This window comes from Ferrovibrio terrae (genome assembly GCF_943372915.1).
Taxonomy (GTDB): domain Bacteria; phylum Pseudomonadota; class Alphaproteobacteria; order Ferrovibrionales; family Ferrovibrionaceae; genus Ferrovibrio; species Ferrovibrio terrae_A.
Window position 1 is genome coordinate 1 of the sequence record NZ_CALSAN010000010.1, and the last position, 115,028, is coordinate 115,028.

The 115,028-nt window shown below is 60.3% G+C and carries 105 protein-coding genes (1 of these 105 running past the window's edge); 73 read left to right on the forward strand and 32 right to left on the reverse strand.

The window, feature by feature from the left end; genetic code table 11:
• The 4 genes from AAG821_RS08800 to AAG821_RS08815 form a co-directional block, all read right to left on the reverse strand.
• On the reverse strand, positions 1-290 hold a 290-nt coding region (locus AAG821_RS08800; protein WP_341913822.1), incomplete at its 3' end, for a phosphoadenosine phosphosulfate reductase family protein.
• Positions 287-1,288, reverse strand: a complete 1,002-nt coding sequence (locus tag AAG821_RS08805) for an NAD-dependent epimerase/dehydratase family protein (protein ID WP_341913824.1) — start codon at positions 1,286-1,288, stop codon at positions 287-289. The genes AAG821_RS08805 and AAG821_RS08800, both read right to left, overlap by 4 nt.
• Positions 1,289-1,354: 66 nt before the next feature.
• Positions 1,355-2,095: an ATP-binding cassette domain-containing protein gene (locus tag AAG821_RS08810; protein WP_341913827.1), complete on the reverse strand. Its 741-nt coding sequence runs from the start codon at positions 2,093-2,095 to the stop codon at positions 1,355-1,357.
• A 3-nt stretch (positions 2,096-2,098) separates the two neighbouring features.
• Positions 2,099-2,872 (reverse strand): hypothetical protein, encoded by a 774-nt coding sequence (locus AAG821_RS08815; protein ID WP_341913829.1) that lies wholly within the window; start codon positions 2,870-2,872, stop codon positions 2,099-2,101.
• A gap of 294 nt (positions 2,873-3,166) precedes the next feature.
• On the opposite strand from AAG821_RS08815, the gene AAG821_RS08820 reads away from it, so the two are divergent.
• From AAG821_RS08820 to AAG821_RS08835, 4 genes are read left to right on the forward strand one after another with little or no spacing between them, the layout of a single operon-like run.
• Positions 3,167-4,195, forward strand: a complete 1,029-nt coding sequence (locus tag AAG821_RS08820) for an autotransporter outer membrane beta-barrel domain-containing protein (RefSeq protein ID WP_341913831.1) — start codon at positions 3,167-3,169, stop codon at positions 4,193-4,195.
• Positions 4,196-4,248: 53 nt separating this feature from the next.
• On the forward strand, positions 4,249-5,091 hold the full coding sequence (locus AAG821_RS08825; RefSeq protein ID WP_341913833.1) for an alpha/beta hydrolase: 843 nt from the start codon (positions 4,249-4,251) through the stop codon (positions 5,089-5,091).
• Between the two features lies 1 nt (position 5,092).
• Positions 5,093-7,036 (forward strand): hypothetical protein, encoded by a 1,944-nt coding sequence (locus AAG821_RS08830; RefSeq protein ID WP_341913834.1) that lies wholly within the window; start codon positions 5,093-5,095, stop codon positions 7,034-7,036.
• A 41-nt stretch (positions 7,037-7,077) separates the two neighbouring features.
• Complete coding sequence (locus AAG821_RS08835) at positions 7,078-8,025, forward strand: glycosyltransferase family 2 protein (protein WP_341913836.1); 948 nt, start codon at positions 7,078-7,080, stop codon at positions 8,023-8,025.
• Here AAG821_RS08835 and AAG821_RS08840 read toward each other — a convergent pair.
• Positions 8,022-8,804, reverse strand: coding sequence for an undecaprenyl/decaprenyl-phosphate alpha-N-acetylglucosaminyl 1-phosphate transferase (locus tag AAG821_RS08840; protein ID WP_341913839.1), 783 nt, complete (start codon positions 8,802-8,804; stop codon positions 8,022-8,024). The genes AAG821_RS08835 and AAG821_RS08840 overlap by 4 nt on opposite strands.
• Positions 8,805-9,138: 334 nt before the next feature.
• Here AAG821_RS08840 and AAG821_RS08845 point away from each other — a divergent pair, with 334 nt between their 5' ends.
• Positions 9,139-10,080, forward strand: coding sequence for an FkbM family methyltransferase (locus AAG821_RS08845; protein WP_341913841.1), 942 nt, complete (start codon positions 9,139-9,141; stop codon positions 10,078-10,080).
• A 3-nt stretch (positions 10,081-10,083) separates the two neighbouring features.
• Here AAG821_RS08845 and AAG821_RS08850 read toward each other — a convergent pair whose 3' ends face one another.
• Genes AAG821_RS08850 through AAG821_RS08860 form a run of 3 tightly spaced genes read right to left on the reverse strand, consistent with a single transcriptional unit; the run spans position 10,084 to position 12,591 of the window.
• Positions 10,084-10,701: a hypothetical protein gene (locus AAG821_RS08850; RefSeq protein ID WP_341913842.1), complete on the reverse strand. Its 618-nt coding sequence runs from the start codon at positions 10,699-10,701 to the stop codon at positions 10,084-10,086.
• Positions 10,685-11,725 carry a GNAT family N-acetyltransferase gene (locus tag AAG821_RS08855; protein WP_341913844.1) on the reverse strand — a complete coding sequence of 347 codons (1,041 nt, stop codon included), beginning with the start codon at positions 11,723-11,725 and terminating at the stop codon, positions 10,685-10,687. The genes AAG821_RS08850 and AAG821_RS08855 overlap by 17 nt, the downstream gene beginning before the upstream one ends.
• A complete protein-coding gene (locus tag AAG821_RS08860) occupies positions 11,722-12,591 on the reverse strand; it encodes a PIG-L deacetylase family protein (protein ID WP_341913846.1) in 870 nt (289 codons plus the stop codon). The genes AAG821_RS08855 and AAG821_RS08860 overlap by 4 nt, the downstream gene beginning before the upstream one ends.
• 848 nt (positions 12,592-13,439) lie before the next feature.
• On the opposite strand from AAG821_RS08860, the gene pseB reads away from it, so the two are divergent.
• From pseB to pseF, 24 genes are read left to right on the forward strand one after another with little or no spacing between them, the layout of a single operon-like run.
• Positions 13,440-14,456, forward strand: a complete 1,017-nt coding sequence (gene pseB / locus AAG821_RS08865) for a UDP-N-acetylglucosamine 4,6-dehydratase (inverting) (RefSeq protein WP_341913848.1) — start codon at positions 13,440-13,442, stop codon at positions 14,454-14,456.
• Positions 14,456-15,664, forward strand: coding sequence for a UDP-4-amino-4,6-dideoxy-N-acetyl-beta-L-altrosamine transaminase (gene pseC, locus AAG821_RS08870; RefSeq protein ID WP_341913850.1), 1,209 nt, complete (start codon positions 14,456-14,458; stop codon positions 15,662-15,664). Before pseB ends, pseC begins: the two co-directional genes overlap by 1 nt.
• The gene (locus AAG821_RS08875; RefSeq protein WP_341913851.1) at positions 15,661-16,536 is read left to right on the forward strand and encodes an aldo/keto reductase; all 876 of its coding nucleotides are present in this window, start codon (positions 15,661-15,663) and stop codon (positions 16,534-16,536) included. The genes pseC and AAG821_RS08875 overlap by 4 nt, the downstream gene beginning before the upstream one ends.
• A gap of 1 nt (position 16,537) precedes the next feature.
• Positions 16,538-17,425: a Gfo/Idh/MocA family oxidoreductase gene (locus AAG821_RS08880; protein ID WP_341913852.1), complete on the forward strand. Its 888-nt coding sequence runs from the start codon at positions 16,538-16,540 to the stop codon at positions 17,423-17,425.
• On the forward strand, positions 17,422-18,174 hold the full coding sequence (locus AAG821_RS08885; protein ID WP_341913853.1) for an SDR family oxidoreductase: 753 nt from the start codon (positions 17,422-17,424) through the stop codon (positions 18,172-18,174). Before AAG821_RS08880 ends, AAG821_RS08885 begins: the two co-directional genes overlap by 4 nt.
• Positions 18,168-18,881 carry an acylneuraminate cytidylyltransferase family protein gene (locus tag AAG821_RS08890; protein ID WP_341913854.1) on the forward strand — a complete coding sequence of 238 codons (714 nt, stop codon included), beginning with the start codon at positions 18,168-18,170 and terminating at the stop codon, positions 18,879-18,881. The genes AAG821_RS08885 and AAG821_RS08890 overlap by 7 nt, the downstream gene beginning before the upstream one ends.
• 3 nt (positions 18,882-18,884) lie before the next feature.
• On the forward strand, positions 18,885-20,393 hold the full coding sequence (locus AAG821_RS08895) for a hypothetical protein (protein WP_341913920.1): 1,509 nt from the start codon (positions 18,885-18,887) through the stop codon (positions 20,391-20,393).
• On the forward strand, positions 20,390-21,397 hold the full coding sequence (locus AAG821_RS08900; RefSeq protein ID WP_341913855.1) for a phytanoyl-CoA dioxygenase family protein: 1,008 nt from the start codon (positions 20,390-20,392) through the stop codon (positions 21,395-21,397). Before AAG821_RS08895 ends, AAG821_RS08900 begins: the two co-directional genes overlap by 4 nt.
• A 20-nt stretch (positions 21,398-21,417) precedes the next feature.
• Positions 21,418-22,293: an FkbM family methyltransferase gene (locus tag AAG821_RS08905; RefSeq protein ID WP_341913856.1), complete on the forward strand. Its 876-nt coding sequence runs from the start codon at positions 21,418-21,420 to the stop codon at positions 22,291-22,293.
• Complete coding sequence (locus AAG821_RS08910; RefSeq protein ID WP_341913857.1) at positions 22,223-23,470, forward strand: N-acetyl sugar amidotransferase; 1,248 nt, start codon at positions 22,223-22,225, stop codon at positions 23,468-23,470. Before AAG821_RS08905 ends, AAG821_RS08910 begins: the two co-directional genes overlap by 71 nt.
• A gap of 7 nt (positions 23,471-23,477) precedes the next feature.
• Entirely contained in the window at positions 23,478-24,116 is a 639-nt protein-coding gene (gene hisH, locus AAG821_RS08915; RefSeq protein WP_341913858.1) for an imidazole glycerol phosphate synthase subunit HisH, read from the forward strand.
• Positions 24,110-24,982: an imidazole glycerol phosphate synthase cyclase subunit gene (locus AAG821_RS08920; protein WP_341913859.1), complete on the forward strand. Its 873-nt coding sequence runs from the start codon at positions 24,110-24,112 to the stop codon at positions 24,980-24,982. Before hisH ends, AAG821_RS08920 begins: the two co-directional genes overlap by 7 nt.
• Positions 24,979-26,259, forward strand: a complete 1,281-nt coding sequence (locus tag AAG821_RS08925) for an N-acetyl sugar amidotransferase (protein ID WP_341913861.1) — start codon at positions 24,979-24,981, stop codon at positions 26,257-26,259. Before AAG821_RS08920 ends, AAG821_RS08925 begins: the two co-directional genes overlap by 4 nt.
• A 27-nt stretch (positions 26,260-26,286) precedes the next feature.
• Positions 26,287-26,862, forward strand: coding sequence for a GNAT family protein (locus tag AAG821_RS08930; RefSeq protein ID WP_341913863.1), 576 nt, complete (start codon positions 26,287-26,289; stop codon positions 26,860-26,862).
• Positions 26,859-27,836, forward strand: coding sequence for a Gfo/Idh/MocA family oxidoreductase (locus AAG821_RS08935; protein WP_341913864.1), 978 nt, complete (start codon positions 26,859-26,861; stop codon positions 27,834-27,836). Before AAG821_RS08930 ends, AAG821_RS08935 begins: the two co-directional genes overlap by 4 nt.
• Before the next feature lie 22 nt (positions 27,837-27,858).
• Complete coding sequence (locus tag AAG821_RS08940) at positions 27,859-29,151, forward strand: DegT/DnrJ/EryC1/StrS family aminotransferase (protein WP_341913865.1); 1,293 nt, start codon at positions 27,859-27,861, stop codon at positions 29,149-29,151.
• A gap of 6 nt (positions 29,152-29,157) precedes the next feature.
• Positions 29,158-30,132: a hypothetical protein gene (locus tag AAG821_RS08945; protein ID WP_341913866.1), complete on the forward strand. Its 975-nt coding sequence runs from the start codon at positions 29,158-29,160 to the stop codon at positions 30,130-30,132.
• On the forward strand, positions 30,129-30,818 hold the full coding sequence (locus AAG821_RS08950; RefSeq protein WP_341913868.1) for an NTP transferase domain-containing protein: 690 nt from the start codon (positions 30,129-30,131) through the stop codon (positions 30,816-30,818). Before AAG821_RS08945 ends, AAG821_RS08950 begins: the two co-directional genes overlap by 4 nt.
• Positions 30,819-30,855: 37 nt before the next feature.
• Positions 30,856-33,018, forward strand: coding sequence for a glycosyltransferase (locus AAG821_RS08955; RefSeq protein ID WP_341913869.1), 2,163 nt, complete (start codon positions 30,856-30,858; stop codon positions 33,016-33,018).
• Positions 33,015-34,463 carry a UDP-2,4-diacetamido-2,4,6-trideoxy-beta-L-altropyranose hydrolase gene (pseG, locus tag AAG821_RS08960; RefSeq protein ID WP_341913870.1) on the forward strand — a complete coding sequence of 483 codons (1,449 nt, stop codon included), beginning with the start codon at positions 33,015-33,017 and terminating at the stop codon, positions 34,461-34,463. Before AAG821_RS08955 ends, pseG begins: the two co-directional genes overlap by 4 nt.
• Positions 34,464-34,477: 14 nt before the next feature.
• Complete coding sequence (gene pseI, locus AAG821_RS08965; protein ID WP_341913871.1) at positions 34,478-35,542, forward strand: pseudaminic acid synthase; 1,065 nt, start codon at positions 34,478-34,480, stop codon at positions 35,540-35,542.
• A complete protein-coding gene (locus AAG821_RS08970; RefSeq protein ID WP_341913874.1) occupies positions 35,539-37,290 on the forward strand; it encodes an ABC transporter ATP-binding protein in 1,752 nt (583 codons plus the stop codon). Before pseI ends, AAG821_RS08970 begins: the two co-directional genes overlap by 4 nt.
• An 8-nt stretch (positions 37,291-37,298) precedes the next feature.
• Positions 37,299-38,894, forward strand: coding sequence for a hypothetical protein (locus AAG821_RS08975; protein ID WP_341913876.1), 1,596 nt, complete (start codon positions 37,299-37,301; stop codon positions 38,892-38,894).
• A 7-nt stretch (positions 38,895-38,901) separates the two neighbouring features.
• On the forward strand, positions 38,902-39,600 hold the full coding sequence (gene pseF, locus AAG821_RS08980) for a pseudaminic acid cytidylyltransferase (protein ID WP_341913878.1): 699 nt from the start codon (positions 38,902-38,904) through the stop codon (positions 39,598-39,600).
• Positions 39,601-39,610: 10 nt separating this feature from the next.
• Here pseF and AAG821_RS08985 read toward each other — a convergent pair whose 3' ends face one another.
• Both AAG821_RS08985 and AAG821_RS08990 read right to left on the reverse strand, forming a co-directional pair.
• Positions 39,611-39,880, reverse strand: coding sequence for a phosphopantetheine-binding protein (locus tag AAG821_RS08985; protein ID WP_341913880.1), 270 nt, complete (start codon positions 39,878-39,880; stop codon positions 39,611-39,613).
• A gap of 38 nt (positions 39,881-39,918) precedes the next feature.
• Complete coding sequence (locus AAG821_RS08990; RefSeq protein ID WP_341913882.1) at positions 39,919-40,710, reverse strand: AAC(3) family N-acetyltransferase; 792 nt, start codon at positions 40,708-40,710, stop codon at positions 39,919-39,921.
• Between the two features lie 22 nt (positions 40,711-40,732).
• Between AAG821_RS08990 and AAG821_RS08995 the strand changes: the two genes are divergently transcribed.
• The 4 genes from AAG821_RS08995 to AAG821_RS09010 all read left to right on the forward strand — a co-directional run bounded on the left by AAG821_RS08995 (position 40,733) and on the right by AAG821_RS09010 (position 45,703).
• Entirely contained in the window at positions 40,733-41,713 is a 981-nt protein-coding gene (locus AAG821_RS08995) for a hypothetical protein (RefSeq protein WP_341913884.1), read from the forward strand.
• A complete protein-coding gene (locus AAG821_RS09000) occupies positions 41,713-43,245 on the forward strand; it encodes a class I adenylate-forming enzyme family protein (RefSeq protein WP_341913886.1) in 1,533 nt (510 codons plus the stop codon). The genes AAG821_RS08995 and AAG821_RS09000 overlap by 1 nt, the downstream gene beginning before the upstream one ends.
• A 6-nt stretch (positions 43,246-43,251) precedes the next feature.
• A complete protein-coding gene (locus AAG821_RS09005; RefSeq protein ID WP_341913888.1) occupies positions 43,252-44,496 on the forward strand; it encodes a pyridoxal phosphate-dependent aminotransferase in 1,245 nt (414 codons plus the stop codon).
• Between the two features lie 157 nt (positions 44,497-44,653).
• A complete protein-coding gene (locus AAG821_RS09010; protein ID WP_341916247.1) occupies positions 44,654-45,703 on the forward strand; it encodes a methyltransferase domain-containing protein in 1,050 nt (349 codons plus the stop codon).
• Here the strand turns inward: AAG821_RS09010 and AAG821_RS09015 are convergent.
• Complete coding sequence (locus AAG821_RS09015; RefSeq protein ID WP_341913892.1) at positions 45,651-46,970, reverse strand: DUF4910 domain-containing protein; 1,320 nt, start codon at positions 46,968-46,970, stop codon at positions 45,651-45,653. The two genes, AAG821_RS09010 and AAG821_RS09015, sit on opposite strands and share 53 nt — an antisense overlap.
• Positions 46,971-47,055: 85 nt before the next feature.
• On the opposite strand from AAG821_RS09015, the gene AAG821_RS09020 reads away from it, so the two are divergent.
• From AAG821_RS09020 to AAG821_RS09040, 5 genes are all read left to right on the forward strand, one after another.
• Positions 47,056-48,144, forward strand: coding sequence for a glycosyltransferase (locus AAG821_RS09020; protein WP_341913893.1), 1,089 nt, complete (start codon positions 47,056-47,058; stop codon positions 48,142-48,144).
• On the forward strand, positions 48,144-49,937 hold the full coding sequence (locus AAG821_RS09025) for an asparagine synthase-related protein (protein WP_341913894.1): 1,794 nt from the start codon (positions 48,144-48,146) through the stop codon (positions 49,935-49,937). Before AAG821_RS09020 ends, AAG821_RS09025 begins: the two co-directional genes overlap by 1 nt.
• 2 nt (positions 49,938-49,939) lie before the next feature.
• The gene (gene asnB, locus AAG821_RS09030) at positions 49,940-51,733 is read left to right on the forward strand and encodes an asparagine synthase (glutamine-hydrolyzing) (protein WP_341913895.1); all 1,794 of its coding nucleotides are present in this window, start codon (positions 49,940-49,942) and stop codon (positions 51,731-51,733) included.
• Between the two features lie 89 nt (positions 51,734-51,822).
• On the forward strand, positions 51,823-52,668 hold the full coding sequence (locus AAG821_RS09035) for a hypothetical protein (protein WP_341913898.1): 846 nt from the start codon (positions 51,823-51,825) through the stop codon (positions 52,666-52,668).
• 41 nt (positions 52,669-52,709) lie between these two features.
• Positions 52,710-53,654, forward strand: a complete 945-nt coding sequence (locus AAG821_RS09040; RefSeq protein WP_341913899.1) for a hypothetical protein — start codon at positions 52,710-52,712, stop codon at positions 53,652-53,654.
• A 31-nt stretch (positions 53,655-53,685) separates the two neighbouring features.
• Here the strand turns inward: AAG821_RS09040 and rimO are convergent, their stop codons facing one another.
• Genes rimO through AAG821_RS09060 form a run of 4 tightly spaced genes read right to left on the reverse strand, consistent with a single transcriptional unit; the run spans position 53,686 to position 57,604 of the window.
• Entirely contained in the window at positions 53,686-55,017 is a 1,332-nt protein-coding gene (rimO, locus tag AAG821_RS09045; protein ID WP_341913901.1) for a 30S ribosomal protein S12 methylthiotransferase RimO, read from the reverse strand.
• A gap of 54 nt (positions 55,018-55,071) precedes the next feature.
• Positions 55,072-55,572, reverse strand: coding sequence for a transcriptional activator RfaH (locus AAG821_RS09050; protein WP_341913903.1), 501 nt, complete (start codon positions 55,570-55,572; stop codon positions 55,072-55,074).
• Positions 55,569-56,261 carry a MarR family transcriptional regulator gene (locus tag AAG821_RS09055; protein ID WP_341913905.1) on the reverse strand — a complete coding sequence of 231 codons (693 nt, stop codon included), beginning with the start codon at positions 56,259-56,261 and terminating at the stop codon, positions 55,569-55,571. Before AAG821_RS09055 ends, AAG821_RS09050 begins: the two co-directional genes overlap by 4 nt.
• A gap of 38 nt (positions 56,262-56,299) precedes the next feature.
• Positions 56,300-57,604 carry an amidase gene (locus tag AAG821_RS09060; protein WP_341913907.1) on the reverse strand — a complete coding sequence of 435 codons (1,305 nt, stop codon included), beginning with the start codon at positions 57,602-57,604 and terminating at the stop codon, positions 56,300-56,302.
• A gap of 95 nt (positions 57,605-57,699) precedes the next feature.
• Between AAG821_RS09060 and AAG821_RS09065 the strand changes: the two genes are divergently transcribed.
• Together AAG821_RS09065 and AAG821_RS09070 are read left to right on the forward strand one after the other, a co-directional pair.
• Entirely contained in the window at positions 57,700-59,454 is a 1,755-nt protein-coding gene (locus AAG821_RS09065) for a glucan ABC transporter ATP-binding protein/ permease (RefSeq protein WP_341913909.1), read from the forward strand.
• 104 nt (positions 59,455-59,558) lie between these two features.
• A complete protein-coding gene (locus AAG821_RS09070; RefSeq protein ID WP_341913912.1) occupies positions 59,559-60,710 on the forward strand; it encodes a glycosyltransferase in 1,152 nt (383 codons plus the stop codon).
• On the opposite strand, the gene AAG821_RS09075 is transcribed toward AAG821_RS09070, so the two are convergent.
• The 3 genes from AAG821_RS09075 to hutC form a co-directional block, all read right to left on the reverse strand.
• Positions 60,707-61,039 (reverse strand): hypothetical protein, encoded by a 333-nt coding sequence (locus tag AAG821_RS09075; RefSeq protein WP_341913913.1) that lies wholly within the window; start codon positions 61,037-61,039, stop codon positions 60,707-60,709. The two genes, AAG821_RS09070 and AAG821_RS09075, sit on opposite strands and share 4 nt — an antisense overlap.
• Before the next feature lie 194 nt (positions 61,040-61,233).
• Positions 61,234-62,907, reverse strand: coding sequence for a urocanate hydratase (gene hutU, locus AAG821_RS09080; protein ID WP_341913915.1), 1,674 nt, complete (start codon positions 62,905-62,907; stop codon positions 61,234-61,236).
• 9 nt (positions 62,908-62,916) lie between these two features.
• Positions 62,917-63,678, reverse strand: coding sequence for a histidine utilization repressor (gene hutC / locus AAG821_RS09085; RefSeq protein ID WP_341916249.1), 762 nt, complete (start codon positions 63,676-63,678; stop codon positions 62,917-62,919).
• Between the two features lie 180 nt (positions 63,679-63,858).
• Here hutC and AAG821_RS09090 point away from each other — a divergent pair, with 180 nt between their 5' ends.
• From AAG821_RS09090 to AAG821_RS09115, 6 genes are all read left to right on the forward strand, one after another.
• On the forward strand, positions 63,859-64,707 hold the full coding sequence (locus AAG821_RS09090; RefSeq protein ID WP_341910078.1) for a glycosyltransferase family 2 protein: 849 nt from the start codon (positions 63,859-63,861) through the stop codon (positions 64,705-64,707).
• Entirely contained in the window at positions 64,704-65,477 is a 774-nt protein-coding gene (gene rfbF, locus AAG821_RS09095; RefSeq protein WP_341910076.1) for a glucose-1-phosphate cytidylyltransferase, read from the forward strand. The genes AAG821_RS09090 and rfbF overlap by 4 nt, the downstream gene beginning before the upstream one ends.
• Positions 65,478-65,481: 4 nt before the next feature.
• Positions 65,482-66,534: a CDP-glucose 4,6-dehydratase gene (gene rfbG, locus AAG821_RS09100; RefSeq protein ID WP_341910074.1), complete on the forward strand. Its 1,053-nt coding sequence runs from the start codon at positions 65,482-65,484 to the stop codon at positions 66,532-66,534.
• A complete protein-coding gene (locus AAG821_RS09105) occupies positions 66,531-67,754 on the forward strand; it encodes a class I SAM-dependent methyltransferase (RefSeq protein WP_341910073.1) in 1,224 nt (407 codons plus the stop codon). The genes rfbG and AAG821_RS09105 overlap by 4 nt, the downstream gene beginning before the upstream one ends.
• Positions 67,754-68,287, forward strand: coding sequence for a dTDP-4-dehydrorhamnose 3,5-epimerase family protein (locus tag AAG821_RS09110; RefSeq protein WP_341910071.1), 534 nt, complete (start codon positions 67,754-67,756; stop codon positions 68,285-68,287). The genes AAG821_RS09105 and AAG821_RS09110 overlap by 1 nt, the downstream gene beginning before the upstream one ends.
• A gap of 112 nt (positions 68,288-68,399) precedes the next feature.
• On the forward strand, positions 68,400-68,864 hold the full coding sequence (locus AAG821_RS09115; protein WP_341910069.1) for a CatB-related O-acetyltransferase: 465 nt from the start codon (positions 68,400-68,402) through the stop codon (positions 68,862-68,864).
• 11 nt (positions 68,865-68,875) lie between these two features.
• Here the strand turns inward: AAG821_RS09115 and AAG821_RS09120 are convergent, their stop codons facing one another.
• Genes AAG821_RS09120 through AAG821_RS09150 form a run of 7 tightly spaced genes read right to left on the reverse strand, consistent with a single transcriptional unit; the run spans position 68,876 to position 77,608 of the window.
• Positions 68,876-69,748, reverse strand: a complete 873-nt coding sequence (locus AAG821_RS09120) for an NAD(P)-dependent oxidoreductase (protein ID WP_341910067.1) — start codon at positions 69,746-69,748, stop codon at positions 68,876-68,878.
• Positions 69,749-69,795: 47 nt separating this feature from the next.
• On the reverse strand, positions 69,796-71,184 hold the full coding sequence (locus tag AAG821_RS09125; RefSeq protein WP_341910065.1) for an amidase: 1,389 nt from the start codon (positions 71,182-71,184) through the stop codon (positions 69,796-69,798).
• Between the two features lie 37 nt (positions 71,185-71,221).
• Positions 71,222-72,511 carry an ArgE/DapE family deacylase gene (locus AAG821_RS09130; RefSeq protein ID WP_341910062.1) on the reverse strand — a complete coding sequence of 430 codons (1,290 nt, stop codon included), beginning with the start codon at positions 72,509-72,511 and terminating at the stop codon, positions 71,222-71,224.
• Between the two features lie 34 nt (positions 72,512-72,545).
• Positions 72,546-74,171, reverse strand: a complete 1,626-nt coding sequence (locus AAG821_RS09135) for an ABC transporter ATP-binding protein (protein WP_341910060.1) — start codon at positions 74,169-74,171, stop codon at positions 72,546-72,548.
• A 3-nt stretch (positions 74,172-74,174) separates the two neighbouring features.
• Positions 74,175-75,017, reverse strand: a complete 843-nt coding sequence (locus AAG821_RS09140) for an ABC transporter permease (RefSeq protein WP_341910058.1) — start codon at positions 75,015-75,017, stop codon at positions 74,175-74,177.
• A gap of 2 nt (positions 75,018-75,019) precedes the next feature.
• On the reverse strand, positions 75,020-75,961 hold the full coding sequence (locus AAG821_RS09145; RefSeq protein ID WP_341910056.1) for an ABC transporter permease: 942 nt from the start codon (positions 75,959-75,961) through the stop codon (positions 75,020-75,022).
• Positions 75,962-76,003: 42 nt separating this feature from the next.
• Positions 76,004-77,608: an ABC transporter substrate-binding protein gene (locus AAG821_RS09150; protein WP_341910054.1), complete on the reverse strand. Its 1,605-nt coding sequence runs from the start codon at positions 77,606-77,608 to the stop codon at positions 76,004-76,006.
• A 241-nt stretch (positions 77,609-77,849) separates the two neighbouring features.
• On the opposite strand from AAG821_RS09150, the gene AAG821_RS09155 reads away from it, so the two are divergent.
• From AAG821_RS09155 to AAG821_RS09165, 3 genes are all read left to right on the forward strand, one after another.
• Positions 77,850-79,316, forward strand: a complete 1,467-nt coding sequence (locus AAG821_RS09155) for a M81 family metallopeptidase (RefSeq protein WP_341910052.1) — start codon at positions 77,850-77,852, stop codon at positions 79,314-79,316.
• 24 nt (positions 79,317-79,340) lie between these two features.
• A complete protein-coding gene (locus tag AAG821_RS09160; RefSeq protein ID WP_341910050.1) occupies positions 79,341-80,888 on the forward strand; it encodes a gamma-glutamyltransferase in 1,548 nt (515 codons plus the stop codon).
• A 101-nt stretch (positions 80,889-80,989) separates the two neighbouring features.
• Positions 80,990-81,547: a VUT family protein gene (locus tag AAG821_RS09165; protein ID WP_341910049.1), complete on the forward strand. Its 558-nt coding sequence runs from the start codon at positions 80,990-80,992 to the stop codon at positions 81,545-81,547.
• A 13-nt stretch (positions 81,548-81,560) separates the two neighbouring features.
• Here the strand turns inward: AAG821_RS09165 and queC are convergent, their stop codons facing one another.
• The 4 genes from queC to AAG821_RS09185 all read right to left on the reverse strand — a co-directional run bounded on the left by queC (position 81,561) and on the right by AAG821_RS09185 (position 87,171).
• A complete protein-coding gene (gene queC, locus AAG821_RS09170; protein ID WP_341910047.1) occupies positions 81,561-82,286 on the reverse strand; it encodes a 7-cyano-7-deazaguanine synthase QueC in 726 nt (241 codons plus the stop codon).
• Entirely contained in the window at positions 82,283-84,874 is a 2,592-nt protein-coding gene (locus AAG821_RS09175; RefSeq protein WP_341910045.1) for a TRAP transporter permease, read from the reverse strand. The genes queC and AAG821_RS09175 overlap by 4 nt, the downstream gene beginning before the upstream one ends.
• 91 nt (positions 84,875-84,965) lie before the next feature.
• Positions 84,966-85,943 carry a TAXI family TRAP transporter solute-binding subunit gene (locus AAG821_RS09180; protein ID WP_341910043.1) on the reverse strand — a complete coding sequence of 326 codons (978 nt, stop codon included), beginning with the start codon at positions 85,941-85,943 and terminating at the stop codon, positions 84,966-84,968.
• A gap of 304 nt (positions 85,944-86,247) precedes the next feature.
• Entirely contained in the window at positions 86,248-87,171 is a 924-nt protein-coding gene (locus AAG821_RS09185) for a LysR substrate-binding domain-containing protein (RefSeq protein WP_341910041.1), read from the reverse strand.
• A gap of 172 nt (positions 87,172-87,343) precedes the next feature.
• Here AAG821_RS09185 and AAG821_RS09190 point away from each other — a divergent pair, with 172 nt between their 5' ends.
• Positions 87,344-88,603 (forward strand): D-amino acid dehydrogenase, encoded by a 1,260-nt coding sequence (locus AAG821_RS09190; protein ID WP_341910039.1) that lies wholly within the window; start codon positions 87,344-87,346, stop codon positions 88,601-88,603.
• On the opposite strand, the gene AAG821_RS09195 is transcribed toward AAG821_RS09190, so the two are convergent.
• The 3 genes from AAG821_RS09195 to AAG821_RS09205 are packed head-to-tail and all read right to left on the reverse strand — an operon-like array spanning position 88,600 to position 91,693.
• The gene (locus tag AAG821_RS09195) at positions 88,600-89,433 is read right to left on the reverse strand and encodes a 3-keto-5-aminohexanoate cleavage protein (RefSeq protein ID WP_341910037.1); all 834 of its coding nucleotides are present in this window, start codon (positions 89,431-89,433) and stop codon (positions 88,600-88,602) included. The two genes, AAG821_RS09190 and AAG821_RS09195, sit on opposite strands and share 4 nt — an antisense overlap.
• Positions 89,433-90,767: an aspartate aminotransferase family protein gene (locus AAG821_RS09200; RefSeq protein ID WP_341910036.1), complete on the reverse strand. Its 1,335-nt coding sequence runs from the start codon at positions 90,765-90,767 to the stop codon at positions 89,433-89,435. Before AAG821_RS09200 ends, AAG821_RS09195 begins: the two co-directional genes overlap by 1 nt.
• Complete coding sequence (locus tag AAG821_RS09205) at positions 90,764-91,693, reverse strand: MurR/RpiR family transcriptional regulator (protein ID WP_341910034.1); 930 nt, start codon at positions 91,691-91,693, stop codon at positions 90,764-90,766. The genes AAG821_RS09200 and AAG821_RS09205 overlap by 4 nt, the downstream gene beginning before the upstream one ends.
• Before the next feature lie 180 nt (positions 91,694-91,873).
• Between AAG821_RS09205 and AAG821_RS09210 the strand changes: the two genes are divergently transcribed.
• The 23 genes from AAG821_RS09210 to urtC form a co-directional block, all read left to right on the forward strand.
• On the forward strand, positions 91,874-92,782 hold the full coding sequence (locus AAG821_RS09210; protein WP_341910032.1) for a LysR family transcriptional regulator: 909 nt from the start codon (positions 91,874-91,876) through the stop codon (positions 92,780-92,782).
• A gap of 117 nt (positions 92,783-92,899) precedes the next feature.
• Positions 92,900-93,703: a putative hydro-lyase gene (locus tag AAG821_RS09215; RefSeq protein ID WP_341910030.1), complete on the forward strand. Its 804-nt coding sequence runs from the start codon at positions 92,900-92,902 to the stop codon at positions 93,701-93,703.
• A gap of 29 nt (positions 93,704-93,732) precedes the next feature.
• Entirely contained in the window at positions 93,733-94,782 is a 1,050-nt protein-coding gene (locus tag AAG821_RS09220; RefSeq protein WP_341910028.1) for a TRAP transporter substrate-binding protein, read from the forward strand.
• Positions 94,783-94,850: 68 nt separating this feature from the next.
• Positions 94,851-95,468, forward strand: a complete 618-nt coding sequence (locus tag AAG821_RS09225) for a TRAP transporter small permease (RefSeq protein WP_341910026.1) — start codon at positions 94,851-94,853, stop codon at positions 95,466-95,468.
• A gap of 3 nt (positions 95,469-95,471) precedes the next feature.
• Positions 95,472-96,755, forward strand: a complete 1,284-nt coding sequence (locus AAG821_RS09230; protein ID WP_341910024.1) for a TRAP transporter large permease — start codon at positions 95,472-95,474, stop codon at positions 96,753-96,755.
• A gap of 12 nt (positions 96,756-96,767) precedes the next feature.
• Positions 96,768-97,454 (forward strand): DUF2848 domain-containing protein, encoded by a 687-nt coding sequence (locus AAG821_RS09235; protein ID WP_341910022.1) that lies wholly within the window; start codon positions 96,768-96,770, stop codon positions 97,452-97,454.
• 24 nt (positions 97,455-97,478) lie between these two features.
• Complete coding sequence (gene pxpB / locus AAG821_RS09240) at positions 97,479-98,207, forward strand: 5-oxoprolinase subunit PxpB (protein ID WP_341910020.1); 729 nt, start codon at positions 97,479-97,481, stop codon at positions 98,205-98,207.
• On the forward strand, positions 98,204-99,247 hold the full coding sequence (locus AAG821_RS09245; RefSeq protein ID WP_341910018.1) for a biotin-dependent carboxyltransferase family protein: 1,044 nt from the start codon (positions 98,204-98,206) through the stop codon (positions 99,245-99,247). Before pxpB ends, AAG821_RS09245 begins: the two co-directional genes overlap by 4 nt.
• Positions 99,248-99,265: 18 nt before the next feature.
• Positions 99,266-100,039, forward strand: coding sequence for a 5-oxoprolinase subunit PxpA (locus AAG821_RS09250; protein ID WP_341910016.1), 774 nt, complete (start codon positions 99,266-99,268; stop codon positions 100,037-100,039).
• Between the two features lie 58 nt (positions 100,040-100,097).
• Entirely contained in the window at positions 100,098-100,748 is a 651-nt protein-coding gene (locus tag AAG821_RS09255) for a TetR/AcrR family transcriptional regulator (protein ID WP_341910014.1), read from the forward strand.
• Between the two features lie 122 nt (positions 100,749-100,870).
• Positions 100,871-101,890, forward strand: coding sequence for a tripartite tricarboxylate transporter substrate binding protein (locus AAG821_RS09260; protein ID WP_341910012.1), 1,020 nt, complete (start codon positions 100,871-100,873; stop codon positions 101,888-101,890).
• Positions 101,891-101,962: 72 nt separating this feature from the next.
• Complete coding sequence (locus tag AAG821_RS09265; RefSeq protein ID WP_341910010.1) at positions 101,963-102,496, forward strand: tripartite tricarboxylate transporter TctB family protein; 534 nt, start codon at positions 101,963-101,965, stop codon at positions 102,494-102,496.
• 12 nt (positions 102,497-102,508) lie between these two features.
• A complete protein-coding gene (locus AAG821_RS09270) occupies positions 102,509-104,029 on the forward strand; it encodes a tripartite tricarboxylate transporter permease (protein WP_341910008.1) in 1,521 nt (506 codons plus the stop codon).
• An 84-nt stretch (positions 104,030-104,113) separates the two neighbouring features.
• On the forward strand, positions 104,114-104,938 hold the full coding sequence (locus AAG821_RS09275) for a sugar phosphate isomerase/epimerase family protein (RefSeq protein ID WP_341910006.1): 825 nt from the start codon (positions 104,114-104,116) through the stop codon (positions 104,936-104,938).
• Positions 104,935-106,374, forward strand: coding sequence for an enolase C-terminal domain-like protein (locus AAG821_RS09280; RefSeq protein ID WP_341910004.1), 1,440 nt, complete (start codon positions 104,935-104,937; stop codon positions 106,372-106,374). The genes AAG821_RS09275 and AAG821_RS09280 overlap by 4 nt, the downstream gene beginning before the upstream one ends.
• Positions 106,375-106,391: 17 nt before the next feature.
• Positions 106,392-107,546: a Gfo/Idh/MocA family oxidoreductase gene (locus AAG821_RS09285; RefSeq protein WP_341910002.1), complete on the forward strand. Its 1,155-nt coding sequence runs from the start codon at positions 106,392-106,394 to the stop codon at positions 107,544-107,546.
• 1 nt (position 107,547) lies between these two features.
• Positions 107,548-108,711 carry a dihydrodipicolinate synthase family protein gene (locus AAG821_RS09290; RefSeq protein ID WP_341910000.1) on the forward strand — a complete coding sequence of 388 codons (1,164 nt, stop codon included), beginning with the start codon at positions 107,548-107,550 and terminating at the stop codon, positions 108,709-108,711.
• Positions 108,708-109,544 carry a sugar phosphate isomerase/epimerase gene (locus AAG821_RS09295; RefSeq protein ID WP_341909998.1) on the forward strand — a complete coding sequence of 279 codons (837 nt, stop codon included), beginning with the start codon at positions 108,708-108,710 and terminating at the stop codon, positions 109,542-109,544. The genes AAG821_RS09290 and AAG821_RS09295 overlap by 4 nt, the downstream gene beginning before the upstream one ends.
• A gap of 105 nt (positions 109,545-109,649) precedes the next feature.
• Positions 109,650-110,204 carry a dTDP-4-dehydrorhamnose 3,5-epimerase family protein gene (locus AAG821_RS09300; protein ID WP_341909996.1) on the forward strand — a complete coding sequence of 185 codons (555 nt, stop codon included), beginning with the start codon at positions 109,650-109,652 and terminating at the stop codon, positions 110,202-110,204.
• Entirely contained in the window at positions 110,204-111,052 is an 849-nt protein-coding gene (locus tag AAG821_RS09305; RefSeq protein ID WP_341916251.1) for an urease accessory protein UreD, read from the forward strand. The genes AAG821_RS09300 and AAG821_RS09305 overlap by 1 nt, the downstream gene beginning before the upstream one ends.
• 292 nt (positions 111,053-111,344) lie before the next feature.
• Entirely contained in the window at positions 111,345-112,631 is a 1,287-nt protein-coding gene (gene urtA / locus AAG821_RS09310) for an urea ABC transporter substrate-binding protein (RefSeq protein ID WP_341909991.1), read from the forward strand.
• A gap of 134 nt (positions 112,632-112,765) precedes the next feature.
• Positions 112,766-114,697, forward strand: coding sequence for an urea ABC transporter permease subunit UrtB (urtB, locus tag AAG821_RS09315; RefSeq protein WP_341909989.1), 1,932 nt, complete (start codon positions 112,766-112,768; stop codon positions 114,695-114,697).
• A protein-coding gene (urtC, locus tag AAG821_RS09320; protein ID WP_341909988.1) for an urea ABC transporter permease subunit UrtC crosses the window boundary here: on the forward strand, positions 114,690-115,028 show its 5' portion. Its footprint extends 831 nt past the window's final position; the window shows 339 of its 1,170 coding nt (coding positions 1-339); the start codon lies at positions 114,690-114,692; its stop codon lies off the right edge, out of view. Before urtB ends, urtC begins: the two co-directional genes overlap by 8 nt.

A 115,028-nucleotide genomic window follows, 5' to 3' on the forward strand; every position in this document is an offset into this window, starting at 1 on the left:
AGGGTCGGGTCGGTGTCTTCCAGCGGCGGGCAGGCATCCTTGATCAGCTCCAGGCCCCATTCGGTGGCATAGCGATCGCGGAAGGCATAGGTCTCGGGGAATTCCAGCCCGGTATCCAGATGCGCCACCGGAAACGGCACGCGGCCGAGAAACGCCTTCTTGGCCAGCCAGATCATCACATTGGAATCCTTGCCCAGCGACCACAGCATCGCCAGCGGCTTGATCCGGCTGTAGGCCTCGCGAAGGATGTAGATGCTCTGCGCTTCGAGCTGGTCGAGGGGATCGTTCATGGAACAGGCACGGCGAGATGGTCGAAACAGTCGCGCAGAACATCGTCGAGTGGCTTTTCGGCCTGCCAGCCTGTCGCATTGCGTAGGCGGCTGATGTCAGGTACGCGGGTTCCTGCCGGCGCAAAGCCGTTGCCAAAAACCTCTTCGTAAGGGTGAAATTCACATCCCTTGGAATGATTCAGCAGCGTGATCATGCGCTCGGCCAGATCGCGGATCGCGACGGCTTGGTCGCTGCCAAGATTGACTGGGCGGCCAATCAGGTCAGCCGCCTGAGGGATCAAAAGCAAGGCTTTCACCGCATCAGCAACATGCAGGAAGGCCCGTCGCTGCCGCCCATCACCATGGATCACCAGCGGTTTGTTCTGACGAATCCGGGCGGCAAAAGCGGCAATACAAAGCCCGGTCTCCGGACGCTGTCGCGGCCCGCCGATATTGAACGGTCTTACGATCCAGCCGGGAATGCCGTGTTCGGCCACAAGACCGGCGACCAGTTGCTCGAGCGCAAACTTTCCGGTGGCGTAACCCCAGCGCGATGCCAGATCGAAGCCGCAGGGATCGTCTTCGCGGAGCGGGCGATCTTCGCCGGGGCCATAGATTTCGGAACTGGAGATCGCAACCAGCGGTTTGCGCAGACGACGGCAATGGTCGCTGACGCTAAGGCCGGTCGCCAGCATCTCATGCACCATACTGTAGCGTTCGGCATGCGCCTGCAGTACGCCGATCGGGCTGGCAAGGTGGTACAGCAGATCGGCTTCCGCCAGCGCAGCGGCAAAGATTGAGTCGCCCGCCGGCGAGCCCAGGCGGGCTTCCGTGAAACGCAGTAACCGGTGGCCGATCGGCAGATTGGTGACCCGACCGCTCGACAGGTCATCGACAACGATGACCTTGATACCTCGAGCCAGGAGCGCTTCGGCAAGATGCGAGCCAATGAAGCCGGCGCCGCCCGAGATCAAGACGGTGCGACCGGGCTCCAGAAGCGATGGAGAAATCTGCGACACGCGAGCTATTCCATTGTAAATACTGGCGGAAAATTACCATCAAAGCGGTATGCCAGCAATTACCCGTCAACGGGTAAGGTGGATATCGTGGCGCGCTGCAATGGTTGCCATGGCCCCCTGATCGATAAGGCGCCCCTGATTTAGCACCACAGACTGCGTGCAGATGCGCTTCAGCAGGGATTCTGATCGCTCGGCCAACACGACGATTGCGTCTTTCGGCATCCCGGTATCGATAAACGCGATGACGCGATCGATAAAGGATGGCGTCAGGTGTTCCAGCATTTCGTCGATCAGCAGGATATCCGCTTCGAATGCGACTGCAATGCCGAGCGCGACTCGAACCTGAAGGCCCTGCGCCAATGTGGTGAGCGGCATATCGAGGAAATCGTTTAATTCACCGAAGTCTGCCGCGTGCCCAAGGCGCTGGCGGCATTCCGTAAGGGTAAAGCCATACAGCAGGCCCTGGCCGATGATGGTCTGGCGAGCCGTAAATCCAGGATCGACACCGATTCCTGTCCCCAGCAAGCTGGCAACTCGCCCCTTGATACGAGCTCGACCCCCAGATGGCGCTAGCAGGCCGCCCATAACCCGGAGCAGGGTGGTCTTGCCGGCGGCATTTCCGCCCAGCAGAGCTATGCGTGCGCCAGGCTGGATGGAGAGGGAAACATCGTGGAGAGCCCGCACGGTCGTCCGCTGCGCCGAAGTATGCCCTGTGACAGTGCCGACAAGGTTCCGTTTCAGGGAACGATCCCCTGCAAAGAACAAAGGAAAGTCGACGCCTACCTGTTGCAGATCAAGTGTTGCCATCGCTCAGAGCCAGTAGGGTAGGCGGTGGGCTGCGTAGCGGCCAAGGATTCCACAAAACAGAACGCCCAAGCCAGCCAGGATACCGGTTAGCAGCCATGTTTCGGGACTGATGGGCAGGCCGAGCAGCGGCTGACGGATCAGGGCGATCAACCAGGAAAATGGATTGAACTGCACCAGATAGGAGAATCGGCCGAGATTATACTCAAGCCACAGAATCGGCGTCAGGAAGAAGGCGAGGTGGATACCCCAGGCGATCAGTTGCGGCAGGTCTCGGAAGCGGGCACAGAGCAGTGCTGCGAGGTAGCTCATCCACAGCACATTGATAACAAATAGCACCAAGCCGGCAGCCAGCGGCCCGAAGGCCGGGAGCGAGGTTGCAAGGAACAGCCTGATCGCAATAAGGCTGACGGCGATATTCACAAGCAGGGATACGATATTACGCACCATGACCCGCAGAACTGGCACCAGCAGGGGGATGTGATTGTGGCGCAGGGTATTCAGGAATTGCCAGATTAGGCTGCAGCTCTGGTGGATGCAGTTAGCCAGATAGGTCCAGGCAATCAGGCCGGCGGCGAGAAATGGAATATATACTTCATATTCAGGGAGTTGCTGTTTCAGCACGGTCCCAAAAAATACTCCGAGGCTGGCTGTCAGGGTCATCAGCCCGATCGTCGACCACAGAGGGCCCAGGATGGTGCGGCGGAAGCTGGACTGAATATCGGTAAGGCCGGCATAAAGCGCAAAGCGCAACATCCCGGGCAGGGCAGGGTTTTGCATGGAATCCGGTCCGGCCATTGGCGCGCCGGGTGTAGGCGGCGATTTGAACCGGGTCAACGATTAATAGTTGCAGTGGCGAATAAAACACTTTCAAACTGTTATTGTGCTGCAATGCGAAGCCCGCGATGCAAGGCAAGGTGTGTCTTCCATGCAACAGCGCTCCGCGACCGGCTGTGGGCTTTTGTCGAAGCTGCGAAACCCGTTGACAAAAAGGGCCCTTTCTTCGAGAACTGAGCTTGAAATTTACCGCCGGGGTTTCCTGGGGGCACAACTAATAATCCGTAGGAGCTCTGCATGCTGCGTAAGGTTGCACTTGGCTTGGTTGGTATCGGGATGTTCGTTTCCGGTTCTGCCATGGCCTCTTCGGTGTCCTCGACCCCGAACCAGAATGTCACGGCTCAGACCGCGACCCAGGCTTCAGCCCAGGCGGCGACCATCATTGGCGGCGCCATCAGCAACGCAATCGGTGGCGGCGGCGGCGGCGGCGCAGCAAATGTTACCAGCTATCTGAATTCGCGCGACACCGGCAGGAATGCTGGCGCGGTTGACAAGCCGTTCGGCGTTTGGGTCCAGGGCGCCTATACCAATGTTGATAACGGCCAGACCGGCGCCGCCTTCGACGGCAGCATCGTCAACCTGCTCGCCGGCTTCGACTACAAGCTCAGCGATCGTCTGGTCATCGGTATCTCGGGCACCTATGAAACTATTGATATCAGCACCGCGACCTTTAGCAGCGGCGCCGGCAGCCTTGAGAACGATGGCATGGGTATCGCGCCGTATATCGGTTTCAAGCTGACCAACCAGTGGACTGCTGATCTGACCGCTGGTTACAGCTGGCTGAGCTATGACAGCTCTCGTAGCGGCAACACGGTGCACGGCAGCTTCGATGCGACCCGCTGGTTCGCCAATGGCTCGCTGAACGGCACCTACTCGGCCGGCAGCTTCCGCCTGCTGCCCAAGGTCGGCGTTCTGTACATGGAAGAAGACCAGGACGGCTATCGCGAGACGAATGGCAACCGGGTTGCCGGCAACACGATCACGCTCGGCCGTGCCTACGCTGGTGGTCGCGTCGGTTACGCCATGGGCACCATGATGCCGTACCTCAAGCTGATCGGTGAATGGGACTTCGAGCATCCGGACTCCCTCGCGATTGGCAACGGCACCTTCACCAACGATGAAGACTTCGGTGCCCAGGTCGGCGTCGGTGTGGACTTCTTCTCGGCCGGCCCGCTGAGCGGCACCGTCGAGACGAGCTACAACTCGCTGGGCCGTGACGACCTTGACGTCTGGTCGGTTCTGGGTCGCCTGCGCCTGCGGTTCTAAGTCCGCGCTTGCACCCAGATACTCCGCGTAACGAGAGGGCCAAACCGCAAGGTTTGGCCCTCTTTATTTTTGCACTCGCGCTGCTGCTGACGCTTGGTAGTTGCGCGCCCGATCTCAATCCATTCATTAGCCGTGGTGCCTACGCCGACAAGATTGCCACCGGCTGGGAGAAGCAGGTTTTTCGAACGGAGCGCTTTGATCTGACGGGTTACGTCCGAATCACTAAGCCGGCCGACGGCGTATTGGCCATTTTTATTGAAGGTGACGGCCTTTCCTATATAAGCCGCACGGAAGTTTCCTCCGATCCAACGCCCGAGCGCCCGACAGCGCTCGAAATGGCAGTGCGCCATCCCGCATCAAATGTCTTGTACCTGGCTAGGCCCTGCCAATATGCCCAGGGACCGCATCGCCGGAGTTGCGAGCCGCTCTATTGGACGACCGGGCGCTTCGCACCGGAGACCGTGGCAGCTCTGAACCAGGCAATCGACCAAGCCGTCGCAGTGCATGCGTTTAGGGCGGTGATGCTTTATGGCTATTCCGGTGGCGGCACCATGGCGGCGCTGCTCGCCGCACGACGCAAGGACGTCAGTGCACTGGTGACGGTTGCTGGCGTGCTCGATCACCAGGCCTGGACGGGTCATTTTGGTGATAGTCCCCTGCGATACTCCCTAAATCCGGCGGACGACGCCGGGCTTCTGCGCGGTATCGCGCAGCGCCATTTTATCGGTGAGCGTGACAAAACAGTGCCGCTGCTGGTTGCTCAATCCTATCTGCGGCGTGCCCGTTTGAGCGCCTCGACCCTCACCCTTGTGCCGCGAGCAGATCATACTTGTTGCTGGGCAGATCTCTGGCCGGAGCTTGCCCGAGTGCCGCCGGCCAACCGACCCGATACGTGAAATGGATAAGGAGTTGCTGCTACAGAGGCTTCCGGCTCTTGTCCTGGTGCCGGCTATACTCTTGCCATTGGCTTCGCTGCCAATCTTTGAAACCGGACAATGGGCGCGCGCCGAGCCAGTTGTCATGGCGGCGCATGCCACTGCCGCACTGGCTGCCCTTGCCCTGGCTGCGCTGGCCATAGCGGGGCGGCTTGGCATGGACGATCTACGTTCAGCCTGGCCGGCGGTGGTGCTCGCGGCGTGGTCGCTGGTGGGAGCGTGGTGGTATGATAGCTTCACCGCCGGAGTCCTTGGTGCGCCCCAGTCGGGGCAAGGGGCTATCTGGTATCTCGATCTTGCTCTGTGGTTGATTGTTGCCGGCCTGGCAGTTCGCTCGGCAGCGGCATGGCGGCTCCTGACCGATCTGGCTGCCGCAACAGGCTGGGTAGTGGCCCTGATCGCCATCTGGGGGCGGTTGAGCGACAATCCGCTGCTGATATTCGTCACGGCTTATTACGCATGGCCGGCTTTGGCTTTGCCTGCCATGCTACTTGCCCATCCAGGCGGGCCGGGTTGGCCATTGCGCGTTATTGCCATTCTGGGCGCCGCGTTGGCATTGCTGATCGCTGCTGACAGCAAGACCTTCGTCTTGATCGCGCTGCTCGCAGTCGTGTTCTGCACCTTGTCCTGGCGCTGTGCCGCACGGCTGCCATGGCTGCAGTCTAAGTCATTTGGGCTGGTAGTGCTCGTTGCTGCAGCAGTGCTCCCGTTCATCATGGTCGCCTCCGGTCTGGCGGCACATTTGGGGGCATCTATGCGGGCGCGGGTTCTGGTGTCCCAAATCGTCCTGGCACGCATGCGTGAGCAATGGGATGTCTGGTGGATCGGCCTGGGATGGGGACGTACGCCGGAGGCTTTCGCCACTCATCTCGATGTCGTTCAGGCACCGCTCTGGGACCGTGCCCAGTGGGATTTTCTGGAGCGGGACTATTTCCATAGTCACAATATCCTGATGGAAGCAGTACTGGCGGCAGGCTTGCCGGGCGTTGTACTCGCTATTGCTGTTCTCGCCATTCCTGTGTGGCTATCACCAACAGCCAAGCGACCCTATGCCATTGCCTTTGCAGGAGCATGGCTGCTGGCCTCGGGGGTCTGGTTCGAATTGGCATTTGCACTGCCGGTTTTCGCACTGGCGGTTGCGGCTCTGTGTCATACGAAGGCGACGGCGATATCATTTGTGAGTGCGCGCGCGCGCTATCTTGCCGGAGGGCTGGCGGGTGCCGGCGCTATCACACTGTTCGCTGCAGCAATCCTGCTGTTGCAACAGGCCAGAAGCGCCGACCATGCGATCACCTGGCTCAAAATGCCGCAGGCATCTCCGCCATACCTGGTCGATCTGCGTGGAGACGACCGCATTCTGGCGGCAATCATTTCCGATGCAATCGAAGGTATGAAAGATCGCGCGACCGCAAATACGCTGGAGGTGGAGACTGAGGCCCGCCGTTTGGAGTGGCTGATTGCGATGCTTGATGCCAGAATTCCGGAAACCCGGAACCCGGCATTACCGATCGTTGGCAGTAACCTTCTGGTCGAATTGGCTTTGAGCCAAAACCTATCCGCTCTGCGTGATTCTTTTGCCGAACGGCTGTCACGCTGGCCACGCTGGCTGGATCGGGCCATGGTGCTGGCACCGGAACGTAGCGATCTGCCAATCGGTTACATGTCCTGGCGGCTCGCGCTTGGAGACTATAACGAAGTGCTGATCTGGGCGCGCCGTTTGCGGCAGCGGGATTCGGATGATCCCGTAGGGCTCTATTACGAAGGCGGGGTTTTCGTGCTGCAGCCGGATCCACAATCACGCCAGCAGGGCCTGTCCCTGTTGCGACGGTCTATTGATCTGGGTGTCGAGCGATATATCCCGCTCGAAGAAGATTTCAAGACCAAGATTTCTGCGCCAGCGAGCTGAACGAAAATCGACTTTTTACCGACTATCGGTTATTCACCTGCATGACCACTATAAATTCCGTATCAAGCATCGCAGCGTCCGAGCGCCGTCTCTCGGCGATTATCGTGATTTATTACACCGGTCCGGTTTTGTGGCTGTGCATAGACAGCGTGTTGGCTCAGCCGGAATTGATTGAACTGGTCCTGGTGCTGAATGGATCGGATATGGAAACGATCAGGCGCCTGCGCGAGTTGGCTCTTCAGCAGCCGCGTATTCAGTTGATCGAGAGTGGCCGGAATATCGGCTTTGCTGCGGGGTGCAACCGAGGTGCTTCGATTGCGACTGCTGACCGTCTTGCCTTCATTAATCCGGACTGCGTGCTTGATCCGGGTACTTTTAGCGCAGTTCTTGATGTCTTTGAAGATCATCCGCAGGCTTGGCTGGTGGGTGGTCGCCTCCAGCATCCCGATGGGCGAGAGCAGCGTGGCGGGCGGCGTGAGATATTGTCGCCTTGGCGTGCTTTTGTAGAGTTGACGCGCCTGGATCGGATATTCCCACATCATCCTTATTTCGCTCGGTTGCACAGCCATGAGGATGAACCGGTTTACGAACCTGTCGAGGTTCCGACTGTCAGCGGCGCCTTCATGATGATCTCACGCGCTCATTACGAGCGGTTGGGGGGTATGGACGACAATCTGTTCCTGCATTTTGATGATGCCGATCTATGCATCCGTGTGCGGCAACAGGGCGGTCAAATCTGGTATGCCGGTCATGTGCCGATCACGCATTACCTGAGTACCAGTGATGTGTCGCGAACGTTCATTGAATGGCACAAGACCCGCAGCACCAGCTATTACTTCGTGAAGCACTTTCAGCAATCTTACCCGCGCTGGACGCTGTCCGGAATTTCGTTTTTGCTGTGGATACGCTTTGCGCTTATCGTTCTGCGCTATCTGCCCTCAGATCTGCCTCAGATTCTGCGGCGTTGGCTGGCGCGTTATCGGGGCTAAAGCATTCGGGCGAGCGTGGCAATGATTGCCGTTAACCCGAAGTAAAGCCATGGTAGCAGATATGGGGAAACACCTGCGCGCAGGAGGCGGTGGCCGCTATGATCGGTGCCGCCAATCCAAGGCTTTTGCCCCTGCCGCAGGCGGCTGATCACCACCAGCAGTGAATCGGCCAAGGGCAGGGCCAGCCAGGCCGCGCTCACCACAGGCCCCTGTCCCATCGACAGAAGAACCAAGGCAGTGCCCAGCATCAGGCTACCGCCATCGCCCATGAAACTCCGCGCCGGGGTCAGGTTGAAAATCAGGAAACCGGCAATGGCGGCGGCGGCAATCGCGCCATCCGCATGACCGCCGAACAGGCAGGCCGCAAGCGCGGTGGCGGCCGCGATCCCATCGGCATGGTCGAGCAGGTTGCAGGCATTGGCAGCGATCCAGATCGCCGGGCCGACCCACCACAGGCCGGTCACCAGCATGGCGCCGACGGCGGGCAACAGCAGCAGCAAGGCCTTGGCCGCTGGGCTTAGGCGCCGGTGGTCATCATAGATGCCAATGGCCCCCGCGGTGGCCGCAATTAGCCAGAGTTCGAGCGGCAAAGCCAAAAACATGCCCGCAGCCAGGCCGGGGCCAGCCAATTTCGGGATCTTACCGACGGTATGCCAGCGGTCAGGCCGCACTTCTGCCATTGCACCCGTGCGCGCCGCGATCTGCATGCCAATGAAAACGCCCAATGCGGCCAGCGTGAAAGCGGCGAGCCCCTGAAGGAAGATAGCGACGGTCGGCATGTATTCAGGATGACTGGAACACTGAAAGCGGGTGCGTCTGGTGGCGGCCGTCTCGCGCGGACAGGAGGTGCGGGTCGGGCTTCCCTAGATTGACTGGCAGCATGGCGCACTGGGTCAGACTATCTACGGGAAATGTCATGCCTGATCCAAGGGGTTAATGCCCGCAAGGTAAGGAATTCCCCAGTAAATGCAATCGCTTGTTCGAATTGATACCTGGCCGACACTTGAGATTTGAGAAAAATACCGGCCAAGCTGGCCGGACCTTTTGACTATATGGCGGAAATGACTACTTTTCGCGCCAACCCCCTGTCGTGTTTGCCCACCGGAGCGTTTGATGCCGAGACTGTCGAGTTTGCTGACGACCCTGCGTACCCGGGGATTTGGGACGACGGTTCAGGCCAGTGTGAATGCCGCCCGTATTGAGGCCGGTCGGTTGATGGGGCAGCGCTTTGTCGAACGCCCGATCTACGACTACCGCATGCTGCTCGATCTGGAGGATCGCGGCATCTCGCGGACCCTGCTGCTGTTCGGTCGTCGCGAGATGGAGCACAAGCTGATGCTGGAGCAGGTGCTGCAGCCGGCCATGACTGTTCTCGATATTGGCGCCAATATTGGCTATTACGCCCTGATGGAGCTCACGCTGATCGGCCAGCGCGGCAAACTGATCGCGGTCGAGCCTTCGCCGTCTAATGTTGCCTTGCTGCGCCGCAATCTCGCGCTGAATGGTTACCACGATATCGAAATCCACCAGAAGGCCATGTCCGACCGCAGTGGCGAGCGGACATTTTTCATGTCGGAGATGTCCAATCTGAACACCTTCCACAACACTACGGATGCGAACCTGCATCTGTCGGGTAAAACGATCGAAGTGCAGACGGCGACGGTGCCCGAGATCGCGGCGGGCCGCCAGATTGACCTGATCCGCATGGATGTTGAGGGCCATGAAGTCGAAGTCATCAATGGCCTGCTGCCTGCCGTCGAGAAAGGTGAGCAGGCACCGATGATTATTTTCGAAACCCATCTGTCGCGCTATGGCGCTGAGCATGACATCGAAGCGCCGCTGCGCCGGCTGTTCGCCTGCGGTTATCGCGTCCGCCTGGCTGGCTCATCGTCTGAACGCGGTACGGCAGTGATCGAAGGGTACGGTTATCGCGGCAGCGCTCCAATCGAAAGCGATGATGTAAAGCGTGTGATCTTCAGTGATATCGCACCTGAGCATGCCGTCGAGATGCTTTGCCGTCGCGGCGGCATCCGCACTGTCTTGCTGGGCCGCTAGTCGTTAAGCCTGTGGCGCGTGGCCCCAATGGCGGAAAGCCAGCGGGGTCACGCTTCTGCAGACCACAGTCTCCAGACCATCCTGCAGCAAGCAGAACGGGCCGGCGCAGATAATCTTTAAATTGCCCGCCGGCTCGAATCCGGCATTGAGAATGCCTCGCGCCGAAGCGGCATTGCCGGCCTCGCAGATGATCCATTTTACGTATGCGGTTTCCGCCGCGAGTGTTTGCAGGGCGTGACGATAGAGGCCGCGTCCCGCGGCCCAGGCGGCAGTGCGACAATCCCAGATATAACGGTGGCCAGCCGGGACATCGAGTTTCAATCCGGCCTCAAAGGGCGCGACCATGCCGCCGTCGCTGATCCATTGATAGCTCGCCACGGCGCCATCGGTGCCGACATGGCCGTGACACTGATGGCCGTCGCCGAGGCGTGCAATGTATGTTGCCCGCCGGCTTTTCTCGGCGAAAATCGGGTCGCGTGTGAAGTCTGCCGCATCTAGCAAACGATAGACCTGACCATCCACCTGCAATGGGCTGGCGCCGCGCTGCTGCAGTGTGAACAGCCGGATATCGGCGCGGCGATAGCCCAATTGGCGGAACAGGCGCTTATAGAACGCGGCCATAGCTTGAAGCCTTTAGCAACAGAACTTCACGGAGTGCCGCGGGCAGAAATGCACTGCGCGAAACGGCGTAACCGTAGACGCGCTCGGCAAGGCCGACTGCAAGGCGAGGTGGCGGCGTATCTGCCAGCCGCATCAAATCGTAATAGTGCACCACTTCGGCCTGACCGCCGCAGCCCTTGGTCTTGAAGTCGAATACGCCTGAACCTGGCATCGATTCGCCAAGGTCGAGCCGGGTGATGCCGCGGGCAGACAGGTTGCGGGCGGCTTCTGCCATCAGCAGATTGTTGCAGCCTGCCTGTAATCCGCGCTCGGTCGCTGCGTTGTAGAGATAAGCCGCTGAAGTACCAGATATCTGGAAAAGCATAGCACCTGCGACTGTATCATTCTCCAGAGCGGTCAGCAGCAGGCACTCGTCCTGGAACAGGGTCGCCATATCGGTGAAAAAGCCGGGTGGCTTGAGGGTCAGTCCCTTCTCAGTCAGGCGGCTGCGGTATACGCGGTAGAAATCCGGCAGGTGTTGCGGCGTGTCGGAAATCTTCAGGCCATTGCGTCGTGCCTTGCGCACCATGTTGCGTGTTTTCTGCGGCAACCAGGCCAGAACCGCTTCGTCATCGGCCAGGCGAGGCAGGGCAAGTGTAATGCTCTGCCTGCTCCAGCGGTGATGCGGACCTGCAAGATCCGTTGTGCCGCTGGTGATGATTGTCCGTCCGAGCCCGGCAGCTTTGGCGATTTCACTCGCAGATCGCTGCAGTGCCGCTGCGGCTGCAGGGTCGCCGGCGATCAGGCCATAAGGCGGACTGTAAAGGGTGTGCCCGTCGCCATTGCGATGATAGCAGAACAACAGTCCACTGATCGCACCCTCGGATGTCCGCGCGAGCAATGTGGTGGCCTGCATGGCGTAGTGCGATGCTAAAATCGTCGCCCAGCGGGAATCGACATGGCCGGGGAAAACTCCGTGACGCGCCAGAAAGTCACGGCATGCGGCGGCATCTGTGGCCGTTGCGGTGGCAACAGTGTGATTCATATGTGGTATGCGTCGTTCCGATAGCAGATCGCGGCATTGGGTTCGAAATAGCTGCGGCAGAGATCGGCATAGGCGGCAACTGGCAGGACCGTCCAGCTTTCGACATAGCGGATGGTGCGCTTTTGCGGTCCACGCACGAGACGGATATTGAAGGCATTCAGACCGAGCGAGAAATGAGCCCAGTCACGCGTTTGCATTTGGCTCTCGTGCAGATGGATTAACGCGGCCTTGCGCTCGGCGAATGCCGAGATATCGACCAGGACATTGGCGGGTATGGGTGTGTAGACCTGATAGCCCCAGATCTGCAGGGCGGGCGGCAACAGCCCATCTTCGTGGCATCGCCAGAGCAGCTCACTGACACGTCGATGATCATCGTTGTCGTCCAGTAGGAAGGGCAGGAACAGCCGTTCGGCTGGCCCGATTACGCTTGTCAGCTTTTGCCGGGCGGCGGGATCGACTGGGATGGCATCGGCAGGAAAGCCGAGAAAGATCGCTTCTGCGCCAAGGCGGGCGGCGGATGCTGCCGCCTCCTGCCGACGGCGCGTGGCGCCGGGTTCGGCCTCGCCATCTGTAAGAAACACGATACGGACGCTGATGCCGTGGTCATGCAGCGCCAGCAGGGTACCGCCGGCGCCGAGGGCTTCATCATCAGGATGCGGTGCCAGGACGGTGACGGCGCCGCCCTGTGTCGGGTCGACAAGGCTCGGACGGATCAGGTCGTTGAAGCGCAGGGTGTCGAGCACCGCCGCACTGCGCTGCAGATCGCCAATACTGCGCCAGTCGCGAAACACGAAGCGGTGCTCCCGGCGATGGTGACGGACTTCCTGCCAGAGTGAGATCAGGCGTCGGGACAGGGCGTAGAGCATCTGCGGGTTATAAGACCTTAATAGTTAAAGGAAACTCTCTGTTGCTGATGCCCCCTTGTCAATTCTCCGCTGTAACTTGGTGTGTGTCGGCGATGCCGGATCTTGAGATGCCTTGACCGGTGAATTGCTTGTGCGCAGGCCGCAATACCAATGCCGATGTTTCGAAGCAAAACCATCGCGCCGCGGCAGGGCGCTTTCGCCCGCGCCTTATCCTTGACGACATCCATTCGCATCGGCATGTCGGCTGGCGCACTGAGCTGTTTGCAGGAAACCTGTCTGCAGCAACTCCACGGCTGTTTCTAGAAGGACCGCAGTGGTCGGCACTCACGCTCAGCCTATTGGAGGTGCCCTTATTTTTTAGGGCTTATCTGATTGTTTTGGGGCGGGTCCATTGAAACAAGGGCAATCGTATAAATTGTTTTTATTATAATAATACACTTTTAAATATAATTTCTTGCCCCGACTATCGTCAGCTAAGTCAGGTTAAGACCCGCTGTGGGTCTTCCCAGAATGATCTGTCACACGCCAAAATTATCCAGTTAATTGACATAAAACTGGCTGCCCTGTAGTGTTCATGCCGTGAACGATGGCGGGCGGGGGCCGATTCGGTCAATGCGGCGTGGTTTTGCCTCAGCCTCTTCGATGGAGAGGGCGGAAAACCTGGCCGTTTAAGGCCATTTAGGAACAGGATCTGGCTGAACTCAGCCATCCCACCTGTTTTCCGGCCACAGCCATCATCCTGACGTCAGGTCCGGTGAGGAAGCTATTCTCACCCGGACTGCGGTAGCTATTCACAACCAGCCTGCAACTTTTTACCCACGCGCATGATGGCGCGGAAGGACATACGCATGCCCGAACAAGACTTGCCGACCTTTGATGGTCTTTCCGTTCTGGTGACGGGCGGAACGGGTAGTTTCGGCCAGAAATTCATCGATACGGTGCTGGAGCGCTACAAGCCCGCCCGGCTCATCGTCTTCTCGCGGGATGAGTACAAGCAATTCCTGATGCAGCAGAAATACCCGGTCGAGCGCTATCCCAACATGCGCTACTTCCTGGGTGATGTGCGTGATTCGGCACGGCTGCATATGGCGATGCGCGGGGTCGATATTGTGGTACATGCCGCTGCGCTGAAGCATGTTCCGGCCGCCGAATACAATCCCTTCGAATGCATTCAGACCAATGTGATCGGCGCCGAGAATGTCGTCACCGCAGCCATTAACGCCGGCGTTAGCCGCGTTCTGGCGCTATCGACGGACAAGGCCGCCAATCCCGCCAATCTGTATGGCGCCAGCAAGCTGGCATCAGACAAGATTTTCGTTGCGGCGAACAATCTCTCTGGTGGGCGCAAGCCGAGATTTGCCTGTGTGCGCTACGGCAACGTGCTGGGCTCGCGCGGCAGTGTTGTGCCGTTCTTCCGCAATCTGGTGGCGCAGGGCCATGATCATCTGCCGATCACCGATCCGCGCATGACGCGCTTCTTCATCACATTGCAAGATGGCGTTGATTTCGTACTGCGATCGTTGTCGCATATGCAGGGTGGTGAGATTTTCGTGCCGAAGATTCCGAGCATCAAGGTGGCGGATCTGGCTTCTGCGATCGCACCGCATCTGCCGCAGAAGGTCGTTGGTATTCGGCCGGGTGAGAAGCTGCACGAAATCATGGTGACGGCCGATGATGCCGCGCAGACCATCGAGCTGCAGGATCAGTATGTGATTCAGCCGATGCTGTCGTCCTGGCGGCCAGATGCCTATTTGGCTCGGGGTGCCAAGCCCTGCGAGGAGGCCTTCCATTATTCCAGCAACAACAATCCGCATTGGCTCGACGTTCCCGAGATTGGTGCGTTGCTTGGCCGGCTGGGGATGTGATGAGCGCCTTCCTGCCTTATTGTCGCCAGGATATCGATGCAGACGATATCGCGGCGGTCATCGATGTGCTGCGTTCGGACTGGCTGACGACAGGGCCGGCGGTCGAGAGTATCGAGGCGGCACTGAACAAGGCTACCGGCACGGCGGAATCGGTCATATGCAATAGCGGCACGGCCGCGCTGCATCTGGTTACGATGGGGCTCGACCTCAAGCCGGGCGATCAGGTGATCGTGCCGGCCATCACCTTCGTGGCAACGGCGAATGCCGTGCGCTATGTCGGTGGTGATGTGGTGTTTGCCGATGTCGATCCCGATACTGGGCTGATGACGCCGGATACGCTACTGGCAGCGATGCGCAATTGTGATCCGAAGCGACTAAAGGCCGTGTTCGCTGTGCACTTGGCTGGACGCACCTGCGACATGCCTGGCCTAGCGCGCGCGCTGCGTCAGCATGCGCCGGATGTAAAGTTGCTGGAGGATGCCTGTCACGCGCTGGGTGGCACCTACCCGACCGGCAACGGCGAGATGGTGGGGGTGGGCGCGCACCCGGATTCCTATGCGGCCTGCTTCTCGTTACATCCGGCGAAGATGGTAACCACCGGCGAAGGCGGTGCCGTCACCACCGCCGATCCGGCATATGCAATGCGGCTGCGTGAATTACGCTCGCATGGCCTGACCCGGCGCAGCAGTGCGTTCCAAAATAAGGAATTGGCTTTCGATGCCGATGGCAAGCCCAATCCCTGGTATTACGAGCTTCAGGAAGTCGGTTACAACTACCGACTCAGCGACATCAACTGCGCACTCGGTGCCGCCCAGCTGACGCGGCTGTCGCATTTCGTGAAGCGCCGCGCGGCGCTGGTGGATTTTTATGACACGGCACTGGCCGAGCTGGCGCCTATGGTGCGGCCGCAGGCCCGCACCTCTGGTGAACCGGGCTGGCACCTTTATACGGCACGGATAGACTTTGCCGCTCTGGGCAAGACGCGGGCGACAGTGATGCGTGAATTGCAGGCGGCCGGTGTTGGCACCCAGGTGCATTACATTCCGGTGCAACTGCAGCCCTATTATCAGCAGCATACCAAAACAGCCCCACTCCCGGGCGCCTGGAAGTACTATAGCGATACGCTGTCGCTGCCGCTGTATGCTACGCTGACCGAAACCGATGTCCGTCGCGTGGCGGAAACCCTGGGGCGCGTGCTCGCGGCATGACCGCACGGCTGGCCTTGGGTACAGCCCAGTTCGGCATTCCATACGGCCTCGCTGCCGGATGGACGCGGGTCGAAGAGGCCGATGTCGGCCAATTGCTGGGCACCGCACGTTCCGGCGGTATCGACATGTTGGATACCGCAGCTGCCTATGGCGAGGCCGAAGCTGTACTTGGCAGGTGCGACATCAAGCCGTTTGCCATCGTCAGCAAGACCCGGCCGTTCATGACATCGCAGGGTTTGCGGCCGGAAGATCTCTCCGGCGGTCTGAAAGCAAGCCTTGCGCGGCTGGGGCTTTCCCGTATCCGCGGCCTACTGTTTCATTCAGCGGAAGATCTCATCCAAGGCGAGGGTGCGCAGTGGCGAGATGCCGCCGAGGCACTCAAGGCACAGGGACTGGTCGAGCAAATCGGTGTTTCAGTCTATGATCGGCCAGCCATCGAGAAGATTCTAAACATCTGGAAGCCCGATATCGTGCAATTGCCGCTCAGCTGGATGGATCGTCGCCTGCTGGATGATGGCTCGCTGGACTTACTGGCCGCGCATGAATGTGAAATCCATGTTCGGTCTGTATATCTGCAGGGTATCCTGCTGACGCCGCCCGAGCAGCTACCGGAATTCCTGCGTCCACTGGCCCCACGACTGAGCGAGGCCGGCAAGCGAATGGCTGCCGCCGGCTGCTCGATGCTGGCGGCAGCGCTAACGTTTCTGCGCGATCAACCAATGGTGAGCCGGGTGATTGTCGGCGCGCATAGCTTGCGGCAGCTGGAGGAGACCCTTGCGGCCTGGCATCAGCCACGCTGCATGGTTGATCTGGCCGATCTGGCGGTGAGCGATCCACGACTGGTCGATCCGCGCAATTGGTCACAGGCCTGAAATGCTGCGACTTGGTGTTATCGGCTTAAGTGCCGGCAATGGCCATCCCTATTCCTGGTCGGCGATTTGCAATGGTTATGACCCTGTTGCCATGGCACGCTGCCCCTTCCCGGCGATACCGGCCTATCTCGCCGAGCGCGCATGGCCGCAGGATCGCCTGCAGGGCGCCGTTGTGACCCACGTCTGGACGCAGGATGCCACTCTGTCGGCCGAGATTGCCGCGGCGACCCACATTGCGACGGTGGTGCACGACTGGCGCGACATGCTGGGTACTGTCGATGGAATCTTGCTGGCGCGCGACGATGCCGAAAACCATGCCGGTTTTGCCTTGCCAATCCTGGAAGCCGGCCTGCCGGTCTATATAGACAAACCGTTGGCGCTGAATCTGGGGGCAGCCGACCATCTGCTGGGGGCAGAACGTTGGCCGGGGCAGATTTTCGCCGGTAGTGCGCTGAGCCATGCCGAGGAGTTGCAACTGACGGGCACGCAGCGGGCGGCGCTTGGTGCCATCCGCCACGTCGAGGCGGCGACGCCAAAATATTGGCCTACCTATGCCGTTCACCTGATCGAGCCCGCCCTCGCAATCCTGGAACAGGATGCGTTTCCCTCCGCAACCACGGTATTGCATAGTGAAGACCGCACCATGGCGACGGCGAGCTTCCCGGACGGCACCAGCCTGGGTCTTGCCTGCTTGGGCTCGCTGCCATCGCCGATTGCGTTCCGCATCTTTGGCTCGGCCGGCATGATCGAGTTACGTTTCCGCGACAGCTTCACCGCTTTCCGCACGGCCTTGCAGCGATTTGTTGATGGCGTCCGTCTGCGTCGCAGGATGTTTGATGCCAACCGTATCCGTATCAGTGCGGCCCTTATCGAGGCAGGTATGGCATGAGCGGACGCATTATAGTCCTAACGGGAGCCAGTGGCCTTGTTGGCCGGCGACTGGTCGGGCATTTCCTGACCGCTGGCGACCGGCTGGTGGCGCTGACGAGCCGGCCGGAGAGTGCGCAAAGCCTACAGGCTGAATTCGACAGCAAAGACCTGGTCTGCCTGGGTGCAGATTTGACGCAGCCAGGAGGGGTCACCGCTGTCTGTCACGAACTTCGGCAGCGTGGATTGTTGCCGCACGCCCTGATCAACAATGCGAGGCAGCGCAGCAATCTGGCTGTCGGTTCCAGCGGCCCTGATGCCGCGCAATGGCAGGCTGAATTCATGCTGGGCGTCATCGCCAGTGAAAGGCTGACCAGCGCCCTGGCACAGCAGGCTGGCTCCTGTCTGCGTGCGGTGGTGAATATATCGTCCATGTATGGAGCGGTGGCGGTTAATCCTGGTCTTTACGCGGATCCCACTGCGGCTGCGCCGATCCACTATGGTGTGGTCAAGGCGGCTCTCAATCACCTGACCCGTGAATTGGCCGTGCGCCTGGCCGGTCGCGGTATTCGCGTCAATGCTGTCGGCTTCGGTGGCATTGAGGGGCGCGTCGATGCGACTTTCAAGGAGAATTACGCCCGGTTGTGTCCAGCCGGGCGCATGGTATCGCCGGAGGAAATTGCCGGCCCGGTTGATTTCCTGTTATCCGATGCGGCCGGCGCGGTCACCGGTGTCACGCTGCCAGCAGACGGAGGCTGGACGCTGTGGTGAAACAGCGCCACATCGCTATTATTCCTGCGCGCGGCGGATCCAAACGGATCCCGCGCAAGAATATCGTACCTTTTCATGGCCGGCCACTTATGGCCTGGACCGTGTCGGCGGCGCTGGAGAGCGGTTTGTTCGACCGTGTGCTGGTGTCGACCGATGATCCAGAAATCCAGGCTGTTGCCCTGGCCTGCGGTGCCGAAGCACCGTTCCTGCGCTTGACTGCTGCCGACGACATGGCGCCGGCCAGCGCGGCGACACTGGCGGCGCTGGACCAGGCAGAGCGGCATTGGGGGGAGGGCTATGATGTGGTGGCGCAGCTGATGCCGAACTGCCCGCTGCGCGACGCGGCGGCGATCAGAACGGCGCTGAGCGCTTTCCAGTCCGGCAACGGCGGTTTTCAGATCAGTTGCACCGGCTATGGCTGGACCAATCCCTGGTGGGCCGCGGAACTGGCGCCGGATGGCCAACCAAAAGCACTATTTCCGGAGCAACGTCTCAAGCGTTCACAGGAACTTCCGGCGCTATATTGCCCGACCGGCGCGATCTGGCTGGCCGATGCCGCTGCGCTGCGGCAGGCCGGTACTTTCTATGGTCCAGGGCACCGTTTCCAGCCGCTGGATTTCTGGTCGGCGGTCGATATCGACACGGTAGAGGATTTGGCCATGGCGGCGGCGCTGGCCCAGGCGCGCGTGGTGTTGGAGAAAGTGTAAGTGATGAAGCTCGATCATGGCGTCGCCAATGTATTCCAGACCATCGCGGTCACCGACGGTCGTGAATTGCGCTGGATTACGGCGGAAGTCTGTCGACAGTTGAAGCAGAAATATGGCTCGCGACTAATCGCTTACTGCCGTTCGAAGGATTCGGGTGATTACTATCGGGCACTGGGTTGGTTCGATGAAGTGATCGAGCAGGACCTTCTGCATCTGGTGGCGTTGGAGCCGGTTGCGGATGAAGTTTCCGTCTTTGCCCGTGCGCGCCGTATCGAAGGTGTGCTGAACGATACCTATAACCGCAGCCGCATGATCCGCCGAGATTTCGGCCGCGGCTTTTATCTGGGTGGATCGGGTCACCCCAAGGCCTATTATTCTGAAGTGCCGAGCTGGCCCCAGATGGTGAATGGCTATAACGAGCTGTTCGATTTCTGGCTTGATGAATATAGGAATAAGGGCATCACCCTGCATCTCAATCCTCTAAAAGAAGAAGCTGTGGTGGCGCGGGCCTTGAATGTGCCGGTGCGTTATCTCTACGCGGCGCGGATTGACAACCTGTTTTACTGGGCTGTCAACGAGATGATCGACAATCCATTCGTTGAGCCGGCGTTCCGCGCTCTCGAAGCATCACATGTCGAAGTTATCGAGGATCTTGGTCAGTATGCTCAGGATGCAGGGCAGCGACGATTGATCGTCGGCACAAAGCCTTACCGACGCCTGCTGCAACGCCTGTGGTCGATCACCTATCAGTGGTTCTATCGCTTCCGTCATCGCTCCGGCATGCGACCCAGTTACTATTACTGGTCCAATGTGGCATATCTGGTACGGGAAGCTCTGGACCAATACCGCCTGCGCTATCCACGCGTTCCCCGGCTGGACGATCTGCGTGATCAGAAGTTCGTTTATTTCCCGCTGCATACCGAGCCGGAAATGTCTCTGCACTGGATGTCGCCCGAGTGCTTTATCCAGTTGGAGGCTATCGCGCGCCTAGCCCGCGACCTGCCGGCGGATACTTTGCTGGTGGTGAAAGAAACCATTTATGGCTTTGGGCGTCGTCCGCGTGATTTTTACGAGCAGTTGCGCGCTTTCAGAAATGTTGTCGTCATCGATGCCTTTGAGCGTGGCATCGATGTCATGCAGGCTTCGGTGGCCGTGGCAACGATGACGGGAAGTGGTGGGCTTGAGGCGGCATTGACTGGAAAACCTGTTCTACTGTTCGGCCGCCATAATTATTATGATTTTCTTGACCATGTGCGGAGGGTTTGGCGCGATGACGACTTGCGTCCCGCAATTCGTGATTTGGTGGAAACCGAAATCGACCGACCGAAAGCGCAGCGGGATGGGGCGAGGCTGAAGGAAGCGGTTCGTCGGGTCTGCTTTGATATGGGAAGTTATTCCAACGTCACGCCCCACAAGTTCGAACCCGTGGTGGTCGATCGCGCGACGACGGGACTTCAGGCGACATTTGATGGCGCATTGGCGACAATGCCAGATGAGTGGAGGCTGCGGTGAGGAAGGGTGAAAACTTCTACGTTCTCGACACCATGGCGAGCAACTTTACCTGGGCTTCGGTTGGCGAGGCGTTGAGTCGTGATGGCGTGGTGGTCTTGCGCAACCTGATTGCGGCCGAAGCCGTTAATACGGTTGCGGCAGCCGCGAATCGCATATTGTCCAAACCATCGCTGCTTGGCTCGGTTGGCTACTACCGCAAAGGTTATACCAAGCGGATGTACGATCCGCTTCTGCTCGGGGCGCCTACACCGGAGATTGTACTGGAGAATAACATCCTCGATGTCGTCACCGAGTATGTCGGAGGTGAATGCTGGCTGGCAGAATGCACACTGAAGCATGACGAAGGCTCCGACGAGCTATATTTCCCCATGCACAGTGATTTCGCCGCCGGCTCCACCTGGATCCAGCGCGAAGGCAATCCGGTGATTTCCGCCGAGTTGATGCAAAGGCGGTTTGGTGTGGGTGCCATGATGTATCTGCATGACACGACGGATGGTGCTTTCTGCTACGCTATTGGTACGCACACGCTCGGCGCGCCACATGGCTCATCGCTTAACCGCTACCCTCAGCCGATGCGATCGCAGATCGAGGCGGCCACAGTGCGAATTGAAGGCTGCAAAGGCGATGTGGTTCTGTTTGACGATCGCGGTTTCCATGGCCCCGAGCAGCCGGTCACCGTTCAGCGTACCGTACTGATCTGGGATTTTTACGAGCGTAAGGCATTCAAGGATCGCACCAAGACCCCAATCCCGGTTTTGCCGACGGATCTCGGCCGCCTCAACCAGCGTCAACTCTCATGGCTCGGCATCGGAGCTGATGGCCCGATGATCCCTTATGACCTCTATCATATGCGCGGTTTCGACAAGACACCGCATTATCGCACGGTGCGGCGGGTCATAGAATTGCTGCAGCGCTGGGACATGCTGAAAGTCAAACTGCGGCGCATTCGTAATCGTCTATTCCCGCGCCGCAAACCGAATGCGGCGATGGATTATTCAGAATGAGTGAGAGCAAGCCTGTGCCCATGTCCAATACTTCCGTCGCGTATGTTGCCTTCCTGCGACTGCACTGGCATCGCCTCAAGCTTTATCTTGGCTTCCTGCGCCATGGCGGCCGATTCCGCTGGAACGGTGAACTGGGCGCCTGGGAGGCCCGCAAATCGCTGCCAGGCTTTGCGGAGCGTGGCCCACTTGGTGTAGCTGTTCGTTCGATGCGTGAATTGCGGCGCTGGATCGCTTTCTTCGACAATCCGAAGGATCCGATGTACCGCTGGCTCGGTTCAATCGGGCATGATGGCGTGCTGTGGGATATTGGCTCGGCGAATGGCCTGGAGGGCTGCACGGCAGCACATCTGAATGACTGCCAGGTGGTTTTTTTCGAGCCGTTCACGCCCAGCATAGAAACCATTCTGAAATCACTCTACCTGATGGAGCGGGCGAAGGGTGTGCGTCCGCGCACCGAGGTGGTGCAGGCCGCCATCGGTGACAAGCCGGGTTTTGGTCGTTTTCTGATGCACACGCGACCAGTCCCGGGTGAGACACTCAATTCGCTCGGCGATGCCGTGGGCAGCTATTGTTATGGTGGTCGTGATGCTGTCAGCATCGGGTCCAGCCAGTGGCTGAAATATGCTTCGCTGGACGAGATGCTGGAGACCGAGCTGCCGAAGCCAACGCATCTAAAGATGGATATCGATGGCCTTGAGACGCGTGCGCTGGCCGGCGCGGAAAGGCTGCTCGCCATGCCGGGCCTGCGCCATGCCGTCATTGAGGCAAACGGCCCGACGCGGCCTGAGGTGCAGGCCATCATGACCCGCCACGGCTTCGTGCAGGTTGACGATCGTCGCCATGGTGTGTCCGGTGAAAGTGAAACCGGCGACCTGTTTTTCGAGCGCAATGCCTGACGCGGCCCAAAAATCGGCGTTCGTGGCAGCCCAGCCCGGAACGCAGGACGAGGCGATGTTCTGCCATCGCTGCCTGACACCGCGCACCTTTCCGGGATCGGTGTTCGATGCTGAGGGCATCTGCATGCCCTGCCGTTATGCCGAACAGTGGGATGCCATCGACTGGGTCAGTCGCCGGCGTGAGCTGGAAGAGATCGCCGATTGGGGCCGCACCACCTCGAAAAGCGCCTGGGACTGCATCATTGGTGTCAGCGGCGGTAAGGATTCGACGCGCCAGGCGTTTTACGTGCGCGACGAGCTGAAGATGAAACCGCTGCTGGTTTCCTGCAGCTATCCACCCGAGCAGCAGACCGAGCGCGGCAACACGAACCTGGCCAATCTGGCGGAGCGCGGCTTTGATATCCACATTGTGGCGCCAGGCCCGCAGACCTCGAAACAGCTGATGAAATATGCCTTCGAGACCTGGGGCAACTTGTTCAAGGCATCCGAACTGGCTCTGTATTCCTGTCTGCCGCGCGCGGCCATCGCCTTCGGCATCCCGCTGATCTTTCTGGGCGAGAATCCGGGTTTGAATTTTGGCGGTTTCACGGGTTCTTTCGACGGCAATGCCAATCGCCTGCGCGAGGCGAATACACTCGGTGGCGCGGAGCTCGAACCCTGGCTGGCCGCCGGTGTGCCGCGCGAAATGCTGTACTGGTATGCTTATCCGTCTGATGCGGACATCCGGCGTGCCGACCTGCGCATGATCTATCTCGGTTATTACATGCGCGATTTCAATGATACGGCCAACACCGAATTCTCACTGGAGCATGGTCTGGTTCCGCGCAAGGGTATCGATGCACGCCCAGAGGAAACTGGTTCTCTCAATCCGGCCGATGCGCTGGATGACGAATTCGTTCATGTCAATCAGCACCTGAAATACCTCAAGCTGGGTTTTGGAAAAATCACACAGCAGGCCAGCGTGCAGATTCGCCGCGGCGTGATTGACCGCCAACAGGGCATTGATCTGGTTGAGATGTTCGATGGGAAATGCAGTGACCGCTACATCAACCGCTTGTGCGGGTATCTCGGCGTGCCGCGCGCCGTTTTCGATGCCCGTGTCGAAGAGCTGCGCAGCAAAGAGCTATGGCAAATGAACAATCATGGCGAATGGGAGTTGCGCTATAAACTCCGTTGATAAGCCAGTGATAGTCATTGTCGACTACGGCGCGGGCAATCTCAGCTCCGTCGCCAATGCCCTGCGTTTCCTGGGCAGTCAGCCGGCGGTGAGCAGTGACCCGGCAGCGTTGCAAAACGCTGACGGCATCATTCTGCCCGGAGTTGGTGCTTTTGCTGATGCCATGGGGCGGCTTGCACAGCTTGGTCTGATCAACCCTATACGCAAGATCGCAGGCGAGAAGCGGGTGCCGCTGCTTGGTATCTGTCTCGGCATGCAGCTTCTGGCGGAACATGCGACTGAGGGTGGTGCCTGTGAGGGGTTGGGTTTGCTGCCAGGGCGAGTTGAGCTTGTCCCGGTCAACGACCTGCCGTTACCGCATGTGGGCTGGAATGAAGTGGCCTGGACCGATGGTAGCGTGCTGGCGGCCGGTATCGCGCCTGGAGCGCATTTTTACTTCGATCACAGCTACTGCTTTCTCGGTGCTGAAAGCCAGGTGGTAGGGCGAACCGACTACGGTCAACCGCTAGCGGCAGCTGTTGAGGCTGGCACTATCATGGGGGCGCAGTTCCATCCCGAGAAGAGCCAGGTCAACGGTCTGCGCCTAATCCGTAACTTCACCCGCGTGGTCGAGGCAACTCAACGTGCCGGTATATCAGGATGTTGAAGAAACGGGTTACGGCCAGCATCTTTGTCCTACAGGGGCAGTCCGTGCAGAGTATCGGGTTCAACCGGTTCCTGCCGATTGGCGATCCGGCGATAGCGGCGGAATTTTTCAGCCGCTGGGGTGCCGACGAAATCATGCTAATCGATCTCTCGGCACCGCGCGAAAAGCGTGGGCCTGATCTGGCGCTGATAGAACGTGTGTCGCGCGCCTGTTTCGTGCCACTGGCCGTGGCCGGCGGACTATCGACGGTAGAGCAGGTGCATGATGCGGTTGCCGCCGGCGCCGACAAGGTTGCCGTGAATACGGCGGCTTTGCAGGATTCCTCCCTGATCAGCCGGATTGCGGACCGTTTCGGGGCGCAGTGCGCGATCGCCGCTTTCGATGTACTGTCGGATGTTGATCGAGGTCCTGTGGTCACGTCGAACGCCGCGCGGGAGCGTAGGCCGGAAGAGTTTCTCGCATTGTTACGTCGTGCTGAGGCCGCCGGCGCAGGAGAAATTCTGGTTCAGTCCGTCGATCGCGACGGCAGCCGCAATGGTTACGATCTCGCCTTGATCGCAGCGGCGACACAGGCAGTGCATGTGCCGGTGATTGCCTTGGGTGGCTGTGGCCATCCCGATCATGCCGTGGCGCTGTTCCGCCAAACCAAGGCATCTGCGGCGGCCATCGGCAATATGCTGAATTACACCGAGCATTCTATCCTGTTGATTAAGGCGGCCTTGGCCCGAGCCGGCATTCCGGTGCGGAATGATTCCTATGCCGATTATGCGATGCAGGCGCTCGATATGATGGGGCGGCCTGGCCGGCAGCCCGAGGCGCAGCTTGATGATCTGTTCTTCCGCCATATCCCGGATGAAGTGATATGAGAGTCTGCCAGCGCTGCCTCTATGGCGAATATCATCCGCTCGGCATCGTCATCGCGGCTGACGGCATCTGCAGTGGCTGTCGTGTGCATGAAGAAAAAGATGTGCTCGACTGGTCAGCGCGCCGGCAGAAACTTGGGGCTCTGTTGGACCGGTATCGCGGAAAGTCGAGCAGTCGCTTCGACTGTGTCGTGCCGGTGTCGGGCGCGCGAGACAGCTATTTCATCGTGCATGTGCTGAAGCGCGAATTCGGCATGAATCCTCTGCTGGTCAATTACAACAAGCTCTGGAACACCAGCACCGGCCATCGCAACCTGGCCTATCTACGCAGCATTTTTGATGCCGATTTCTACTCCTACCTACCCAATCGGAAACTGGTGCAGAATATCGTACGCAGGACTCTCGACCTGCGCGGCAGCATCTATTGGCATGTAATTGCCGGGCAGACCGTGCTGCCGGTTCAGGTGGCGGTTCGCTACAAGATTCCCCTGGTAATCTGGGGCCATCATCAGGGCCTCGATCAAGTCGGCATGTATTCGCACACCGACGAAGTCGAGATGAGTCGGAAATATCGCAAGAATCACGACCTTATGGGGCTTGAGGCGGAGGATATCGTCTCGGAGGCCGATGGCTTGCCGGAGCGTGATCTCCGCCCCTGGTATTATCCGCACGACAAAGACATTCAGGCGGTCGGCGTGCGTGGGATCTACCTCGGCAATTATATCCGCTGGGACTCCAAGGCGCAGCATGAAAGCATGATCGAGCGCTATGGGTATGAATCTTTACCGCAACAGCGGACATTTGATTCCTATAACGATGCCGATTGCGTGCATTACAGCGGTCTGCATGACGCGATCAAGTTCTGGAAACTGGGTTATGGCAAGGTTATTGATCATGCGAGTCGTGAAATTCGTCTGCGCCGTATGACACGCGATCAGGGGTTGGCGATGGCACGCCGGTATGCTGGCATAGAGCCCGAGGATACGGGCTTGCTGTTGGATTGGCTGTCACTCAGCCGTGCCGACCTGATGGCCAAGATTGATGCGCATCGCGACCCAAGAATTTGGCGGCGCGGCGAAAGTGGTGACTGGCACTTGCGTCAACCGATGCTTGAAACCACTACAGCAGAGCCGGCTGCGGCGCTGGTTCCCGCAGAGCGTTGGAGCGATTTTCGCACAACTGCGCCTCGTGAGAGCGGTGTAGACGGCAAGGCCTATGTCACCTTGCACCGTGGCTATGTGGACGGTCATCCGATTTCGGATGTCGATCGGGTTTACTGACAACGCGTCTGACGGGGAAGACCTGTAATGCTGACAGCCAAAGATGCCATCGACTTCATCAAGGGCGATAAAATCAACCTCCGGGGCATGCGCCGCGAAGACCTGCCCCTGTATGCGAATTGGATTGATAATCGCGAGGCGACCAAGTTTATGGAAACCGGCTGGCGGCCGGCTCACGAGACGGAACTGGAAGCTATCTTCAAGACGTCGACTGAAGCGCCTGACCACGCCATCTTCACCATCATCGACAAGGCGAGTAACAAGGCGATTGGTGTTGCCGGCCTGTATCTGATCCATTGGATCTGCCGGCGCGCAGAGTTCCGCATCCTGATTGGCGACAGCGCGGCGCTTGGTCGTGGCTATGGCTCCGAGGCCTGTGATCGGATCATTGCTTACGGTTTTGAACACCTGAATCTTGAATTGATCTATCTCGGAGTGAATTGCGCGAATATCCGCGCGGTCCGTTCATATGAGAAATCGGGCTTCGTGACCGAGGGCATTCGCCGCAAGCTTATCTACCGTAACGGCCAGTATTACGACGCGCAGATGATGAGCATACTGCGTGAGGAATATGAAGCGCGAAAGGCGACTTCCGGCAAATGATCCGGGTCGTCCTGCTCGGTTTGGGGCGGATCGGCGCGCAGGCCGATGCCGATGCCGCATATGTGGGGCCGGCCTTGTCGCATCTGGGTGCCATTGTAACAACGCCGGGTCTTGATGTGGCGGGCCTCGTCGATCCCGATCCTGGTGCGCGCGCGGCGGTGGCTCGGCGCTGGCCACATCTTGCCGACAGGCTGTATGCGAGACTCGACGAGATTAAGGCGGCAGATATCGATATCGCGACGGTGGCCGGTGCGAGTACCGGACGCACGGCCGACCTGATGGCGGTCCTGGCGCTGAAGCCTCGGCTGGTGATTGCTGAAAAGCCTTTCGCCGCCGACGTGTCCACTGCGGAAGCTCTGGTGGCGGCGTATCGAACGGCTGGCGTGGAACTGCGGGTCAATTATCCGCGGGCCCTGTCCCCGGCCTACAGACACCTGCGCGAAAGCCTGGGCCGTAACGGGCAGTGGCGGATTGCTCTCTGGTACAGCCATGGTCTGCATCATTTCGGCAGCCATGGTATCGACCTTCTGCTCGACTGGTGCGGGCCAGTGGCGCGAGTGCAGACTTTCGGCCTGACCGAAGCTGTCGATCCACTGGTCGATGCCAGTTTGATGTTCCACTCCGGCGATCGGGCGACCATGCATGGCATCGGCCTGGGTGACTGTGCGGTTTTTGAAATGGAGATCTGGACGGCTGAGGGCCGCACGCTAATTGGTGCAGGAGGCGCGACAAGCCAGCGGCAGATACCTGAGCGTGGGCGGTACTATCCTGATTACCTGCAGCTCGGCCCGGCCGTCGAGCTGGCGCCGGCGGCACCGATCGGTGGCTTTGCCGATCTGTACGAAGCGGCGGGGAATTTTATCTCCGCTGCGGCTCCCATGCCTGGCTGCAATCCGGATCGCGCGTTGGTCGGTCTGCGGATTCAGGACGCTCTGCTGCGTTCAGCCGCGCAAGCGAAGGCAATTCATCTGTGACGCAGTATACAAGGAGACGGCAATGACGAATGCGGATCGCCTGGCACTTCTCGGCGGCACGCCTGTCCGCGCAGAACCGCTGCCGCGCTATAATACGATTGGCGCGGAAGAGAAGGCTGCGGTGATGGATGTCCTGGATGACGGCGAGTTGTCCGGCTTCATTGCTTATAACGGCGACGAGTTCTACGGCGGCCGTGCCGTCCGCGCACTCGAGGCCGATTTCCGCAAGGTCTATGGTGTCGCGCATGCCATATCGGTCAATTCGGCGACCTCGGGTCTGCATTGCGCTATGGCGGCAACGGGGATTGGGCCGGGCGATGAAGTCATCGTGCCGCCCTATACCATGTCGGCCAGCGCGACCGCGGTTCTGTTTACTGGCGCGGTGCCGGTTTTCGCGGATATTGACGACAAGACCTTCTGTCTTGATCCGGCTGCAGTCGAGGCGGCAATCACGCCCTATACCAAGGCTGTCGTGGCGGTGAATCTGTTCGGTCATCCGGCGCCGCTGCTGCAACTGCGCGAGATCTGCGGCCGCCGCGGCCTGTTTCTGGTCGAAGACAATGCGCAGGCCCCGAGTGCCACGATCAATGGCCGTTATACCGCTACAATCGGCGATATCGGCGTGTTCAGCTTCAACCGCCACAAGACCATGCAGTGTGGTGAAGGCGGCGTGACGATTTGTCACGATGAAAAGCTGGCGCTGAAAATGCAGCTGGTACGTAACCACGGTGAGGTGGTGGTGGCGGGCATGGGTGTCGACGATATCGTGAATACGGTCGGCCTCAATTACCGGATGACGGAAATGGAGGCGGCCGTTGCCCGCGTGCAGTTCGGAAAATTGCCTGGATTGAACGCCCGGCGTGTTGCTCTGGCTGATCGACTGTCAAAGGGCCTGCATGATATCCCCGGCTTGGCACCGCCCCATATCGCCGATGGCTGCACGCATGTTTATTATTTTTACCCCATCCTTTACGACGAAACGGTAACCGGTTTGCCGCGTGATGTCTTCGCAAAGGCTGTGCAGGCGGAAGGTTTCACCTTGCGGGCCGGCTACGTGAAACCCCTATATCTGGAGCCGCTTTACCAGAAGCGTATCGCTTTCGGCGACAAAGGCTTTCCTTTCAATGCTAATCCGCGCCAGGGGAATCTCTCCTATGCCAAGGGTATCTGCCCGGTTGTCGAGCGCCTGGCGGAGAAGCAGTTGCTGGTCACCAACATCATCTACCCGCCGCTGACCGAGGCGGATATGGATCGGTTTGTCGAGGCCTGCGCCAAGGTGCTGCGCAACCGCGATGCCCTTCTGGCGTTACAATAACGGACCATGGGCGTTTCTGCGGCAACGCTGTTTGTCGTCGGCCAGGCCGGTACGGCGGATTACCTGGCACCGCTATGGCGGCGTTGGCTGCAGAGTGGGACGAGTCTTTCATGGCACATCGTTGCACATCCTGCTGCGCTGCTGCAGATCGAGCGGTTGGGCTTGAATGGCAGATTGCCTCTGTTGGATGCCTGGGACAGCGAAAAACTGCAGGATGAGTTGCGACAACGGCAGTTCGATCGCCTGGTCTGTTCGGCCAGTCGTGAACCGGTGGAAGCAGCGGCGCTGACTTGGGCCACGAAAAACGGTATCCCCTCGCTCCACCTGCTTGATGCCCTCTACGGTTTCTCCTGGCGCAGTGACCTGCGCGCCGGAATGATGGCGGTCATTGACGACCAGGCCTGCAGCGATGCCGCCGAAGAAGGCCTGCCACAGGAAAGGCTGGTTGTTGCCGGTCATCCGGCCTGGGAAGCGATCGCGCCGATGGATGATGCACCGCTCGGCAACTGGCTGTTTCTCGACCAGCCGATTGCGACGGTACGGCCTGACCTTGGTTACACTGAACAGGATGCCTGGGGGATGATGCAGGACGCTGCCCGATTGCAGCCGCAGGCATTTCAGCGCTTGGTCTATGCCCCGCACCCGGCGCGTGGTCCGAAGGCTGGGCTGCCTGAAGGCAGTCTGTCCTTGGCCGAAACCATGACTCTGCAGCAGGGACTGCACCAGTGTGGCACCATTGCCGGCGTCTACAGTGGCGGCATGGTGGAGGCATTTCTGGGTGGCCGTCGTGTTGTTTCACTGTTGCCGGGATCCGGTGAGGTACTGTGCCCGCTGGCGCGCCGTGGCTTGTCGCCTTTGTATCGGTCGGCCGCAGAACTCGCTGATGCTGCCATGGTTGCGATGTGCGACAACCGGGCATTGCGCGCCAGCCTGCACGGATCGCTCGATCGCCTCGACGCAATTATACGTTCACTGGCATGAAACTATTTGGATTAATCCAGGCCCGCATGGGGTCGAGCCGCCTGCCTGGCAAAGTCATGCTGCCGCTCGCGGGCTTGCCGCTCATTTGGCACATCGCCCATCGCTTGGTCCAGGTTCGGCCAGTTACCGGTATTGTGCTGGCGACAACGGCCGATTCCCGGAATGATCCGATGGTATCCTATGCGCAGATGCAGGGCTGGGTGGTCGTCCGGCATTCTGAGGAGGACGACATCGTCGGCCGCATCGCATTGGCTTTTGAGGCCACGGGTGCTGATGCTGTGCTAAAGGTGAATGCGGATTGCCCGATGCCCGATGTCGGACTCATGCAAGCGGTTGTGGATGCCTATCTGACCAAACCCGGCTGCGACTACGCTGCCAACAAGTTTGAGCCAATCTGGCCGGCCGGATTGACGGTGGAAGTGGTGTCGCGTCAGTTGATCGGACTGTGCGATGCGACATTGACCAGTGCCGAAGAGCGCGAGCTGGTGATGAAGTGGATCATTGATCATCGTGACCAATTCATGACTGCCGCGGTGACCGCACCATATGTGCCTTCCATGCCGGGCCTGATGATCGACACGCCTGAAGAGTATCGCGAGATGTCAGCCGTCTTTGATTCACTTTATCCTGTCAGCCCGCTGTTCGGCTGGCAGGATGTTAGGTCACTTCTTAAGTCAGATGCCTAAGCCGCGTCGCATAGCCTTTCCTTTCGTAGGGGATACCTTGGGCGGCAGTCATCTGTCTGCCATTACGCTGATCCAGCAATTGCCTGGGCAGGGGTTTGATCCAAGGATTGTCTTGCATACTGAGGGCGCGCTTTCACGCTACCTGGATCAGATCGGGCTACCATATGCGATGCTGGCGAACGCGTCGGTTGCTGGACGCCAGCCAAACGCATTCCGTCAGCTGTCTGCCCTTGCCAAAGCGATCGTCCCAATTGTCACCTGGTTGAGAGGCGAGGGTATAGACCTGGTCCACGCCAATGACGCGCGGATGATTGTTACTTGGGCTCTGCCAGCACTGTGGTGCCGTTTGCCGCTTGTTGCTCATCAGCGGACAGTCGCCTATGCCTCACGGGTTCTTTCACTCGGCTGGGCCATTGCAGCAAGGATAGTTGCAATATCAAGATTCAGTGCGGCAACTCTGCCGGCCTGGGCGCAGGCCAAGACCTCGGTTGTATATAATGCCGTCGCAATAGAAACTGTAGATGGCGACCGAGACTATTATCGCCAGAAACTGTTGATGCGGGCAGGCCTGGATGACGCCCGCATTGTCGGAGTTTTTGGCAATATCTCTGCTGTTAAGCAACCGATGCTGTTTTCCAGGACACTCTCCCTACTGGCGGAAAGCACGCCGGTCGTTGGCGTATGGTTCGGCGAGGATCGGGAAGGCTGGATTGCAAAAATGAAGGCCGATGCCGGCAAAGCCGTTCTGCTATTCCCCGGCTTTCATGCCCCGGTCACCGGCTGGATTTCGGCATGTGACGCCGTTCTCGCTACATCGAGCAAGGATGCCTTCGGCCGCACCCTTGTCGAGGCGATGAGCCTTGGCATACCGGTGGTGGCGACTGCGGCAGGCGGCCATTCCGAGATCGCCACGGACGGCAAGGATGCAGTTCTGGTATCATCGGGTAATGCTGCCGATATGGCAGAAGGAATGGCAGAAGGATTGCGCCGTGTCCTGCGCAATAGTGAATTTTCCGCCAATTTGATCGCTCAAGGTAAGCGTCGAGCTATGGATTTTTCAGCTGTCAGCCATGCGAAACGCATGGGACAGCTCTATAGGGAACTCCTCTCGGTTGATCGTATGGTGGTGATTTCGGATCTGGGCAGTGGTGGCGCGCAGCGTATCGCCTGCGATCTGGCGGCGCATTGGTGTCATGCCGGCCTCTCGGTTGCCGTTGTAACTCTTGCTGCAGCTGAAGATCGCTATCGTTTAGATAGCGCGATCAGGCGAATATCGCTTGATCTGTCAATGCAGTCCGGAACGGCCTGGCAAGGTGTAATTGCCAATATGCGGCGAATTTTTGTGTTGCGTCGGGTCTTTCGCCAACTCAATCCGGTGGTTGTCGTCAGTTTTGTCGGAACTACGAATATTCTCGCGGTCATGGCAGGCTTTGGACTGTCGTCGCGGGTGATCATCTCGGAACGGAACAACCCGGAGCGCCAGAGTCTGGGGCGGGTCTGGTCGACACTGCGACAACTGCTTTACCGCTTTGCTGATTGTGTGACAGTGAACAGTCGGCAGGCCCGGGATACGCTCGCGGCTTATGTACCGCATCATAAGCTGCAGGTGATAGAGAACCAGTTGTCAGAGCAGTGCCTGATTGCGAAGGACGAGGTTCAAAATAGCAATGAATTGCTGATTCTGGCCGTCGGCCGTCTGCATCATCAGAAGGCTTACGATGTTCTACTCACCGCTTTCGCAGTGACCCGCGCCGCACAGACTGGCTGGAGGCTAGTAATACTGGGTGAGGGACCCTTGCATGCAGCTCTGCAACAGCAGGCAGAATCCTTACATATCGGTGATCGCATTGAATTGCGCGGTTATGAACCAGATCCGACGGCCTGGTACAGGCGGGCCGGGATATTCGTGATGCCATCCCGCTATGAGGGTATGCCAAATGCTTTGCTGGAAGCTGCAGCCTTCGGCCTTCCCGCGGTCGTCTCCGATACCTGTGGAGGAGCAGTCGACCTAATAGAGAACGGCATAAGTGGATTGATCGTTCCTGCTGAAGCAATCACTTCGCTCGCGCATGCAATCGATAGTCTCGCCTTTGATCGTGACTTCGCGCGTCGGCTGGGTGGTGAGGCGCGGCGGCGTGTGATGGCGAAGCACGATCCCGCTGCCATCTATGCAGTTTGGGAAAAAGTGGTCGCCACTTGAGCTCTGCGGTTTTTGTGGTCAATGCCGGCCCGATAATAGGGTTGGGTCATTTGATGCGCTGCCTGACGCTGGCGCTTCGTCTCAGGCTATTCGGATGGCAATGCCGTTTTGCCGGCGACGATGGAGTTTGTTCGTTTATTAATCCGCTGCTGCCGGAAGAATTTCAGCCGGCGATCGCATTGGGGCCAGACCTGCATGCGGATCGAGTATTCGATATCGATACTCCTGATATGCTGATTGTAGATCACTACGGTCTTGGGCGGGATTTCGAACAGCGTTTCAATGCTCGGTGTACTTTGGTGATTGATGATCTCGCCAACCGATCGCACCACGCGGATTGGCTGTTGGATCAGACTTTGGGCCGTCAGCCCGGAGATTACGCGGGTTTCGTGCCGGCGGATTGTAGATTCATGGTCGGGTCTGAGTTCGCCTTGCTCAAGCCGGCCTTTGCACAATATCCGCCCAATCGGACGGGGCGGAGCCTGAAGCGGGTGCTCATATCGCTCGGCGGCACGGATTCGCAAGGGCTAACCCTTCGAATCCTTGAGATGTGGCGCGAGCTGCCGGTTGAACTGCAAGCGGATGTGATTGTTACGCGCGCAATGCCATTCCGTCAGGCGGTGTTGGATATCGCCCGCGATCTGCCTAATGTGACGGTGCACTGCGATGTTGCCTCTCTTGCCCCATTGATGAGAGAAGCCGACCTTGCCATCGGTGCTGGCGGGACGACAAGCTGGGAACGCTGCGCAACTGGCTTGCCGACTCTACTGATTCGGGTGGCAGACAATCAGAAAGCGGTCATTGCCGCCCTGGTAAGGGCCGGGGCCGGGCTGGATCTGGGTATGGATGACAGCGGTCTCGCTGTGCGGCTGACCGCGGCGCTGACCGAATTCACACTGAATCCGTCAATGTTGGCGGACATGGCCGTGGCCGCCGCGAAGATCTGTGACGGCTTTGGGACCGGTCGTGTGCTCTGTGCTCTGGCGGGGACAGTGCGGCTCGATGATGACGCTGAAGTTCGCCTGGACGTCATGACTCATGCTGAATCAGCTTTGCTTTTTGAATGGCAGACCCTTCCTGAGATTCGTCGCTATGCACGAAATCCGAAACCGCCGACCCTGAGTGAACATGTCCGCTGGTACGGGAGTCGGGTCGGCAGTCCGGATCGGATATTCACACAGGTGTTGCTGAATAATAAGGCCGTCGGAATGCTTCGGCTCGATCCACGCGACGGACGAAAGACTGCTTTCGAAGTCTCGATCCTGATCGATCCGAGGGTACAGGGCCGAGGTGCCGGACTCGCTGCCCTTCAGCTTGGCCGCCGGCTGGCGCCGGCTGCAGATCTTTGGGCCTATATCATGGAAGAGAATGTTGCATCACAGCGCCTGTTCAAAGCTGCCGGATATAATCCGGTGGGAGAGAACTGGCATTTGAATTGCGCTTGAAGGGAGAGCCATCTATGGCCAACCGCGAAGTTTCCATTGGTGGGCGAAAGATTGGACTCGCTCATCCCCCCTATGTGATTGCCGAGATGTCAGGCAATCACAATGGCAACCTTGATCGCGCACTCAAGCTAATAGATGCGGCGAAAGCTGCTGGAGCTGATGCGGTCAAGCTGCAGACCTACACGGCGGACACCATAACTTTAAATCACAAGAGTCCGGACTTTCTCATCGAAGGCGGATTGTGGGATGGTCGCTATCTGTATGAGCTATACGAGGAAGCTCACACGCCGTGGAGTTGGCACAAAACACTGTTTGATCACGCACGTGGTTTGGATTTACCGATCTTCAGTTCCCCCTTCGATTTTACCGCCGTCGATTTTTTGGCCGAACTGGGCGTTCCAGCCTACAAGATAGCTTCGTTCGAGGCGATTGACCTGCCACTTGTTGAGAAAGCTGCCCAGACTGGGCGGCCACTCATCATATCAACTGGCTTAGCTGATCTGGGCGAGGTGGAGGATGCCGTGACTGTGGCGCGCAATGCAGGCAACGATGAACTTATCGTTCTGCATTGTGTGAGCGGGTATCCCACCCCCATGGAGGACTGTAATCTCGCCTGTATTACGCATTTGGCGGAAACTTTTGATGTCATAACCGGTTTTTCCGATCATACACTGGGAGTCCATGCCGCCATTGCCGCAACAGCGCTGGGCGCCTGCGTGATTGAGAAGCACCTGACCTTGTCGCGTGCCGATGGCGGTCCCGATGCGGCGTTCTCGCTCGAGCCAGCAGACATGGCGGTTCTCATCGCGGGCTGCCGAGAGGCGTGGGCAGCACGCGGCCGCATCGATTACAGCCAGAAAGGCTCGGAGAAAGCCAATGCTAAATTCCGCCGCTCACTTTATGCGGTCGTGGATATCGCTGCGGGTGAGATTTTAACGCCTCAGAATATTCGCTCCATCCGCCCCGGATATGGTCTGGCGCCGCGTTATCTGCCGGAGGTGATGGGGCGAAGGGCGGGCTCCTTTATTGCACGAGGCACTCCGCTGTCGTGGCCTCTCATTGGGGATGAACAAGCGTGAAAACATTGCGTATTCCATTCCTTCCTGGCCCGGCCACGAAGGCGATGATCGGGGATGTATTTTTTTCCGATACCTTACGCAGCATCCTCGTACTTTCTGCGCTGCTATTTTCCAGTCTTTCGGAAGGCCTGAGCATTGTAACTCTACTGCCAATCATTGAGCTGGCCTCAGGAGGTGGTGCGGGCGAAAGTGAACTTGGGCGTGTTATTTCAAACATACTCGGACATGTTGGGTTAACGCCTCAGTTGGGTACGATGCTGGTATTGCTGGTGGTCGGCATGACCCTGAAGTCGTTGCTATCGATGGGGGCTTTGCGGCTGGCTGGAGATTCGACGCTAAATTTCACCGCTAAAATGCGTCTTAATCTGATTAATGCCATTATGCGCGCGCGTTGGAGCTTCTTTGTTAGCCAGGCTGCCGGTCGTCTGACGAATTCCGCCACTATGGAGGTCAGCAAGGCCGCCAACGTTTACCTGTCTGTCACCAGTCTGGCGGCCACAATCATCCAGGTGGCCGTGTTTTGTGTTCTGGCGACATTGACATCCTGGCAGCTCACGCTGTCGGCGATTGGCGGCGGATTGCTTGTGATATTGATCATGCACCGCCTAGTGCCGATTTCACGACGAGTCGGCGAGCAGGAAACCAATGCTCTGAATACATTCATGATACGGCTGGTCGAAGGCCTTCAGATGATCAAGCCACTGAAAGCCATGCACCGAGAAGATCGTCTGACGCCATTGCTTGAGCACAGCAATGAAGAGATCAATCGCGTTCAGCGCCGGTTGCAGAATATCGGCCTTATCATGAATTATATGCGCGAGCCATTGATCGCAATATGTATGGCAGTTGTCGTGTATGTGGTCGCGGTAAAGTTCAAGAGCTCCTTCTCTGAGTTCCTGTTCTTGCTCGCGTTGTTCTACAAGATCATGGGACAACTTGGCCAAATCCAGAATATCTACCAGAAACTGGCCAGCTACGAGGCAATATACTGGTCGGTGCGAAAGCTGACCGCAGCGGCCGAAAGCGAGCGGGAAGTGGTTGTGCCTGGGAAATCCGCACATCTGGAGAAGTGTTTAGAGTGTCGTGATTTGGTATTCGCATACAACGAACGTGAAGCTCCTGTCATTCAAGGTCTGAATGTCACTATCGATGTGAAAAGCTTTGTGGCTATCCGCGGCTCATCCGGGGCCGGTAAGTCCACTTTCATTGATCTTCTGCTTGGATTGCACACGCCCCAGAAAGGCGGCGTCTTCCTTGACGGAGTTTCTCTGGGCGAGGTTAATCTCTTCGACTGGAGAAGCCGCATTGGTTATGTGGCGCAAGAAGTGGTTTTGTTCCGCGATACGATCGCAAACAACGTCACTCTTGGCGATCCCGCTATCAGCCGCGAACAGGTAATTCGCGCATTAACGATGGCCGAGGCCATGGACTTCGTGACCCAGCTGCCAGATCAACTAGATACTGTGGTCGCTGAGCGCGGAAATAGTCTTTCCGGTGGGCAGCGTCAGCGCATTTCAATTGCGCGGGCTCTGGTCCGAGAACCAGAGCTGCTGATCTTGGATGAGCCAACCACTGCGCTGGATCCGGATGCCGAGCGGGCAATATGCGAGACACTTCAGCATCTCCGAACATTCACCACGATTGTTGCGATTTCCCATCAGCCAGCGATCATGGAGGCAGCCGACAAGGCTTACCTGCTTGAGAATGGTAGCTTTTCTCCGATTGATCTTCAGCGGCACGAGAATTGACGATCAGCATGACATTGCGTGTTTTTAGCCCGGATCCTGTGCATTACGACTTCGATGAGAATGGCGTGCCGGGATTTCTTCTGCCGCTTGGCCAGGCCGAACGAGCGGCCTTCCGTGATCGCCTGTGGCTTTCCTTGTCGACACTGTGTCGGAGTAACGAAGGAAACGGTTTCCTATTGTTGTCTGTAATCATGAACACGGTCCTCGCCGATGTCCTGGCGCTTTTCATGGGAGTTGCTCTACAACGGCGTCTCGCCCAGGAAAATGTAAAGCTGGTTGGTGGAGATCGGACTCAACTCTGGGCGGCGTTATCCGAGGGGCGTACGCCGCCAACGCCGGTCAATCTTGATCGTATGCAGCGTGGCTTCTCGCAGGAAGCGGGATTGCGCCGAGGCTTGCGGCATATGCGCGGCTGGTTCACGCCACGCTTTCCTGCTGTTTCGGCGCACAGTCAGGTTGATTTCCGCCGCGATATTGTTTCGGTTACTAAGGATGCAATCATTCTTCAGCATGCAGCGGGTGTCGACGAGCGGATTCGACTCGTGTCGAACCTGCATTGGTATAGGTCATTGCAGGCGACGGATCGAGCCGCTTTTGCGACAGCGGAGCATGATGCGGTTTGTGAATCCTTCATTTCTGAGGTTTCTGCGGCTTTCACTGCTCATGGGGAGAATTTGAACGAAGCTAATGCTGTATACTTGCGGAGAATTGTATCGGGCTATCTGGAGCTGGCAGATCGATACTTGAGCCGTATGTTGAAAGCGCCTGCCGGTATCCCCCGACGTCTATGGATGACTGGCGGCAGCAGTTTTCTCGCCCGTACGCTGCGCCTAGCCAGCCGACTGAATGGTGGTTATGTCGTGGCGCATGATCATGGCCAAGGGCAGGCGATGGCAAAAGGGTACCACCATGTTGCGACCGAGCTGCCACTCGCAGATCGATTTATAACCTATACAGCGTTGCAGGCGAGAATCTCACGGCAACAGATGCGCGTCGACATGCTTCCGCATGTTGCATCTCCACGCATCGAATCGTTACCGGTCGAGGGCCGAAAAAAACTTTTGGTTGAAAAGTTTGATCGCAAAGCGGCTCAGATGACGGTCATGCTGATGGGAACTGTTTTCCATGACGAGCATGGCAATTTCACTCCCATGCCACCTGCTATTTCCCTTGTCGATTGGGAAAGTCGTATGATCGCAAACCTGCGACAGCAAGGCTATCGAGTAATCTACAAGCCGCACCCCGAAAGTCCATATGGATTTCCTGAAAGATATGCGACCGTCTTGGGGGCGGAGATCGAGCGCGCGCGCTTTGAGGATTGTCAGCACCGCGCCGACGTCATCATCTTTGGCTTCTGCTGGAGCACCACTCTGACGTTAGCGCTGCAGCTCAAGAAGCCAATTGTTATTGCCGATATGGGTTACTGCCATTGGTCGAACGCTGCCTTGCAGCATGCGCAATCGCGCTGTGCCTTCCTACCGGCAAAGCTGGACGAGGAAAATCGCTCAATGACCGATTGGCGCGCGCTTCCGGAAGCCATCGAGCGCGCATTGATCCTGGTTAATTCAGATTTTGTCGATGATTTCTTTGGCTTGGAAGTGTGAGGCTGCAATGAGAATCGCCATTATTCCAGCGCGTGGCGGCAGCAAGCGAATTCCAAAAAAGAATATCCGGGTTTTTTGTGGCCGACCAATGATCGAATATTCGATCGAGGCAGCTCAAAAGTCAGGTGTGTTCGACCGTGTCATTGTGTCCACCGACTCTGATGAAATTGCAAAAGTGGCAGAGCGGCTTGGCGCCGAAGTGCCATTCCGTCGCAGCAAGTCCCTTGCGGATGATCATGTTGGTACGGGGCGGGTGATTGCCGATGCCTGGGCTAGGTTTGAGGACAGAGCTGCTGTCAGTTACGTATGCTGCATTTATGCAACAGCACCGTTCATCCGGAGTGAGGATCTGCGCCGGGGCCTGGAGATGATTCAGACCAGGAAAGTCAGCTCGGTTTTCACCATCACGTCATTCCCGTTCCCTATTTTCAGATCATTACGGCGAGAGGAAAGTGGGCATGTTGCTATGTTCTGGCCTGAAAATATGAAGGTCCGGAGCAATGACCTTCCAGAGGCTTATCATGACGCGGGGCAGTTCTATTGGCTCGACCCGGCAACAATCAAAGATGATGTGGTTTTTTACAGCGAGGATGCGCTCGGCTTGGTTCTGCCACGCCATCTCGTGCAGGACATAGATACCGAAGAGGATTGGGTGCGCGCCGAGTTGATGTTCCAAGCGCTCAATATGCGCAAGGCGCAGGCTTGACTGCGAATGGTTATTGCTTGAGGCGGGCAACCAGAGCGGCGATGGAAGTCACGCTGCGAAAGTTGTTCTGGTCCAAGTCGTCGTCCGCGATCGCAACGCCGAAGGCATCTTCGATAGCACTGAGAAGATTGAGCATGCCAAATGAGTCGATGATGCCTGCGGCGAATAAGTCGGTATCGGCGGTGATTTTGGCTTTGTGCTCGGGAGCCAAGTCGAAAACGATTTGCAGGATGTTCTCTTCGTTAGTCATGTTGCCTTGTCCTATGCGGTCGAACGGCATTATCTGGATCATCGATCCACTGTCAACGTGGCGGGCGGTCAGGTCTCAAAGTCGCGCCGGTTTGAAAGGCAGTATAGCGGGTCACTCCTAAGAAGCGCCGATGTTGCATCGTGCATGTCAAGTGTCGACATGGCCGTTATGACCGTAGGCCCGATGCGTAATGATGACATGCCATTCGCGAGAAGCGGTTGGTGCAATACTGTAAAGTCATTGCGCGCTTCTGGACTGAGGCTGCGCACGAACAATGTTTCCTGCAAAGTCGTGGTGTGGCCTCGCAGGCGGATCGTACCAGAGAAGGTCTTGTTGTAACGATATGGAATGCTGGCGCGATGCAGCCACTCCACTCGGTGCAGGTAACTGCAGTGGGTTGGATGAGCGCCGATCATGAGTTGCAGGGCGTTTTGCTCTTCCATCCAGTGGTATGAGGATCCGTCACCCCAGGCTTCAGAGGGTTGCAGTTCGGCCAGTTCCGAGCTTCCTGGGCCGATGGCGCTGAACGAAAAAAACGCCGATGCCGTGCGCAGGCTGCCCTGTTGTGTGCGGAATTTTTCGCTTAGAATACCAGTCGTGCTCGGTGTCGTATCAAGGTCTAGGAATCCATCCTTATATCCATTGGAAAAAGTAGGAAGAAGCAGGGTGCGATTGCGGGCGATGCTGACGAGATGGTCCAGCAAAAGGTCTGTAGTGGCTTCAATCGTCATCTTCAGGGCCCGCGCAATAGGCCATACGGCTGAGAAAACGACGATCGGCCTATCGGACTTGCCGGCCAGGAGCGTTATGGCTGACAGAAGATCCTTGGTGGCAGTGCTTACAGATTGATTGTCAGGCATAAGGGATCAAAAATGATACGGAGTGAGTGCAGTGAATAAAGCGCAATTTCAAGCTGCCTATCATATCATCAGTCACTGCGGAAGCCTCAAGAGAGACGATGTTGTTTCCATTGTTTATGACGAGCGCACTACGGAAGTCGCCAGCCTTTTCAAGCAAATCGCTGATGAAGCGGCCACGCAGGTTCATTTTGTGGAAGTTCCGCCGGCTAGGCAACACGGCGTCGAGCCGCCAGCCGGGGTCGCGCGGCAAATGGCTGACAGCGATCTCATCCTTGGCCTTACCTGGATGTCAATGGCACATACCAGGGCGCGCGCTGAAGCCTGTGCAAAGCGTTCCCGTTATCTCAGCTTGCCGGAATATTCGCTGCCGTTGCTGGAGGACCCATCGGTGACCACGGATTTCCGTTCCCGTGCACCGGTCGTGCGCCACTTTGCTGATGCCTTCACCTCGGGCAGTCGGGTTCGTGTCACCACCGCTCTGGGTACAGACATCAGTTTGAAGATCGATGGCCGGGTTGGAAATTATTGCCCCGGGTTTGTGACTAAGGCTGGAGATCTCGGATCGCCCCCGGATATCGAAGCGAACGTTTCGCCGATCGAAACGGCTTCGGAGGGAATCATTGTCGTCGATGGCTCAATTCCATGCCCGGAAATCGGCTTGCTTGCGGTACCCGTCAAATTGCATGTGCGTGGAGGCAAGATCGTCGATTTTGAGAGCGATGATTCTGTGATCGCGCAGTCTGCGCGTTCATTATTTGAACGCGTCGGTACTGCCGATGCCTATGTTCTGGCGGAGTGTGGCGTGGGACTGAATGAGAAGGCTCGTCTAACGGGGATCATGCTCACCGATGAAGGTGCGAATGGCTGTATGCACTTTGGTTTCGGTTCGAACGCCACCGTCGGCGGCAAAAACGACGTACCGTTCCACCTGGATTTTTGTTTCCGCAGGCCAACGCTGGAAATCGATGGTGTGCCATATATCCTCGATGGAGAAATTGTTTGATGGGTATTGATCTCTTCGAGCCGTATCGCGATCTTCGCCGGTATGCGCTTCGTCATCCGAGCCGCCCCGCTTTGATTGACGAACGTACCGAGATAACGCTCACCTATGCTGAACTAGTGTCCGTGATTGAGCGACTCGGCGCGCTGTTCAATAATAAAAATATACAGCGCGAACGGCCGCTTCTTTCGCTGTTGCCCAATTCGATTGAAGCTTTGGCGGTTTTCCTGGCCACCACCTGCTACGGCAAGGCCTTCGCCCCGCTCCCGACGGATGCGACCGCGGCCGAGATTCGGAAAGTTCATGATTTGGTGCGTCCGCAAGTTTGCATCGTATCCACCGCGCATAGTGTGTCGACCATCGACCTGATCCGGGAACTCGGGATTGAGGTGATCGAGGTTGATCTCGATGTCGGCTTTGGCTGGCTGCCGCAGGAAGGTTTTCTACTGACTGAGCAACCGGAAGCTGGTCGACTGCTGTTGCCGACCAGTGGCTCTACGGGAGAGCCGAAGGCGGTGGTGTTTGATACAAACCGGCTGTGGTCGAGCGGTGCGGCATTCATCTCGCAGCATGACTTTGTCGATGAATCGTCACGCTTCTATAATCTCCTGCCGATGTCCTATCTTGGCGGCCTATTCAACCTCGGCATCATTCCGCTGGTGGCGGGCGGCAGCGTCGTGATCGGCGAGCCCTTTAGCGGCAAAACCTTCCTGACGTTCTGGCAAACTGTTTCCCGATTTGAGATTAACGTAATCTGGCTGGTGCCGGCCATTCTGCGCGGACTGCTTTCGGTTGCTGAACGTGTCAATCGCCGCAAGGCAGTGGATCCGGTTAACGTTCGCGCCGCATTCCTGGGGACCGCACCTATAGATATCGCATCCAAGCAGGCATTTGAGCAGAAGTTTGGCATCCCGGTCCTGGAAAATTACGCACTGTCGGAAACAACTTTCATTTCGACTGAGACCATGGCGACTCGCCAGTCGCGTGCTGAAGGCACGACAGGCAGCATTATCCCCGGCATCAAGCTTGAGTTTGTTCATGTCTCGGAAGATGAGCGCGAACAGGGCAGTGCGCCAACGGAGATCTATGTCAAAACACCTTTCATGGCATTGGGTTATCTGAATCGTGACGGCAGTATTGTGTTGCCGACGAATGCGGATGGGCTACTGCCGACCGGTGACCTGGGGGAAATCAAAGACGAGCTGTTGGTCATCAACGGCCGTATACGCGATATTATCAAGAAGGGTGGACTATTCGTCGGCCTGCGTGAGATAGAGTTGATCGCGGAGCGGCATCCGGGTGTGGCTGAAGCAGTCGCGGTCAAACGCAAGCATGATTTCTATGGCGAAACCTATGTATTGGCCTTGAAGCTAAAGGCTGATAAATCGCCAGAGATAGTTGCCGATGTGCAGCAGTGGCTGCATCAGCAGGTTGCCAAATACAAATGGCCAGAATCGATTTTCACTGTCGATGAATTTCCTCGCACCAAAAGCGGGAAAATTCAGAAGCACCTTATTCCTGCAAGCGCAAAGTAAAATGCAATGACAGAATCCTCCAATGCCGGCTTGCCAGTCATGCCGCTCTCGAGGCGCGTTCAGACAATTCCTGAAGCGCTGTCGATTTATATAAATCAATTGGTTTACGACTTGCGCCGCCGTGGCAATGATGTCGTCACTTTGTCTCTGGGCGAGGCATTCTTCGATATTCCAGCTTTCGACTTTGGCAAGATCGATTTTGTCAAGGGCGCTCACTACTCCGATTCTGTTGGCATTCCGGAGCTGCGCAAGAAGATTGCGGATTATTATGCACGCTATTACGGCGCGGCAGTAGATCCTATGTTCGAGATGATCATTACGGCTGGTTCCAAGGTGGCCATCTTCATGTGCATGCAGGCCATCATGGACCCTGGTACCAAGGTGATGATTCACGAGCCGGCCTGGGTCAGTTATCAGGAGCAGGCGCGGCTTGTTGGAGCGGAACCTGTATTTATCCCATATGATTGTCCGGTAGAGAAATTTACGGAGCATTATGATGACAAGACCAGATTGGTGATCATCAATAACCCGAATAATCCGGCGGGCCGACTCTACACGAAGAGCGAGCTAGAATGCCTGTACCGTGATGCCCGGCAGCGTGGCATTTATGTTATGGTTGATGAGGCCTACAGTGATTTTGTTACCGATGAGCCATTTACCTCTTTGGCCTCTATCGCGCCATCCAAGGAGGGGGTGATCATCGTTAACTCACTCTCCAAGAATATGGGGCTATCGGGGTGGCGTATCGGCTATGTGATCACGCACCCCACCTTGATTGCCGAGTTGATCAAGCTGAACCAGCATCTGATCACCTGCGCGCCGAGCATCCTGCTTTACTATCTGTCATACTACTTTCAGGACTTGATCGACATCACGCTGCCACAGGTCCGTGAAGTGGTGGCTAAACGCAATCGCGTTGGCACCATGATCGACCGCCTTGGTCTGAAGCGGATGGATGGCGCGGCTGGCTTTTACTTCTTCGTGTCGATTGGTAACTTTCCTGGTGACTCGCTCGATTTCTCGCTTCACCTTTTGCTTGAGCATGGCATTGCGGTGGTACCGGGCCTAGCTTATGGCGACAGTACCAAACGGTTTGTGCGTATCTCGGTGGGGACTGAATCCGAGGAGCGGATATGGGATGCCTTGAATGTCATCAGCGATCTGACGCGTGTCAATCAATTTGATGTCGCGCAGTTGAACGAATCCATGGCTCGTTATGGCTTGCGCCGCTTTACGGAAAACCGCTCCTGATATGACTGATCACCTTCTAAAAGCCTGTCCGGACGCCATATTCACACCGCTATCTGCGGGTAGATGGTTGGCATCGAACCCACGTGTACGGGGGCATGTGGAGTTGGATGCCGCGGCGATGCGGGCAGTTTCACAACTTCCGGACAGCAGCGGCGCCATGCTGGCAGCCCTGCAGATGGCGCAGGGTTATGATCGCACGCGTTTTGCCTTTGCTGAAGGAAAGAGCCTTTGGGGAGATCCTTCTGGTCTGGGGGAACGTCAAGGCGAGGCTACGCAAGGTGAGCGGCTGATGCAGTTATTGCAGCGGCGCTGGATTGTGTGCGAACCGGACGGGACTGATTATCGTGATTTCCTGGCCGCAAAAACCAATCCACTCGATCGCAAGCATCTGGGCAATTTCCATGATCGCGTCGGAGAGTATCTAACGCTTGAGCTCCGTCTGCGCGACAAATGGACATGGTGGCACGATCAGAAGTTCCAACCCGATGGAACGGCAATGCAGCCGGGGCCTTATCGCGCCGTGCAGGATCATTTCATGCGGAGTGTAGTGCAATCGCGAAATTTGCGTGGGATGCGAATATTAGATTTTGGCTGCGGTAACGGCCACTATGCCAGACTTTTCGCCGATCAAGGGGCCAAGGTCGTTGGGGTGGATACCGCCGAGGCGCTGATCGATTTGGCGCGTCATAACCATGGGAATCTGGCGGAATTCCGTTTCGCTCCCGGTGATGCGGCTGTCGTCGACCTTCTATCTAAGTACAAGAATTGTGAATTCGATATCATCTTCCTCAGTGACGTGCTTTTGCTTATGCTTGGAGCAAAGGCGGAAGGGTTGACGGAGGCGATTGGCGCATTACTCGATCAGTTCCGGCGCCTACTGCGCCCTGGTCGTGGCGAATTGCAGATGATGGAGCCGAATGCCACATTCTTCCTGGCGGGCCGTTATGGTGGGAAAGATCTGCCATATGCTATAATACCGGAATACCGTGAGCCGGTTTTCAATGTCGTTCCAACATTGGATCGCGTCGTGGCTCTCATGGCAGAGCGCGGCTTCGGACTAGTCGGTTATCAGCATCCGCAGCTTGATCCAGATGAGGGCGACGCTGACTTTGCCGGATGGGCTCACGCCTTTCCACTTTGGGATTTCATGACGTTCACGCCAGTGGCGGAATTTTTGTCGCCGAGCGGCGCAGTAAATCGTGATTGAACAGGATTTGCGCAATCTGCGCGCATTCCTCGAAAGGACAGTGGAGACGCTCGGCAATCGACAGCAAATCTAGGCTGCCGTCGGCATGGGCGAGAATGTCCTTGATAAGAAAAGTCTTGCGACTCCAACTCTTGCCACTGAGCGTCTCGTATAGTCCGCGGCGGCCCAGCTGGGGCTCACACAATACGGTCGTCTGATAGAAGTAATTACCCTCAAGCGCTTCTATGCAGGCTTGCATCAATTCCAGACTGCCCGCCAATCCACACGGTGTGACCAGCTTCATGTCATCAAGCGATGTGTGGTATTCAGGATAGGTGCCGTATTTCGAGCGCATGATCGATGCGACTGGGAGATCGATACCTGGACTGCAGTACTGCCGCTCGTCACTGCCACGATCCAGGAAGCTATAGGTGTGATATTCTGGTGCGAGATGCGCGAGCGTTTGCCGCGCCACACGGTCGGCGAGCGTCGTCCCGCTCTTGGAAGGTAGGAAAGAAACCGCGCGCTCATCGCCCATGCAAGTTAAGACAAAGCCAGCGATCGTGTTGCGTCGCATGGCTTCGCGATGCCGGCTGAGGTAGGTGATCGCCCCGATGGTTTCTGGAACGAACAGAATGCGATAGGTAAAGCGCCGCGGCATCTGCTTCAGCCACTGCCCCAAAGCAGTTGCAATGACTGGGCCAGATAATTCGTTGTTTGCCATGGCGGGGTGACAAATATAGGTGGAAAGCAGAATCTCCTGTGGCGATTCACCGGGCAGGATGACCTCTCCATAAGTCAAGCTGCCAGCCTCCAGAGTGCTGTCAATATGAACATGATAGCGGCCGTCCCGCAATTTGGTACGCTGCTGTTCCGAAAGACAGAAGCCCCACTGCCGTTTGTAGTAGGACGTCACATAGGGAATGGCATCTGGTTGATCGGGCAGTGAATGCAAATGAGGCTGGAGTTGCTCTAGGCTCATCGAGGCCGATATGGGCTCGGAGTAGCCAACGAGATGCAGTGGGTTGACAGAGAAATCGATAATTTTCTGGCCGGTTTCATCTTCAATATAGGCAGCACGAACATTCCACTCGAGCGGAACCACCCAGTCGAAGGCGGGCGTGCCACTTGGGACCTCGGTTACGGAAAGCTCTGGCAGCAATTTCTTAAGGTAGCTCAGCGTTTGACGCACCCCGTTTCCGGTCAGGCTACGTGGAACCCAAAAAAGATCGGAAATCCAGCCGTGCATTGCACGTCCGGTTTCCATGAAACGCTCGCCCAGAACCATGCTCTCCTCCAAGACTGCAACGATAGCACGCAGTCTTCATAGCTTTGTGAATCAAGGTTTGTCAGCATCTAAAGAGTAAACGGGAATGTATAATATTCATATACTAACGCCAGGATTCACGACACCCAATGGTCGGGCGTTCCTCTTTCCGCTTCTGGTACATAAGCGTGCCCTGAAGGCCGCGGGCTTGCGCATCACCCTGCACCAAGCTGTTACGCCAGCGTTGTACGACTGTGATGTTCTCTTCGTGGATAGCAAGTTCCACCGCGATCTCTGGATGGATGATACGACTGGAATTCTGGAGGAGTTTTCTGGATTCCGCGATCGAATCGGCTCGGTGATCTACTGTGACACAACGGATTCGACAGGCTGGGTTCAAGTTGAGCTGTTGCCGCTGGTGGATTTGTATGCCAAGGCGCAGTTACTGAAAGATCGGCGTGGCTATCTTGTCCCACATTATGGCCACCGGATCTATGCTGACTATTATCACCGTGTGTCAGGGGTCGCCGACGACCAGCCGGAATTCTCGACACCAGTGAAAGACGAGGCGTTGCTCGGCAAGTTGGCTTTATCGTGGAACTCCGGCCTGGCCGATTACTCGCTGCTAGGGCCCTATCGCATGGCTGCCTACGAACGGCTGCCGCTGCCTAGTTTGCTTGGCCTTCCCCGTGTTTCCGCTTATCCGGAGGATGTTCGGCCTGTCGCGGTGCAAATGCGGATGGGCCTGCATTATAATCGTGCCAGTGTGTCCTACCAGCGACAGCAGATCGCGAGAAAATTGGAAAAATACCGCCATGGCGACAAGCTGCGCCGCTGGCGTTACTGGCGCGAGCTCTGTGATAGTCGCTTGGTCCTATCCCCTTTCGGCCTTGGAGAGATCACACTGAAAGACTATGAGGTCTTCCTGACCGGCGGCTGTCTGGTGAAACCGGATGTCAGTCATATGGAGACGTGGCCCGATTTCTTCCGGCCGAATGAAACGATCGCATGCTTCTCGTGGGACCTGGAAAACCTGGAATCTGTGATCGACGATCTATTGCGGGATACCTCCCGGCGATTGGCTCTGGCTGCGACTGGGCAGAAAACCTATATGAAATACCAAGACGGTCGGGAAAGTGGAGCCTTATTCGCCTCACATCTGTCAGAACTCGTGCAGCGCGCGCAGAAGCGATAATGCATATGGTGCCGGAAATTCTCACACCCGAGCGCGTGACGCTCCCGCGATTGCAGTTCGAGTGGCGGCGGGGCTCGGATGATCTTGTGATGGAGAGCGCAGGCTATGGGCTTAAGCCGGCAACCAGCCGCACCGATCATAATCGGGTCTGGGTCTTCGGATCACCGACGCTGGATGGGCGGATTGATCCAGATCGTGTAGCGCGGCACCTGGCCGATCATGGCATCACGGAGGCCTTTGCGCGCCAGCTGGATGGTCAGTATCTCCTTATCTTGCTGTCGCGTGACAGTAAGACTCTGACAGTGGTCAATGACCGGTTCACGGCCATCCCGGTTTATATGGCAGCAACCGACGACCGCATCATGGGAAGTCTGCTGTATGGCGATCTGCGCCGCCGTCTGAACCAGATCGGGCAAGGCGGGGTTCGTCGCGAGGCGTTTTTCGAGTTTATCTGGTTGCAGAGGTTGCTTGGCGAGGGCACGCTTGATGTGCTGTCAAAGTGCCTGGGTCCCGCATCGATTGCGATCTTCGGGCCAGAGATTGACCGCATTGATCGCTACTGGATACCGAATTTTTCCAAGCGCCATGGGCGAAGCGCCCATGCGTCGGGGGGGGAATTTTCCGACATCCTGTCCGAGGCGATAGTTCGAAAGACCAGCGATGCGCATGAAAAACGCTATGGACATTTCCTGTCCGGCGGGCATGACAGCCGGCTCGTCCTGGCTGGTTTCAAGGACGTACTGCCCGCCTGCCTCACCGTGGGATTCAGCGAGAACTATGAGGTTGCCTGTGCGCGCAGGGCCGCGCATGCCGTGGGGGCCGGGCATAGTTTTCTAAAATTGCCGGATGATTATCTAACACGCTATCAGGATATCCTGGCGGATTTATGTGGCGGACTTTACGCCACAGACAACGCTATTTTTGCCGGCTTTGAAGCCGCTGTTCAGTCCGTTGCCGATGTGGTGTTTCACGGGCATGGTTTCGACTACCTATTCCAAGGCATGTATGTTCCGTCCCAGACCGTGCAATGGTTCGGGCGCCCGACATTTTATCGCCGGCTGCGTCCGATCGATGGCGATCTGGCGGAGTTCTATCTCACCAATTTGCCGTTCGGTCTGGGCCGCGAGGATTTGTTGGAATATGTTTTACCGGACCATCGCCAGCATATGAAAGACTGGATGATTGAGGGGGTCCGAGATGTATTGGCGACGGGAGCGGGCTGCCACAACGATTATGATAGATGGGAATTCCTCATCACACATAATCTGTGTCGACATTATTCTCATCCCAATATTATCAGCAAATGGACCTGTGCCGAGCCCCGCGCCGTGAGCTTCGATAATGCGGTCTATGATTTTTATCTATCTCTTCCGCTCGATCTGCGCCTGAACGGTGAGGCAATGCGGATGGCACTCAAGCAGCTAAACCCTCGTCTCGCGCACTTGCCGACCGGCAATACGGGCTTACCGGCGGCGGCATCGCCGACCACGAAGACGGCGGGCTTGATCGCGCGTAAGCTGATGCGTCATCTTTCCGGGATCAGCCGTTTCCGAGCACCGCATGCCGAAGATCGCACCTGGCCGGATCGCGATACATATATCCGGACCCAGCCGGCCTATCGCGGCATGATCCTGGAGGCAGTGGAGTCGGGGTTGTTGGCGGACGCGATGCCTTACATGGACTGGGGCCGGATCCGATCGGCCGTCCAGGTTTGGCTTTCGCAGCCTCAAGGCGGTGCAAAATTCATGGTGTCTCTCCTGTCGCTGCACCGCGCTCTGATGCGGAGTCTGTAGCCATGTGCGGTATATTCGGCATGTACCTCAACCGACCTCTCACTCCGGAGGATGTTGCACGCGGAGAGCGGGGAACGGGGATGTTGGCGCATCGCGGGCCCGATGGCGCTGGTTATTGGCAGGATGCGGATGCCGGAATTTTCTTCGGTCATCGTCGGCTGGCAATCATCGATCCGACAGCAGCCAGCGATCAGCCGATGCGGCGTCAAGCCGTGACGATCTGTTATAATGGCGAGTTGTACAACTATGTTGAAATCCGCGAGGCCCTGCGCCAGCAAGGTCGGGTGTTTGATACCAGTGGCGACACGGAGGTTCTGCTTCAGGCCTATTTGGCTTGGGGTAAGGCGGCCTTTCGCCGCTTCGATGGCATGTTTGCCTTGGCACTCTGGGACGGCGGCAGCCTGACACTGGCCTGCGATCCCTTTGGCGAGAAGCCGCTATACTGGCTGCAGCGCGAGGAAGGAATTTATTTCGCCTCAGAGGCACAGGTTCTGATCAACCTGTTCCGCCTCGATTTCGATGCTGCGCCCGAGACGCTGACGACTTTTCTGGTTTTAGGTTATTTGCCGGGAGCAAATACAGGATATCCCGGGCTTAAGGCTCTTTCACCAGCCAGCTTGGCGGTTTTCCGCCGTGGCCAGGCACCGGTCATAGAGAAGTATTGGACGCCGCCTGAAGCTCATATCGGCTCGGGCGAGCCGGCCATCTTGACGGAAGCAGAATTGGACCGGATCCACGATGTTCTGACCGAATCGACTCGCCGTCGCCTAAGGTCAGACGTTCCTCTCGGGCTTTTTCTCAGCGCGGGGGTGGATTCCACGCTCGTCGCCGCAATGATCGCCAAGGATTGTGGGCAGGCAGTGACGGCCTTCACGGTTGCCTTTCCCGATGGCGCCGACGAGACGGGGGCGGCTGGTGCCATCGCTCGTCATTTCGGTCTGCCGCATGTGGTGGTCGATAGCCACGCCGATGAGAGCTGGCGGGATGCACCAGGAGAACTCAGTCGGCTTTACGGCGTGCCCAACGATAATTTCACGGCATGGTCGGTGCGTCTGATGTCGCGCCTGGCTCGCCAGCATATGACGGTCGCTCTTTCGGGTTTGGGCGGCGACGAGATATTTTTCGGTTACAACAAATACATGTTCTTGTGGCGCCGTCAGCATGCCTTCGCTCTGCCGTCCTGGCTGACGGTACTGTGCCTGACTGCAAGCAGATTGCCAGGCATGCCATCAGGTCTGCGCAATGCGTTGGGGTATTTGCAAGGCAGCGAATTTGATCGCTTTTCCTTGGTCAAGAATCCAGGGCTGATCGGCATGCTGGCGGAATTGACGGCTAACATGCCCGACCGGGCCGCGCTGCTGACTGCCGATGCGGCACCGCTTTTTCTGAAAGCGCGCAATTTCGACCTGCAATACGGCCTGCCCGGCAGTTACATCCCTGCTATCGACCGCGGTAGTATGCGGGCGAGCCTGGAAGTTCGTACGCCATTTCTGTCAACGGCGGTCCTCGAAACCGTTTCTAGTCTGGATCCGCGCTCACTGATTGCCTTCGGCCAGAAGTCGGTTCTGCGGCGTTTGCTTGCCCGCTACCTGCCACCCGAGATGGTGGATCGCCCCAAGCAGGGCTTTGTTTTTCCACTTGATCGCTATCTCCGTTCCGCTCCGGATAGACTGTTGGTCATCCCGCACCTACCGTCCGCCCGGGTCGCAGAAATCTGGTGCCGGCGTCGTGAAAATGCCTATGCACCTTTAGCTTTCCGATTGAAAATATTGGAGAATCTTGTCGCCTCGATATGAAGGACCGGGTTGCTAGCGCGGAGGCCTGTCTTTATAAGGGGCCACATTCAATGCCCGGAAATTTTGTGCTGAAGCAGGATACTGAATAGATGGCAAATAAATCTTTGCGTCGGCGCCTTGAGGCTGGCCTTGCTCCGTCTCTGAAGGCGGCCCTGCCGGCACCCTTGCAGTGGCCGTTCCGGATGCTCTGGCGTTTGACCAATCGTGTGCTGAATGAGTGGTCGGATGTTGCGCTCTATCTGAGCCTCGCCTGGTATCGTCTACTCGGGCGGCCTTATATCAAGTGGTATGCAGATACACTGGATCGGTGGGCTGCTGCTGGCCGCGATGAGGACTGTGTCAAGTGGCGTCGCGCGCATCTTGCCGATAGTGGGCAGGAAGACCTTGCCATCTTGGTAGCTGCTGGGATGAAGCCGCACCACACGCTGCATGAATTCGGCGTCGGCCAGCTTCGTAGTGCCAAGTGGTTCATCCAGTATCTCGATAAAGGCAATTTTTCTGGAAACGACTCCAGTCGCGAGCGGATCAAGAATGGCACCGATATCTTCGGGCCGGAAATTGAACCGAAGGCACCAACCTTGATCGTCAATGAAGACAACACCTTCGATTGGTTGAACGGAAAGAAGGTTGATTACATTTGGTGCCATGCCGTCATCGGCCATATGCCGAAGCAGGATGTGGAGGATCTCATCCGTGATGTCCGCAAGATTATGCATAAGGATACGGTGTTCCTTTTCACGCATGACGAGCCTGACCACCTGCCGCCTGGCTGGACGCATGCGCGGATGGATTCGCGTAATTTCTGGTACTCTCTCGCCTTCTTCCGTGATCTCGCCACGAAGTATGGCTACGCTGTCGATAACGTCACCGAACTTCTCGATGACAAGCCCAGCTTCCGGTCATACTTTCGTCTTGCCAAGCTCATGCTGAAGTAATTCAGATCGTACTTTCGACGTCCTGGAGCCAAGTCTCAGCCATGAAAATTGCCGCACTACAATCGTACCGCCAGCAGGCCAGACAGACCGGCCTTGGCCGTGTTCTGGCTGGGCTTTTGCGTCGCCGTACCGGTGTCAACCTGACTGTGGCGGCGCGTTTTGCGCGCGCGATCAAGATTGCGGTCTCTCCGGTTGATTATTTGCGGCGCCGTTTATTAGCCATGAATCGCAAGAGCCAGTTTGATGTTACGCAACTGGATCGCGAAGGGTTCCTGTTCGTGGGGCGGGGCATCCCTAATACCGATGCCCTGGTAAGACATTGTGCTGCGCTGTTTGATCGCAAGAAAGCAGGGCTCATGGAGAATTACCGTGCGCCCTACGCTTTGGGAATAAAGTTCGAGAATTCCGACGCCGGCACGATCTGCGCCGACCCGCAGGAACTGCAGCCTATCGTGGATTATTGTCAGCAAGATGAAGTGCTGAATCTGGTAGCCCAGTATATCGGCGAGTTTCCCGTGATTGGCGATGTGTCGCTGATGTACACCCTGCCCAACAATGAGATGCTGGGGTCGCAGCAGTTTCATCGTGACGTCAATCAGGTGCGGCAATTGCACATGATAGTCCCCATCCACGATATCGATGAGGATACAGGTCCGTTCACTTTCATTACGAAATCAAAAAGCAGCGAAATCATCGATGCAATCAAACATGTGAATGAACGTGTTGAAGACAGTGTTATAGAACGGTTTGTTCGTCCGGATGATTTCAAACGCTGCACTGGCAAGGCGGGTGAGGTCTATTTCCTGAATGCGCATGATTGCTTCCACTACGGTGCGCGTTGCAGGAGTAAGCCGCGGCTGATGTTGATCGTGAATTTCACCAGCCGTTTTGAGGGCCTGGAAGGCACGATGGCGCTATACCGCTGTGCCAATCGAGCGAATGTGCCGGCAAATGGCGCGTCCGCTCCACTGCTGCTCAACTTGTAGGGCGCGACATCTTGTACATGCGGCGGCCCGATCAGATCGGGCTGCCGCTTAGATCGTAAGCGCTGGCTTTTTCGATCTTCACTTTGATCATGTCGCCCGGCTGCAGCCCGGCGGCATTTTTTATTTTCACGATTCCGTCGATCTCCGGTGCGTCGGCGAAGCTGCGCCCGGTTGCGGTAGTGCGCTTGGCTTCATCGATCAGCACATCGAGTGTGCGACCAACAAAGCGCTTGAGCCGTTTTGTGCTGATCTTCTGCTGAGCGGCCATGAAGCGTTCCCAGCGGTCCTGCTTCACCTCATCTGCGATATGGTCGGCCAGATCGTTGGCGCTGGCACCTTCAACATTTTCATATTTGAAGCAGCCGACGCGGTCGAGTTGCGCGTCTTCCAGCCATTGCAACAGGAATTCGAAATCAGCATCGGTCTCGCCGGGGAAGCCGACAATAAAGGTGGAGCGGACCACCAAGTCGGGGCAGATCGCGCGCCAGGCACGGATGCGCTGCAGCACCTTTTCCTGGTTGCCGGGGCGGCGCATGCTTTTCAGCACGCGCGGCTCCGCATGCTGGAACGGGATATCGAGGTAGGGGAGAATCTTACCTTCGGCCATCAGCGGAATGAGCTCGTCGACATGCGGGTACGGGTAGACGTAATGCAGTCGCACCCAGGCACCCAGACTGCCCATCGCATCGGCCAACTCGGTCAGTCGCGCCTTGACCTTGCGCTCACGCCACTGGCTTTCGGCATGCTTGATGTCGACGCCATAGGCCGAGGTATCCTGCGAGATCACCAGCAGTTCTTTCACGCCGGCTTTTACCAGGCGCTCGGCTTCAAACAGCACATCATTTGACTGGCGGCTTTTCAGTTTGCCGCGCATGGACGGAATGATGCAGAAGCTGCAGCTGTGATTGCAGCCTTCAGAGATTTTCAGATATGCATAGTGGCGGGGTGTCAGCTTGATACCCTGGGGGGGCACCAGGTCGACGAAGGGATCGTGCAGCGGGGGGACCGCCTCATGTACGGCCTCGACCACCGCCTCATATTGCTGCGGACCGGATATCGACAATACATTGGGGAACATGCCGCGGATTTTCTCGGCTTCCACACCCATGCAGCCGGTGACGATGACGCGGCCATTCTCGCGCATCGCCTCGCCGATCGCTTCCAGCGACTCCTGCTTGGCGCTGTCGAGGAAGCCGCAGGTATTCACCAGCACGACATCGGCAGCGTCGTATGAGCCCGAGATGCTGTAACCCTCGGCACGCAGCTTGGTGATGATGCGCTCGGAATCAACGAGCGCCTTGGGGCAGCCGAGGCTGACGATACCGACCTTGGGGGCGACGGCAGAAGGAACGGGCTTGGTCATGGCGGCGGCTTATAAGCCCGAATCGGGGCGCTGGCTAGCTGATTGACGGGCAGTTCAGGCGGCCTCGACCTGGCGCAGCGGCATTTTTGTCCGGACTAGCCGACCAAGCAGCGAAATCAACAGGATAGCCCGGTTGCCATCAACCGCCTCCTCGAACAAGGCGCGGGTGTCGGTCATCGGACCCTCGGTGATGCGCAGGGTCTGTCCGCGCTGGAAGCAGGGGGCGTTCAGGCGGATAAAACCCTGTTCGTCTTCCCGGGTCCGGATTTCCTCGATCACCGGATCGGGCACCGGAGTCAGCTGTTCCCCGAACATGACTAGGCCGATGACGCCGCGTGTGCCATTGACCGAGCGCCAGCGCTGCTGCTCCAGATCAATCCTGACAAACAGGTAGCGCGGGAATAGTGCAGTCGCGACAACCTCGGCGCGACCGGCATGGCGGCGCAGCTTCTGGTATAGCGGCAGATACACGTCGAAGCCCTGGTTACGCAGATGCTGTGCCGACAGGGTTTCCTTGTTCGGCTGCGTCTGGACGACATACCATGCGGTCGTCATGCCGCCTTCTCCTTGCCAGCAGCCACTGCGGGGACAATGTGCAGCAACGGGGGGGTGAGCAGGTTCTCGGCGGATATTTCGCGCGCCAGCCGGTCGTAGACGGCCTGTGGCGCGCTGTTATCGGCAATAACGACAGCCATGGCACCCTGGGCGGTTGCTGAGGCCAGATCGCCAACCACGGGGCGGCCATGGAACAGGCCTTCGTTACGCCCCGGTGCAATGACGGCGCTGATCGTGACCCCGACGGCGGAGGCAGAGAGCAAGGCGATTTCAGCCAGTTCGCCGCTGCCGGCGATTGCCACACGGGTGATGCCGCGATTCGCCAGTGCGCTGAACAGTTCTTCATACTGGCTGCGGGCGCGGCGAAAGAAATTCAATGATGTTTCGAGATATTCCGCCACCAGGCGGCTCTTCTCGGCAAAGCCCTTCGGGGTCAGGTAGTAGGCATAACGCCGGGCGGGGGCATTCTGGATCTTGATCAGGCCCTTGGCGACGCAACGACGCAGCAGCGCGTTGGCCAGGCCAAGGGCGACGTCCAGGCGGTCCGCCAGGCTCCGTTGTGTATGGAGGTCGGAATCGCCCACAGCACTCAGCAGGGCGACAATCGTCGCGGCAGAGTCGGACTGAGCAGAATCGGGCGTCTTTTCGTTCATGGTGTGAACGATAACTGGCCCGGCGCGCAGGGTCAAATTAAAAATAGGCTATATTATTTATAATTATCAATACTTTATATGATTTTCTCTATTCCGGCGGCAATCTGTAGCAGCCGGCGATCCTGGCCGTTGCGTGCCACCAGCATCAGGCCGACCGGCAGGCCGCTGACCGGAAGCGGGAGGGAAATGGCGCAAAGATCGAAGAAATTGGCCATGCTTGGGTTACGGAGCAGCAGCAGGTTGGCGGCGGTAAAGGCGGCCTCTTCATTGGCCAGGTCGGCAATCTTGGGTGCTGTGATTGCCGTGGTCGGGAGCACCAGGGCATCGAGGTCGGCCAGCCGGGCATCCATCGCGCGGATCAGTTCGGTACGGCGGCGCTGGGCGAAGACATAGTCCATCGCCGGAATGGTGCGGCCACGTTCGATCCGGCCGCGAACCAGAGGGTCGAAATCACCAGCGCGGCTTTCAAACCAGTCGCGATGGATATGGGCGGCTTCGATGGCGGCGAATGGGCCCTTGCCGGTCGCTTCCAGCATCGGTGCGAGTAGATCCAGCGGCTGATCGCTCAAGCTGACGCCGGCTTTGCCCAGTACTGCGAGCGCGATGTCAAACGCCTGCACGACAGCAGCCTCCAGATTTTCCAGCAGCAGGCCGCGCGGAATCCCCAGCCGCAGGCCCGCCAGGGCCATCGGAGACAATGCAGCTGGCGTTTCGCCGGCCATAACCGCGTCCGCCGCCGCACAGTCGGCGACTGTGCGGCCCATCGGGCCGATACTGTCGAGCGAGAAGGACAGCGGGAAGGCGCCTGTGGTCGGGATCCGATACTGACTGGGCTTCAGGCCGACGATGCCGCACAGCGCCGCAGGAATGCGGGTGGAGCCGCCAGTATCCGAACCGATGGTGATCTCAGCCATTCCATCGGCGACCGAAACGGCGCCGCCGGAGCTGGAGCCGCCGGGAATACGGCTGCGGTCTGCGGGATTGCCCGGCGTGCCGTAATGGGGGTTGATGCCGACGCCGGAAAAAGCGAATTCGGTCATGTTAGTCTTGCCGATGATCACGGCGCCGGCAGCGCGCAGGCGGGCAATCGCCGGGGCCTCGGTGGTCGCCGGGGCGGCATCGCGCAGCAGCTTCGAGCCGGCGGTGGTAGCCTCGCCGGGTATGTCGAACAGGTCCTTGATCGAGATGACGCGGCCGTCCAGCGGGCCAAGGCCAAGGCCGAGCCTGGCCCGGATGTCCGAGGCATCGGCGCAGGCGCGTGCACGGTCGGTATAGAGCCGGATCATGGCCCGACGGCCCTCGCCGGCGGGGTCCTCGATACGAGCCAGACAGGCTTCCAGGCGATCCCGGCTCGAACCGGTGGCGGTGGACTTGGTCATACGATTCTCCGACGGGTGAGGTCCGGCACTATCGCCCATTTGAATTTACGGGCAAGAGCTAGCGGGGCGCGCCGCGACGGCGCATATTTCGAATCATGAGCTTCGTTACGATCTATGGCCGGGTACTGGCCCTCCTGAAACCCGAGCGGCGGCTCGCCGTGCTGCTCGCCATGGCCAATATTGGTCTGGCGGGGGTCGGTTTCATTGAGCCGATCCTGTTCGGCCGCATCATCGATGTGCTGTCGAATTCCGCCGGCCTCTCGCCCGACGAAAGTTGGGCGCAGACCATTGAGCTACTGATGATCTGGTGTGCCGCCGGCTTCGCCGGCATTCTTGCCGGTATCATGGTCGCCTTGCATGCAGACAGGCTGGCGCATCGCCGCCGCCTTGCGGCGATGGGGCTCTATTTCGAGCATGTACTCAGTTTGCCGGCGGCTTTCCACTCTGCCACCCATTCCGGCACTTTGCTGAAAATCATGCTCACCGGGGCTGACAATCTGTTTGGCCTTTGGCTCGCCTTTTTCCGAGAGCATCTGTCCACCTTCGTTGCAGTTCTCGCGCTTCTGCCACTTTCGCTGTATCTGAACTGGCGGCTCGGTCTGCTGCTGATTGGACTGATCGTCGTGTTCGCACTGGTCAGTGCTATTGTGGTCGCCAAGACCGAGAAGGCACAGGGCCAGGTCGAGGCCTATCATTCCGAACTTGCCGCGCGTGCCGGCGACGCATTGGGTAATGTTGTGCTGGTGCAGAGCTTTGTTCGCCTTGCCCTGGAAGCGCGTGAACTCGCCTTGGTCATGGAGCGGCTGCTCAAAGCACAGTTTCCGGTTCTGAATCTGTGGGCGCTGATGACGGTGCTGAGCCGTATGGCTTCCACCATCACGATCATCGCTATTTTCGTACTGGGCAGCTGGTTGCATCTGCATGGTGAGACCACGGTTGGCGAGATCGTCAGTTTCATGGGCTTCGCTACCATGCTGATCGGCCGGCTCGAAGCGGCGATGGGCTTTGTTAGCCGCATGTTCTTCCAGATGCATTCTCTGGGTGAGTTCTTCCAGGTGCTCGATGCTGAATCCGCCGTGCATGAAAAGCCCAATGCCCGTGATATCGGTAATCTTAAGGGCACCGTGGTTTTTGACCACGTTACGCTGTCTTATGATGACAAACGTCCGGCGGTCACCGATCTCAGCTTCGAGGCGGAGGCGGGCAAGACCGTGGCTCTGGTTGGCCCGACGGGCTCGGGCAAGAGTTCGACCATGGCTTTGCTCAGCCGCCTCTGGGATCCGCAATCAGGCCGCATTTTGATAGATGGGACCGATATCCGCGATGTGACACTGGAAAGCCTGCGCCGCAATATCGGCGTCGTGTTCCAGGACAGTGCGGTGTTTCACCGCTCGATTGCCGATAACATCCGCGTCGGTCGGCCTGAGGCCAGTGATGCGGAGGTCGAGCAGGCGGCCAAGCTGGCTGAAGCGCATGATTTTATCATGCGCCAGAGCTATGGGTATAATACCGTGGTCGGTGAACGTGGCGTAAACCTGAGTGGTGGCGAGCGTCAAAGGCTGGCGATCGCTCGCGCCCTGCTGAAGAATCCTCCCGTGTTGATCCTCGACGAGGCGACGTCGGCCCTGGATGCCGCCACCGAAGTCCGGATTCAGAAGGCGCTGGATACCCTTATGCAGGGGCGAACCACTTTTATCATCGCGCATCGTCTGGCGACGGTCCGTCAGGCCGACCTGATTCTGGTGCTGCAGAATGGGAAAATTGTCGAACGGGGCACTTTCGAGGCGCTGGTGGCCTCTGGCGGCCTGTTCGCCGATCTGGTGAAGACGCAATTCGGCGGGGCGCACTGAGCTGTCCCGGGGCTCTGGCTTTACTTTTGCAGCCGAACAACTGAATATATTCGCGCAAAAGATGTGCCCGCTGTCCGCTGTTTAACACCTCAGTCCATCCCACGATGACTTCACCGCCCGCAAGGCCGTCGAGCCTGACCGTTGTTATTGGTTCGCTGGAACGCGGCGGAACGGAGCGGCATCTTTTGCAGATTCTGCCAGGTCTCGTGCGGCGGGGTCTCTCGGTCGAGGTTTTTTGCCTCAGCCACAAAGGCTCGCTGGCCAGGGAGTTGGTTGAGCGTGGCGTGGCAGTCATCGGGCGGGATCATCGTTCCAGCCAGCGTGCAATCCGGATGTTGCAGCTACTCTTCAGTACCTTGCATCTGAGCCTGCGCCTGCTGTTTCGTCGTCCTGATCTTGTCCACTTCTTTCTGCCGGCAGCATATATTCTTGGTGCGCCGATCGCCTTTCTCACCCGCTGTCGTATCCGCGTGATGAGCCGGCGGAGCCAGAATAATTATCAGCGCTCGCAGCCCTGGATCGGCAAGGTCGAGCGTGTATGGCATCGCTGCATGACTGCTGTAATCGGCAACTCGCAGAAGGTGGTCAGTCAGCTTGGCGAAGAGGGCGTGTCCGCGAATAAGCTGCATCTGATCTATAATGGTGTCGATCTTGCTGCCTTCGCTGCTAGTCCATCACGACAGGCGGCGCGTGCCAGCCTCGATATTGCCGAGGATACTTTGGTCCTGGCCATCGTTGCCAACCTGATTCCCTATAAAGGCCATCAGGATCTGTTGCAGGCTCTCGCGCTGGCCAGTGCTGATCTGCCGGAAGACTGGGTGCTGCTCTGTGCCGGGCGTGACGATGGTATTGGCCCGCGTCTGCAGGATCGTGCGCGATCGCTCGGCTTGGACAACCGTATTCGCTGGCTCGGGTCGGTCGAGAATATTCCAGCACTGCTGCCCGCGGCCGATATCGGCCTGCTGGTCTCGCATGAGGAAGGCTTCTCGAATGCCGTTATTGAGTATATGGCCGCTGGCCTTCCGGTGGTCGCCACCGATGTCGGCGGTAACAGTGAGGCGGTCGGCAATGGGGAGACCGGGTTGATTGTGCCGGCCCGCGACCCCGTCCATCTCGCGGAAGCAATTCGCATATTGGCAGGTGACAAGGATATGCGCCTGCGCATGGGGCGGGCGGGCTGCAACCGCGCGCAGGAGCGCTACGCCCTGGACACCTGCGTCGAGGCTTATATCAGACTGTATCGCCAGCTGGTTTAGCGCCAAACACGACGCAGCCTATCGGCTTCGGCGGGCGGAGGCTCTGGCGCGGCAACAGGCTTGGGCGCTGCGTCGCGCACGGCCTGGCGTTCCTCCCAGGCCTGGCGCAGCTTCTCGTGCCCCTCGATGCTTTGCACGGTCAACTCACACTCCGTGGCGATACTCTGCATCACCATCTTGTCGAGCTTGGCATAGGTTTTCATGCGGTTGATCACGCAGTCTTCACGCTTTGGCGTAACACCAGGCGTGTAGAAATTCGTTTCAGCATCGCGTGTGGAAGGCCGCAGCGTATAACCGACATAGCCCAGGATCAGAATGACCGCGACCATTCCGCCCCCGGTGATCAGGAGGCGGCGGTCAAAACGGCGCAAAAGTGCGGGCGTGGCGATGGTGTTTTCCTCGGAGATTGATGGCCTAGCATAGCGCAAAAATACCCCGAAGCAGGTTAAGAATTCAGGCCGGCCAATGCCTCTGGATTGCTGGTTTTCCGGTCAACCTGCTGAGCAGGCAGTCAGATTTCCTTTCATCTGGCCAGGAAAGGCAGGGTCAAACCCTGTTCGCGGGCGCAGTCCACCGCCAGATCATAACCGGCGTCGGCATGGCGCATGACGCCAGTGCCCGGATCATTCCATAGCACGCGTTCCAGCCGTTTTGCTGCAGCGGCAGTGCCATCGGCAACAATGACGACGCCGGCATGCTGGGAAAAGCCCATGCCCACACCGCCGCCATGATGCAGGGACACCCAGGTCGCGCCCGATGCGGTGTTGAGCAGCGCGTTCAGCAGCGGCCAGTCGGAAACGGCATCAGAGCCGTCCTTCATTGCCTCGGTTTCGCGGTTCGGGCTGGCCACCGATCCGGAATCGAGATGATCACGGCCGATCACGATGGGGGCCTTCAATTCGCCCCGGGCCACCATCTCATTGAAGGCCAGGCCGAGGCGATGACGCTGGCCCAGGCCCACCCAGCAGATACGCGCCGGCAGACCCTGGAAATGGATGCGCTGCCGGGCCATGTCGAGCCAGGTATGCAGGTGGGGATCATCAGGGATCAGTTCCTTCACCTTGGCGTCGGTCTTGTAGATGTCCTCCGGGTCGCCTGACAGCGCGACCCAGCGGAATGGACCAATGCCGCGGCAGAACAGCGGCCGGATATAGGCCGGCACGAAGCCGGGGAAATCGAATGCTTCGGCAACGCCCACTTCCTTGGCCATCTGGCGGATGTTGTTGCCGTAATCGAAGGTCGGAATCCCCTGCTTCTGGAAGGCCAGCATGGCGCGCACATGAGCCGCCATCGAATCCTTCGCGGCTTTAATCACGCTTTGCGGATCGGCCTCCTTGGCCTTTTCCCACTTCTCCAATGTCCAGCCAGCCGGCAGATAGCCATTCAGCGGATCATGGGCGCTGGTCTGATCGGTGACAGCATCAGGGCGGATACCGCGTTTCACCATCTCGGGCAGGATTTCGGCGGCATTGCCCAGAAGCCCTACCGAGATGGCCTTACCGGCTGCCTTGGCTTCATTGAGCAGGCCAAGCGCCTGGTCCAGCGTTTCGGCCTGTTTGTCGAGGTAGCCGGTGCGCAGCCGCATCTCGATCCGCGACGGCTGGCATTCGATGGCCAGCATCGAGGCACCAGCCATGGTGGCGGCAAGTGCCTGGGCACCGCCCATACCGCCCAGGCCGGCGGTGAGAATCCAGCGGCCCTTCAGGTTACCGCCGTAATGCTGGCGGCCCATCTCGACGAAGGTTTCGTAGGTGCCCTGCACGATGCCCTGGCTCCCGATATAGATCCAGGAGCCGGCCGTCATCTGGCCGTACATCATCAGGCCTTTGCGGTCGAGTTCATGAAAATGGTCCCAGGTCGCCCATTCCGGCACTAGGTTGGAATTGGCCAGCAGCACGCGGGGCGCATCCTCATGGGTGCGGAACACCCCAACCGGTTTGCCCGATTGTACTAGCAGGGTTTCATCGGGCTTGAGGGCGGTGAGGGCCTTCTGGATCTGATCGAAGGCCTGCCAGTTGCGCGCCGCCCTGCCGATGCCGCCATAGACCACCAGCTCTTCCGGTTTTTCGGCCACGTCAGGGTCGAGGTTGTTCCGCATCATCCGGTAAGCGGCTTCGATTTGCCAGTTGCTGGTATGCAGCTCGCTACCATGCGGGCTGCGGATCACACGGGTGTTGTCGCGACGGTTATCGGACATGGCGGCCTCTTACAGATAGGTGCGCTTGGACGTGCCGTCGGCGCGGTAGGAAAAGCGGGTGGTAAAGCGATGCGCGTGGCCGGGGTGCCACAAGGTGGCCGTGGTCACGATCTGGCTGCCCGACCAGGTGCGGCGACGCAGCCGCAGGCAGGGTTCGTTCGCATTCATTTTGAGCAGCTTGCGAATCCGCGCATCCGGCATGGCGGCCTCGACGATATGCTCGACCTCGGTCGCAGGTGCCGTCTGCATCAGGAATTCATTGGGCGTGATGGCCGTGAAATCCGCATCGAGATAACCGGGAGCGGTCGCAGGATTGACGAAGCGGTCTTCCACCTGCAGCGGGATGCCATCGGCCAGATGCACCAGTACGGAATGATAGACGGCGGCATTGGCATTGAGGCCGAGATCGCGGGCGGTCTCCTGGCTCGCTTTTTCGGCGTTCAGCAGTTCAACCCTTGCGGCATGGCGCTGGCCGCGTTCGGCGATTTCCTCGGCAATATTGCGCAGTTCGACCAGATTGAAGATCGGCCGCTTCTCGGCCACAAAGGTTCCGGTGCCCTGAACGCGAACCAATAGACCCTCATGGGTCAGCTCACGCAGCGCCCGGTTCACCGTCATACGGCTGACCTTGAGCTGTTTGACCAGGGCGCTTTCCGAGGGCACCTGGTCACCGGCGCGCCAGTCGCCGCCTTCGATATGCTTGACGATGAATTCCTTGACCCGGCGATACCGCGGCGTCGGTCCGTGCTGCGTGGCTGCTGACCCGGACATCGGTTTCCCTGCCCCCGAAGTGTAATCAGGGGGAGTATAAGTTCAATTGTATATACAAGTCCAGCCGAGGCAAAACCTCGCAAGGGCGGGCGAATCTGTGTAAAACCCACCGACGCAACACCCTTAGCCAGAAACGTGACGCGCGCAGTGACCAAAACGGTGGCCCCAACGGTGACAGTCGTGACCGTAACCCATTACAGCGAGCGCGTAATCGGCGAGTTCCTCGCCCATTTGCCGCCGGGCCGACCGCTGGTGGTGACCGACAACGCCAGCCGTGATTCGACCCGCGACCTGATTCGCAGCCGGGTGCCGCAAGCCACCATCATCGCCAATGATATCGGCCGCGGTTTCGGCAATGCTGCCAACCAGGGGTTGGCGCAGGCGGCTGGCGATTTCGTGCTGCTGGTCAATCCCGATGCCAAGCTCCAACCGGACTGCCTGGATCGGCTCCTCGCGGCCGCTGAGCGCTATCCCGAGGCCGGCGTATTGGCACCGGCCCTGCGCACCCCGGCCGGCGGCTGGGAAGTCTCGCACGATGTGGACATGTTCCGCCGGGCTGGGATGTCAGCCAAGCGGACCGACCCTGAACCCGAAGGCGATATCTGCGCGGATTACGTTTCAGGTGCGGCTATGCTGGTGCGCCGCGCCGCGCTCGATGCAGTGCCTGGCTTCGATCCGGCGATTTTCCTCTATTACGAGGATGATGATTTCTGCATCCGCCTGCGCCGGGCCGGCTGGTGCCTGATCCGTGTTGCTGATGCAGTCACCGATCATGTCGGCGGGGGCTCGATCAAGCGCAGTTGGGACAAGCATTGGGAGAAGTTCTGGCATATGGCTTGGTCGCGGCTCTATATCGAGCGCAAGTATCGTGGCCGCGCCGCCATGTGGCGGATCGCCCTGCCAGCCCTCCTGCGCTTCGGCCTCAAGGCGCCGCTTTACCTGCTCACCGATTTCCGCAACAAGGGCCTGCGCGATGCGGGCCGGTTCTGCGGTACGCTGGCTTATCTGATGGGGATGAAGTCGAGATGAAAGCAGTGATTCTGGCCGGCGGGCGCGGTACCCGCATAGCCGAGGAAAGCGTGCTGCGACCCAAACCGATGGTCGAGATCGGCACCCGCCCGATCCTGTGGCATATCATGAAGATCTACGCGGCGCATGGCATCACCGATTTCGTGATCTGCCTTGGCTATAAGGGGTACATGATCAAGGAATATTTCGCCAACTACGTACTGCATGCTGCCGACGTGACGGTTGATCTGGCCAACAACCGACTGGAATACCTCAGCGGCGCGCCTGAACCGTGGAAAGTCACGCTGGTGGAAACCGGCGAGGCGACCGAGACCGGCGGCCGTCTCAAGCGCGTCGCGCGCTGGCTGCAGGATGAAGAGACCTTCTGCCTCACCTATGGCGATGGCGTTGCCGATATCGATGTCACGGCATCGATCGCCTTCCATCGTGCCCATGGCAAGCTGGCGACGATGACGGCGGTCAGCCCACCGGGCCGTTTCGGCGCGCTGACCCTGGAGGGGGATCGCATTACCGGTTTCCGCGAGAAACCGCGCGGCGATGGCGGCCTGATCAACGGCGGCTTTTTCGTGCTGTCGTCCAAGGTGCTGGACTATATCGTCGACGAAAGCACGATCTGGGAACGCGAGCCGCTGGAAAGGCTGGCCACGCAGGACCAGCTGCGTGCCTTCCGCCATGATGGCTTCTGGCAGCCGATGGACACCGTGCGCGAACGCAGCGTGCTCGAAGCACTGTGGGCCAGCGGCAAGGCGCCCTGGAAGACGTGGGCCTGAACCGATGGCGCTGACGCGCGACTTCTGGCGCGGCCGTCGCGTCCTGCTGACCGGTCATACCGGTTTTAAGGGCGCCTGGGCCGCACGCTGGCTGACCCGGCTGGGTGTCACGGTCTACGGTTTTGCATTGCCGCCGGATACTGACCCCAGCCTGCATACGCAGCTGAAGACGCCGCTGGCCGGTGAATGGCTGGCCGATCTGCGCGACGCGGCGGCAGTGCGGGAGGCGCTGACGGACTCCAGACCTGATATCGTGCTGCATCTGGCTGCCCAAGCTTTGGTACCGGCTAGCTATCGCGACCCGGTCAGCACCTGGACGTCCAATGTGATCGGTACGATCAACTTGCTGGAGGCGATGCGCCATTATCCGCAACCGCTGACCGCCGTGATCGTCACCACTGACAAGGTTTATGCCAACAACGAAAGCGGTGCGGCTTTCCCTGAAGATGCACCGTTGGGTGGCGACGATCCTTATTCAGCTTCAAAAGCCGCTACCGAAATCGCCACCCACAGCTGGGTGAAGAGTTTTTTTGCTGGTCGGCACAAAGTGGGCACGGCGCGCGCCGGTAATGTGATCGGCGGTGGCGACTGGTCAGCCGACCGCCTGATCCCGGATATCGTGCGCGCTGCACAGAAGCAGGAGAGTGTGATCCTTCGCCGGCCGGAAGCGACCCGGCCGTGGCAGCATGTGCTCGATCCTGTATATGGCTACCTGCTTTATGCCGAGGCTTTGCACGTCCAGAAACCTGGCCTGCCGAAAAGTTTGAATTTCGGCCCGCTGGACGATCAGTCCATCACGGTGGGTGAGATCGCGACCAGCCTGACGAAAGCCTTCGGCGCGCCGGCTTGGCGTCATGAGCCGAGGTCGGAACTGGCTGAGAAAGGTGTGTTGGCGCTGGACGCTCGTAAGGCGGCAGCCGCGCTGGGTTGGCAGCCGCAATTCGCTACCCAGGCTGCGCTGAATGCCACCGTGACGTGGTATCGTGACTGGCTGGCAGGCAGCGATGCTGCCGTGCTGACCGACCGGCAGATTGCTGCTTTTGAGGATGGATTATGAGTGAGTGCCGCTTTTGCCATGCGCCGCTGACGCGCAGCTTCGTCGATTTGGGGATGCAGCCACTGGCCAATTCTTATGTTGCTATGGATAAGGCTGGAAAGCCGGAACCGCGCTATCCGCTGCATGCCCGCGTCTGTGATAGTTGCCTACTGGTGCAGGTGGACCATGATGTGCCGGCCGAAGCGATCTTTTCCGACTATGCCTATTTCTCGTCTTACGCTACCAGCTGGGTTGAACACGCGCGGCGCTATTCGGAAGCGATGACTAAGCGCTTTGGCCTCGGTCCACAGTCGCTGGTGATCGAGGTCGCCAGCAACGACGGTTATCTGCTGCAACATTTTAAGACAGCCGGCATTGGCGTTCTGGGTGTGGAGCCGGCAGCCAATGTCGCCGCCGTGGCCGAACAGAAGGGTATTCCCTCCGAGGTCGCCTTCTTTAACCGTGATACAGCACAGCGGCTGCGTGATGCCGGCAGGGCGGCCGATCTGATGGCGGCCAATAACGTGATGGCTCATGTACCGGAACTCAACCAGTTCATCAGCGGCTTCCCAGTCCTGCTGAAACCACAGGGCGTGCTGACGGTAGAATTCCCTCATTTACTGAACCTAATAGAACAGGTGCAGTTCGATACCATTTACCACGAACACTATTCCTACCTGTCGCTGCTGTCGGCCGAGAGGATTTTCGCTGCCCATGGCATGCGCGTCTTCGATGTGGAGGAGTTGTCGACCCACGGCGGCTCGCTGCGGTTGTTTGTCTGCCATCGCGATGCGACACATGCGAATGCGCCGGGTCTGGCGCAGATCCGCAAAAAGGAAGCTGCGGCCGGACTGGATGCTCTAGTGGCCTATGATGATTTTGCCCCGCGGGTGATGGCGGTGCGTGACGAGTTGCGTGGCTTCCTGGCGGCGTCGAAGGCGGACGGCAAAACGGTCTGTGCTTATGGCGCGGCGGCCAAGGGCAACACGCTGCTGAATTACTGCGGCATCACCGCGCAGGATATCGTTGCGGTGTACGACAAGAATCCGCACAAGCAGAATCACCTGCTGCCGGGATCGCAGATTCCAATCCGCGGGCCGGAAGCGATTGCCGCCGACCGGCCTGACTACCTGCTGATCTTGCCGTGGAACCTGAAGAACGAAGTTGCAGCCGAACAGGCGCAGGTCCGCAACTGGGGTGGGCATTTCGTCATCGCCATCCCGGAACTGCAGCTTTTCTGATGCAGATCGCGGCGACCGGCTTTGACGGACTGTTCACGGTCGAGACCGCGCCGAGCCGCGATGAGCGCGGCTATTTTCACCGCCTTTACGATGTAGATGCTTTCGCTGCGGCAGGCATCTTGTTTACGCCGCGCCAGAGCGGTATCAGCCATAATGCGAAACGCGGTACTCTGCGTGGCCTGCATTTCCAGGCTGCGCCGGCCAGCCAGGCCAAACTGGTGCGCTGCCTCAGTGGTTCGATCTTCGATGTCGTGGTCGATATCCGCGCCGGTTCGGCCACGCGTGGCAAATGGTTCGGCCTTGAACTGACGGCAGAAACGCCGCGTGCATTGTTCGTGCCCGATGGTTTTGCGCATGGTTTCATCACGCTGAGCGACGATGCCGATGTGCTGTATGAACTCAGCGATGGCGAAAGGCCCGGCTGCGCTGCCGGCCTGCGCTGGAATGATCCAGCCATCGGCATCGACTGGCCCTTTGCGCCGCTGGTGATCAATCCGCGCGATGACGGCTGGCCCGACTGGAAAGGCAACTGACATGTCCGGATGGCGCCGTCTGCGGGAAAAGCTTGGCTTGCGCAAAGCTAAAGGCTGGCCAGCGCATGTTAGTGTCGGTCGTCATACTTACGGCCTATCGAAACGCAATTTCGTGCAGCCGCATGCTTCGGCGCCGATCAGCATCGGGGCTTTCTGCTCGATCGGCCCGGAAGTATTGATTTTCGGCCGCGCCGATCATCCCACCGGTCTGGTCTCGACCTATCCATTCCGTACCAAGCTGCTGGCACCGGATGCCGGCAATGCCGATGCTGTCACCAAAGGCCCGGTAAGGATCGGCAATGACGTGTGGATCGGTGCGCGAGCCATGATCCTGTCCGGCGTCACGGTGGGCGATGGCGCTATCATCGGCGCGGGTGCTGTGGTGGCACGCGATGTGTCGGCTTACGGCATCGTAGTCGGAAATCCGGCGGTGCTGTTGAAATACCGGTTTGCGCCCGAGATTGTCTCGGCACTGCTGGCGATTCGCTGGTGGGATTGGCCGGACGAAAAAATCCGCGCCTTCGAAGCCGAATTCTACGGGCCGATCGAAGCCTTTATCGCCAAGGCAAAGGTATAGTCGTGCCAAGATTAAGCTTTTAGCGCCTTGCGCAGAAAGTCTTCCAGTGTCTGCCGCGGTTTCCAGGCCGGTGGCGGCGTTCCATTTTTCCAGGTCTGCATGATTTCACCGTCGCGATAGGGGCGACTGCCCCAGGCTGCCCGCAGTGGGCGCCCGTTGATCGTCGCGATCAGATCGCCCAATGCGCGAATGCTCAGCGGCCGACCTGATGACAGGGCATAATGTGCGGGATGTGCGGCACCATTATGCAGTGCCTGCGCGGCGGCGAAGAGGCCCATAACGACATCATCAATGTGCAGCAGATCAATTTCCTGCTCGCCAGGGCTCAGTGCGATCTCAGTGTCGGTCCGCGCGGCTGCAACTAGCTGCATCAGCAGCTTGTTACGCGTGTCATCAGGGCCATAGGTATCATAGAGCAATACGGTGGCGCAGGGCAGACCAGTGCGACGGTCGAAATAGACCAGAAAATCTTCGAAGGCTTGCTTACTAGCGGCATAGAGCGAAGCTGGCATGTAGGCGCCGCGCACATTCAGTTGCGATGCCGTGCCAGTGTTAACAAAGGCGCGACACCCGCTACGGGTGGCGGCATCTGCAAATTGCGTAGCGAAGCCGAGATTGGCTGCCAGCAGGGCAGGAATCTCGGCGGCTGTGGTGTCATGCATGTACCGCGTGGCCAGGTGATAGCAGGTGCTGGGCCGTATTTGCAGCAGTAGCGGGCCAAGGGTCAGCGGGTCATCTATGCGATGCAGTATTGCGGCATTTGGCAGGCCGTCGGTGCGCGACCCCTGGCGTGCCAGTACATGCACATCCTCGCCGCTTTCGACGAGATGCCGCACCAAGTGTCGGCCGATAAAGCCGGTGCCGCCAGAAACCACGATGGTCATGGCGGATGCTTAGCGGGTTTTGCCTGACGAGGGAAGACGGTTTGGAATTAAGGCTCCGGCCAGGGGCGCAGGGCCGGGCGTATCTGCTCGTATATATGGGCCATGCGCAGAACGCCGGCATCGTCGAAGCGGCGGCCGGCGATCTGCAGGCCGATGGGCAGGCCATCGCTGTCATATCCGGCACAAATCGAAGCCGCGGGCTGCTCCGATTGGTTGAACGGCGCGGTGAAACGGATGTGCTCCGACTTGAACTGCGGATCGTTGCCGGGCGCGGCCTCCTCGGCGTCATAGGCGGTGATCGGCGAGGTCGGGCTCAGCACATAATCATAAGGTAGGGTGGCGGCGACCGTGGCTTCGCGCAGGCTGAAAACCTGGCCAAGCGCCCGCATGACATCGGTGGCGGTATAGTCCGCCGCCGCGCGGCACCAGGCGGCGATATAGGGCAGCACCTTCGCCTGGCGCTCCGGCGCCATGGCGGCGAAATCGGTATAGGCGCGAGACTGGAAGAAGGTGTTCAGCCCGTCGGCCATTGCCGCGGTCATGAAGGGCTTGATCGGTTCGATGATCGCACCGGCCGCTTCGAACAGCTTCGCAGCCCGCTCCACGGCGTCTTTCACCGCCGGTTGAACCGGGATGCCCAGGCCGGCATCCAGCAGCAGACCGATCTTCAGGCCCTTCACCTCGCCATCCAGCAGCTTGGGATAGTCCTGCTCCTGATAGGGCAGCGACATGTAATCGCGGCCGTCTGGCAGGGTCAGATGGTTCATCAGCAGGGCGCTGTCCATCACCGTGCGCGTCATCGGACCGGTGACACGGCCGAGATAGGGCGGGTTGATCGGGATGCGGCCCAGGCTGGGCTTCAGCGCGAAAATACCATTATAGGCGGCGGGCAGGCGCACCGAGCCGCCGATATCGGTGCCGAGCGCCAAGGGGCCATAGCCGGCGGCGATGGCGGCGCCGGCGCCGGATGACGACCCTGCGGTATTGCGCTTCAGATTCCACGGATTGCGTGTGGTGCCATGCAGGCTGGAAACACCCGAGGCCAGCATGCCGAAATCCGGCATCGTAGTCTTGCCGAGGAATACGCAACCGGCTTCGCGCACACGGGCTGCCGGCGGGGCATCCACAGCGCTGGGGGTCAGGATCGCCGCTGCCGTGCCCACTGGCGTGGGCACGCCTTTGCTGGCGATATTCTCTTTCAGCGTGATCGGCACGCCGTCCAGCGGACTGAGTTGCTGGCCCTTGCGCCAGCGCTGCTCCGAGGCCTTGGCCTGCGTCAGGGCACCCTCGGCGTCAATGACATACATGGCATTGATCTTGGGTTCCCACAGCTCAATGCGCTTGAGCGCCGCCTTGGTGGCTTCCACGGGTGAGATCGCGCCGGTGCGATAGCCCATCCACAGGTCATGGGCACTCAGGGTGTGCAGCTCGGTCATGGCAGCCTCATGGCGAACGGTGGTGTTCTTTTTATCTTCACAGACGGTTCACACCGCACCAACGCGCAGTGAAGGTCGCCAGAACGCTGGCGACTTCCATCATGCTGTCGATCGAGACCCATTCGTCGATGCCATGAATATTGGCGGCGACCGGGCCATAGCAGGTGGCGGGGATATTGCCATAAAGATTGAAGAAGCGCGCGTCGGTGGTGCCGGTAAAGGCATTGAAGGCAACATCGCTGCCGGTGACGCTGCGATGGCAGTCTGCCAGCGTGGTCACCATAGGTGTATTGATGTCGAGCACGAAGCCCTCGGCCTGAAAGCCCTCGTAGATCACCTTGTATTCGATGCTGTTGTTCTGCGGATGCTTGCGATGCGCCTCGGCGAACAGCTTTTCGACGGTCTCGCGCACCTCAGCCGGCGTGATACCGGGATAGAAGCCGAGGCGGATGTCGGCGCGGCAGGCGGTTGGCACCGAGGAAGCCCATTCGCCGCCGTGGATCTTGCCAAGGTTGAAATTCACCGGATGCTCATGCGCATGATATTCGGCATGACGACCCTCCGGCGCATTCCACTGATGCTCCAGCTTTTTCAGTTCGCCGAACATGTAAAGGGCAAAATCGATGGCGGCGACACCGGTATGCGCCACGGAGGCATGCACCGGCTTGCCAGCGACTTCCAGCGCCAGCCACATCACGCCCATCTGGGCATGCATGATACCGTTGAAGGGTTCGGGGATGATGGCCGCATCGGCGCGATAACCCTGCACCAGACAGGCGAGCGCTCCATTGCCGGTGCATTCCTCTTCCACCACCGACTGCAGGATCACTTCGGCGGCTGGCTCAAGGCCCAGTTTTTTCAACGCTTTCATGGCAATGATATAGGCGACGATGCCTGACTTCATGTCGCCGCCACCGCGGCCGTAGAGCTTGTCACCATCGATCCATGGCTCAAACGGCGGCTTGGTCCACAGGGCCTCGGCGCCCACCGGCACCACGTCGATATGGCCGTTGAAGATCAACGATTTTCCGCGCGTGCCGCGACGCGGCCTGTGGATGCCGACAATATTATGCCGGCCATCATAGGAAACGATGGATGGTGAATAACCGGGGTGACCTTTGAGCTTCGCCTCGTCGATGGCGAATTCATCCACTTCGAGATTCATGCCTTCGAAAACGCCGCGCACCAGATCCTGCGCACTTTTTTCGTCGCCCAGCAGCGATGGGCAGCGCACCATATCGGCCAGCAGGTCGGTGGCCTCACGGCGCAGGCTGTCGACCGCACCCTTGATATCTGCCAGGTCGACCTGATCAAGAAGCGCTGACATCGCACCCTCCGCGGTGGATTTTGGGGAGATTGGCCTAACTGGCCAGTTCGGCCTCCAGCCAGTCGCGGCCCGGCAGGGCCGCAAACAGCTGCTGGGTATACTCATGCTGCGGCGAGGCGAAGAGTTTCGCTGTTTCGGCAAACTCCACGATCTTGCCGCGCTGCATCACCGCGATACGGTCGCACAGGCGGGCGGCCACGCGCAGGTCATGGGTGATGAACAGAATGGCGATGCCGAACTGGTCGCGGATATGTTCCAGCAGGTCGAGCACCTGGGCCTGCACCGAGACATCCAGCGCCGATACGGCTTCATCGGCGACCAGGATTTCCGGCTCCATGGCCAGTGCGCGGGCAATCGCCAGGCGCTGGCGCTGGCCACCGGAGAACTGGTGCGGATAGCGGTCGAGCGCATTGACGTCGATGCCGACGATGTTCAGCAGCTTGCGGGCGCGTTCCAGCGCTTCGGCGCGCGAGACACCATAGTTCAGCGGGCCTTCAATGATCGACTGGGCCACGGTGCGGCGCGGATTGAGGGAGCGATAGGGATCCTGGAATACCACCTGGATGCGGCGGCGGAAGGGATGCAGGGCGCGCACACCAAGATGAGCGATGTCGGTATCGTCCAGAATCACCTTGCCGCCGGTCGGGTCGATCAGGCGGGCGACACAGCGTGCCGCGGTCGATTTGCCCGAGCCGGACTCGCCGACGATACCCAGCGTCTGGCCCTTGTGCAGGTCAAGCGCGATATCGTCCACGGCACGCACTTCACGCGTGCCCTTGAACATGCTGGTGGTGACATAGATTTTCTGCAGATGCTCGGCGCGCAACACCGCTGCGGTGGTGATCGGTGTGGCTTCGCGTGGCTTCAGGCGTGGCACGGCCTTGATCAGCATCTTGGTATAATCGTGCTGCGGCCGGTAGAGCACGTCTTCGGTCTTGCCGCTTTCCACCACCTCGCCATAGCGCATCACCACCACGCGGTCGGCGATATCGGCAACGACGCCGAAATCATGCGTGATGAACAGCACGCCAGTGCCGCGCTCGCGCTGCAGGTCGCGCAGCAGTTTCAGGATCTGCGCCTGCGTGGTGACATCCAGCGCCGTGGTCGGTTCGTCGGCGATCAGCAGGGCGGGCTGCAGGGCCAGCGCCATGGCGATCATCACACGTTGACGCTGACCGCCCGAAAGCTGATGCGGATAGGAATTGAGCAGACGTTCCGGATCGGGCAGATGCACATCGGCAAACAGCTGCTGCACGCGTTCTTCGGCGCTGACACCGCGGCCCTTCCAGTTATGGGCCTTCAGCAGCTCGATCACCTGTTCGCCAACCCGGTGCACCGGGTTGAGCGCCGTCATCGGCTCCTGGAAGATCATCGACATGCGGCTACCGCGCAAGGCACGCAGGCGGGCCTTGGAGGCCTTGCGCAGGTCTTCGCCTTCGAGGCGGACTTCACCGCTGACAATCGGCAGGCTGCCCAGCCCCATCACGGTGCTGGCGGTAACCGACTTGCCAGAACCGGATTCGCCAACCAGGCAGACGATCTCGCCGGGCATCACTTCGAAGCTGATATCCTGCACTGCTAGTCTACGGTCGCCGCCTTTGGGCAGGGCGACAGAGAGGTTTTTGACGCTGAGGACGGGGGCGGTCTTGGTCTCTGACATGGCTCAGGCTCCCAGCCGCTTTTTCATGCGCGGGTCGAGCGTATCGCGCAGACCATCGCCCAGGATGTTGACGGCCAGGATGGTGACGGCCAGGAAGCCGCCGGGAAACAGGATGATCCAGGGCGCGCGCTGAAATACCCCGCGGCCTTCGGCGATGATGTTGCCCCAGGTGGGAATTTCCGGCGGCAGACCGGCACCGAGGAAGCTGAGGATGGCTTCCACCAGGATGGCAGAAGCGCAGATATAGGTGCCCTGCACGATCAGCGGTGCGAGCGTGTTTGGCAGAATGTGCTGGATCAGGATTTTCACCGTCGGCGTGCCCAGTCCGACAGCCGCCTCGACATAGGGCTCCTCGCGGATCGACAGCACGACGCCGCGCACCAGGCGGGCCACGCGCGGGATTTCCGGGATCACGATGGCGACAATCACGGTGAGCAGCGAGGCGCCGCTGAGCGAGACCAGTGCAATGGCCAGCAGGATGCCGGGGATCGCCATCACGCCATCCATGGTACGCATGATCGGCCCGTCGAGCCAGCGGATATAGCCCGAGACCAGGCCGATCACCAGGCCGATGGAGATGGCGATGCTGGCGACGCAGGCACTGACCAGCAGGGAGATGCGGGCACCGTGTACCACGCGGGTCCAGACGTCGCGGCCCAGCATGTCGGTGCCCATCATGAATTGGTCCGACGGGCCGCGCAGGCGGAAGCGTGGCGCAATGCTGCCGGGGTCATGCCCGGTCAGCAGTGGCGCCAGCAGGGCGACGATCAGCAGTACCAGCAGGATGCCGCCGCCGATCAAGACAGAAGGATTGCGGAAGGCCGCATGACGAAAGACTTGCCGCATGGTCAGTAACGAATCCTGGGATCGAGCAACACATAGGCGATGTCGATGGCCAGGTTGATCAGCACATAGACACCGGAGAAGACCAGGATGATACCCTGAATGATCGGATAATCGCGGCCGAGCACGGCATCCACCACCAGGCGGCCGATGCCGGGAATGTTGAAGACGGTTTCCGTGATGACCACGCCGCCGATCAGCAAGGCAAAGCCGATGCCGATCACCGAGACGATCGGGATGGCGGCGTTACGCAGCGCATGGCGCACCAGCACCACATGCTCCTTCAGGCCCTTGGCATGGGCGGTGCGGATATAGTCCTCGTTCAGCACCTCCAGCATCGCGGTACGCGTGATGCGGGCAAACAGTGCGATATAGATGAAGCTGAGCGTCACTGTCGGCAGCGCAATGCGCTCAAGGAAGGCCGGCAGGCCGTCGCGCAATGGGGCGAACCCCTGTGCCGGGAACAGGTCGAGCTTCATCGAGAAGACATAGACCATGATATAGCCGAGCACGAAGACCGGGATCGAGAAGCCGGCGACCGACAGCGCCATGATGCCCCGATCGAACCAGCTGCCCTGTTTCCAGGCGGCCAGAATGCCCATCGGCACGGCAACCACGATGGCAAAGATCAATGTGGTGAGCGCCAGCGACATGGTTGGTTCGACGCGCTGGCCGATCATGGTGGCGACCGGCTGTTTTGACAGCACGGACTTGCCGAGATCGCCCTGTGCGAGCTGACCGATCCAGGTGACAAACTGCTCCGGGATTGGCCTGTCGAGACCGAGATCGGCGCGAATGGCGGCGATCGCCTCGGGTGTTGCCGTATCGCCGGCCAGGATTGCGGCCGGATCGCCCGGGCTCAGGCGGAGCAGCAGGAAAACGAAAATGGCCACCACCCCCATAACGGGGATGGCGGCCAATAAACGCGAGAGAATGAGACGCAGCATGGAAAATAATTACGCAACAATCATGCCAGCAATGTCACTCTCTTACTGCTTCTCGATATTCCACAGCACATAGGCCGGGCTTGCGACCATGCCCTTGACGTTCTTACGAACGGCAGACGGCTGGAAGTATTCACCCAGCGGAATGTAGTGCACCATTTCATACAGGCGCTTCTGCACGGCTTCCGCGATGGCCTTCTGCTTGGCGGCATCGGGTTCGCGGGCGTAGGAGTCGCGCAGCTTTTCCATCTCGGGATCTTCGGTCCAGCCGAAGAAGCCGCCCTGCTTGCCCAGACCCTTGGTGCCGGCGTTGGCGATGGGGTTCATCATGTCGGCAGTGCCCCAGGCGGTGTGGAAGATATGCCAGCCGCCCTGATCGATCGGATCCATCTTGGCGCGGCGGCCGACCAGTGTCTGCCAGTCCATCGACTGCACTTCGACGTTCACGCCGATCGCGCGCAGCAGGGGAGCCGATACCAGCGGCAACTGGTTGATGCTGTTCAGGTCAGTCGGCGCCATGATGACGATCTTTTCGCCCTTGTAGCCGCTGTCTGCCAGCATCTTCTTGGCCTTGGCCACATCGGCCTTCTTGGTGCCGACAGCGCCGGCATCGGTCGCCAGCGGCGTCGAGCAACCAAAGATCGCACCGCAGACCTTGTAATAGTCCGGATCGCCGACCTGGGCGGCCAGGTAGTCTTCCTGCTGGATAGCATGGAGGATGGCCTGACGCACCTTGACGTTATCCAGCGGCGGCTGCAGCCAGTTCATGCGCAGCATGTAGTTCATGCCAAGTGGCTGCAGGTTGCGGATTTCGATATCCTTCTGCTTCTTCAGCTCGGGCAGAAGATCGAAGGCCGGCTGCTCCCAGATGTCGACCTCGCCCTTGATCAGGGCATTCATGGCGGTCTGCGGGTCGGCAATGGTCATCCACTCGACGCGATCGACCTTCACCACCTTGCCACCGCTGGTGAACGTGGCCGGTTCGCTGCGCGGCTTGTAGTCCGGGTTCTTCTCGTAGACCACCTTCACGCCCGGCTGGAATTCGGCCTTGATGAAGCGATACGGACCGGAGCCGATTTCCTCGGTCACATTGGTGGTGGACGGTGTGTCAGCCATGCGCTTGGGCATGATGAAGGGCACGTTCGAGCTGGGCTTGCCCAGCGAGTCGAGGACGAGGCCGTAGGGCTCCTTCAGCACCAGCTGGAAGGTCTTGGCGTCGACTTCTTTCCATTCCTTCGTGTATTCGGCCAGCTTCTGGCCCATCGTATCGCGCTCGCCCCAGCGCTTCAGCGAGGCGAGCACGTCGGTCGAGGTGACCGGCGCGCCGTCATGGAATTTCAGGCCATCGCGCAGTATGAAGGTATAGGTGAGCTTGTCGCCGCTGAGGTCGTACTTCTCGACCATTTGCGGCTTCACCTGCATCTTGTCGTCGACACCGAACAGGGTGTCGTAGATCATGTAGCCATGATTGCGCGACATGAAGGCTGTGGTGATGATCGGGTCGGTGATGCGGAGACCGGCATGCGGGATAAAGCGCAGCACCTTTTTGTTATCCTGGGCGACGGCAGTGGTCGCTGCGCCGGCCAGCAGGCCCAATCCGATACTCAGGCCAATGGCAGAAACCAGCATGTGGAATCGACGCGAACGCATAGCACTCCCCCTTGTCATTGTTTGACCGCTAATGAAAGCTGATCATGGTATGTGTGCCTTGGTCAAGAAAACTTTGCCGCTATCGCAGGCAGTTACTTTAATGCCCCTTCGCTGGGCAGCATGCCTGTTGCCGTGGCGCCCACCGTATAACCAGGAGACATTGGTTCATGTCGAAGAATTGGTTCATGCCGGCGACTCGCGGCACCTCTAGAATTTGCGGCCCGGGCGAGGAGCACGCACAATGAATGTGTTTATTGCCTGTCTTGGTACGGAGACCAATACCTTCTCGCCCCTGCCCACGGCCGAGGCCGGCTTCAGGGAATGGATGCTATATCGTGGCGATGCAACCAAGCGGCCGGAGAACCTTTTCTCGGCCCCGTTGCATGTCTGGCGGCAGGCCGCCGAGGCGCAGCAGGCCACGGTGACGGAAAGCCTGTCAGCCTTTGCCCAGCCGGCCGGGATTACTGTTCGCAAGGTGTATGAAGGATTCCGCGACGAAATCCTCGCCGATCTCAAGGCGGCGATGCCGGTGGACCTGGTGCTGCTCAGCATGCATGGCGCCATGGTCGCCGATGGCTACGACGATTGCGAAGGCGACCTGCTGGAAAAAGTTCGTGCCATTGTAGGGCCTAAGGCGGCCGTCGGCGCCGAGCTTGACCTGCATTGCTCCATTACTGAAAAGATGCTGGCCAACGCCGATGCGCTGATCACCTTCAAGGAATACCCCCATACCGACAGCAAGGAGCGGGCGCAGGAGCTTTATAATATCCTGCTGGCCAAGCATCAGGGCGTGGCAAAGCCTGTGATGGCGGTGTTCGACACGCGCATGATCAACCTGTGGCGCACCCCGGTGGAACCGATGACAGGCTTTGTTCGCGAGATGCAGGCCCGGGAAGGCAAGGATGGCATTCTCTCTGTATCGTTTGCCCATGGCTTCCCGATGCAGGACGTGCCCGATGCAACGGCCAAGATGATCGTGATTGCCGATGGCGATGCCGGCAAGGCCGCGGCGGTTGCGGAAGAGTTCGGCCGCAAGATCTGGAATCTGCGCGAGCAGACGGCGACGCAGAACCTGAGCATAGATGTGGCGCTGGATCGCGCCACGGCAGCAACCGTAAAGCGTCCGGTGGTGCTGGCCGACGTAACCGACAATCCGGGCGGCGGCGCGCCGGGCGATGCCACCTTCATCCTGCGCCGGATCATCGAACGCGGCATCGAGAATGTGGTCAGCGGCCTGTACTGGGATCCGATGGCGGTTCGCTTCTGCTGCGACGCCGGTGAGGGTGCGGTCTTCGATCTGCGGCTCGGTGGTAAATGCGGACCGACCTCGGGCGACCCGCTCGATCTCAATGTAACGGTCAAGCGTATCATCACAGACGGTATGCAACCGGCCCTGAGTGGTGCCGTGCCGATCGGTGATGCGGTATGGCTGCAATTCGAAGGCAACCGCGATCTGGTCCTGATCTCCACTCGCACACAGACCTTCCATCCCGGTGCTTTCACGCAATTCGGCATCGATGTTGCGAAGAAGGCGATCATCGTGGTGAAATCGACCCAGCACTTCCATGCGGGCTTCGCGCCGATCGCCGGTGAAATCCTGCATGTGCAGGCGCCGGGCGCCATGCGGTCGGACTTCGCCGATATTCCCTTCCAGAAAGTGCGTGGTCCCTACTGGCCGCGTGTCGCTGATCCTTTCGCTGCCGAATAACATCAAATAAATCAGAGCCTCGCCATGTCCTCGAATCTGAATCGTACCCTGCAGTTCCGCAAATCCGCCGCCAGCGGCAAACGGGGCGTTGTCTCGGCCCAGAACCAGAAGGCGGCCGATGTGGGTGCCGAAGTGCTGCGCCAGGGTGGCAATGCCATTGATGCGGCTGTTGCCACATCTTTTGCGTTGGGCGTGCTGGAGCCGTGGATGAGCGGCGTCGGCGGTATCGGCTACATGCAGATCTGGGATGCGAAGAAGAAGCAAGGCCATGTGATCGATTTCAGTGCGATCAGTGCATCGAAACTCGATCCGTCCGATTACCCACTGGTTGGCGGCCAGGATGACAGCATGTTCGGGTGGCCCAGTGTGGTGGAGGATCGTAACATCTACGGCTATTCCTCCATGGCTCTGCCCGGCGTGGTGGACGGCATGCGGCTGGCGCATGCAACTTTCGGCACGCGCAACTGGGCCGAGTTGCTGGCCCCGGCTATCGAACTGGCGCGGCGCGGCATGGAGATCGACTGGTTCCTGGTGCTGCAGGTAACGAATGCCGCGCGTGCATTGATCAAGTCGCCGGCAGCGAAAGCTGTGTTCCTCGCCGATGGCCTGCCGCCCGCAGTGGAAGCGGGCGGTTACCTGAAGAATGATGCGCTGCTCGCCACGCTGCAGCGGCTGGCCAAAGCCGGCGGCCGCGACTATTACGAAGGCGAGCTGGCGAAAAGCATCGCCAGCGATCTCGCCAAGGGTGGATCGAAGATTTCCGCCGATGACCTGCGCAGCTACAAGGCCCGTCTGGTCGAACCGCTGCGCTACAGTTATGGCGGCAAGACCCTGCATCTGCCGCCCAATCTCACTGCCGGGCCGAGTCTGCGCGATGCGCTGGAAATCGCCGGCCCGAAGCTGGATCGCAAGGGTCTCTCGGCACAGAGCTTTGTCGCCTATATCGAAGGGCTGACGGCAGCTTACGAAAAGCGGCTTGCTGGCATGGGCGATTCTGACAACGGCAAGAGTTGCACCAGCAATTTCTGCGTCGTGGATTCCGACGGCAACATGGTGGCGGTGACGCAGACTCTGCTGGCTGCTTTCGGCAGCTGCACGATGCTGCCCGGCAGCGGCATCACCATGAATAACGGCATCATGTGGTTTGATCCGACGCCGGGCAAACCGAACTCCATCGGTGCCGGCAAGCGACCGCTCAGCAATATGTTGCCGACTGTGGTGCTGGATGGCGACACGTCGCTGTTTGCGGTCGGTGCGTCAGGCGGGCGACGCATCATGCCCGCCGTCATGCAGATCATCTCGTTCCTGGTCGATTACGGCATGCCGCTGGAGGCCGCCTTCCATCAACCGCGCATCGATGCCAGCATCATGGGGCAGCCCTGGTATGACCCGCAGCACGATCTGGCGGTGCAGGACGCCGTGAAGGCGAAATTCCCCGGTGCGGTGCCGAAGCGCCGCGACCCGTTGCCGCTGAACTATGCCTGCCCGGCCGTAGCGATGCTGAATGCCGACGGCAGCTGCAGCGGCATGACCGAGATTGCGCAACCTTGGGCCAGCAGTTCTGCCGCCTAAGACACTGGAATTACAGGATAAATTCTACCCGGGTTGCTTGGCGGCCCCGGTGGCCGTATATCCCGGCCGCCGCCATACCTTTTTGCGGTAAGGAACCTGCCATGGATCGTCAGCGTCTCGAAGGCTTTACCTATCTCGCCGGCTTTATTGCCTGCGTGCCTGCTGCCAACTGGCTGATCGGCAATGTCGGCACCGTCTGCATTCCGCAGGGGCCGTGCCTGATCCCGGTCGCCCCCTTTGGCATCACGGCCCCCAGTGGCGTGCTGATGATCGGCCTGGCCCTGGTGCTGCGCGATCTGGTGCAGCGGCGGCTCGGCAAGGCCTGGACGCTGGGTGCGATCCTGGTCGGCGCGGCGCTCTCGGGCCTGGTGGCGCCGCCGGCCCTGGTGATCGCTTCGGCGGTGGCGTTCCTGCTGTCTGAACTGGCCGACTTCGCCGTCTATACGCCGCTGCAGAAGCGCGGCCTGATCCGTGCCGTGGTGCTGTCCAGCCTGGTCGGCCTCTGTGTCGACTCGGTGGCGTTTCTCTATCTGGCGTTTGGCAGCCTCGACTATCTGGCTGGCCAGATCATCGGCAAAGCCTGGATGGTGCTGCTCAGCATCCCGGTGATCCGCCTGCTGCGCGACCGCGACCAGCGGCTTGGCATCGCCGCGCTGTAACTGAAAAGGCGGCTCAGGGGCCGCCTTTTTCTCTTTTCGCCTTCATCTGGGCGATGGCCTGCAGCCAGTAATCCGTGTCTTCATACTGCGTCGGGTCTGGCACATCGGCCAGATGGAAAGCCTCGCGCCGTTCCACGCAGGTGCCGCAGCGACCGCAATGGGCCGCGCCACCCTTGTAGCAGCTCCAGGTCAAATGATAGGGCACGCCGAGCCGGGCGCCTTCGGCCACGATGCCGGCCTTGTCGGTGCCGGTGAAAGGGGCGTAAAGCTCGACCTCCCACATGTCTTCCAGCGCACAGGCCTGCATGGCCCGGAAGGCTTCCACGAAAGCCGGCCGGCAGTCGGGGTAAATGAAATGATCGCCGCTATGCACGGCAATGCCAACCGCGCCGGCCTTGGCACCGGCCGCAATGCCGAAAGCGATGCTCAGCATGATGGCATTGCGGTTCGGCACCACGGTCGACTTCATGTTGTCCTGGGCGTAATGCCCATCCGGCACGGCGTCGCCGCCGCTGATCAGCGAGCTGGAGGTCAGGAAGCGGCCGAGGCTGGTGATATCCACCACATCGTGGCGGGTACCGAGTTCGGCTGCGATGCGCGCGGCATGCTCGATTTCGCGCCGGTGGCGTTGGCCATAGTCGAAGGAAATCAGGCGGTCGAGCTTGCGCTCGGCCGCCACCTTATAAGCCAGGGTGACGGAATCGATGCCACCCGAGCACAGAACGACCGTACTGCTCATGCCGAGACCAAGGCCGCCGCTTTCCTGCGGCGCAGCTGCAGCAGCACGATGAGGCCGAGCAGGGCGAGGGCTGGCAGATAGACCAGATGCTTGCTGGGGCGTTCGGCCGGCAGCAGCACATGCTCGATGGTGAAGCCGCCTTCCAGGCCGACACGCTTGGCCGCCGAACCGAATTTGATGGCGCCGATCTGCATCTTGTCGCCCATCCGTGCTAGCGTCAGGCCGGCATCGGCCAGTCGCTTGCGGCCTTCGCCGGGCGCGGCCAGCGGCAGGCTGATGGTCTTGGTGACATCCTCGCCTTCCAGCGTGGTGCCGGCCACCACCAGCAGCAGGCGGCCATCCTCGGGCAGCCTGGCGGCGATATCATAGACCTGGGCTGCAGGAGCCTGCAGATAAGGCTCATGCAGCTTGTCCATGAAGAAACCGGGACGAAACATGGCAAAGCAGATCAGCAGCAGCAATGCCGATTCCCACAGTTTGCTCTTGGTCAGGAACCAGCCCATGGTGCCGGCGGCAAACAGCAGGATCGCAACCGTGGAGATGACCACCACGAGAATGGCTTCACCGGTGCTGCCGATATCGATCAGCAGCAGTTGCGGATTGAAGATGAACACAAAGGGCAGTACGGCCGTTCGCATCGAATAGATCGTGCCCTGAAGGCCGGTCTTGATCGGGTCTTCGCCAGAGATCGCCGCAGCTGCAAACGAGGCGAGGCCCACCGGCGGCGTCACGTCAGCCATGATGCCGAAATAGAAAACGAACATATGCACCGCGATCAGCGGAATGGCGAGACCGGCCTGGGCGCCCAGCTCCACGATCACCGGCGCCATCAGGGTGGCGACGAGGATGTAATTCGCCGTGGTTGGAATGCCCATGCCGAGGATCAGGCAGATGAAGGCGGTCAGGAACAGCATGATCATGACATTACCGCCTGACAGGAACTCGACGAAGTCGGTCATCATCAGGCCCATGCCGGTCAGCGTCACGGTACCGACGATGATGCCGGCGGTCGCTGTGGCGATACCGATACCGATCATGTTGCGGGCGCCCAGATTGAAGCCATCGACCAGATCGGCAAGGCCCTGCTTCAGGGCTGCGACGATCTCGCGGCTGCCGCGGAATGCCACAATAATCGGCCGTTGTGTCACCACGATGCCCATCACCGATGCGGTGGCCCAGAAAGCTGATAGGCCCGGCGACATCTCCTCCACCATCAGGCACCATAGCAGCACGATGATCGGCAGGGTGAAATGCAGACCGGTGCGCGCCACGGCCCAGGCTTCCGGGATCTTGATATTCGGATTGCTGGCGTCATCGAGTTCCAGGTCGGGGAACTTGGCGGCATACCATAGTGAAACCAGATACAGGCCGATGCCACCGATGGCGAGCAGCCAGGGTGCGGCGACGCCGAACACCGCCTGGATGCCGAGCACGAGGTAATACAAGCCGCAAATGAAGGCGACGGTGCCGCTCCAGCCAAGCAGCTGACGCAACCAGAATTCGCCGCGCGGCCGGTTCACGGCCCGCTCCAGCGGCTTGGCATTGATCTTCTGTGCTTCCAGGTCGACGATGTAGAACAGCGCGATGTAGGAGATCACGGCTGGCAGGAAGGCGTGCTTGACGATATCGGAATAGGGCAGGCCGACATATTCCGTCATCAGGAAGGCCGCAGCACCCATCACCGGCGGCATGATCTGGCCGTTGACCGAAGACGCGGTCTCGATGGCGCCGGCCTTCACGCCCGACAGACCGGTACGCTTCATCATCGGGATGGTGAAGATACCGCCGGAAACCACGTTGGACACCGAGGAGCCGGACACCACTCCGTTCAGCGCCGACGACACCACGGCCACCTTGGCGGGGCCGCCGCGCAGATGGCCGAGCAGGGCGACGGAGATCTGCATCATCCAGTTGCCACCGCCGGCCTTTTCCAGCAGCGAGCCGAACAGCACGAACAGGAAGACAAAGCCGGCGGAAACGCCCAGGGCGACGCCGAAGACACCTTCCGTGGTCAGCCATTGATGCTGCAGGAATTTGGTGAGCGAGGCGCCCTTGTGCTGGATCACATCCGGCATCCACGGGCCGGTGAAGGTGAAGGCGATAAAGACCGCGGCGACGATCACCATCGGCGGGCCGAGCGAGCGGCGGGTGGCTTCCAGCAGCAGCAGCAGGCCGATACCCGAGGCGACCAGGTCGTACCAGGTGGGCTGGCCGGGACGCAGCGCCAGGTCGCGGTAAAACAGGAACAGGTAGGAGGCGGCAAAGGCACCAGCCAGCGCGAAAATCCAGTCGAACAGTGGAATGTAGCTGCGCGGCGACCGCTTGAAGGCGGGGTAGCAGGTGAAAGCCAGGAAGACCGAGAAGCCGAGATGGATAGCGCGGGCTTCGGTGTCGTTGAGGATGAAGACGCCCAGCAGGAAGGGCAGCGGCGAGGCATACCAGACCTGGAATGCAGACCAGGCCACGGCGACGATCAGGATGATCCGGGCGACCATGCCCTGCGGATCGCGGCCGCCAAGGTCGGCTTCCTTGACGAGATTCTGCAGTTCCTGCTCGGTGGCCGATCGGCCGCTTGTGCTGGTGGTCATGGTGATCCCCGGATTTCAGTTTGGTCTTCTACTTAAAAAAAAAGCCGGCCCGTTCCTGGAAACGGGCCGGCTCTGCAAACATGCGTCGGGCTTACATCAGGCCCTTTTCCTTGTAGTACTTCACCGCGCCGTCATGCAGCGGGGCCGAGTTGCCGTCCTTGATCATCGCCTTCTGGTCAAGCGTGGCGAAGGCCGGATGCAGCTTCTTGAACTCGTCGAAGTTTTCGTACACCGCCTTGACCAGCTGATAGACGGTTTCGTTGTCAACCTTTGTCGAGCTGACCAGGGTGGCGAGCACGCCATAGGTCTGGGTCGGCTGGGGGTTGTTGTTATACAGGCCAGCCGGGATGGTCGCCTTGGCGAAATAAGAGTGCTCGGCGACCAGCTTGTCGACGGCCGGGCCGGTCAGCGAAACCAGCTTGGCGCCGCAGGTGGTGGTCGGATCCTGGATGTTGGCCGACGGATGGCCAACGCCATAGAAGAAGCCGTCGATCTTGTTGTCGCACAGTGCCGGGCCATGCTCGTCAGCCTTCAGCTCGGAGGCCAGTGCGAAGTCGGTCAGTTTCCAGCCCATGGTGCTGAGCAGCTGTTCCATCGAGGCGCGGGTGCCCGAACCGGGGTTGCCGACGTTGAAGCGCTTGCCCTTGAAGTCTTCGAACTTGGTGATGTTGGCTTCCTTGCGGGCCAGCACGGTGAAGGGCTCCGGATGGATCGAGAAGACCGAGCGCAGATCGCTGAAGGCGCCAGCATCCTTGAAACTGCCAACACCCTTGTAGGCATTGTAATGGACATCGGACTGGGTGGTGCCGAAGTCCAGCTCGCCGGCCTTGATGGTGTTGACGTTATAAGCCGAGCCTCCGGTCGACTCGACCGAGCAGCGGATGCCATGGGCCTTGCGGTCCTTGTTGAGCAGACGGCAGATCGCGCCGCCGGCGGCGTAATACACACCGGTCACGCCACCGGTGCCGATGGTGACGAATTTCTGCTGTGCCATGCTCGCGCCGGGCAGGGCGGCGAGCAGGGCCGCGCCGAAGGCACCGATGGCGAGGTGCTTGGTTTCAAACAGCATGGTTGACTTCTCCTCCGTGAACGGCCGCTGCCGAGATTGGCGGCGGCCAGGCTTGTAAGCGCCGGCCGGGACTGCAAGAGCCCGTGACGGCGGCTGTATCGGGATAGACGCGGAACCGGGTCTGTGGTGTTCCGGATGTCAATGCTCCGGATATCATGTCAGACCATTCGCCGTCGCCGCTCCCCGATGCGGCGCCAGCCAGTTCCTGTGCCCCTGTGATAACTGAACAGCACAGCTTTTCTGCCATGCGTATCGATACCGCGTCCATAACCCAAGGGTATGGATACGGTTTGTCGGCGTTTCGTCAAGTCCGATATGCTTTTTCTGACGGTCCCAGCTGCCCGGTAATGGTCTTTTCCGTCAAAGCCAGCATGGCACTGAATTTGCGTGCCAGCACCGAGGCCGGCTGGTGCTTGGCGCGGAGTGTGTGCACCGCGAAATCAATCCGCGGGATCAAGGGGCGTGCGACCACCAGGGATTTGTCATGGGCTGCTGCGGTATACTGGTCGACGATGGCGGCGCCGGCACCGCGCGACACCAGTGCCAGGGCGATCTGGTTGGTCTTGACCTCGACAATCGGCTGCAACTCGACGCCAGACAGCTTTACGGCTGCACTGAAGGCGGCCCCCAGCGGATCGTCGCTGCGCAGGCCGATGAAGGGATGCTTGCGAAACCACTCAAGCTTCACCGTTGCCGGCAGTTGCGATTCCATCGACTTGGGGAAAATGCCAAAGAACTGCGCCGGAGCAAGCGTCTGGATGTCCAACCCGGGATGCGCCTGCACGTCGAAACCAATGCCAAGATCGACCTCATGGTTCAGCACAACACGTACAAGGTCGGCATATTGCCGGCTTTCGACTTCAAAGCTGACATCGGCATGCTTCTGGCGGAAGCGTGTGATCGCCAGCGGGATCAGATCGACGCAGAGCGCCGGGGCCGCGGCGATGCGCAGATGCCCGCTGGTGGCGGCCCCCAGATTGCGCGACAGTTTGCGCAGGTTGTCCAGGCCGCTGATGATGCGCTCGCTTTCGGCATGCAGCACCTGGCCCTCGCGGGTCGGCAGCAGACGGCCTTTCACGCGGTCGAACAGTTTGTAGCCGAGTTGATCCTCTGCCCGCAGCAGCAGGCGGGTCGCCGCAGGTTGCGAGATATTGAGCAGCTTGGCGGCGGCAGTGATCGTGCCGGTCAGCATGATCGCATGAAAGACTTCGAGATGACGCAGTTGCATGGTTGATCCGATGCGGGCGATGCCGGCCACGAAAGAGGCCGCAGGGCAAGACATGGCATAACGCAATGTTATGGGCAACCGCCGGATCGGCAGTGGCCGCGACCACCCGGGCTTCGTAGCTTGAGGCTGAAAGCTGCAGGCATTTCGGCCGGCGGCATCGATGGGGTGTGCAATGGATATTGTGGTGATCGGCTCGGGTGTGGTCGGCATGACCACGGCCTGGCGGCTGGCGCGGGATGGCCACCGTGTCACCGTAGTCGACCGTGCACCCACCACTGCCCAGGGCGCCAGCCATGCCAATGGTGCGCAGCTCAGCTATTCCTATGTGGCACCGCTGGCCAATCCGTCCGTGTGGTTCGACCTGCCGAAATACCTGTTCGGTCGTCGGTCGCCGATGCGGTTCCGCCCCACCTTCGATCTGTTTCAGTATCGCTGGCTGCTGAGATTCATGGCGGCCTGCACGCAGAGCGAGGCCCATGCCACCACCGACAAGCTGCTGCGCTTGGCGTATTTAAGCCGTGACGTACTGCATGGTGCCACCGATATCCGCGGGCTCGATTTCACCTGGACCAAGGCCGGCAAGCTGGTGGTGCAGGGCAGTGCGGCGGGGATGGCCGGTGCGCGGGCACAGGTGGATTACCAGCGCGGGAAAGGCAGCGTGCAGCAGGTGTTGGATCGCGATGGCTGCCTGAAGATCGAGCCGGCGCTGGCCGGCATAGCCCATCGTATTGTCGGCGGCGTCTATACCGCGGATGAGGAAGCTGCCGATCCCTACAGGCTCTGCCAGGGCATCGAGGGCCTGCTGTCGGGCGATAACAGCGGCGTGCGTTTCGTCTATGGCGCCAAGGTGCGCCGCCTGCTGCGCAGTGGCCGCCGCCTGCTCGGCGTGGAAACAGCCGATGGCGATGTGCTGGAAGCGGATGCCTATGTGCTGGCGGCCGGTGTGGCCAGCCGGCGGCTGGGCCTGACGGCCGGGCTCGATCTGCCGATCTATCCGATCAAGGGCTACAGCCTGTCGCTGCCGATAGCCAATGACGATGCGGCACCGCGCGTTTCCGTCACCGATACGGAATACAAGGTGGTCTATGCCCGGCTGGGCCAGAAACTGCGCGTCGCCGGCATGGCCGATATCGTCGGTGTCGATGACAGCATCGATCCGCGGCGGCTTGCATTGCTGGTCAGCCAGGCGCGCGAAACTTTCCCGCAGGCCTCCACCTGGCAGCAGATGGAACCCTGGACCGGCCTGCGCCCGGCCACACCGAAGGGGCCGCCGATCCTTAGTGCCAGCGGCATCGACAACCTGCTGCTCAATGTGGGCCATGGCGCGCTCGGCTTCACCCTGGCCTTCGGCTCGGCTGAGGTGATCGCGGCGGCCCTGGCCGGCCGGCCACTGCCAGTGCCGGCCGAGGATTTTTCCCTGGCGGCTGCCTAGCGCAGCGCCTCCAGATAGCTACGCGCCGTCTTTGCATCGGCAATCCGGCGGCCCATCACGCCGGCGGCCTGCACCGTCTGGCGGATCAGGGCGGCATTGTCAGGTGCGGTGCTGCCGTCGCTGAGCAGGGTGTTGTTCTCGAAGCCTAGGCGCGCATGGCCATTCAGGCCAAGGGCTGTCAGCGCACAGGCTGATTCCTTGGGCCCGAAGGCGCAGACGGCAAAGGCGCCATCAGTGTTGCTCCAGTCATGCATGAATGGCAGCAGGTCAGCAGGTTCCGAGCGCTGACCGGCGGTGTAGCGGCCGAGCACGAACAGCACGAAATGCCGCTCGCCCGGAATGATGCCGCGGGCTTTCAGTTCGTGGAAACGCTGCACGTCGGTATCGGCGTAGAGGATATACTGCATCATCACACCGGCCTTGTAGAGCTCGGCGAGGAAGGCCGCGCCTTCCGCTTCGGCCTCTGCATCGGGCAGGATTTCGCGCACGGCAAGGCTGCAGGCTTCAGGCATCAACGCGCGCATCGCCGCCATCTGTTCATGGCGGTTGTACACACCGGCCGCTTCAGAGGTGGCCTGGATGATCAGCGCATCGCCGGCCTCGCGTCGCACCGCCTTGATGGCGGCGCGGTAGAGATCCGCATCCAGCGAATGCCGGCCGCTGCCGGGTTCGCGCACATGCAGATGGATCATGGTGGCGCCGGCATCCTGGCACTGCGCGGCGCAGACGCCGAGTTCATCGGCATTCAGCGGCACGGCCGGATGATCGGGCTTCAGTTTGCGGGCGCCGTTGGGGGCGACGGCAATGACGGCAGGCGTATCGCTGTGCATCAGGCGACACCCTTCAGCACGGTGTCGACGGTATCGCCCAGTTTCTCGACGATCAGGTTGATGTCGTCCCTGGTGCAGATGAAGGGAGGTGCCAGCAGCACATGGTCACCATGCAGGCCATCGATGGTGCCGCCCATGGGATAGACCATCAGGCCGGCCTTCATCGCTTCCTGCTTGATGCGGGCATGTAGCTTCAGCTTCGGATCGAAGGTCGCCTTGCTGGCGCGGTCCTGCACCAGCTCGATGGCCTGGAACAGGCCGCGGCCACGAATGTCGCCGATATGGCGGTGATTGCCGAAGCGGTCCTGCAGACGATCCATCAGGTGGGTGCCCATCGCCTTCACATTGTCCAGCAGATGGTCGCGCTCGATCACCTGCTGCACGGCCAGCGCGGCGGCACAGGCCATCGGATGGCCCAGATAGGTGTGGCCATGCTGGAAAAATCCGGAACCGGTCCTGAACGCATCGAAGATATGCTGGCCGAGCAGGATGGCGCCGATCGGCTGGTAGCCGCCGCCCAAGCCCTTGGCGATGGTCATGATATCGGGCGAGATGCCCTCCTGCTCACAGGCATGCAACGTGCCGGTGCGGCCCATGCCGCACATCACCTCATCCAGGATCAGCAGCACGCCATACTGGTCGCAGATCTCGCGGATGCGCTTGAAATAGCCCGGCGCGGCGGTGACGGCACCCAGCGTGGCACCCACCACCGGTTCGGCGACGAAGGCGATCACGCTGTCCTTGCCGAGTTCCAGGATCTTGGCCTCCAGCTCGTTGGCGGCCCGCAGGCCATAGGCCTCCGCCGTCTCATTGGGCTGGCGGTCGCGGTATTCGAAGCAGGGCGCGATATGATGCGCCTCGATCAGCATCGGCGCGAATTGCTGGCGGCGCCAGGCATTGCCGCCGACCGACAGCGCGCCGACCGTGTTGCCGTGATAGCTCTGGCGCCGGGCAATGAAATGCTTGCGCTGCGGCTCGCCGCGCTCGACATGATACTGCCGCGCCATCTTCAGCGCGGCCTCGATGGCTTCCGAACCGCCCGACACGTAATAGACATGGCTGATCCCCTTGGGTGCGGTCTCGATCAGTTTGTCCGCCAGCTTCTCGGCCGGCTCGGTGGTGAAGAAGCTGGTATGGGCAAAGGCCAGCTTGTCGGCTTGCTCATGCATGGCGCGGGTGATGTCGGGATGGCCATGGCCCAGGCAGCTCACCGCCGCGCCGCCGGAGGCATCGATATAACGCTTGCCGTCGGCATCGATGATGCGGATGCCTTCACCGCCGACGGCGACCGGATAGGTGTGATTGATGCTGCGATGGAGAATGCGACTCGTCATGAATTGGGCTTTCTGCGTTGCGGTCGGCGCGACCAATAGGTGGAAAAGGCGTCGAGTTGATGCTCGGCATTGCGGATGGCACTCAGGGCCTGTTCGCCGGCCCGCGCGGCCACCAGGGCAATCAGGGTTTCGGCAGCGGCAAAGGCCGGCGTGATGGCGTGGAAGAAGGACGGCGTCTCGGTCGGTATCAGGATGCTGGCGCGTGCCATCGCCGCCACCGGTGAAACACGGCTGTCGGTGATCGCCACAACGCTGACGCCGCGGCGGGCGGCATAGCTCGCCCGTTCCACCGCCGCCGTGGTGTAAGGGGCGACGCTCACCACCAGCAGCACGTCCTCGGGCCCGGCATGACGCAGGGCATCAATGCCGGTATCGCCGGCGCCATCCAGCAGCACGCCGCTGTCGCGGAACAGGCCGTGGATGTAATGGGCATGGAAGGCGACGGCGTGGCAGGAACGCAGGCCGAGGAAATAGACCCGACGCGCTTTTTCCAGCAGGGCGGCGGCGGCAATCAGCGCGGCACTGCCGGCCTCGTCATGGCTGCTAGCGATATGCTCAGCCATGGTCCAGCCGATCTGGGCGGCGAGTGCGCCATCGCCGCTCTGCTGCTGATGTTTCTGCAGCCGGCCGGCGCGATGGCTGAATTCGGCCGTATGGGGCGGGCGGCGCAATGCGCTGGCCTGCAGGTCCCGGAAGGCGGCGTAGTCGGCGAAGCCGAGCTGGCGCGCCAGCCGGGTCATGGTCACCGGCGGCACCCCGGCGCGACGGGCCTGCTCACGCATGGAGAGCAGGGCGACATCATCGGGATGCTCCAGCACGAACTGCGCTGCGGTCTGCAGCTGCGGCGGCAGGCCGGCAAAGGCCTGGGCGATGCGGTCGCTCAGCGAAACCTCGGGGGTAAGGGCGTCGGACCGGGTGGCGGGCATGGCTGGATTGAACCGCAGGCCAGGCGAAGTTGCAACAATTGATTCTTATAAAACATCAATGAAACAATCGTTCCAGTGGACCCGTAATTGCCAAATCCGGACACGGGGAGGGAATCCCGGCTTGCCGGGGGCCGATAAGCAGGGCTTATAGTCTGGCGGAAAATTCCGGAGTTCAGGGTCATGGCCGATCTGCGCAATCTCGAAACCTTCGTCTGGGTTGCCCATCTTGGTGGCTTTCGCGCCGCTGCCGACAAGCTCAACGCCACCCAGCCGGCCGTCTCCCAGCGCATCGCACTGCTCGAATCCGAACTGGGTGTGAAACTGTTCGACCGTGAACCGCGCGGCATCGCGCTCACCTCGAAAGGCAACGAGCTGCTGCCTTATGCCGAACGCATGCTGCAGTTGCGCGCCGACCTGCTGCATGCAGCGCGCGAGAAGAAAGCGATGCGTGGCATCGTGCGGCTCGGCGTGGCCGAGACCATCGTGCACACCTGGCTGTCAAAGCTGATCGAGCGCATGCACGGGGTATATCCCGCACTGACCCTCGAGATCGAGGTCGATACCTCGCCGCTGCTGCGCGAACGGTTGTTGTCGCATCAGCTCGATATTGCCTTCGTCCTAGGGCCGATCAGCGAACCGCGCATGAAAAACGTGGCTTTATCGAGCTACCCGCTGGCCTGGGTCGCCAGTCCGACGCTCGATCTAGGCGGCGATCCGGTACCGCTGTCCACACTGGCGCGCTGGCCGATCATCACCTATCCGCGCAACACGCGGCCCTATATCACGATCCGTGAAATGATGACCCGGCATGACATGCCCGCGCTGCGGATGTATGGCAATGCCTCGCTCTCCACCATTGTGCGCATGACATTGGATGGCATCGGCATCTCGGCGATTCCGCCGCTGGTGATCCGGCGCGAACTGACGGAAAAGCGCCTGCGTCTGGTCAATGCCGAACAGAATCTGCCCGATCTCAATTTCCATGCCTGTTATCCCGTCAAACCCGACAGTTATCTGGCAGAAGCGGTAACCGAGATCGCCCGCGAGATGGCGGCGGCGGAAGCCAAGCGCCGCGAACGCCGCCAATAAAAGCGGCGATGGCCTGAAAAACAGCCGATAAGAATTTCTTATCGGCCCCCATCGGAACTCGCGATTGGACAGTCACACGCCCGTCATGATGCCATGGCCGGCAGACAGGAGGGCGGCATGAACGCGATTGCTTCGGGAACCATCTATGCCAGCGGCCGTGCGGCGCGGCAGGCCATCCGGCGTGGCGACCATCGCGGCCCCACCGCCGGGATTGCGCCGGGTTTCGTGCAGGGCAATCTGGCCATCCTGCCCAAGGCCCTGGCCGACGATTTCTTCCGTTTCTGCCAGTTCAACCCCAAGCCCTGCCCTCTGCTGGCCGCCAGCGAACCCGGCGATCCGCGCCTGCCCAGCCTGGGCGAGGATCTCGATATCCGCACCGACCTGCCGCTCTATCGCGTCTGGCGTGACGGTAAGCTGGTCGAGGAAGTGCCCGATCTGAAAGCCGTGTGGCGCGATGACCTGGTGGCCTTCCTGATCGGCTGCTCGTTTTCTTTCGAGGAAGCGCTGCTCGAGGACGGCATCCCGCTGCGCCATATTGCGGCCGGCACCAATGTGCCGATGTATCGCACCAATATCGAAACCACGCCGGCGGGACCCTTCCATGGCCCGCTGGTGGTGTCGATGCGGCCGTTGAAGCCGGCCGATGCGATCCGCGCCGTGCAGATCACTTCGCGCTTTCCCGCCGTGCATGGCGCGCCGGTGCATCTGGGCAAGCCGGAACTGTTGGGCATCAAGGATATCGCGAAACCTGACTATGGCGACCCGGTCGAGGTCAAGGCTGACGAACTGCCGGTCTTCTGGGCCTGCGGCGTCACGCCCCAGTCGGTGATCGCCACTGTCAAACCGGATTTCTGCATCACCCATGCGCCAGGGCACATGCTGGTGACCGATCTGAAGAACAGTCGTTTGGCAATTCTGTAATCCATAACGGAGGGGACGAGATGAAGACTATGATGAAGACGCTCGCGCTTGCGGGTGTTGTCGCTGTCGGCCTGTCGGGTGCGGCAGTCGCGCAGGATATGCCGAAGACGCCGCTGAAGGTGGTGGGTGCCTGGGGCAACCTGACCCAGTACAAGAGCTACGAGCAGCCGTTCTGGACCAAGGAGATCACCGAGAAGTCCAAGGGTGCGGTCACCGCCGAGATTACCCCGTTCAACGAAATGGGTCTCAAGGGCGCCGAGATTTTCCGCCTGATGCGTCTTGGCGTGATCGATTTCGGCTCTACCGTGCTCGGCTATGTCGCGGCGGACGATGCCCGCAACGAGGCCGTCGACCTTGCCGGCCTAGCGCCGGATGTCGAAACCGCCCGCAAGGTGTCGGACGCCTACAAGCCGGTCTATGACAAGTTCTATCGTGAGCGCTTCGGCGTGCAGGTGCTCGGCATCTGGCCCTATTCGGCCCAGGTGCTGTTCTGCAATGGCGAGATCAAGGGCCTGTCCGACCTCAAGGGCAAGAAGGTGCGCACAGGTAACCGCACGCTGGCTGAATTCGTCGAGGCTTTTGGCGGCACTGGCGTAACGCTGGCCTTCAACGAGGTCGTGCCTGCCCTGCAGAACAAGGTGGTCGATTGCGCCATCACCGGCACCCTGTCGGGCAACTCTGCCAAGTGGAACGAGGTCTCGACGCATATCTATGCCCTGCCGCTCGGCTGGAGCCATGTGATGCATGCGGTCAATATCAAGACCTGGGACAAGCTCGACCCGAAGGTGCGCACGTTCCTGCAGGCTGAGATCAAGGGCCTGGAAGATCGAATCTGGAAGGCGGCCGCCGAGGAAACTCAGCAGGGCTATGACTGCAACGCCGGCAAGGACAGCTGCACCATGGGCACCAAGGCCAAGATGACCGTTGTGCCGGTTACCGATGCCGACAAGGCGCTGCTGAAGAAGGCGATGACCGAAACCGTCGTGCCGAAATGGGCCGCCCGCTGTGCCGGCGACTGCGTCCCGGCCTGGAACGACAGCATCGGCAAGATCGTCGGCATCACCGCCAAGGCCAACTGATCCACCTCTCCTCCATGGGCGGGGCCGTGTTCTGCACGGTCCCGCTTACGACTATCCGGGGTATTCCAATGATCCTGCTGCTCGATCGCTGGCTCGGCTTTGCCGATCGCCTGTCCCGTTATGCCATCTGGATCGGCGGCACGCTGGTTCTGGCCTCGGCCATCCTGGTTTCGGTCGACGTTATCCTGCGCAAGCTGTTGCTGGTCTCGCTCGGTGGCGCGGATGAACTGTCCGGCTATGCCTTCGCCATCGGCACCACCTGGGCCCTGGCCTTCACACTGCTGCGTCGGGCCAATGTGCGCGTCGATGCACTCTATATTCATCTGCCGCGCGTCATCTGCGCCATACTCGATATTCTTGCCCTGGCCGCCCTGGGGGGCTTCCTTGCACTGCTGACCTGGCAGGCCTGGGATGTGCTGGGCACTTCGCTGGCCTTCACTGCGCGGGCCACCACACCGCTGCAAACACCGCTTTGGATTCCGCAATCGCTTTGGCTGACTGGCCTGGTGCTGTTCCTTTTCACCATCACACCGTTGCTGCTGCGCAGCCTGTTTGCGCTGCTCGGCGGCGATCTGGCCAAGGTACGCAGCCTGGCCGGTGCCCGCACGATTGAAGAAGACGCGGCCGACGAAGCCGCCCATACGGCCACTATCAAACCGGCCGCCAGCCTCAAGCCGCAGGACTGACCCATGCTTGGCACAACGCTTTTCCTCCTGCTCGCATTGCTGGCTGCGGCCCTGCCGGTTGCCGGCGCGCTCGGCATGCTCGGCCTGCTGCTCGACAAGCTCTATTCCAAGATGCCGCTCAGCCTAGCCTTGGGCGAAGTGGCCTGGTCGTCGTCGAAAGACTTCCTGCTGGTTTCGATTCCGATGTTCATCCTGCTGGGTGAGATTCTGCTGCGGGCCGGCGTTGCCGAACGCATGTACGGCGCCATGGTGAAGTGGCTGTCGTGGATTCCGGGCGGCCTGATGCATTCCAACATCGGGGCCTGTGCGATCTTTGCTGCCACCTCGGGCTCGTCCGTGGCTACGGCCGCCACGGTCGGTACCGTGGCTTTGCCGCTGGTGAAAAAGCATGGTTACAACGAACGCCTGTTTCTGGGTACGCTGGCGGCCGGCGGCACCTTGGGCATCCTGATTCCGCCGTCGATCAACATGATCATTTATGCCGTGCTGACCGATACATCGATCCCGAAGCTGTATCTTGCCGGTATCATTCCCGGTCTTGGCCTGGCAGGCCTGTTCATGCTGATGGTTGCTGTCTTCTGTCTGGTCAAACCGGAATGGGGTGGCAAGACGGTGTCGGTCGGCTGGGGCGAGCGCTTTGCCAGCCTGGTCGACCTGCTGCCGCCACTGGGCATTTTCCTGGTCGTGGTCGGTTCGATCTATGCCGGTCTGGCAACCCCCACCGAGGCCGCCTCGCTTGGCGTCGTTGCGGCACTGGGTCTGGCCGCGGCTTACGGACGGCTATCCATCGCCATGCTGAAAGAGGTGATGGAAAACACCATGCGCACCACGGCGATGGTCATGCTGATCATCGTGGCCGCCTATTTCCTCAACTTCATCATCTCGGCGATCGGCCTCACCACCATGCTCACCGACTATATCGCGGGCCTCGGCCTGTCGAAATTCCAGATGCTGGTGGCCATCGTGATCTTTTATCTGATCCTGGGCTGCTTCATGGAAACACTGTCCATGATGATCACGACGATCCCGATCGTGGCGCCGGTGATGTTCGGCCTCGGGTTTGACCCGATCTGGTTTGGCATTATCATCATTATCCTGATCGAGATGGCGCTGATCACCCCGCCTGTCGGGTTGAATCTCTTTGTCGTGCAGTCGCTGCGCAAGCATGGCACACTGAACGATGTGATCATCGGTTCGGCGCCATTTGTCGTGATCATGGTTCTGCTGATTGCCCTGCTGACGCTTTTCCCCGGTATTGCTCTCTGGCTGCCCACCACCTTCGGCTAAGTCAAAGGATTCATGGATATGCTGACCTTCGACCGTTTCTGGCAGGATCGCCGCGACCGCGTTTCCGTGCAGATCGATACCCTGATTGTTGCGGGCTGGGCCGGCCGCGATGCCCATGCCATTGAGCACCATATCGAGGAACTGGCTGCCATTGGCGTGCCGCGCCCCTCCTCGGTGCCGCTGTTCTACCGCATCGGCACTGGCCAGCTGATGCAGACCACACACCTGCAGGTGCTGGGCCCCGATACCTCGGGCGAGGTCGAGCCCGTGGTGGTTTCGCTGGCGGATGGCCTCTGGGTCACGGTCGGTTCCGACCATACTGATCGCAAGGCCGAGTCCATGGGCGTCGCTCTGTCGAAGCAGCTCTGCTCGAAAGTGCTCGGCAACGGCCTGTGGCGTTACGAAGAGGTGCTGCCGCACTGGGACAGCCTGATCCTGCGTGCCTGGGCCACCATCGACGGCCAGCGCGTGCTGTACCAGGAAGGGCCGGTCTCCGGTCTGCGCAGTCCGGCCGATCTGATGCAGCGCTACAGCAATGCCGCCACCCTGCCGCCCGGCAGCCTGATGTTCGGCGGCACCATCGGCGCCATCGGCGGCATCCGGGCCGGTAGCCGGTTCGAGATGGAACTGGAAGACCCGGTGCTCAAGCGCAAACTCAATCATGCCTACGATATCGAGGCTTTGCCGGTTGTCGCCTGATCGGCGCCATTCTATGACTGCGGTATGAGCGCCTATCCCCAGATTCGGTCTTTCGGCGATACCGGTTTCAGCGTCGAATTCGGCGATGGCATCGACCGCGGCGTCAATGCCATGGTGATGGCGCTGCATGCCGCGCTGGGCGAGGTGAAGCCGGTGGGTTTGGTCGAAACCATTCCGTCCTTCCGCGCCCTGCTGGTGCAGTATGACCCCCTGGCGACATCGCGGGCTGATCTTGAGGCGCAGGTGCGTGGCCTGCTGGACGGGCTGAAACCGCAGCAGCGCGCCGGGCGGCTCTGGCGTCTGCCGGTCTGCTATGCCGCCGAATTTGGGCCCGATCTGAATGAAGTGGCCGAACGCTGCAAGCTGACGCCGGATCAGGTAGTCGGCATTCATACCGGCGGGCGGTTCTTTGTCTACATGCTCGGTTTCATGCCTGGTCTCGCCTATATGGGCGGCCTGGATGCGGCGCTGCATCTGCCGCGACGCAGTTCGCCGCGCACCAAGGTGCCGCAGGGCTCGGTCGCCATCGCCGAATCAATGACCACCATTTACCCGTGGGAAAGCCCCGGCGGCTGGCATCTGCTGGGTCGCACGCCCCTGCGCCTGTTCGATGCCGCCCGGCCCGAGCCGATCCTGCTCGCCGCTGGCGACGAGGTCACCTATTTCGCCATCTCCACCGGTGACTATGCCGCCATGCTGGCGCAGGTGGAGCAGGGAGCCTTTGATTATGCAGCGCTCAGGGTGAAGGCATGAGCGCCGGCTTCCTCGAAGTTGTGGCGCCCGGCCTGATGACCTCGGTGCAGGATCTCGGCCGCTTCGGTGCGCAGGCACTCGGCATGCCGGTGGCCGGTGCCACCGATCCGCTGGCGCTGCGCCTGGCCAATGCCGTGCTGGGTAATCCCGCAGGCATGGCGGCGCTGGAAATCGGCTATCTCGGCCCCGCGCTGGTGGCGGCGGCCGATGGCGTACGTGTCGTGCTGGGCGGCAAGGCGAAGCTGACCGTGCAGCCGGCCGATGGCGGCGAGGCGCGCAGCGCAAAGCCCTGGCGCTCGCTGCTGCTCAGGCGCGGTGACAAGCTCACCATCGGTACGGTGGAAGACGGTGCCATTGCCTATCTGGCGGTGGCCGGCGGCTTCGCGATCCAGCCCTTCATGGGCAGCCTGTCGACCTATATGCGCTCGGGGCTCGGCGGCTTCGAGGGCCGTGCGCTGAAAGCTGGTGACAGACTGCCGCTCAACATGGCGGCTGCCGACGGTGACGAACGCGAAGCGGTGGACGGCATCGATTACGGCGGCGGACCCATCCGTGTCGTGCTCGGCCCGCAGGAAGATCGCTTCACGCCCAAGGGTATCGAAACCTTCCTTGCTGCCACCTATGCCGTGACCAAGGAAGCTGACCGCATGGGCATCCGCCTTGAGGGCGAGGTGATCGAGCATGTGCGTGGCGCCGATATCGCCTCCGAAGGCGTCGTCACCGGCTCGATCCAGGTGCCGGGCAACGGCCAGCCGATCATCCTGATGGCCGACCGTCAGACCACCGGCGGCTATACCAAGATCGCCACCGTGATCTCAGCCGACCTGCCGCGCATCGGCCGTATGAAGCCGGGCGACATGCTGCAATTTGCCGCTGTCACGGTGGCAGAGGCCGAGGCGGCGCGCCGGGCGCAGGAACAGGCTTTGCGCCGACTGATCGAGGGCATCCGCACGGCATTGCCCGATGTCTATCTCGACCTGAACGCGCTATATACGCAGAACCTGATCAGCGGGGCGGTAGATGCGCCGAGTGGATATTAGATTGGGCGGAGACTGGCGATGACCGTGAAAACCAACCTGAATAGCGATCTTGGCGAAAGCTTCGGCGCCTGGACCATGGGCGACGACGCGGCAATGCTGGCTGTCGTCGGCACCGCCAATGTTGCCTGCGGTTTCCATGCCGGCGACTGGAGCGTGATGCAGGCCACGGTGGCGGAAGCTGTGAAGAACGGCGTCTCCATCGGCGCGCATCCCTCCTATCCCGACCTGCAGGGCTTTGGCCGCCGGCCGATGACCATGAGCACCAAGGAAGTCGAAGCGCTGATGGCCTACCAGATCGGCGCGCTGATGGGCGTGGCGGCGACCAGGGGCGGCAAGGTCACCCATGTGAAGCCGCACGGCGCCATCAACAACAAGGCCGCCACCGACATGGACCTCGCCCTGGCGCTGGCGCGCGGCATCGCCGGTGTGTCGAAAGATCTGATCTTCCTGGCACCGGCCGGTTCGGCCATGGTGGCGGCCGCGGCCAAGGCCAACCTGCCGGTGGCGCAGGAAGTGTTTGCCGATCGCAACTACGATGATGACGGCAACCTGGTGCCGCGCGGCCAGCCGCATGCCATGGTGCATGACAATGACGAGGCGTTGCGCAACGTGCTGCGCATGGTGCAGGAGCGCGCTATTGTCTCGGTCAGCGGCAAGCGTATCCCCTGCAACGTCGACTCGATCTGCGTGCATGGCGACAGCGCCGGGGCCGTCTCGATGGCGCGCCATATCCGTGCCGGGCTGGAACTGGCCGGGGTGAAGCTGGTCACCCTGCCCGAGATGGTGGGCTAGGCCCGCCGCTTGACGTGGCCCCCCGCGCCCCGGCAAGACTGGCTCAGGGGAGTGCCTGATGCCGAAGCCGAAGACCGATAAATCCGATACCAAACGCACCCGCCAGCCGGATGTGACGCGGCGCAACATCCTGGATGCCGCCCTGGTCGAGTTCGCCGCCAAGGGCCTGTCGGGCGCCAGGGTCGACGAGATCGCCGCGCGCTCAGGCTCCAACAAGCGCATGATTTACGAGTATTTCGGCAACAAGGACGGACTGTGGCTGACCGTGCTGGAGCGCGCCTATGAGCGCATGCGCGAGGAAGAGCATGCCATCGATGTCGCCCGCATGTCGCCGGTCGAAGGCATGCGTTATCTGATGGAGTTCAATTTCAAATTCTGCTCGCGCAATCCGGAATTCATTGCGCTGCTGAATGCCGAGAATCTGCACAAGGCCAGTTTCCTCAAGAACTCGAAGAAAATCCGTGAGTTGTACACGCCGCTGCTGGTGGTGATCACCGATTTGCTGCAGCGCGGCCAGCGCGAGGGCGTGTTCCGCAAGAATGTCGATCCGGTCGAGTTGTACACCACCATTGCAGCACTCGGATTTTTCTACTTTTCCAACATCCATACGCTCTCGACCATTTTCGGTCGCAACCTGCTCAGCCCGAAGCAGCAGAAAGTGCGTCTCGACCACTCCATCGCGGTGGTGCTCGGCTACCTGCGACCCTGATCATGGCCGAAAGTCGAATTTCGTAACTGGTCAGTTACTTCTCCGTTGACAAGCCGGCCCAGCATCGGAAATGCTGGGCGGATAACAAGGATCGCGACGATCCATAAACGGAGGAGACCGCCATGCAAGGCAAGCTTGCTATTCGTACAGCTGTGGCCGCTTTTGTGCTGGGTACCCTGGGCCTCGCCGCCCAGCCGGCCACCGCCCAGCAGTGGAAGCCGACCAAGCCGATCACCATCATCGTGCCCTGGGCGGCCGGCGGTTCGACCGACCAGGTGATCCGCGTCACCGCGGCCGAACTGGAAAAGGAACTCGGCCAGAAGATCGTCGTGGTGAACCAGCCCGGCGCTTCGGGCTCGATCGGCACCAAGGGCGCCATGGAAGCCCCCAAGGACGGCTATACCTGGGCCTCGGGCGCCGCCAAGGATATCGGCACCTATGCCGTGTCGGGCCTGCTCGATACCAAGATGGCGGACTGGAATTTCTACCTCACGGTTGCCAACCAGTCGGTGGTCAGCGTCAACGCCAATTCGCCCTACAAGACGGTGGCTGAGCTGATTGCGGCCATGAAGGCGAAGCCCGGCCAGATCACAATTGCCACCGCCGGTGTGAACTCTTCGGGCCATTTCGGCTCCGAAGCCTTGGCCCGTGCGGCGGGCGTCACCTACAAGCACGTGACCTATGATGGTGGCAATCCGGCGGTGATCGCCACCGTCTCGGGTGAAACCGAGGTCACCACCCAGCTCGGTGTCGAGCAGGTGGAAATGATCCGTGGCAAGCGCCTGCGGGCCCTTGCCGTGTTGGCCGACAAGCCGCTGGAAGTCGAGGGTATGGCGGCGATCGAGCCGATCACCAAGACCATCCCCAGCTTCCGCACCGAAGCCAACTATTTCGGCATCTTCGTGCCCAAGGGTGTGCCGGCGGAAGTGACCGCCACGCTCGACAAGATCTGGGCGGAAAAGATGAAGACCAACGCCGCGCTGAAGAAGTATTCGGCCGAGAAGGGCGCACTCTTCGGTCCTGAGCATGGCGAGGCAGCCAAGAAGGCGGCTTTCCCGGCGATCCAGGGCGCTGCCTGGATTCTGCAGGAAGGCGGCAAGGCCAAGGTTTCGCCCGACACGCTGGGCATTCCGAAGCCGTAAGCATCTCCAACCACGACGGCCGCCTGGCTTCAGTAAAGCCGGGCGGCCGATTTTCTTTCAGGAGTACATGGCATGGATGACAGTCAGGCCACAGGTCTTCCCGCAGAGGAAAACGTTTCGCCGCGGGCGGATTTCTGGTCCAGCTTCATCTGGATCGGGCTCGGCATCGCCATGCTGTGGATGAGCCTGAATATGGACCGGCTCGAACGCTTCCAGGCCAGCATCTACACCGCGCCTGGCCTGGTGCCCGGCCTGCTGGGCATTGCCATTGCTCTGATGGGCGTCATCCTGCTGGTGCGTGCGGTCAATGCCGGGGCGCTGCGGCCACGTGCGCGCAAGCCGCTGGTGCTGGCCCAGCACTGGCGCCTGATCTTCAGTCTCAGCCTGTCGCTGATCTATGCCCTGATCATTGTCGCTAGTGCTTTGCCCTTCTGGCTGGTGACGGCGGTTTACGTCACGATCTTCGTCATCGTTTTTCAGTATGCCGAGCGACGCGCCAAGGCGCAGGTGCCACGCGGCATTGCCGTGGCGGTGGTGCATGGCCTGCTGGCTGGTGTGCTGATCCAGTATGTGTTCGAAGAATTGTTCCTGGTCCGCTTGCCGTAAGGGCGAATTCCCATGTTTGACGGTCTGATCGGTTTCGCCCATTCGATCTGGAATTTTTCCAGCCCCGAAACCATTCTCTACGCACTCGGTGCCTCGCTGGTCGGCCTGATCATCGGTGCCCTGCCGGGTTTGACGGCCACCATGGGCGTGGCACTGATGACCACGCTGACGCTCAAGCTGCCGCCCGGCGATGCGCTGCTGATCCTGATCTGCACCTATGTCGGCGCCATCTATGGCGGCAGCCGCAGTGCCATCCTGCTGAATATTCCCGGCACGCCGGCCTCTGCGGCTTCCTGCCTGGATGGCTATGCGCTGGCCAAGCAGGGTCTGGCTGGCCGCGCCATGGGCATTGCCACCACCGGCTCGATCCTCGGCACCTGGATCGGCATGTTCTTCCTGGCGCTGTTCACGCCGATCTTGGGTGAGATGGCGCTGAAATTCGGCGCCTACGAATTCTTCTGGCTCGCCGTGTTCGGCGTGGTCATCTCGGGCAATCTCACCGGCACCGATCCGCTGAAAGGCTGGATTGCCGGTTTCATCGGCCTGTTCATTGCCAGCATCGGCCAGGAGGGCATGTATGCCTATGACCGTTTCACCTTCGGCGTTCACGACCTCTCCGGCGGCATTGCGCTGATCCCGGCCCTGGTTGGCGTTTTCGGCTTTGCCGAAGTACTGAACGTGATGAAGGACAAGCCGCAGAAATTCATCATCAACACCTACGATACGGTGATCCCCAAGATCAAAGATGTGGTGCAGTACTGGCGCACCATCATCCGCTCCGGCCTGATCGGCACCTTTATCGGCATCGTGCCCGGCGTTGGCGAAGATGTTGCCGCCTGGAGTTCCTACGCCGCCGCGCGCCGCGCCAGCAAGGAAAAGGCGAAGTTCGGCAAGGGTTCGGTGGAGGGCCTGATGGCGGCTGAAACCGGTGACAATGCCTGCGTGCCGGGCGCTGTCATTCCGGTGCTGACGCTGGCGGTGCCGGGTTCGGCACCGGCCGCCGTGCTGCTGGCCGCCATGCTGATCCATGGCGTGCGGCCGGGCCCGCTGATCATGGTGGAGAATCCGACCTTCGTTTACGACGTGGTCGCCATGATGCTGTTTGCCTCGATCGGCATCCTGATCTATGGCCTGACGCTCACCAAGCTGCTGGTCAAGATCCTGCTGGTGCCGCGTGCGCTCATCATGCCGGTGATCTTCGTGCTCTGCGCGGTCGGCTCCTATGCCATCGCCTCGCGCCCCTTCGATATCCTGGTCATGCTGGTCTTCGGCGTGGTCGGCCTGATCCTGCGCAACCTGAACTATCCGATGGCCCCGCTGGTGCTGGGCATCGTGCTGGGCGATCTGCTGGACAAGAGCCTGCGTCGCGGCCTCAACCTGTCCGATGGCGACCTGACGCCATTCTTCGGCCGGCCGATTGCCTTTGTGCTGTTCCTGCTGGTGCTGCTCACCCTGCTGATGAATATCCCGGTTGCCCGCAAGCTGATGGGGCAGGGGACCGCACTGCTGATGCGCCCGTTCCGGCGCGCGTAGACCCATGACAGCCGAATTGACGTCTGCAACCGCTTACCGCTATAAGTAACTGTCTGGTTACTTCTGGACTGACTGAACCGAACCATGCGCGTCTCGCTCTGCAACGAAGTCCTTAGCCCGCTGCCTTTCGCCGCGCAATGTGCGCTCGCGGCGGAGCTGGGCTATGACGGACTGGAGATTGCGCCTTTCACGCTTTCGGATGACCCGCTCTCGCTGACGGCGGCCGAACGACGCGTGATCCGCCGCGCCGTCGAAGAGGCCGGCCTGGTGGTGACCGGTCTGCACTGGCTGCTGGTGACGCCCAAGGGCCTGTCGCTCACCGACCCGGATCCGGCCGTGCGCCGTCGCACCCGCGAGACCATGCAGGGGCTGTGCGATCTCTGCGCCGATCTCGGCGGTCGTTATCTGGTGCATGGCTCGCCGGCGCAGCGCCGGCTGCCGGATCGCGACATTCATGCCGCCAAGGGCTGGGCGCTGGAGGCCTTCCGGGCGGCGGCACGCGCCGCCGAGAAAGCCGGCGTGCTCTATTGTCTGGAGCCGCTGTCGCGGCATGAGACCAATTTCGTCAACACCGTGGGCGAGGCCATCGGCGTCGCCGAGGGCATCGCCAGCAATGCCTTCCGCACCATGATCGACTGCAGCGCTGCGGGCCTGACCGAAACCGAGACGGTGCCGGAACTGATCGCGCGCTGGCTGCCCAGCGGCCTGATCGCCCATATCCAGGTCAATGACCCCAACAGAAAAGGTCCGGGCCAGGGCGAGATGGTCTTTGCGCCGATCCTCGATGCGCTCAAGCGTGGCGGCTATGACGGCGATCTGGGCGTCGAACCGTTTATCTACGATCCCGATGGGCCGGGCGCTGCCGCGCATGCCATCCGCTACCTGCGTGATCTGCTGGAGCCGGTATGACCGAAGCGCCCGCCTTTCGCCTGCAGGATGTCACGCTGTTCGAGCGGCCGGTCACGCTGCGGCTGCCCTTCCGCTTCGGCGTGGTGACACTGACGGCGGCGCCGCAGGCCTATCTGCACCTGCGTATCGTGCTGCCCGATGGCCGCAGCGCCTGGGGTTCAGCCGCCGAGCTGATGGTACCGAAGTGGTTCGACAAGGATCCGGCCCTGTCGAACGAGCAGAATTTCGCCCAGTTGCGGCTCAGCCTGCGCCATGCCGTGGATGCCTATGCCGGTGACGAGACCGCCCGCACTGCCTTCGGCCATTCCGCCGCCCATCATGCTGCGCTGGTGCAGCAGGGCGCGAAAAGCGGCCTGAACGCCCTGGTGGCTTCCTATGGCCCGGCCCTGCTGGATCGTGCCGTCATCGATGCGCTCTGCCGCCTGCGCAACATCCCGTTCGCGGCAGCGCTTGGCAAAAACCTGTTCGGTATCCAGGTTGCGCCGCTGGCCCCGGATCTTGCCGGCTTCGATCTTGAGGCCTGGCTCGCCGACCTTGTGCCGCATCGCCGCATTGCGGCCCGCCATACAGTGGGCATGGTTGACCCGCTCCGCGAGGCCGACCTGACGGCTGGCGGGCGCCTGAATGATGGCCTGCCGGAAAGCCTGGAAGGCGCCATCGCGCAATATGGCCATCGCTGGTTCAAACTGAAAGTGGGCGGCAATGCCGCGGCAGACCTGGCCCGTTTGCAGGGCATCGCCGCGGTGCTCGATCAATCGCCCGAACCCTATCAGGCCAGCCTTGATGGCAACGAGCAGTATGATGATGTCGAGGGTATTGCCGCGCTGTGGCAGGCCATGCGGGCAGACAGCCGCCTGCGCCGTCTCTGTGCCTCGATCCTCTATATCGAACAACCGATCAAGCGTGCGGTGGCGCTCACGCAGCCCGTGACCACCCTGGCTGCCGAGATTCCGCTGATCGTCGATGAATCGGATGCCGACTACGATGTGTTTCCGCGGGCGCGCGATCTGGGCTACCGCGGCATCTCGTCCAAGACCTGCAAGGGCGTTTACCGGGCGATCCTGAACGGGGCGCGGGCGCAACACTGGAACATTCAAAAGGGCGCCAACTTCTTCATCACCGGCGAGGATCTGACCTGCCAGGCGGGGCTGGCGGTGCAGCAGGATCTTGCCCTGGTGGCCGCGCTCGGCCTCAGCCATGTCGAACGCAACGGCCACCATTATGTCGATGGCTTCGGTGCGGCGCCGGCAGCCGAACAGGATGCCTTCCTGGCCGCCCATCCCGATCTCTACCACCGCGATCCGCAGAGCCGCCGTGTGCGGCTGCAGATCCGCAAGGGTGGCCTCGATCTTCGCAGCGTCATGGATGCCACTGGCTTCGGCGCGGAAGCTGAACCCGATTGGGGCAATCTCGCCCCCATGCATTTGAATTCGTGAAGAAGGACAAGAAAGCCATGAGCAAGGATATCCGTCTCGGCATCATCATGAACGGCGTCACCGGGCGCATGGGCATGAACCAGCACCTGATCCGTTCGATCTGCGCGATCCGCAAGGATGGCGGGGTGGTGCTGAAAAACGGCCGCCGGGTGATGCCTGACCCGATCCTGGTTGGTCGCAGCCTCGACAAGGTGGCCAAGCTGGCCAAGACCCATGGCATCGAGCGCTATACCGACGATCTCGATGCTGCGCTGAAGAACAAGGACGATACGCTGTTCTTCGATGCCGCCACCACCCAGGCGCGCGCCGGTCTGCTGAAAAAGGCGATGGCCGCCGGCAAGGATATCTACTGCGAGAAGCCGACGGCCGAGACGCTGGCGGTTGCCATGGATCTGGTCAAGGCGGCCAAGAAATATGGCGTCAAGAACGGCGTGGTGCAGGACAAGCTGTTCCTGCCCGGCCTGGAAAAGATGAAGGTGCTGATCGACAGCGGCTTCTTCGGCAAGATTCTGTCAGTGCGCGGCGAGTTCGGTTACTGGGTATTCGAGGGCGACTGGCAGCAGGCCCAGCGTCCGTCGTGGAATTATCGCGTCAAGGATGGTGGCGGCATCATCCTCGACATGCTGTGCCACTGGCGCTATGTGCTCGACAATCTGTTCGGCGGCGTGAAAAGCGTGTCCTGCCTCGGCGCCACCCATATCCCCAAGCGCTGGGATGAGAATGGCAAGCCCTACAAGGCCGACTCTGACGATGCCGCCTATGCCACCTTCGAACTGGAAGGCGGCGTGATCGCCCAGATCAATTCCTCCTGGGTCACCCGCGTGCGTCGCGACGATCTGGTCACCTTCCATGTCGATGGCACGCTGGGTTCGGCCGTGGCCGGCCTGCACAAATGCTTTGTGCAGCCGCGTGTCGCCACGCCCAAGCCGGTGTGGAATCCGGATCTGCCGCAGGCGATCAACTTCTTCGACACCTGGCAGGAAGTGCCGGAGAACAAGGTGTATCCGAACGGTTTCCGCGCCCAGTGGGAGATGTATATCCGCCATCTGGTCGATAACGAGCCGTTCAAGTGGACACTTCTCGAGGGCGCCAAGGGCGTGCAGCTGGCCGAAGCCGGGCTGAAGAGCTGGAAAGAGCGCCGCTGGATCGACCTGCCTGAGCTGAAGGTCTGAGATGACGACACTCAACCTGCCTGCCAGCGCCGGCAAACTGGCGCCCTATACGCTGCAGCAGCCGAAGGCCTTCCCGACTGCGAAGCCGCCGTTCAGCCGCGTGGCCTTCGCCGCCGCGCATGTGGTGGCCGATCCGCTGGCCGAGCATGATCCCTGGCTGACACCGGCGGTCGACTGGGAGCGCACCATCGCCTTCCGCCGACATCTGTGGTCGCTCGGCTTCGGCGTGGCCGAAGCCATGGACACCGCCCAGCGCGGCATGGGGCTCGACTGGAAGGATGCCCTGGAGCTGGTGCGCCGCTCGCTCGATGCGGCGAAAGACGTGCCAGGTGCCGTGGTGGCCTCCGGTGCCGGCACCGATCACCTGACGCCTGGACCTGATGTCACCATCGACGCGGTGATCCGCGCCTATGAGGAGCAATGCGCGGCAATCGAGAAACTCGGCGGCCGTATCATCCTGATGGCCAGCCGCGCACTTGCCGCCGTGGCGAAGTCGCCGGATGATTATATCAAGGTCTATAGCCGCATCTTGAGCCAGGTGAAGCAGCCGGTGGTGATGCACTGGCTGGGCGAGATGTTCGACCCTGCCCTGGCGGGTTACTGGGGCAATGCCGATCACATGACGGCGATGCAGACCTGTCTCGATGTGATCAATGCCAATGCGTCCAAGGTCGATGGCATCAAGATTTCCCTGCTCGACAAGGACAAGGAAATCGTCATGCGCCGGCGCCTGCCGAAAGGTGTGCGCATGTATACCGGCGATGATTTCAACTATGCGGAGCTGATCGCCGGCGACAGCGAAGGCTATTCCGATGCGCTGCTGGGCATTTTTGATGCCATCGCCCCGGCGGCCTCGGCGGCCTTGGGCGCGCTGACGCGCAAGGATGAAAAGACCTTCCACGACATCCTGGCGCCGACCGTGCCGTTGTCGCGCCATATCTTCAAGGCGCCGACGCGGTTCTACAAAACCGGCGTGGTCTTCATGGCCTATCTGAACGGCCACCAGGATCACTTCCTGATGGTCGGCGGCCAGCAGAGTACGCGCTCGGCCCTGCACCTGGCCGAGCTGTTCCGGCTAGCTGACGCGGCCGGACTGCTCGCCAACCCGGAGCAGGCGGCGGCGCGCATGAAGGCGGTCATGGCCGTGCATGGAATTGCCGCATGAAAAAGCCGGGCCCCCTGTCACTCAACACCGCCACGGTGAAGGAGCAGTGGTCGCTGCAGCAATGCATCGAAGGCTGCGCCCGTCACGACATCACCGGCATCTCGCCCTGGCGTGACAAGCTGGCGGACTACACCACGGCCAAGGCGGCGAAGCATATCCGCGATGTCGGCCTCACCGTCACCGGCTTGTGCCGCGGCGGCATGTTCCCGGCCGCCGATGCCGCCGGCCGGCAGGCTGCCATTGATGACAACAAGCGCGCCATCGACGATGCGGCGGCCCTGAATGCCCAATGCCTGGTGCTGGTGGTCGGCGGCATGCCAGCCGGCTCGCGCGACCTGGCCGGAGCGCGGAACCAGGTGCAGGACGGTATCGCCGCCGTGCTGGAGCATGCCAAAGCCGCGAAGGTGCCGCTCGCCATCGAGCCGCTGCACCCGATGTATGCCGCCGACCGCGCCTGTGTGAACACGCTGGCCCAGGCGCTCGACATCTGCGATGCACTGGGCAGCGGTGCGAATGACCGCCATCTCGGCGTTGCCGTCGATGTCTATCATGTCTGGTGGGATCCCCAGTTGGCGGCACAGATCAAACGGGCCAGCAAGCGCGTGCTCGCCTTCCATGTCTGTGACTGGCTGGTGCCGACCACCGACCTGTTGCTGGATCGCGGCATGATGGGTGATGGCGTGATCGACATCCCGGCGATCCGGGCCATGGTGGAAGGCGTCGGCTATGACGGCTTCTGCGAGGTCGAGATCATGTCGACCCATAACTGGTGGAAAAAGGATGCCGATACCGTGCTGCGCACCTGCATAGAGCGGCATGCGACGGTGGTGTGACAGCGATCTTTGCCGTTGTGGCGGTGGATAACTCCGGCCATGCCTTGATTTGCCGACGGGGCCCCTCAAAGATGGCGGGGCCTCGTCTTTTATCCCCGGTCCGCCATGTTTCATGCCTCGCCGCTCGCCGTTCCCGGTCTTCTGCTGATCCGCCCCGACACCGTGATGGACCAGCAGGGCTGGACCAGCGCCGTCTATAATGAAGCCGCGCTCGGCGCGCTGGGCGTGCATGACCGCTTCGTCGACGACCGCATCATCTATGCCGACAAGGCCGGCAATGTGCGCGGCCTGCGCTATCAGCTGGCGCCGGCCAGCCAGGCCACCCTGCTGCGCGTGCTGCATGGCCGGCTGTTCATCGCCGCGGTCGATGTGCGGCGCGGCTCATCCACCTTCGGCCGGGTCGGCACGGCGACGATCAGCTATATGGGCAGCGAACAGTTCTATGCCATGCCGGGCTTCGCGGTCGGCTGGTGCAGCCTGGATGCCGCTACACAGATCCTGGTCAAGACCAGCGCCGATGTGAATCCCGATCTGGCGCGCGGCATTGCCTGGAACGACCCGGCGCTCAAGATCGACTGGCCGGTGAAATCCGGCGAGGCCGAGGTGATGATCGCCGATACCGACCAGCCCATGCTGGCGGGACAGCAAGACCTGCTGTGATGACGCCGGCGCCGGCGTCCCGGCTGCAGCGGGCCGATGGCGCTCTGCAGCTGCGCTTTGCCGCCGGTGACGGCGTCGCCACACGGCTGACCGATCTCTATCAGTCCGATCCCTGCCGTGCCCTGCTGCCGGCGCCCGATCCGGGCGAGCCGCTGACGGCGGTGCTGATCACTACGGCCGGCGGCCTCACCGGTGGCGACCGGCTACAGTTGTCCGTGGCCGTCGAGGCCGGCGCCGATGCGCTCTGCACGCCGCAAGCCGCGGAAAAAATCTACCGCTCGGCCGATGCCGGCGCCGCGACGATCGAACTGGCCCTGACGGTGGGGGTGGGTGCGGCGCTGGAATGGCTGCCGCAGGAGATGATCCTGTTCGACGGCGCCCGGCTCGACCGGCGCGTGACCATGGCCGTGGCAGAGGATGCACGGCTGCTGGCGGGTGACATCACCGTGTTCGGCCGCACCGCGCGCGGCGAGCGTTTTGCCAGTGGCAGCCTGTTCGACCGCTGGCAGGTGCGCCGTGACGGCCGTCTGGTCTGGACCGATGCTGCGCGCCTGGATGGTGAAACCACCGCCCTGCTCGATCATCCCGCCGGCTTTGCCGGGGCGGTGGCCCAGGCACTGCTCCTCTACCAGGCGCCGGACGCAGCAGCGGCGCGCGATCGCCTGCGGGGTCTGGAAATAGACGAACCCGGATGTCACTGGGGCGGCAGTGTGATCGACGGTCTGCTGCTGGTCCGCCTGCTCGACAGCGACGCCGCCCGCCTGCGTCGGGTTTTCGCCCGGCTGTGGTCCAGCCTGCGCCCGGGGCTCGGCCGCAGGCCGGCGATGCCCCGGCTGTGGAAATTCTGACTCTCTTTGAGTCATCCAAAACCGGTTTCTGCTCGTATTTTGCTCCTTGCACTTTTTTCAGGAGCCTATGCTTAAAAAATAAGCAAAGGCTCGCCATGATTGTTCGTCGCCGGAGCTTTGAATCGCGACGGTGGCAGAGCGCCAGGTTTGTCATATTGCGGCGCGGAATCAGCGAATTAAGCGCGGTATTGCCCCATGCCGGAAGGACATGGGCGGCTTGGCACACTCCTTGCCATTCCAATCTCGTATGGCCGGCCCGGGGGGGCATGGCCCAAGCAGGAGAGGAATTCCAATGAGCAAGTTTATGCGGACGATGGCCGCGGCAGGCGCCATGCTGGGCGCCATCGCCGCCGGTGGCGCACAGGCTCAGGACACGATCAAGGTCGGCGTCCTGCATTCGCTGTCAGGCACCATGGCGATCTCGGAGACGACCCTGAAGGACACCGTCCTGATGATGGTCGACGACATCAACAAGAAGGGTGGTCTGCTCGGCAAGAAGGTCGAGGCGGTGGTGGTCGATCCGGCCTCCAACTGGCCGCTGTTCGCCGAAAAGGCGCGCGAGCTGATCTCGAAGGAAAAGGTCTCGGTCGTTTTCGGCTGCTGGACCTCGGTGTCCCGCAAGTCGGTGCTGCCGGTCTTCGAAGAACTGAACAGCATGCTGTTCTACCCCGTCCAGTATGAGGGCGAGGAAAGCTCCAAGAACGTGTTCTACACCGGCGCCGCGCCGAACCAGCAGGCGATCCCGGCGGTGGAATACCTGATGAGCAAGGATGGCGGCGAAGTGAAGCGCTGGGTCCTGGCCGGCACGGACTACGTCTATCCGCGCACCACCAACAAGATCCTGGAAGCCTTCCTGAAAGCCAAGGGCGTCAAGCAGGAAGACATCATGATCAACTACACGCCGTTCGGTCATTCCGACTGGCAGACGATCGTGGCCGACATCAAGAAGTTCGGCTCGGCCGGCAAGAAGACCGCCGTGGTGTCGACCATCAATGGCGACGCCAACGTGCCGTTCTACAAGGAACTGGCCAACGCGGGCATCAAGGCCTCCGATATCCCGGTGGTCGCCTTCTCGGTCGGCGAGGAAGAACTGGCCGGCATCGACACCAAGAACTTGGTCGGCCATCTGGCCGCCTGGAACTACTTCCAGTCGGTCAAGGGCCCGGTCAACGATGCCTTCATCAAGCAGTGGAAGACCTTCATCAAGGATCCGAAGCGCGTGACCAACGATCCGATGGAAGCCACCTATATCGGCTTCAAGATGTGGGCCCAGGCTGTTGCCCAGGCCGGCACCACCAACGTGGATGCCGTGCGTCAGGCGATGTATGGCCAGAAGGTCAAGGCGCCGTCGGGCTTCACCGCCGTGATGAACACCAACCACCACCTGTCCAAGCCGGTGCTGATCGGCGAAATCCGCCCGGACGGCATGTTCAACATCGTCTGGCAGACCAAGGGCCCGGTGAAGGCCGATGCCTGGTCGAAGTATATCCCGGAAAGCGCCAAGCTGACGGCCGACTGGACCTTCCCCTGGGTCTGCGGCAACTGCGAGAAGCCGAAGTATGCGGCTCTGGCCAACTAATCCGTAAAGCGTAACGCATGGCATCCGGCCCCTTCCTTCGCGGCATCGCCGCGTGGGAAGGGGTTTGGAACGCCCAACACTATAAAATCCGTTCCGTCATCGTCCCAAGAATCGCTCAAGCGGTCGCTGAAAACATGCAACGTTTCCTGCCTATTGTGCTGATCGCCCTGATGCTGGCGCTGGTGGCGGTCGTGCGCCCCGCTGCCGCGCAGGATCTCGCCGCTACCCTGAGCGGCCTGACCGATGCCGATCCCAAGCCGGCGATTGCAGCGCTGAGCCAGAGCGACGACGACAAAGCCAAGGCCGTGCTTGCTGCGCTCGCTGCCGGCAATCTTTATATCCGGATATCCGACAATGCGGTGGTGATCGGCGAGAAGGACGGCGAGATGATCGTCGTCACCAATGCCGCCACCGGCGATGTCGAGGACATGCTCAAGCCCGAAGAGCTGCAGGCCATCGCCGTGCCGGACGATGCCAGGTCACTGCTGGGGGCTGCCTCGACCGACACGCAGAGCGGCCCGGTCGATTTTGCTACGGCCATCGAGGGCCTGAAGGCCGACAGCTTCGCCGACAAGGCCAAGGCCATTGCCGCGCTCACCGCGCTGGGCGATGCCCGCGCCGTGCCGGCCTTCCAGGCGCTGGCCGCCGGCCGGCTGTTCACCCGCAAGAGCGACGGCGCCCTGGTGATCGGCGCCGCCAGCGGCAACGATGTGGCGCTCAGCAATGCCGCCACGGGCGAACCGCTTGGCATCGTCGCGCCGGGCGAAATCGACCCGCTGTTCGTCAACAACAACCTGCGCAACGTGCTGCGCGAGGCCGTCGGCCGCCTCGGCCTGGGCAGCAGCGATCCGGCCGTGCGCCGTTCGGCCGCTGCTGCGCTGCTGGAAAGTCCGGCGCCCGAAGCCGTCGCGTTGCTGCGCGAGGCTTTTGAAAAGGAACAGAATGCCGGTGTCAAATCCGTGATGGCCCTGTCGCTCGCCGCCACCGACCTCAGCGACCCCGACAAGTCCAAGCGCATCCTGGCGATCCAGACGCTCAGCGGTGCGGCCGAGCTGCGCGTGCGCTCGCTGCTGCAGGCCCGCCTGAGCCAGGAGACTGACGCGGAGGTCAAGGCCGCGCTGGTCAAGGCCTTCGACAAGATGCAGACCAAGATCACGCTGTATTCCTATGCCGAGAACTTCATCCAGGGCATCTCGCTCGGCTCGGTGCTGCTGCTGGCCGCTGTCGGCCTCGCCATCACCTTTGGCGTCATGGGCGTCATCAACATGGCGCATGGCGAAATGATCATGCTGGGTGCCTATTCGGCCTATGTGACGCAGGAAATCTTCCGCGCCCTGCTGCCGCCCGGCTGGATCGGCGCCTATCTGCTGGCGGCACTGCCCGTCGCCTTCCTGGTGGCGGCCATCGTGGGCGTCGCCATCGAGCGCGGCATCATCCGCTTCCTCTATGGCCGGCCGCTGGAAACCATGCTGGCCACCTGGGGCGTCAGCCTCTGCCTGCAGCAGGCGGTGCGCAGCATCTTCGGTGCCACCAACAAGGAAGTCGCCAATCCGGGCTGGATGACCGGTGCCATCGAGGTGGCCGGCGGCCTCGCGGTCACCTGGAACCGCGTCTACATCATCATCTTCTGCTTCGCCGTGCTCGGCCTGATCGCGCTGATTCTCAAGCGCACCAGTTTCGGCCTGCATATGCGCGCGGTGACGCAGAACCGCCAGATGGCGGCGGTGATGGGCATTCCCACCGCCCGCGTCGATGCCATGACCTTCGCGCTCGGTTCAGGGATCGCCGGCATGGCCGGGGTGGCGCTCAGCCAGATCGGCAACGTCTCGCCCAATCTCGGCACCATCTACATCGTCGACAGCTTCCTGGTCGTCGTCTTCGGCGGCGTCGGCAGCCTGATGGGCACGCTGGTCGGCGCGCTTACGCTCGGCGTGGTCAACAAGATCCTCGAACCGGTGGCCGGCGCGGTGCTGGGCAAGGTGGTGGTGCTGGTCTGCATCATCCTCTTCATCCAGAAACGCCCGCGCGGACTGTTTGCGGCCAAGGGGAGGTCTGCCGATGCTTGATCAGCTGCAGACGCTTGCCAGGCCAAAACCGCTGCTCGACCGTCGCGGCTGGGCGGTCTTCCTCGCCATCGGCTTTGTGCTGATCGTGGTGGTGCCGCTGCTCAACCTGCTGCCCGCGCGCGGCAGCATGATGCAGGTGCCGGACTACCTGATCCCGCTGCTGGGCAAATATGCCTGCTATGCCATTCTTGCGCTGGCCCTCGACCTGGTCTGGGGCTATGCGGGGATCCTCAGTCTTGGCCATGGTGCCTTCTTCGCGCTCGGCGGCTATGCCATGGGCATGTACCTGATGCGCCAGATCGGCACCCGTGGCGTCTATGGCAATCCGGTG

What these genes read in the sequence shown, in the direction of transcription:
- AAG821_RS08810 (WP_341913827.1), bottom strand. Translation starts at nt 2,095, where the DNA reads ATGGCAACACTTGATCTGCAACAGGTAGGCGTCGACTTTCCTTTGTTC.
- AAG821_RS08815 (WP_341913829.1), bottom strand. Translation starts at nt 2,872, where the DNA reads ATGCAAAACCCTGCCCTGCCCGGGATGTTGCGCTTTGCGCTTTATGCC.
- AAG821_RS08820 (WP_341913831.1), top strand. Translation starts at nt 3,167, where the DNA reads ATGCTGCGTAAGGTTGCACTTGGCTTGGTTGGTATCGGGATGTTCGTT.
- AAG821_RS08830 (WP_341913834.1), top strand. Translation starts at nt 5,093, where the DNA reads ATGGATAAGGAGTTGCTGCTACAGAGGCTTCCGGCTCTTGTCCTGGTG.
- AAG821_RS08835 (WP_341913836.1), top strand. Translation starts at nt 7,078, where the DNA reads ATGACCACTATAAATTCCGTATCAAGCATCGCAGCGTCCGAGCGCCGT.
- AAG821_RS08840 (WP_341913839.1), bottom strand. Translation starts at nt 8,804, where the DNA reads ATGCCGACCGTCGCTATCTTCCTTCAGGGGCTCGCCGCTTTCACGCTG.
- AAG821_RS08845 (WP_341913841.1), top strand. Translation starts at nt 9,139, where the DNA reads ATGCCGAGACTGTCGAGTTTGCTGACGACCCTGCGTACCCGGGGATTT.
- AAG821_RS08850 (WP_341913842.1), bottom strand. Translation starts at nt 10,701, where the DNA reads ATGGCCGCGTTCTATAAGCGCCTGTTCCGCCAATTGGGCTATCGCCGC.
- AAG821_RS08855 (WP_341913844.1), bottom strand. Translation starts at nt 11,725, where the DNA reads ATGAATCACACTGTTGCCACCGCAACGGCCACAGATGCCGCCGCATGC.
- AAG821_RS08860 (WP_341913846.1), bottom strand. Translation starts at nt 12,591, where the DNA reads ATGCTCTACGCCCTGTCCCGACGCCTGATCTCACTCTGGCAGGAAGTC.
- pseB (WP_341913848.1), top strand. Translation starts at nt 13,440, where the DNA reads ATGCCCGAACAAGACTTGCCGACCTTTGATGGTCTTTCCGTTCTGGTG.
- pseC (WP_341913850.1), top strand. Translation starts at nt 14,456, where the DNA reads ATGAGCGCCTTCCTGCCTTATTGTCGCCAGGATATCGATGCAGACGAT.
- AAG821_RS08875 (WP_341913851.1), top strand. Translation starts at nt 15,661, where the DNA reads ATGACCGCACGGCTGGCCTTGGGTACAGCCCAGTTCGGCATTCCATAC.
- AAG821_RS08880 (WP_341913852.1), top strand. Translation starts at nt 16,538, where the DNA reads ATGCTGCGACTTGGTGTTATCGGCTTAAGTGCCGGCAATGGCCATCCC.
- AAG821_RS08885 (WP_341913853.1), top strand. Translation starts at nt 17,422, where the DNA reads ATGAGCGGACGCATTATAGTCCTAACGGGAGCCAGTGGCCTTGTTGGC.
- AAG821_RS08895 (WP_341913920.1), top strand. Translation starts at nt 18,885, where the DNA reads ATGAAGCTCGATCATGGCGTCGCCAATGTATTCCAGACCATCGCGGTC.
- AAG821_RS08905 (WP_341913856.1), top strand. Translation starts at nt 21,418, where the DNA reads ATGTCCAATACTTCCGTCGCGTATGTTGCCTTCCTGCGACTGCACTGG.
- AAG821_RS08920 (WP_341913859.1), top strand. Translation starts at nt 24,110, where the DNA reads ATGTTGAAGAAACGGGTTACGGCCAGCATCTTTGTCCTACAGGGGCAG.
- AAG821_RS08925 (WP_341913861.1), top strand. Translation starts at nt 24,979, where the DNA reads ATGAGAGTCTGCCAGCGCTGCCTCTATGGCGAATATCATCCGCTCGGC.
- AAG821_RS08930 (WP_341913863.1), top strand. Translation starts at nt 26,287, where the DNA reads ATGCTGACAGCCAAAGATGCCATCGACTTCATCAAGGGCGATAAAATC.
- AAG821_RS08935 (WP_341913864.1), top strand. Translation starts at nt 26,859, where the DNA reads ATGATCCGGGTCGTCCTGCTCGGTTTGGGGCGGATCGGCGCGCAGGCC.
- AAG821_RS08940 (WP_341913865.1), top strand. Translation starts at nt 27,859, where the DNA reads ATGACGAATGCGGATCGCCTGGCACTTCTCGGCGGCACGCCTGTCCGC.
- AAG821_RS08945 (WP_341913866.1), top strand. Translation starts at nt 29,158, where the DNA reads ATGGGCGTTTCTGCGGCAACGCTGTTTGTCGTCGGCCAGGCCGGTACG.
- AAG821_RS08950 (WP_341913868.1), top strand. Translation starts at nt 30,129, where the DNA reads ATGAAACTATTTGGATTAATCCAGGCCCGCATGGGGTCGAGCCGCCTG.
- pseI (WP_341913871.1), top strand. Translation starts at nt 34,478, where the DNA reads ATGGCCAACCGCGAAGTTTCCATTGGTGGGCGAAAGATTGGACTCGCT.
- AAG821_RS08975 (WP_341913876.1), top strand. Translation starts at nt 37,299, where the DNA reads ATGACATTGCGTGTTTTTAGCCCGGATCCTGTGCATTACGACTTCGAT.
- pseF (WP_341913878.1), top strand. Translation starts at nt 38,902, where the DNA reads ATGAGAATCGCCATTATTCCAGCGCGTGGCGGCAGCAAGCGAATTCCA.
- AAG821_RS08985 (WP_341913880.1), bottom strand. Translation starts at nt 39,880, where the DNA reads ATGCCGTTCGACCGCATAGGACAAGGCAACATGACTAACGAAGAGAAC.
- AAG821_RS08990 (WP_341913882.1), bottom strand. Translation starts at nt 40,710, where the DNA reads ATGCCTGACAATCAATCTGTAAGCACTGCCACCAAGGATCTTCTGTCA.
- AAG821_RS09000 (WP_341913886.1), top strand. Translation starts at nt 41,713, where the DNA reads ATGGGTATTGATCTCTTCGAGCCGTATCGCGATCTTCGCCGGTATGCG.
- AAG821_RS09005 (WP_341913888.1), top strand. Translation starts at nt 43,252, where the DNA reads ATGACAGAATCCTCCAATGCCGGCTTGCCAGTCATGCCGCTCTCGAGG.
- AAG821_RS09010 (WP_341916247.1), top strand. Translation starts at nt 44,654, where the DNA reads ATGCTGGCAGCCCTGCAGATGGCGCAGGGTTATGATCGCACGCGTTTT.
- AAG821_RS09015 (WP_341913892.1), bottom strand. Translation starts at nt 46,970, where the DNA reads ATGGTTCTGGGCGAGCGTTTCATGGAAACCGGACGTGCAATGCACGGC.
- AAG821_RS09020 (WP_341913893.1), top strand. Translation starts at nt 47,056, where the DNA reads ATGTATAATATTCATATACTAACGCCAGGATTCACGACACCCAATGGT.
- AAG821_RS09025 (WP_341913894.1), top strand. Translation starts at nt 48,144, where the DNA reads ATGCATATGGTGCCGGAAATTCTCACACCCGAGCGCGTGACGCTCCCG.
- asnB (WP_341913895.1), top strand. Translation starts at nt 49,940, where the DNA reads ATGTGCGGTATATTCGGCATGTACCTCAACCGACCTCTCACTCCGGAG.
- AAG821_RS09035 (WP_341913898.1), top strand. Translation starts at nt 51,823, where the DNA reads ATGGCAAATAAATCTTTGCGTCGGCGCCTTGAGGCTGGCCTTGCTCCG.
- AAG821_RS09040 (WP_341913899.1), top strand. Translation starts at nt 52,710, where the DNA reads ATGAAAATTGCCGCACTACAATCGTACCGCCAGCAGGCCAGACAGACC.
- rimO (WP_341913901.1), bottom strand. Translation starts at nt 55,017, where the DNA reads ATGACCAAGCCCGTTCCTTCTGCCGTCGCCCCCAAGGTCGGTATCGTC.
- AAG821_RS09050 (WP_341913903.1), bottom strand. Translation starts at nt 55,572, where the DNA reads ATGACGACCGCATGGTATGTCGTCCAGACGCAGCCGAACAAGGAAACC.
- AAG821_RS09060 (WP_341913907.1), bottom strand. Translation starts at nt 57,604, where the DNA reads ATGACCAAGTCCACCGCCACCGGTTCGAGCCGGGATCGCCTGGAAGCC.
- AAG821_RS09065 (WP_341913909.1), top strand. Translation starts at nt 57,700, where the DNA reads ATGAGCTTCGTTACGATCTATGGCCGGGTACTGGCCCTCCTGAAACCC.
- AAG821_RS09070 (WP_341913912.1), top strand. Translation starts at nt 59,559, where the DNA reads ATGACTTCACCGCCCGCAAGGCCGTCGAGCCTGACCGTTGTTATTGGT.
- AAG821_RS09075 (WP_341913913.1), bottom strand. Translation starts at nt 61,039, where the DNA reads ATGGTCGCGGTCATTCTGATCCTGGGCTATGTCGGTTATACGCTGCGG.
- hutU (WP_341913915.1), bottom strand. Translation starts at nt 62,907, where the DNA reads ATGTCCGATAACCGTCGCGACAACACCCGTGTGATCCGCAGCCCGCAT.
- hutC (WP_341916249.1), bottom strand. Translation starts at nt 63,678, where the DNA reads ATGTCCGGGTCAGCAGCCACGCAGCACGGACCGACGCCGCGGTATCGC.
- rfbF (WP_341910076.1), top strand. Translation starts at nt 64,704, where the DNA reads ATGAAAGCAGTGATTCTGGCCGGCGGGCGCGGTACCCGCATAGCCGAG.
- rfbG (WP_341910074.1), top strand. Translation starts at nt 65,482, where the DNA reads ATGGCGCTGACGCGCGACTTCTGGCGCGGCCGTCGCGTCCTGCTGACC.
- AAG821_RS09105 (WP_341910073.1), top strand. Translation starts at nt 66,531, where the DNA reads ATGAGTGAGTGCCGCTTTTGCCATGCGCCGCTGACGCGCAGCTTCGTC.
- AAG821_RS09110 (WP_341910071.1), top strand. Translation starts at nt 67,754, where the DNA reads ATGCAGATCGCGGCGACCGGCTTTGACGGACTGTTCACGGTCGAGACC.
- AAG821_RS09120 (WP_341910067.1), bottom strand. Translation starts at nt 69,748, where the DNA reads ATGACCATCGTGGTTTCTGGCGGCACCGGCTTTATCGGCCGACACTTG.
- AAG821_RS09125 (WP_341910065.1), bottom strand. Translation starts at nt 71,184, where the DNA reads ATGACCGAGCTGCACACCCTGAGTGCCCATGACCTGTGGATGGGCTAT.
- AAG821_RS09130 (WP_341910062.1), bottom strand. Translation starts at nt 72,511, where the DNA reads ATGTCAGCGCTTCTTGATCAGGTCGACCTGGCAGATATCAAGGGTGCG.
- AAG821_RS09135 (WP_341910060.1), bottom strand. Translation starts at nt 74,171, where the DNA reads ATGTCAGAGACCAAGACCGCCCCCGTCCTCAGCGTCAAAAACCTCTCT.
- AAG821_RS09140 (WP_341910058.1), bottom strand. Translation starts at nt 75,017, where the DNA reads ATGCGGCAAGTCTTTCGTCATGCGGCCTTCCGCAATCCTTCTGTCTTG.
- AAG821_RS09145 (WP_341910056.1), bottom strand. Translation starts at nt 75,961, where the DNA reads ATGCTGCGTCTCATTCTCTCGCGTTTATTGGCCGCCATCCCCGTTATG.
- AAG821_RS09150 (WP_341910054.1), bottom strand. Translation starts at nt 77,608, where the DNA reads ATGCGTTCGCGTCGATTCCACATGCTGGTTTCTGCCATTGGCCTGAGT.
- AAG821_RS09155 (WP_341910052.1), top strand. Translation starts at nt 77,850, where the DNA reads ATGAATGTGTTTATTGCCTGTCTTGGTACGGAGACCAATACCTTCTCG.
- AAG821_RS09160 (WP_341910050.1), top strand. Translation starts at nt 79,341, where the DNA reads ATGTCCTCGAATCTGAATCGTACCCTGCAGTTCCGCAAATCCGCCGCC.
- AAG821_RS09165 (WP_341910049.1), top strand. Translation starts at nt 80,990, where the DNA reads ATGGATCGTCAGCGTCTCGAAGGCTTTACCTATCTCGCCGGCTTTATT.
- queC (WP_341910047.1), bottom strand. Translation starts at nt 82,286, where the DNA reads ATGAGCAGTACGGTCGTTCTGTGCTCGGGTGGCATCGATTCCGTCACC.
- AAG821_RS09175 (WP_341910045.1), bottom strand. Translation starts at nt 84,874, where the DNA reads ATGACCACCAGCACAAGCGGCCGATCGGCCACCGAGCAGGAACTGCAG.
- AAG821_RS09180 (WP_341910043.1), bottom strand. Translation starts at nt 85,943, where the DNA reads ATGCTGTTTGAAACCAAGCACCTCGCCATCGGTGCCTTCGGCGCGGCC.
- AAG821_RS09185 (WP_341910041.1), bottom strand. Translation starts at nt 87,171, where the DNA reads ATGCAACTGCGTCATCTCGAAGTCTTTCATGCGATCATGCTGACCGGC.
- AAG821_RS09190 (WP_341910039.1), top strand. Translation starts at nt 87,344, where the DNA reads ATGGATATTGTGGTGATCGGCTCGGGTGTGGTCGGCATGACCACGGCC.
- AAG821_RS09195 (WP_341910037.1), bottom strand. Translation starts at nt 89,433, where the DNA reads ATGCACAGCGATACGCCTGCCGTCATTGCCGTCGCCCCCAACGGCGCC.
- AAG821_RS09200 (WP_341910036.1), bottom strand. Translation starts at nt 90,767, where the DNA reads ATGACGAGTCGCATTCTCCATCGCAGCATCAATCACACCTATCCGGTC.
- AAG821_RS09205 (WP_341910034.1), bottom strand. Translation starts at nt 91,693, where the DNA reads ATGCCCGCCACCCGGTCCGACGCCCTTACCCCCGAGGTTTCGCTGAGC.
- AAG821_RS09210 (WP_341910032.1), top strand. Translation starts at nt 91,874, where the DNA reads ATGGCCGATCTGCGCAATCTCGAAACCTTCGTCTGGGTTGCCCATCTT.
- AAG821_RS09215 (WP_341910030.1), top strand. Translation starts at nt 92,900, where the DNA reads ATGAACGCGATTGCTTCGGGAACCATCTATGCCAGCGGCCGTGCGGCG.
- AAG821_RS09220 (WP_341910028.1), top strand. Translation starts at nt 93,733, where the DNA reads ATGATGAAGACGCTCGCGCTTGCGGGTGTTGTCGCTGTCGGCCTGTCG.
- AAG821_RS09225 (WP_341910026.1), top strand. Translation starts at nt 94,851, where the DNA reads ATGATCCTGCTGCTCGATCGCTGGCTCGGCTTTGCCGATCGCCTGTCC.
- AAG821_RS09230 (WP_341910024.1), top strand. Translation starts at nt 95,472, where the DNA reads ATGCTTGGCACAACGCTTTTCCTCCTGCTCGCATTGCTGGCTGCGGCC.
- AAG821_RS09235 (WP_341910022.1), top strand. Translation starts at nt 96,768, where the DNA reads ATGGATATGCTGACCTTCGACCGTTTCTGGCAGGATCGCCGCGACCGC.
- pxpB (WP_341910020.1), top strand. Translation starts at nt 97,479, where the DNA reads ATGAGCGCCTATCCCCAGATTCGGTCTTTCGGCGATACCGGTTTCAGC.
- AAG821_RS09245 (WP_341910018.1), top strand. Translation starts at nt 98,204, where the DNA reads ATGAGCGCCGGCTTCCTCGAAGTTGTGGCGCCCGGCCTGATGACCTCG.
- AAG821_RS09250 (WP_341910016.1), top strand. Translation starts at nt 99,266, where the DNA reads ATGACCGTGAAAACCAACCTGAATAGCGATCTTGGCGAAAGCTTCGGC.
- AAG821_RS09255 (WP_341910014.1), top strand. Translation starts at nt 100,098, where the DNA reads ATGCCGAAGCCGAAGACCGATAAATCCGATACCAAACGCACCCGCCAG.
- AAG821_RS09260 (WP_341910012.1), top strand. Translation starts at nt 100,871, where the DNA reads ATGCAAGGCAAGCTTGCTATTCGTACAGCTGTGGCCGCTTTTGTGCTG.
- AAG821_RS09265 (WP_341910010.1), top strand. Translation starts at nt 101,963, where the DNA reads ATGGATGACAGTCAGGCCACAGGTCTTCCCGCAGAGGAAAACGTTTCG.
- AAG821_RS09270 (WP_341910008.1), top strand. Translation starts at nt 102,509, where the DNA reads ATGTTTGACGGTCTGATCGGTTTCGCCCATTCGATCTGGAATTTTTCC.
- AAG821_RS09275 (WP_341910006.1), top strand. Translation starts at nt 104,114, where the DNA reads ATGCGCGTCTCGCTCTGCAACGAAGTCCTTAGCCCGCTGCCTTTCGCC.
- AAG821_RS09280 (WP_341910004.1), top strand. Translation starts at nt 104,935, where the DNA reads ATGACCGAAGCGCCCGCCTTTCGCCTGCAGGATGTCACGCTGTTCGAG.
- AAG821_RS09285 (WP_341910002.1), top strand. Translation starts at nt 106,392, where the DNA reads ATGAGCAAGGATATCCGTCTCGGCATCATCATGAACGGCGTCACCGGG.
- AAG821_RS09290 (WP_341910000.1), top strand. Translation starts at nt 107,548, where the DNA reads ATGACGACACTCAACCTGCCTGCCAGCGCCGGCAAACTGGCGCCCTAT.
- AAG821_RS09295 (WP_341909998.1), top strand. Translation starts at nt 108,708, where the DNA reads ATGAAAAAGCCGGGCCCCCTGTCACTCAACACCGCCACGGTGAAGGAG.
- AAG821_RS09300 (WP_341909996.1), top strand. Translation starts at nt 109,650, where the DNA reads ATGTTTCATGCCTCGCCGCTCGCCGTTCCCGGTCTTCTGCTGATCCGC.
- AAG821_RS09305 (WP_341916251.1), top strand. Translation starts at nt 110,204, where the DNA reads ATGACGCCGGCGCCGGCGTCCCGGCTGCAGCGGGCCGATGGCGCTCTG.
- urtA (WP_341909991.1), top strand. Translation starts at nt 111,345, where the DNA reads ATGAGCAAGTTTATGCGGACGATGGCCGCGGCAGGCGCCATGCTGGGC.
- urtB (WP_341909989.1), top strand. Translation starts at nt 112,766, where the DNA reads ATGCAACGTTTCCTGCCTATTGTGCTGATCGCCCTGATGCTGGCGCTG.